106 protein-coding genes and 3 tRNA genes (1 of these 109 cut by a window edge) are annotated in these 113,077 nt (G+C 65.2%); 26 read left to right on the top strand and 83 right to left on the bottom strand.

Translation table 11 applies throughout. The features are described 5' to 3' along the window. A protein-coding gene (locus QX121_RS00545; protein ID WP_315810882.1) for a glutamine--tRNA ligase/YqeY domain fusion protein crosses the window boundary here: on the bottom strand, positions 1 to 349 show its 5' portion. It extends 1,340 nt beyond the left edge of the window; the window shows 349 of its 1,689 coding nt (coding positions 1-349); it begins with the start codon at positions 347 to 349; its stop codon lies beyond the left edge, outside the window. A gap of 136 nt (positions 350 to 485) precedes the next feature. On the opposite strand from QX121_RS00545, the gene gltX reads away from it, so the two are divergent. Further along, positions 486 to 1,910, top strand: a complete 1,425-nt coding sequence (gene gltX, locus QX121_RS00540) for a glutamate--tRNA ligase (protein ID WP_315780191.1) — start codon at positions 486 to 488, stop codon at positions 1,908 to 1,910. Between the two features lie 303 nt (positions 1,911 to 2,213). Then, the gene (gltA, locus tag QX121_RS00535; RefSeq protein WP_315738222.1) at positions 2,214 to 3,518 is read left to right on the top strand and encodes a citrate synthase; all 1,305 of its coding nucleotides are present in this window, start codon (positions 2,214 to 2,216) and stop codon (positions 3,516 to 3,518) included. A gap of 120 nt (positions 3,519 to 3,638) precedes the next feature. Here gltA and QX121_RS00530 read toward each other — a convergent pair whose 3' ends face one another. Further along, positions 3,639 to 4,004: a response regulator gene (locus QX121_RS00530; RefSeq protein ID WP_315798426.1), complete on the bottom strand. Its 366-nt coding sequence runs from the start codon at positions 4,002 to 4,004 to the stop codon at positions 3,639 to 3,641. Positions 4,005 to 4,140: 136 nt separating this feature from the next. On the opposite strand from QX121_RS00530, the gene QX121_RS00525 reads away from it, so the two are divergent. Beyond that, positions 4,141 to 5,379 carry a GAF domain-containing sensor histidine kinase gene (locus tag QX121_RS00525; protein ID WP_315810881.1) on the top strand — a complete coding sequence of 413 codons (1,239 nt, stop codon included), beginning with the start codon at positions 4,141 to 4,143 and terminating at the stop codon, positions 5,377 to 5,379. On the opposite strand, the gene lpxB is transcribed toward QX121_RS00525, so the two are convergent. From lpxB to QX121_RS00425, 20 genes are all read right to left on the bottom strand, one after another. Next, positions 5,380 to 6,567, bottom strand: coding sequence for a lipid-A-disaccharide synthase (gene lpxB, locus QX121_RS00520; RefSeq protein WP_315810880.1), 1,188 nt, complete (start codon positions 6,565 to 6,567; stop codon positions 5,380 to 5,382). It lies immediately after the preceding gene. Then, positions 6,564 to 7,421 carry an LpxI family protein gene (locus QX121_RS00515; protein WP_315738319.1) on the bottom strand — a complete coding sequence of 286 codons (858 nt, stop codon included), beginning with the start codon at positions 7,419 to 7,421 and terminating at the stop codon, positions 6,564 to 6,566. The genes lpxB and QX121_RS00515 overlap by 4 nt, the downstream gene beginning before the upstream one ends. Before the next feature lie 5 nt (positions 7,422 to 7,426). Then, entirely contained in the window at positions 7,427 to 8,236 is an 810-nt protein-coding gene (lpxA, locus tag QX121_RS00510; RefSeq protein ID WP_315810879.1) for an acyl-ACP--UDP-N-acetylglucosamine O-acyltransferase, read from the bottom strand. A gap of 29 nt (positions 8,237 to 8,265) precedes the next feature. Beyond that, a complete protein-coding gene (gene fabZ, locus QX121_RS00505) occupies positions 8,266 to 8,724 on the bottom strand; it encodes a 3-hydroxyacyl-ACP dehydratase FabZ (RefSeq protein ID WP_315775037.1) in 459 nt (152 codons plus the stop codon). Then, positions 8,724 to 9,791 (bottom strand): UDP-3-O-(3-hydroxymyristoyl)glucosamine N-acyltransferase, encoded by a 1,068-nt coding sequence (gene lpxD, locus QX121_RS00500; RefSeq protein WP_315798430.1) that lies wholly within the window; start codon positions 9,789 to 9,791, stop codon positions 8,724 to 8,726. Before lpxD ends, fabZ begins: the two co-directional genes overlap by 1 nt. 117 nt (positions 9,792 to 9,908) lie before the next feature. Next, positions 9,909 to 12,455: an outer membrane protein assembly factor BamA gene (bamA, locus tag QX121_RS00495; RefSeq protein ID WP_315738228.1), complete on the bottom strand. Its 2,547-nt coding sequence runs from the start codon at positions 12,453 to 12,455 to the stop codon at positions 9,909 to 9,911. 174 nt (positions 12,456 to 12,629) lie between these two features. Continuing rightward, the gene (gene rseP, locus QX121_RS00490; RefSeq protein ID WP_315738229.1) at positions 12,630 to 13,781 is read right to left on the bottom strand and encodes an RIP metalloprotease RseP; all 1,152 of its coding nucleotides are present in this window, start codon (positions 13,779 to 13,781) and stop codon (positions 12,630 to 12,632) included. A gap of 39 nt (positions 13,782 to 13,820) precedes the next feature. Next, positions 13,821 to 15,044: a 1-deoxy-D-xylulose-5-phosphate reductoisomerase gene (gene dxr, locus QX121_RS00485; RefSeq protein WP_315810878.1), complete on the bottom strand. Its 1,224-nt coding sequence runs from the start codon at positions 15,042 to 15,044 to the stop codon at positions 13,821 to 13,823. 42 nt (positions 15,045 to 15,086) lie between these two features. Next, a complete protein-coding gene (locus tag QX121_RS00480; protein ID WP_315810877.1) occupies positions 15,087 to 15,953 on the bottom strand; it encodes a phosphatidate cytidylyltransferase in 867 nt (288 codons plus the stop codon). Further along, entirely contained in the window at positions 15,950 to 16,708 is a 759-nt protein-coding gene (locus tag QX121_RS00475; RefSeq protein ID WP_315775043.1) for an isoprenyl transferase, read from the bottom strand. The genes QX121_RS00480 and QX121_RS00475 overlap by 4 nt, the downstream gene beginning before the upstream one ends. A 12-nt stretch (positions 16,709 to 16,720) precedes the next feature. Beyond that, the gene (gene frr, locus QX121_RS00470) at positions 16,721 to 17,284 is read right to left on the bottom strand and encodes a ribosome recycling factor (protein WP_315738233.1); all 564 of its coding nucleotides are present in this window, start codon (positions 17,282 to 17,284) and stop codon (positions 16,721 to 16,723) included. 159 nt (positions 17,285 to 17,443) lie between these two features. Continuing rightward, positions 17,444 to 18,160 (bottom strand): UMP kinase, encoded by a 717-nt coding sequence (gene pyrH, locus QX121_RS00465; protein ID WP_315738234.1) that lies wholly within the window; start codon positions 18,158 to 18,160, stop codon positions 17,444 to 17,446. 72 nt (positions 18,161 to 18,232) lie between these two features. Beyond that, positions 18,233 to 19,156 (bottom strand): translation elongation factor Ts, encoded by a 924-nt coding sequence (tsf, locus tag QX121_RS00460; RefSeq protein ID WP_315711597.1) that lies wholly within the window; start codon positions 19,154 to 19,156, stop codon positions 18,233 to 18,235. 128 nt (positions 19,157 to 19,284) lie between these two features. Continuing rightward, positions 19,285 to 20,277 carry a 30S ribosomal protein S2 gene (locus QX121_RS00455; protein ID WP_315738235.1) on the bottom strand — a complete coding sequence of 331 codons (993 nt, stop codon included), beginning with the start codon at positions 20,275 to 20,277 and terminating at the stop codon, positions 19,285 to 19,287. Between the two features lie 154 nt (positions 20,278 to 20,431). Further along, positions 20,432 to 20,815 carry a hypothetical protein gene (locus QX121_RS00450; protein WP_315738236.1) on the bottom strand — a complete coding sequence of 128 codons (384 nt, stop codon included), beginning with the start codon at positions 20,813 to 20,815 and terminating at the stop codon, positions 20,432 to 20,434. A 227-nt stretch (positions 20,816 to 21,042) separates the two neighbouring features. After that, positions 21,043 to 22,005, bottom strand: a complete 963-nt coding sequence (locus QX121_RS00445; RefSeq protein WP_315810876.1) for an FHA domain-containing protein — start codon at positions 22,003 to 22,005, stop codon at positions 21,043 to 21,045. Further along, positions 22,002 to 23,294 carry a S1C family serine protease gene (locus tag QX121_RS00440; RefSeq protein WP_409999299.1) on the bottom strand — a complete coding sequence of 431 codons (1,293 nt, stop codon included), beginning with the start codon at positions 23,292 to 23,294 and terminating at the stop codon, positions 22,002 to 22,004. The genes QX121_RS00445 and QX121_RS00440 overlap by 4 nt, the downstream gene beginning before the upstream one ends. A 180-nt stretch (positions 23,295 to 23,474) precedes the next feature. Further along, the gene (locus QX121_RS00435; protein ID WP_315810874.1) at positions 23,475 to 25,784 is read right to left on the bottom strand and encodes a caspase domain-containing protein; all 2,310 of its coding nucleotides are present in this window, start codon (positions 25,782 to 25,784) and stop codon (positions 23,475 to 23,477) included. Positions 25,785 to 25,954: 170 nt separating this feature from the next. Beyond that, a complete protein-coding gene (gene dnaE, locus QX121_RS00430; RefSeq protein WP_315738240.1) occupies positions 25,955 to 29,485 on the bottom strand; it encodes a DNA polymerase III subunit alpha in 3,531 nt (1,176 codons plus the stop codon). Positions 29,486 to 29,964: 479 nt separating this feature from the next. Next, positions 29,965 to 30,678, bottom strand: a complete 714-nt coding sequence (locus QX121_RS00425) for an outer membrane protein (protein ID WP_315756737.1) — start codon at positions 30,676 to 30,678, stop codon at positions 29,965 to 29,967. Between the two features lie 269 nt (positions 30,679 to 30,947). Between QX121_RS00425 and QX121_RS00420 the strand changes: the two genes are divergently transcribed. Further along, entirely contained in the window at positions 30,948 to 31,283 is a 336-nt protein-coding gene (locus QX121_RS00420; protein ID WP_315738242.1) for a DUF3551 domain-containing protein, read from the top strand. Positions 31,284 to 31,389: 106 nt separating this feature from the next. Here QX121_RS00420 and QX121_RS00415 read toward each other — a convergent pair whose 3' ends face one another. Next, positions 31,390 to 32,163 (bottom strand): outer membrane protein, encoded by a 774-nt coding sequence (locus QX121_RS00415; protein WP_315711586.1) that lies wholly within the window; start codon positions 32,161 to 32,163, stop codon positions 31,390 to 31,392. Positions 32,164 to 32,220: 57 nt separating this feature from the next. Between QX121_RS00415 and QX121_RS00410 the strand changes: the two genes are divergently transcribed. Beyond that, entirely contained in the window at positions 32,221 to 32,358 is a 138-nt protein-coding gene (locus QX121_RS00410; protein WP_315738243.1) for a hypothetical protein, read from the top strand. Positions 32,359 to 32,608: 250 nt separating this feature from the next. On the opposite strand, the gene QX121_RS00405 is transcribed toward QX121_RS00410, so the two are convergent. Continuing rightward, complete coding sequence (locus QX121_RS00405) at positions 32,609 to 33,379, bottom strand: helix-turn-helix transcriptional regulator (RefSeq protein WP_315810873.1); 771 nt, start codon at positions 33,377 to 33,379, stop codon at positions 32,609 to 32,611. A gap of 141 nt (positions 33,380 to 33,520) precedes the next feature. On the opposite strand from QX121_RS00405, the gene QX121_RS00400 reads away from it, so the two are divergent. After that, complete coding sequence (locus QX121_RS00400) at positions 33,521 to 34,600, top strand: zinc-binding alcohol dehydrogenase family protein (RefSeq protein ID WP_315780223.1); 1,080 nt, start codon at positions 33,521 to 33,523, stop codon at positions 34,598 to 34,600. Positions 34,601 to 34,612: 12 nt separating this feature from the next. On the opposite strand, the gene QX121_RS00395 is transcribed toward QX121_RS00400, so the two are convergent. The 10 genes from QX121_RS00395 to QX121_RS00350 form a co-directional block, all read right to left on the bottom strand. Continuing rightward, complete coding sequence (locus QX121_RS00395; protein ID WP_315738246.1) at positions 34,613 to 35,314, bottom strand: ABC transporter ATP-binding protein; 702 nt, start codon at positions 35,312 to 35,314, stop codon at positions 34,613 to 34,615. 7 nt (positions 35,315 to 35,321) lie between these two features. Beyond that, positions 35,322 to 36,605 carry a lipoprotein-releasing ABC transporter permease subunit gene (locus QX121_RS00390; RefSeq protein WP_315711581.1) on the bottom strand — a complete coding sequence of 428 codons (1,284 nt, stop codon included), beginning with the start codon at positions 36,603 to 36,605 and terminating at the stop codon, positions 35,322 to 35,324. Positions 36,606 to 36,699: 94 nt separating this feature from the next. Continuing rightward, on the bottom strand, positions 36,700 to 38,034 hold the full coding sequence (gene proS, locus QX121_RS00385) for a proline--tRNA ligase (protein WP_315738247.1): 1,335 nt from the start codon (positions 38,032 to 38,034) through the stop codon (positions 36,700 to 36,702). 209 nt (positions 38,035 to 38,243) lie between these two features. Beyond that, the gene (locus QX121_RS00380) at positions 38,244 to 38,741 is read right to left on the bottom strand and encodes a TlpA disulfide reductase family protein (protein WP_315810872.1); all 498 of its coding nucleotides are present in this window, start codon (positions 38,739 to 38,741) and stop codon (positions 38,244 to 38,246) included. Then, on the bottom strand, positions 38,738 to 39,964 hold the full coding sequence (locus tag QX121_RS00375; RefSeq protein ID WP_315770849.1) for a sialidase family protein: 1,227 nt from the start codon (positions 39,962 to 39,964) through the stop codon (positions 38,738 to 38,740). Before QX121_RS00375 ends, QX121_RS00380 begins: the two co-directional genes overlap by 4 nt. Positions 39,965 to 39,972: 8 nt before the next feature. Further along, a complete protein-coding gene (locus QX121_RS00370; RefSeq protein WP_315810871.1) occupies positions 39,973 to 42,363 on the bottom strand; it encodes a TonB-dependent receptor family protein in 2,391 nt (796 codons plus the stop codon). Between the two features lie 91 nt (positions 42,364 to 42,454). Further along, positions 42,455 to 42,898, bottom strand: a complete 444-nt coding sequence (locus tag QX121_RS00365; protein ID WP_315810870.1) for a DUF2946 family protein — start codon at positions 42,896 to 42,898, stop codon at positions 42,455 to 42,457. A 63-nt stretch (positions 42,899 to 42,961) separates the two neighbouring features. Then, entirely contained in the window at positions 42,962 to 43,480 is a 519-nt protein-coding gene (locus tag QX121_RS00360) for a copper chaperone PCu(A)C (RefSeq protein ID WP_315738252.1), read from the bottom strand. Positions 43,481 to 43,618: 138 nt separating this feature from the next. Beyond that, positions 43,619 to 43,984: a DUF2946 family protein gene (locus tag QX121_RS00355; protein WP_315780229.1), complete on the bottom strand. Its 366-nt coding sequence runs from the start codon at positions 43,982 to 43,984 to the stop codon at positions 43,619 to 43,621. Between the two features lie 533 nt (positions 43,985 to 44,517). Next, complete coding sequence (locus tag QX121_RS00350; protein ID WP_315810869.1) at positions 44,518 to 45,522, bottom strand: metallophosphoesterase family protein; 1,005 nt, start codon at positions 45,520 to 45,522, stop codon at positions 44,518 to 44,520. 37 nt (positions 45,523 to 45,559) lie between these two features. On the opposite strand from QX121_RS00350, the gene QX121_RS00345 reads away from it, so the two are divergent. From QX121_RS00345 to QX121_RS00335, 3 genes are read left to right on the top strand one after another with little or no spacing between them, the layout of a single operon-like run. After that, on the top strand, positions 45,560 to 46,582 hold the full coding sequence (locus QX121_RS00345; RefSeq protein WP_315738255.1) for a sugar ABC transporter substrate-binding protein: 1,023 nt from the start codon (positions 45,560 to 45,562) through the stop codon (positions 46,580 to 46,582). Between the two features lie 11 nt (positions 46,583 to 46,593). Further along, positions 46,594 to 48,099, top strand: a complete 1,506-nt coding sequence (locus QX121_RS00340; RefSeq protein WP_315738256.1) for a sugar ABC transporter ATP-binding protein — start codon at positions 46,594 to 46,596, stop codon at positions 48,097 to 48,099. A 10-nt stretch (positions 48,100 to 48,109) separates the two neighbouring features. Beyond that, positions 48,110 to 49,147 (top strand): ABC transporter permease, encoded by a 1,038-nt coding sequence (locus QX121_RS00335; RefSeq protein ID WP_315775060.1) that lies wholly within the window; start codon positions 48,110 to 48,112, stop codon positions 49,145 to 49,147. 231 nt (positions 49,148 to 49,378) lie between these two features. Here QX121_RS00335 and mtnK read toward each other — a convergent pair whose 3' ends face one another. From mtnK to QX121_RS00225, 22 genes are all read right to left on the bottom strand, one after another. Then, on the bottom strand, positions 49,379 to 50,680 hold the full coding sequence (gene mtnK / locus QX121_RS00330) for an S-methyl-5-thioribose kinase (protein ID WP_315810868.1): 1,302 nt from the start codon (positions 50,678 to 50,680) through the stop codon (positions 49,379 to 49,381). A gap of 102 nt (positions 50,681 to 50,782) precedes the next feature. After that, positions 50,783 to 51,058 (bottom strand): DUF1467 family protein, encoded by a 276-nt coding sequence (locus tag QX121_RS00325; RefSeq protein WP_315738259.1) that lies wholly within the window; start codon positions 51,056 to 51,058, stop codon positions 50,783 to 50,785. A 15-nt stretch (positions 51,059 to 51,073) separates the two neighbouring features. Then, positions 51,074 to 51,478, bottom strand: coding sequence for a methylmalonyl-CoA epimerase (gene mce / locus QX121_RS00320; RefSeq protein WP_315738260.1), 405 nt, complete (start codon positions 51,476 to 51,478; stop codon positions 51,074 to 51,076). A 45-nt stretch (positions 51,479 to 51,523) separates the two neighbouring features. Beyond that, on the bottom strand, positions 51,524 to 53,194 hold the full coding sequence (locus QX121_RS00315; protein ID WP_315738261.1) for a ribonuclease J: 1,671 nt from the start codon (positions 53,192 to 53,194) through the stop codon (positions 51,524 to 51,526). Continuing rightward, positions 53,195 to 54,151, bottom strand: coding sequence for an IS481 family transposase (locus QX121_RS00310; protein WP_315810867.1), 957 nt, complete (start codon positions 54,149 to 54,151; stop codon positions 53,195 to 53,197). Between the two features lie 84 nt (positions 54,152 to 54,235). After that, complete coding sequence (locus QX121_RS00305; protein WP_315810866.1) at positions 54,236 to 55,039, bottom strand: biotin--[acetyl-CoA-carboxylase] ligase; 804 nt, start codon at positions 55,037 to 55,039, stop codon at positions 54,236 to 54,238. Beyond that, positions 55,040 to 56,467 carry an NADH-quinone oxidoreductase subunit NuoN gene (gene nuoN / locus QX121_RS00300; protein WP_315810865.1) on the bottom strand — a complete coding sequence of 476 codons (1,428 nt, stop codon included), beginning with the start codon at positions 56,465 to 56,467 and terminating at the stop codon, positions 55,040 to 55,042. Between the two features lie 29 nt (positions 56,468 to 56,496). Continuing rightward, on the bottom strand, positions 56,497 to 58,005 hold the full coding sequence (locus tag QX121_RS00295) for an NADH-quinone oxidoreductase subunit M (RefSeq protein ID WP_315810864.1): 1,509 nt from the start codon (positions 58,003 to 58,005) through the stop codon (positions 56,497 to 56,499). After that, positions 58,002 to 60,074 carry an NADH-quinone oxidoreductase subunit L gene (gene nuoL, locus QX121_RS00290; protein WP_315798452.1) on the bottom strand — a complete coding sequence of 691 codons (2,073 nt, stop codon included), beginning with the start codon at positions 60,072 to 60,074 and terminating at the stop codon, positions 58,002 to 58,004. Before nuoL ends, QX121_RS00295 begins: the two co-directional genes overlap by 4 nt. A gap of 65 nt (positions 60,075 to 60,139) precedes the next feature. Next, positions 60,140 to 60,448 (bottom strand): NADH-quinone oxidoreductase subunit NuoK, encoded by a 309-nt coding sequence (gene nuoK, locus QX121_RS00285; RefSeq protein ID WP_284418728.1) that lies wholly within the window; start codon positions 60,446 to 60,448, stop codon positions 60,140 to 60,142. Next, positions 60,445 to 61,083, bottom strand: a complete 639-nt coding sequence (locus tag QX121_RS00280) for an NADH-quinone oxidoreductase subunit J (protein WP_315738266.1) — start codon at positions 61,081 to 61,083, stop codon at positions 60,445 to 60,447. The genes nuoK and QX121_RS00280 overlap by 4 nt, the downstream gene beginning before the upstream one ends. A 9-nt stretch (positions 61,084 to 61,092) precedes the next feature. Next, positions 61,093 to 61,581: an NADH-quinone oxidoreductase subunit NuoI gene (nuoI, locus tag QX121_RS00275; RefSeq protein WP_006611003.1), complete on the bottom strand. Its 489-nt coding sequence runs from the start codon at positions 61,579 to 61,581 to the stop codon at positions 61,093 to 61,095. A gap of 7 nt (positions 61,582 to 61,588) precedes the next feature. Further along, complete coding sequence (gene nuoH, locus QX121_RS00270; protein ID WP_315738267.1) at positions 61,589 to 62,659, bottom strand: NADH-quinone oxidoreductase subunit NuoH; 1,071 nt, start codon at positions 62,657 to 62,659, stop codon at positions 61,589 to 61,591. Between the two features lie 10 nt (positions 62,660 to 62,669). Then, on the bottom strand, positions 62,670 to 64,739 hold the full coding sequence (gene nuoG, locus QX121_RS00265; protein WP_315810863.1) for an NADH-quinone oxidoreductase subunit NuoG: 2,070 nt from the start codon (positions 64,737 to 64,739) through the stop codon (positions 62,670 to 62,672). Positions 64,740 to 64,842: 103 nt separating this feature from the next. After that, entirely contained in the window at positions 64,843 to 66,168 is a 1,326-nt protein-coding gene (gene nuoF, locus QX121_RS00260; protein WP_315738269.1) for an NADH-quinone oxidoreductase subunit NuoF, read from the bottom strand. A gap of 22 nt (positions 66,169 to 66,190) precedes the next feature. Then, positions 66,191 to 66,406, bottom strand: coding sequence for a hypothetical protein (locus QX121_RS00255; protein WP_315756756.1), 216 nt, complete (start codon positions 66,404 to 66,406; stop codon positions 66,191 to 66,193). Beyond that, positions 66,403 to 67,014 carry an NADH-quinone oxidoreductase subunit NuoE gene (nuoE, locus tag QX121_RS00250; protein WP_172236403.1) on the bottom strand — a complete coding sequence of 204 codons (612 nt, stop codon included), beginning with the start codon at positions 67,012 to 67,014 and terminating at the stop codon, positions 66,403 to 66,405. Before nuoE ends, QX121_RS00255 begins: the two co-directional genes overlap by 4 nt. A gap of 14 nt (positions 67,015 to 67,028) precedes the next feature. Continuing rightward, positions 67,029 to 67,988 carry an FkbM family methyltransferase gene (locus QX121_RS00245; protein ID WP_315810862.1) on the bottom strand — a complete coding sequence of 320 codons (960 nt, stop codon included), beginning with the start codon at positions 67,986 to 67,988 and terminating at the stop codon, positions 67,029 to 67,031. After that, positions 67,988 to 69,184 carry an NADH-quinone oxidoreductase subunit D gene (locus tag QX121_RS00240; protein ID WP_315810861.1) on the bottom strand — a complete coding sequence of 399 codons (1,197 nt, stop codon included), beginning with the start codon at positions 69,182 to 69,184 and terminating at the stop codon, positions 67,988 to 67,990. Before QX121_RS00240 ends, QX121_RS00245 begins: the two co-directional genes overlap by 1 nt. A 14-nt stretch (positions 69,185 to 69,198) precedes the next feature. Further along, complete coding sequence (locus QX121_RS00235; protein ID WP_315756759.1) at positions 69,199 to 69,804, bottom strand: NADH-quinone oxidoreductase subunit C; 606 nt, start codon at positions 69,802 to 69,804, stop codon at positions 69,199 to 69,201. Positions 69,805 to 69,817: 13 nt separating this feature from the next. Then, positions 69,818 to 70,402 (bottom strand): NuoB/complex I 20 kDa subunit family protein, encoded by a 585-nt coding sequence (locus QX121_RS00230; protein ID WP_284418856.1) that lies wholly within the window; start codon positions 70,400 to 70,402, stop codon positions 69,818 to 69,820. After that, positions 70,399 to 70,764, bottom strand: a complete 366-nt coding sequence (locus QX121_RS00225) for an NADH-quinone oxidoreductase subunit A (RefSeq protein WP_008964559.1) — start codon at positions 70,762 to 70,764, stop codon at positions 70,399 to 70,401. Before QX121_RS00225 ends, QX121_RS00230 begins: the two co-directional genes overlap by 4 nt. A gap of 589 nt (positions 70,765 to 71,353) precedes the next feature. Between QX121_RS00225 and QX121_RS00220 the strand changes: the two genes are divergently transcribed. After that, positions 71,354 to 71,551 carry a hypothetical protein gene (locus QX121_RS00220; RefSeq protein WP_315738273.1) on the top strand — a complete coding sequence of 66 codons (198 nt, stop codon included), beginning with the start codon at positions 71,354 to 71,356 and terminating at the stop codon, positions 71,549 to 71,551. Between the two features lie 189 nt (positions 71,552 to 71,740). Here the strand turns inward: QX121_RS00220 and QX121_RS00215 are convergent. Beyond that, positions 71,741 to 71,817 (bottom strand) — tRNA-Asp (locus QX121_RS00215). A 678-nt stretch (positions 71,818 to 72,495) separates the two neighbouring features. Between QX121_RS00215 and pepT the strand changes: the two genes are divergently transcribed. Further along, entirely contained in the window at positions 72,496 to 73,752 is a 1,257-nt protein-coding gene (gene pepT, locus QX121_RS00210; protein ID WP_315810860.1) for a peptidase T, read from the top strand. A 6-nt stretch (positions 73,753 to 73,758) separates the two neighbouring features. Here pepT and QX121_RS00205 read toward each other — a convergent pair whose 3' ends face one another. Both QX121_RS00205 and QX121_RS00200 read right to left on the bottom strand, forming a co-directional pair. Further along, entirely contained in the window at positions 73,759 to 74,616 is an 858-nt protein-coding gene (locus tag QX121_RS00205; protein WP_315775073.1) for a class I SAM-dependent methyltransferase, read from the bottom strand. Positions 74,617 to 74,680: 64 nt separating this feature from the next. Continuing rightward, positions 74,681 to 75,283, bottom strand: a complete 603-nt coding sequence (locus QX121_RS00200) for a hypothetical protein (protein WP_315775074.1) — start codon at positions 75,281 to 75,283, stop codon at positions 74,681 to 74,683. Between the two features lie 206 nt (positions 75,284 to 75,489). Here QX121_RS00200 and QX121_RS00195 point away from each other — a divergent pair, with 206 nt between their 5' ends. Continuing rightward, a complete protein-coding gene (locus QX121_RS00195) occupies positions 75,490 to 76,317 on the top strand; it encodes a metallophosphoesterase (protein WP_315775076.1) in 828 nt (275 codons plus the stop codon). On the opposite strand, the gene QX121_RS00190 is transcribed toward QX121_RS00195, so the two are convergent. The 7 genes from QX121_RS00190 to QX121_RS00160 all read right to left on the bottom strand — a co-directional run bounded on the left by QX121_RS00190 (position 76,256) and on the right by QX121_RS00160 (position 84,356). Further along, complete coding sequence (locus QX121_RS00190) at positions 76,256 to 76,741, bottom strand: cyclic nucleotide-binding domain-containing protein (protein WP_315738278.1); 486 nt, start codon at positions 76,739 to 76,741, stop codon at positions 76,256 to 76,258. The genes QX121_RS00195 and QX121_RS00190 overlap by 62 nt on opposite strands. Positions 76,742 to 77,078: 337 nt before the next feature. Continuing rightward, positions 77,079 to 77,155 (bottom strand) — tRNA-Val (locus QX121_RS00185). Positions 77,156 to 77,340: 185 nt separating this feature from the next. Next, on the bottom strand, positions 77,341 to 79,764 hold the full coding sequence (gene lon / locus QX121_RS00180) for an endopeptidase La (RefSeq protein ID WP_315738279.1): 2,424 nt from the start codon (positions 79,762 to 79,764) through the stop codon (positions 77,341 to 77,343). Between the two features lie 328 nt (positions 79,765 to 80,092). Continuing rightward, positions 80,093 to 81,367 (bottom strand): ATP-dependent Clp protease ATP-binding subunit ClpX, encoded by a 1,275-nt coding sequence (gene clpX, locus QX121_RS00175; protein WP_012044595.1) that lies wholly within the window; start codon positions 81,365 to 81,367, stop codon positions 80,093 to 80,095. A 443-nt stretch (positions 81,368 to 81,810) separates the two neighbouring features. Beyond that, a complete protein-coding gene (locus QX121_RS00170) occupies positions 81,811 to 82,443 on the bottom strand; it encodes an ATP-dependent Clp protease proteolytic subunit (RefSeq protein WP_315738280.1) in 633 nt (210 codons plus the stop codon). Between the two features lie 298 nt (positions 82,444 to 82,741). Continuing rightward, positions 82,742 to 84,100 carry a trigger factor gene (gene tig / locus QX121_RS00165; protein ID WP_315770864.1) on the bottom strand — a complete coding sequence of 453 codons (1,359 nt, stop codon included), beginning with the start codon at positions 84,098 to 84,100 and terminating at the stop codon, positions 82,742 to 82,744. Between the two features lie 171 nt (positions 84,101 to 84,271). Next, positions 84,272 to 84,356 (bottom strand) — tRNA-Leu (locus QX121_RS00160). A 186-nt stretch (positions 84,357 to 84,542) separates the two neighbouring features. On the opposite strand from QX121_RS00160, the gene QX121_RS00155 reads away from it, so the two are divergent. After that, positions 84,543 to 85,835 (top strand): multicopper oxidase family protein, encoded by a 1,293-nt coding sequence (locus QX121_RS00155; protein ID WP_315810859.1) that lies wholly within the window; start codon positions 84,543 to 84,545, stop codon positions 85,833 to 85,835. Between the two features lie 27 nt (positions 85,836 to 85,862). Continuing rightward, the gene (locus tag QX121_RS00150; RefSeq protein ID WP_315810858.1) at positions 85,863 to 86,945 is read left to right on the top strand and encodes an enolase C-terminal domain-like protein; all 1,083 of its coding nucleotides are present in this window, start codon (positions 85,863 to 85,865) and stop codon (positions 86,943 to 86,945) included. Between the two features lie 14 nt (positions 86,946 to 86,959). Here QX121_RS00150 and QX121_RS00145 read toward each other — a convergent pair whose 3' ends face one another. Next, complete coding sequence (locus QX121_RS00145; protein ID WP_315738283.1) at positions 86,960 to 87,820, bottom strand: LysR family transcriptional regulator; 861 nt, start codon at positions 87,818 to 87,820, stop codon at positions 86,960 to 86,962. Between the two features lie 104 nt (positions 87,821 to 87,924). On the opposite strand from QX121_RS00145, the gene QX121_RS00140 reads away from it, so the two are divergent. Next, positions 87,925 to 88,917: a zinc-dependent alcohol dehydrogenase family protein gene (locus tag QX121_RS00140; RefSeq protein WP_315810857.1), complete on the top strand. Its 993-nt coding sequence runs from the start codon at positions 87,925 to 87,927 to the stop codon at positions 88,915 to 88,917. Between the two features lie 10 nt (positions 88,918 to 88,927). Here the strand turns inward: QX121_RS00140 and QX121_RS00135 are convergent, their stop codons facing one another. Continuing rightward, positions 88,928 to 90,427, bottom strand: a complete 1,500-nt coding sequence (locus QX121_RS00135) for an NAD(P)H-hydrate dehydratase (protein ID WP_315810856.1) — start codon at positions 90,425 to 90,427, stop codon at positions 88,928 to 88,930. Between the two features lie 541 nt (positions 90,428 to 90,968). Between QX121_RS00135 and QX121_RS00130 the strand changes: the two genes are divergently transcribed. The 3 genes from QX121_RS00130 (at position 90,969) to QX121_RS00120 (ending at position 93,551) form a co-directional block, all read left to right on the top strand. Beyond that, entirely contained in the window at positions 90,969 to 91,307 is a 339-nt protein-coding gene (locus QX121_RS00130) for a P-II family nitrogen regulator (protein WP_009027873.1), read from the top strand. Positions 91,308 to 91,529: 222 nt separating this feature from the next. Then, positions 91,530 to 92,939, top strand: a complete 1,410-nt coding sequence (gene glnA / locus QX121_RS00125) for a type I glutamate--ammonia ligase (RefSeq protein WP_015666498.1) — start codon at positions 91,530 to 91,532, stop codon at positions 92,937 to 92,939. Positions 92,940 to 93,158: 219 nt separating this feature from the next. After that, on the top strand, positions 93,159 to 93,551 hold the full coding sequence (locus tag QX121_RS00120) for a hypothetical protein (protein ID WP_315738287.1): 393 nt from the start codon (positions 93,159 to 93,161) through the stop codon (positions 93,549 to 93,551). A 299-nt stretch (positions 93,552 to 93,850) separates the two neighbouring features. Here QX121_RS00120 and QX121_RS00115 read toward each other — a convergent pair whose 3' ends face one another. Continuing rightward, positions 93,851 to 94,411: a hypothetical protein gene (locus QX121_RS00115; RefSeq protein ID WP_315810855.1), complete on the bottom strand. Its 561-nt coding sequence runs from the start codon at positions 94,409 to 94,411 to the stop codon at positions 93,851 to 93,853. Between the two features lie 124 nt (positions 94,412 to 94,535). Then, a complete protein-coding gene (locus QX121_RS00110; RefSeq protein WP_315810854.1) occupies positions 94,536 to 95,306 on the bottom strand; it encodes a gamma-glutamyl-gamma-aminobutyrate hydrolase family protein in 771 nt (256 codons plus the stop codon). A 234-nt stretch (positions 95,307 to 95,540) separates the two neighbouring features. Here QX121_RS00110 and QX121_RS00105 point away from each other — a divergent pair, with 234 nt between their 5' ends. Next, a complete protein-coding gene (locus QX121_RS00105) occupies positions 95,541 to 96,689 on the top strand; it encodes an AI-2E family transporter (protein ID WP_315711522.1) in 1,149 nt (382 codons plus the stop codon). 18 nt (positions 96,690 to 96,707) lie between these two features. Here QX121_RS00105 and QX121_RS00100 read toward each other — a convergent pair whose 3' ends face one another. The 4 genes from QX121_RS00100 to QX121_RS00085 all read right to left on the bottom strand — a co-directional run bounded on the left by QX121_RS00100 (position 96,708) and on the right by QX121_RS00085 (position 100,211). Beyond that, positions 96,708 to 97,877, bottom strand: a complete 1,170-nt coding sequence (locus QX121_RS00100; RefSeq protein ID WP_315775083.1) for a M20 aminoacylase family protein — start codon at positions 97,875 to 97,877, stop codon at positions 96,708 to 96,710. Between the two features lie 161 nt (positions 97,878 to 98,038). Continuing rightward, complete coding sequence (locus QX121_RS00095) at positions 98,039 to 98,587, bottom strand: phosphohydrolase (protein WP_315810853.1); 549 nt, start codon at positions 98,585 to 98,587, stop codon at positions 98,039 to 98,041. Positions 98,588 to 98,622: 35 nt separating this feature from the next. After that, complete coding sequence (locus QX121_RS00090) at positions 98,623 to 98,925, bottom strand: antibiotic biosynthesis monooxygenase family protein (RefSeq protein ID WP_315711517.1); 303 nt, start codon at positions 98,923 to 98,925, stop codon at positions 98,623 to 98,625. Between the two features lie 68 nt (positions 98,926 to 98,993). Next, the gene (locus QX121_RS00085) at positions 98,994 to 100,211 is read right to left on the bottom strand and encodes a GGDEF domain-containing protein (RefSeq protein WP_315738293.1); all 1,218 of its coding nucleotides are present in this window, start codon (positions 100,209 to 100,211) and stop codon (positions 98,994 to 98,996) included. A 390-nt stretch (positions 100,212 to 100,601) separates the two neighbouring features. Here QX121_RS00085 and QX121_RS00080 point away from each other — a divergent pair, with 390 nt between their 5' ends. Further along, a complete protein-coding gene (locus QX121_RS00080) occupies positions 100,602 to 102,701 on the top strand; it encodes a LamG-like jellyroll fold domain-containing protein (protein ID WP_315810852.1) in 2,100 nt (699 codons plus the stop codon). A 96-nt stretch (positions 102,702 to 102,797) separates the two neighbouring features. Here the strand turns inward: QX121_RS00080 and rpsI are convergent, their stop codons facing one another. The 3 genes from rpsI to QX121_RS00065 all read right to left on the bottom strand — a co-directional run bounded on the left by rpsI (position 102,798) and on the right by QX121_RS00065 (position 104,333). Then, on the bottom strand, positions 102,798 to 103,280 hold the full coding sequence (gene rpsI / locus QX121_RS00075; RefSeq protein ID WP_172109671.1) for a 30S ribosomal protein S9: 483 nt from the start codon (positions 103,278 to 103,280) through the stop codon (positions 102,798 to 102,800). A gap of 1 nt (position 103,281) precedes the next feature. Then, entirely contained in the window at positions 103,282 to 103,746 is a 465-nt protein-coding gene (rplM, locus tag QX121_RS00070; protein ID WP_315711511.1) for a 50S ribosomal protein L13, read from the bottom strand. A gap of 158 nt (positions 103,747 to 103,904) precedes the next feature. Further along, entirely contained in the window at positions 103,905 to 104,333 is a 429-nt protein-coding gene (locus tag QX121_RS00065; RefSeq protein WP_315738295.1) for a PaaI family thioesterase, read from the bottom strand. A gap of 84 nt (positions 104,334 to 104,417) precedes the next feature. Between QX121_RS00065 and QX121_RS00060 the strand changes: the two genes are divergently transcribed. The 3 genes from QX121_RS00060 (at position 104,418) to QX121_RS00050 (ending at position 107,461) form a co-directional block, all read left to right on the top strand. Continuing rightward, a complete protein-coding gene (locus tag QX121_RS00060; RefSeq protein WP_315810851.1) occupies positions 104,418 to 105,239 on the top strand; it encodes an enoyl-CoA hydratase in 822 nt (273 codons plus the stop codon). A gap of 128 nt (positions 105,240 to 105,367) precedes the next feature. Continuing rightward, on the top strand, positions 105,368 to 105,952 hold the full coding sequence (locus QX121_RS00055) for a CoA-binding protein (protein ID WP_315780275.1): 585 nt from the start codon (positions 105,368 to 105,370) through the stop codon (positions 105,950 to 105,952). Between the two features lie 225 nt (positions 105,953 to 106,177). After that, positions 106,178 to 107,461, top strand: a complete 1,284-nt coding sequence (locus QX121_RS00050; protein WP_315775089.1) for an O-acetylhomoserine aminocarboxypropyltransferase — start codon at positions 106,178 to 106,180, stop codon at positions 107,459 to 107,461. A gap of 329 nt (positions 107,462 to 107,790) precedes the next feature. On the opposite strand, the gene QX121_RS00045 is transcribed toward QX121_RS00050, so the two are convergent. After that, on the bottom strand, positions 107,791 to 108,063 hold the full coding sequence (locus QX121_RS00045) for a hypothetical protein (protein WP_315775090.1): 273 nt from the start codon (positions 108,061 to 108,063) through the stop codon (positions 107,791 to 107,793). Positions 108,064 to 108,303: 240 nt separating this feature from the next. On the opposite strand from QX121_RS00045, the gene QX121_RS00040 reads away from it, so the two are divergent. Continuing rightward, on the top strand, positions 108,304 to 108,642 hold the full coding sequence (locus tag QX121_RS00040; RefSeq protein WP_315810850.1) for a hypothetical protein: 339 nt from the start codon (positions 108,304 to 108,306) through the stop codon (positions 108,640 to 108,642). 111 nt (positions 108,643 to 108,753) lie between these two features. On the opposite strand, the gene QX121_RS00035 is transcribed toward QX121_RS00040, so the two are convergent. Continuing rightward, positions 108,754 to 109,386, bottom strand: a complete 633-nt coding sequence (locus tag QX121_RS00035; RefSeq protein WP_315759208.1) for an RraA family protein — start codon at positions 109,384 to 109,386, stop codon at positions 108,754 to 108,756. A gap of 129 nt (positions 109,387 to 109,515) precedes the next feature. Between QX121_RS00035 and QX121_RS00030 the strand changes: the two genes are divergently transcribed. Continuing rightward, positions 109,516 to 110,415 carry a LysR family transcriptional regulator gene (locus tag QX121_RS00030; protein ID WP_315798469.1) on the top strand — a complete coding sequence of 300 codons (900 nt, stop codon included), beginning with the start codon at positions 109,516 to 109,518 and terminating at the stop codon, positions 110,413 to 110,415. Positions 110,416 to 110,587: 172 nt separating this feature from the next. Then, the gene (locus QX121_RS00025; protein WP_315810849.1) at positions 110,588 to 111,496 is read left to right on the top strand and encodes an amino acid ABC transporter substrate-binding protein; all 909 of its coding nucleotides are present in this window, start codon (positions 110,588 to 110,590) and stop codon (positions 111,494 to 111,496) included. A gap of 268 nt (positions 111,497 to 111,764) precedes the next feature. On the opposite strand, the gene QX121_RS00020 is transcribed toward QX121_RS00025, so the two are convergent. The 4 genes from QX121_RS00020 to QX121_RS00005 form a co-directional block, all read right to left on the bottom strand. Then, positions 111,765 to 111,917, bottom strand: coding sequence for a hypothetical protein (locus QX121_RS00020; protein ID WP_315810848.1), 153 nt, complete (start codon positions 111,915 to 111,917; stop codon positions 111,765 to 111,767). A 27-nt stretch (positions 111,918 to 111,944) separates the two neighbouring features. Next, complete coding sequence (locus tag QX121_RS00015; protein WP_315810847.1) at positions 111,945 to 112,088, bottom strand: hypothetical protein; 144 nt, start codon at positions 112,086 to 112,088, stop codon at positions 111,945 to 111,947. A gap of 30 nt (positions 112,089 to 112,118) precedes the next feature. Then, positions 112,119 to 112,319: a hypothetical protein gene (locus QX121_RS00010; protein ID WP_315810846.1), complete on the bottom strand. Its 201-nt coding sequence runs from the start codon at positions 112,317 to 112,319 to the stop codon at positions 112,119 to 112,121. 69 nt (positions 112,320 to 112,388) lie between these two features. After that, positions 112,389 to 112,610, bottom strand: a complete 222-nt coding sequence (locus QX121_RS00005; RefSeq protein WP_315775096.1) for a BrnT family toxin — start codon at positions 112,608 to 112,610, stop codon at positions 112,389 to 112,391. Between the last annotated feature and the right edge of the window lie 467 nt (positions 112,611 to 113,077).

Here is a 113,077-nt window from a genome sequence, read left to right as displayed (position 1 = left end):
CCCAATCGTAGAGCCGCTCGAAATAATCCGAAGCGAAGAACAGGTTGTCGCCCCAGTCATAGCCGAGCCAGCGCACGTCGGCCTGGATGGAATCGATATATTCCTGCTCTTCCTTGGTCGGATTGGTGTCATCGAAGCGCAGATTGCAGCGGCCGCCGAACTCCTGGGCAATGCCGAAGTTGAGACCGATCGACTTGGCATGGCCGATATGCAGGTAGCCGTTCGGCTCCGGCGGGAACCGGGTGACGACCGTCTTGTGCCTGCCGCTGTCGAGATCGGCCTGGACGATGTCGCGGATGAAGTCGCGCCCTGCCTCTGCCGTCGCCGCCGTGTCTGTCGTCGTGGTCATCAAGAATATCCTGCTCCGGAATTTGGCAGCCTATCTGCCAAATCCGCTTCCCCCAAGGAAGGCTTTAGTTATGCGATAGGCCTGCTATACACCCCCCGCCCTTCATAGCCCCTGCCTGGATTTCGTGCTGCCGCCCATGACCTCCCCGATCGTCACGCGCTTTGCCCCCTCCCCGACCGGCTTTCTCCACATCGGAGGCGCCCGGACGGCCCTGTTCAACTGGCTGTATGCGCGGGGCCGCGGCGGCAAGATGCTGCTGCGGATCGAGGACACCGACCGCGAGCGCTCGACCACGGCGGCCATCGACGCCATCCTGGACGGCCTGAAATGGCTCGAGCTCGATTGGGACGGCGAGGTCATCTACCAATATAGCCGCGCCGCGCGCCATCGCGAGGTCGCCGAGCAACTGCTCGCCAGCGGCATGGCGTATCGCTGCTATGCCACCGCCGAGGAGCTGGCCGCGATGCGCGAAAAGGCGCGCGCCGAGGGCCGCACCCGGCTCTACGACGGCATGTGGCGCGACCGCGATCCGAAGGAGGCGCCCGAAGGCGTCAAGCCGACGATCCGGCTGCGCGCGCCGCTGACCGGCGAGACCGTGATCGAAGATCAGGTGCAGGGCCGCGTGGTCTGGCAGAACGAGAACCTCGACGACCTCGTGCTGCTGCGAGGCGATGGCAATCCGACCTACATGCTGGCGGTGGTCGTGGACGACCACGACATGGGCGTCACCCACGTCATCCGCGGCGACGACCATCTGATCAACGCCGCGCGCCAGAAGCAGATCTACGATGCGCTCGGCTGGACGGTGCCGTCGATGTCGCACATCCCGCTGATTCACGGGCCGGACGGCTCGAAGCTGTCGAAGCGCCACGGCGCGCTCGGCGTCGACGCCTACCGTGCGATGGGATATCTGCCGTCGGCACTGCGCAATTACCTGGTGCGGCTCGGCTGGAGCCATGGCGACCAGGAGATCTTCTCGACCGAGGAGATGATCAAGGCGTTCGACCTGCCGGCGATCGGCCGCTCGGCGGCGCGGTTCGACTTCGCCAAGCTCGAGAACCTCAACGGCCACTATATCCGCCACAGCGACGATGCGGCGCTGGTGCGCCAGTTCGAGGACGTGCTGAATTACGTGCCGAACGGCGCGGCTCTCAAGGCCAAGCTCAACGACGCCACGCGCGCGCAGCTCACCCAGGCGATGCCCAGCCTCAAGGAGCGCGCCAAGACGCTCTTGGAGCTGATCGACGGCGCCGCCTTCATCTTTGCCGACCGGCCGCTTCCGATCGACGCCAAGGCCGCCGCCCTGCTGACGCCGGACAGCCGTGCCTTGATCGGCCGGCTGCATGAGGCGCTGGCCGCTGTCGAGTCCTGGAGCGGACCGGCCACGGAAGCCGCGCTGCGTGCGTTTGCTGAAGCCAACAATCTCAAGCTGGGCGCGGTGGCGCAGCCGCTGCGCGCGGCGCTCACCGGCCGAACCACCTCACCCGGTATTTTCGACGTTCTGGCGATCCTGGGGCGTGATGAATCCTTGGGCCGTCTGGAGGACCAGACCACCTCATAAGGTCGCATTGCTCCCCATCTTGCAGCGCACAGGGCAATACGATACGCATTTGCGCGGCACCCACTGGTTTTCCCGGCTCGGACATTCTTCATACGTTGCGGCGGGCTCGTTGACGGATGTTAGGGCCGAAGGACACTAGTAAGTATAAGATTCCAGTACGGTTTCGGATTTGACCTTCGCTCAAGCTGTTGGCAGCGACAGTGACGCGAATGTCAAAGCCACCGCACTAGATAAAGTCCACCTGCCCTGCCATCTCTCAAAAAGAACAAGGGCCAAGCCTAACGATCTCATCGGGGACAAACGATGGACGCAAAATCCGCAAGCAAGACCGCGACCCTCACCGTCGGCAACAAGAATTTCGATCTTCCGATCCTGAGCGGCACCGTGGGTCCCGACGTCATCGACATCGGCAAGCTCTACGCCCAGACCGGGATGTTCACCTATGACCCCGGCTTCACCTCGACCGGCAGCTGCCAGTCCAAGATCACCTATATCGACGGCGACGCCGGCGTCCTGGAATACCGCGGCTACCCGATCGAGCAGCTCGCCGAGAAGGGCGACTTCCTGGAAACCTGCTATCTGCTGCTGTACGGGGAGCTTCCGACCAAGGCCCAGAAGCAGGATTTCGACTATCGCGTGACCCATCACACGATGGTGCACGAGCAGATGTCGCGCTTCTTCCACGGCTTCCGCCGTGACGCGCATCCGATGGCGGTCATGGTCGCTTCGGTCGGCGCGCTCGCCGCGTTCTACCACGACTCCACCGACATCAATGATCCGAAGCAGCGCATGATCGCGTCGATGCGGATGATCGCCAAGATCCCGACCCTGGCGGCGATGGCCTACAAATACACCATCGGCCAGCCCTTCGTTTATCCGAAGAACTCGCTCTCCTTTGCCGAGAACTTCCTGAACATGTGCTTCGCGGTGCCGTGCGAGGAGTACAAGCCGAACCCGGTTCTCGCCGACGCGCTCGACAAGATCTTCATCCTGCACGCCGATCACGAGCAGAACGCCTCGACCTCGACGGTGCGCATCGCCGGCTCCTCGGGCGCCAACCCGTTTGCCTGCATCGCCGCCGGCATCGCCTGCCTGTGGGGTCCGGCACACGGCGGCGCCAACGAGGCCGCGCTGAACATGCTGGCCGAGATCGGCACCGTCGACAAGATTCCGGACTTCATCGCCAAGGTGAAGGACAAGAACAGCGACGTGCGCCTGATGGGCTTCGGCCATCGCGTCTACAAGAACTACGACCCGCGCGCCAAGATCATGCAGAAGATGTGTCACGCGGTGCTCAAGGAGACGGGCCACGCCGACGATCAGATGCTCAAGGTCGCGATGGAGCTCGAGAAGATCGCGCTCAGCGATCAGTACTTCATCGAGCGCAAGCTCTATCCGAACGTCGACTTCTACTCGGGCATCACCCTGAAGGCGATGGGCTTCCCGGTGTCGATGTTCACGGTGCTGTTCGCCGTCGCCCGCACCGTCGGCTGGATCAGCCAGTGGAGCGAGATGATCGAGGATCCGCAACAGAAGATCGGCCGTCCGCGCCAGCTCTACACCGGCGTCACGACGCGCAACTATGTCGACATGGACAAGCGCGGCTGAGCCGCACCGCAGCGCAAATCCGCTCTCGAACGGCGCCGTCGATCCCGACGGCGCCGTTTCGTTTGTGAGGTCGCACCTTTCTGAGCACCTTTCTAACTCGCGGCACCAGTCGGGAGTGCATCAGGCCAGCGCCTCGAGATGAGACCTGAGCTGCTCGGCCCCATATGGCTTGGCAAGGAAGCGCGCGCCCGACGGCAATTCCGAAGGGGTCACCTGACCTGACGTCACCAGGAGCGCAACCGGGGGCCAGCGGTCCCTGATGACGGCGACCAACCGAAGGCCGTCCATCGAACCGGGCATTTGGATATCCGTGAAAACGACCGATACACGGTCACATCGCTCGAGAAGCGAAATGGCCTGATCGGCGTCAACGGCCTCGATGACGTCGAAACCGAGGTCTCTGATCATGTCGACAGCGTTGGCGCGGATCAGACCCTCGTCCTCAACGACCAGAACTGTCTTTCTTGTGAGCCGACCGCGGGACACTCTGTCTCCTGTCCAATCTCATTCAATCGCACCATGATCCTTTTGTTCCGGCGAACGTTCCGGGGCTCAATGCGTTGAATGGTGCAAATTGAAGACACGACTTGCATCCTGGATCGGGGACCAGCTCGAGCATACGATGACGACCAATCCCAACCCGGACGTCGATGCTGTCCAGCAGCTCGACGCCGTTCCCAAAATTCTGGACTCGGTGAGCAGGATCACCGGGATGGGATTCGTTGCGGTCGCGCGCGTGACCTCGGATCGATGGGTCTGTTGTGCGGTCCGCGACGACATCAATTTCGGCCTGAAAGAGGGCGGCGAGCTGCGCGTCAAGACGACGATCTGCAGCGAGGTCCGGGAGCGAGGCGAAGCTGTCGTCATCGGTGACGTCGAGACGGATCGCATGTTTCGCGATCACCCGACGCCAAAGCTCTACGGCTTTCGCAGCTACATCTCCGCTCCGATCACCCTGTCCGACGGGACCATCTGGGGCACCCTGTGTGCGATCGATCCAGCGCCGCGCGAGCTGGACCGGCCCGAAATCGTCAGCACGTTTCAGCTGTTCGGGGAGTTGATCGCGGCCCAGCTGGAGCTTCATCAGCGCTTCGCGCTCAGTCAGGCCAGCCTCGGCCTCAGCGAGAAGAGCCGGTTTTCGACCGAGCAACGGCTCAAGATCACCGAGGCCGATCTGCTCGACGAGCGCCGGACCGCCGAGCTGAGAGAGCAATTCATCGGCGTTCTCGGCCATGACCTCCGCAATCCGCTGGCCTCGATCGACGCCGGAATGCGCGTGCTGCTCCGCAACCAGGACAGCGCCAGAGCGCCTGAGATCATTTCCATGATTCAGAAATCAGTCATGCGCATGGCCGGACTGGTCGACAACATCATGGATTTCGCCCGGGGGCGCCTCGGCGGCGGCCTGACGATCAAGCCCGACGCGCGGCAACCGCTGGCGCCGGTGATCGAGCAGGTCGTCTCCGAGATCCGGCTGGCCTGGCCCGACCATGAGATCGAGACCCACATCGACATCGCGGAGCCGGTCAAATGCGACCGCAGCAAGATCGGACAATTGTTCTCGAACCTGCTCGGCAATGCCATCTCCTACGGCGACAAGGACAAGCCGATCCAGGTCTCCGCAACGACGAGCGAGGGCTGTTTCGTGCTGGATGTCACCAATCACGGGCCGCCGATCTCGGACAAGGCGATGCAGAATCTGTTCAAGCCCTATATGCGTGGCGAGCGTCCGAGCCAGCATGGTCTCGGGCTTGGACTCTACATCGCCTCTGAGATCGCGCGAGCGCATGACGGCACGCTGCAGGCCACCTCGACCGAGGACAGAACGACCTTCGAATTCAAGATGCCGCTTCAGGCCTGATCAGCGCCGTCCGCTGCGCATCGTCGCCAGCACGATGTCGGCCGCGCGCACGCTCGGCGAGGCCGCGCCCGTGGACATGATCGCGTCGAGCCGATCGAATGCCTCGACCTGGCGCGCTCGTATCGGACCGTCGCCCAGGAGATCGGCGAGAACGGGCGCGAGATTGTCGGCCGTGCAGGCTTCCTGAAGGAACTCCGGAATGACGTTCTCGCCGATCACGAGATTGGCGAGAATGACCGATTGCACGTTGACGACTCGCCGGAGAATGAACGCCTCGATCTCGCCGACGCGATACGCGGTCACCATCGGCACGCCGGACAGCGCGAGCTCCAGGGTTACCGTGCCGGACTTGGCGAGCGCGGCGCGCGCGCGCCTGAAGGCTGCCCGCTTCTCGGATTCGCCCGTGACGATCTCCGGAACGAGCGGCCAGTTTGCGACTCCGGCCCGCACCGCGGCTTCGAGATGCGGGGTGGTGGGCAGCACGGCCTCGAAGGCCAGGTTTTGGGCGCGCAGCCGCGCCAATGTCTCGCCGAACACGGCGATGTGGCGAGCGACCTCGCTGCGCCGGCTGCCGGGAAGCACCAGCAGAACGGGAGGGTCGGCATCTCGGCGCGCCTGCTCTGCCGCATTGGGGCGCAGGCTGGCGAGTTGCTCGATCAGGGGATGGCCGACATAGGTGCAGGGCGGACCATTGAGCCTTCGGAACGCCTCCGGCTCGAACGGCAGCAAGCCCAGCACGTGATCGACGTAGCCGCGCATCGCGCCCGCCCGGCCCGGACGCCACGCCCATACGGTCGGTGCGACGTAGTTCACGATCGGAATCTCGGGATCGCGCGCGTGAACCCGCTTCGCCACGCGCTGGGTGAAGTCGGGACTGTCGATGATGACGAGCACGTCGGGCTGGGCCGCAACGATCGCGTCAACCGTACCGCGGATCAGGCCGAGAATCTTGGGCAGTTGCTTCAGCACCGCCGCGAAGCCGACGATCGAGAGCTCCTCGATCGGAAACAGCGAGGCGAGCCCCTCGCGTGTCATGCCGCAGCCGCCGACGCCGGAGAATTCGACGCCGTCGCCGAGCCGCTGGCGCAGCACCTTCATCAAGCTGGCGCCGAGGCGATCCCCGGACTCTTCGGTCGCGACCAGGCAGATCCTGCGCATGGCCGCGCCTGCCAGAGGCCGCGCCGTCACGCAGTGACGCCCGTGATGAACACGCCTGCCCGATCGGCGGCAGCCACTGTCTCCTGGGGATCGGCGAGCAGCGTATAGGCGGCCGCGACGGCGACTCCGGCGAGACCCGCGGCTGAAAGCCCCTCGACGGTGCGCGGGCCGATGGTCGGCAGGTCGTAGCGAAGATCCTGGCCGGCCTTGGGCGCCTTCACCAGCACGCCGCGCCCGGCCGCAGCACGAATACGGCGATCGGCACGCAGCCGCGCCACGCGGGCCAGCAGCCCGTCGGTGCCCTCGATGTCCTCGAGCGCAACGACGTGGCCGTCGATCACGACCACCGCCTGCCCGACATCGAACGGCGCCATGGCGCGCAGCACGGCGAGCCCCTTGGCGATGTCACCGGTCACCAGATCGTTGGGCCCGCTCCGCGTCAGCCGCCCTTCGGGCACGAGCAGATTGGGGGCGACGTCCTTAACGCCGATCATGTGAAAGCCGTGGCGCTCGAAGATGCGGCCAACGCCGGACAGCAGATGATCGTCACCGCCACGAAAGGCCGACCAGATGTAGGGCAGCTCGCGCAGCGTCCCCCAGTCGAAGCGGATCTCCGACACCGCCGGACGAACGAGGTTGCCGATGAACATCAGGTCACGGACACCCTCGGCCTTGAGCAGCTTCAGGGCATTGCCGAGCTGGCCGAGGCCGATCCAGTGATGCCGGAAACGCGCCAGCGGCTTCGGATCGCAGATGCCCTTCAGGGCGAACAGCACCGGCGTCCGGCCGCGCGCGACGATCTCGTCGGCGACCGCAAAGGGCAGCACCCCGCCCGCGGCGATCATGCCGATCGGCGGCGTGGTCTCGGCGGCCGGCGTCCCCATCGCGCTCAAGGCTCGATCGTCGGCCTGCCGATCTCGGGCAGGCACAAGGCGCGATGTCGACCGCCGTCGATGAAGGCGAGGATCTCGGCAATGGCAGGATCCTCACCAGCGAGCGGCCGCACCGCCGCGAGGCGGTCGGCGAACACGCCGGGACCGTGGAACAGCTTCTGGTAGAAGGCACGCACCGTGGCGAGGCGCTCGCGGGTGAACTTGCGGCGCTTCATGCCGATCACGTTGAGGCCTTCGAGGGCGGCATACTGGCCGTTGACCAGGCCATACGGAATGATATCCCCGCGCACGCCGCAGACGCCGCCGACCATCACGCCATGGCCGATGCGGGTGAACTGATGCACCGCCGAGAGACCGCCGATGTAGACGGAATCGCCGACCTCGACATGGCCGCCGAGTGTGGCCGAGGTCGCGAAGATCACGTTGTCGCCGACGACGCAATCGTGGGCGACATGGGCATTGTTCATGAAGAACCCGGCATTGCCGACCTTGGTCAGGCCGCCGCCCTTGGTGGTGCCGATGTTCATCGTCACGCCTTCGCGGAAGGTGCAGCCGGAGCCGATCTCAAGCCGATGCGGCTCGCCGCGATAGCTGAGATCCTGCGGCGCGCCGCCGAGCACGACGAAGGGCGAGATCACGTTGTCATCGCCGAGCGTGGTGTGGCCCATGATCTGGACGTGGCTGATCAGCCTGCAGTTGGCCCCGATCACGACGTTGGGGCCGACGATGCAGTAAGGACCGATCACGGTCCCCTCACCGATGACGGCGCCATCCTCGACGCGTGCGGTGGGATCGATCTTGCTCATTTCGACGCAATCAACTTTCTACCAGCCCGTCAGTCGGTCAGCATCGCGCCGACATCGGCCTCGGCGACGACGACGCCGTCGACCTTGGCATCGCCGTGGAACCACCACATCGTCTTGCGCCGGCCGATCGAGCGCATGTGGTACTCGATGGTCTGGCCCGGCAGCACCGGCTTGCGGAACTTGCACTTGTCGATGGTGAGGAAATACACCGCGCGCGGCTTTTCCGTGCCCTCGACCGACTTGATGCCGATCACGCCGGCGGTCTGGGCCATGCCCTCGATCATCAGCACGCCCGGATAGACCGGCCGCTCCGGAAAGTGCCCCTGGAAGCAGGGCTCGCCGATCGACACGTTCTTGACGCCGATGCCGCTGTAGTCGGCCCGGATGTTCTTCACGCGGTCGATCAGGAGAAATGGATAACGGTGCGGTAGCGTCTTGAGAATCTCGTTGATGTCGACGTCCGCAAACTTGATGGGTGACTCCTCCATCACTCCCGTCCCTCGTCCCTGTTCGTCGCGGTCGAATCCCGCACCAGCCGTTCCACCGCAACGATCTCGCGGAACCACTGCTTGGTCGGCTTGGCGAAGAAACCGCCCCACCGGCCGTTCGGCGGAATGTCGTCCTTGACGCCGCTCATCGCGGTCACCTGCGCACCATCGCCGATCGTCAGGTGATTGTTGATGCCAACCTTCGCCCCGAGCGCGACGTTGTCGCCGATCGTGAGACTTCCTGCTAGCCCGATCTGGGCCGCCAGCAGGCAATGCCGCCCGATTGTGACATTGTGGCCAATCTGCACCTGGTTGTCGATCTTGGTGCCTTCGCCGATGACCGTGTCGCGCAGGCTGCCCCGGTCGATCGTCGTGCCGGCGCCGACCTCGACATGGTTCTGGATCAGAACCCGCCCGGTCTGCGGCACCTTGGTGTGCCCGTCCGCGCCGAAGAAGATGAAGCCGTAGCCGTCCTGGCCGATGCTGCAGCCGGGATGGATCAGAACGTCATTGCCGATCAGCGCGCACTGGATGACGGTGCGGGCGCCGACATTGCAGTCGCGACCGATCTTGACGTGGGGGCCGATCACGGCACCCGCGCCAACGATCGTCCCCGAGCCGATCTCGACATGGGCGCCGATCACCGCCAGCGGCTCGACGATGACGCCGTCCTCCAGGCGCGCGGTGGGATCGATGATGGCTTGGGGCGAGATTCCGTCGTCGCCGAACCAAGGCTGCGGCCGCAGTGCGTCGGCATGGAACTCACGCGCGAGCTGCACGAAGGCGCGGAACGGCTGATTGGCGCGAAGCACTGCGACATGGGACGGCACGCGCGCCTCGAATCGCGGACTGACCAGGCAGGCGCCCGCTTTGGTCCCGGCGAGCTGGTCGGCGTATTTGAGGTTGTCGAAGAATGCCAGATGCATCGGACCGGCCTCGTCGAGCGACGCCAGTCCCTTGACGACCTGCTCGCCACGGGATGGGTCGACCAGGGTGGCCTTGGCGGCGGCGGCGATCGCCGCCAGGGTCGTGGGCGGCGGCGATTGGAAGAAGGTCGGCTGGGCCATTCCGTCGTACTCTCAAGACAAAAAGTCAGAGCCCGGCTCCGGTGTCCCGGAACCGAGCTCCCATTTCTTACACCGGCGAGGTTGGTCGATGCCAACCCGGATTCGATCGGCCCAGGCTCAGAACGAGGTACCGCCGCCGAACCGGAATTCCTGCGTCCGGTCGAACTGACCCTTGGTGAGCGGGATCGCGTAGTCGAAGCGCAGCGGACCGAACGGCGACGCCCACACCAGACCCACGCCGACCGAGGTCCGAACCTTGTTCTGGTCATCGAACTGCAGACCAAGGCAGGTGCCGGCGTTGTTCGGGTTGCGCGTCGGCTTGATACAGCCGGGGGTATTAACCTCGCCCGTCGCAGCCCAGGACGTCGGCCCCTGATAGCCCCACAGGCCGCCAGCGTCGGCGTAAACGGCACCCTTCAGGCCCGTCTCCTTGGGCAGGAACCAGAACGGCATCTGCAGTTCGAGCGAAGCGCCCCAGTACTTGGTGCCTCCCAGCGCGTCCTGCGTGCCGAACGGATTGATATCGCGCGGACCAATGCCGTTCGGAGCGAAGCCGCGCACCAGGTTCGGACCCATCTGGAAGTGATCGAGCATGCGCAGCTGCGTATTGCCGATCTTGTTCAGGATGCCGCCCTGGAGGTGAACGATGCTGACGATGTCCGACACCAGCGGAGTGAAGTACTTCGCATCGAACGCGGTCTTCAGGTACGACACGTCGCCGCCGACGCCCGCGAAGTCCTGCTTGAAGTCGACCAGCAGGCCGTCGGTCGGGTTCTTGTTGTTGTCGAGCGTGTTGTAATTCAGCGTGTAGCCGAGCGCCGAGGTCAGCGTTGCGCCCTTCGCCAGCTCCTGACGGACCGGCAGCGACGCCTCGCCATTGGCGAAGCAGCCCAGGCCGTTATTGCCGGTCGGATCGACGCCGCCATTGGCGTTGATGAAGGCCGGGGTCGGGTTGAACGGCACGAAGCGGTTGCCGATCAGGGTGCCGGCGGCCAAGTTGTTACAGTCCGACAGCGTCGCCGGCAGTGAGATCTCCTGGCGGTAGATCGAATAGCGCAGCTGCAGCGACAGATCCTCACGCAGCTGGAAGCCGAGGCGCGGGCTGAAGCCGAGCGTCTTGGTGCCGTAGGAGATGAAGTTGTTGGCGAGCTGCTGGCGCTGGTAGAGGTCGAGGCCGAGCGCGACCCGGTAGTCGAGCAGATAGGGCTCGACGAAGGACAGCGAGTAGCCGCGGGCGAACTGGCCGTAGGTCACCGACGCCTTGGCGAACAGGCCGCGGCCGAGGAAGTTACGCTCGGAGATCGAGACCTCGGCAAGCGCACCGTCTGTGGTCGAATAACCGCCGGAGATCGAGAAGTCGCCGGTCGACTTCTCTTCCAGGATGACGTTCAGGACCACGCGGTCGCTCGAAGAGCCCGGCTCGGTCACGATCTTCACGTCCTTGAAGAAGTCGAGGTTCTTCAGGCGGCGCTCGGCACGGTCGACCAGGGCGCGATTGTAGGCGTCGCCCTCGGAGATGTCGAACTCGCGGCGAATGACGTAGTCACGGGTGCGGGTGTTGCCGCGAATGTTGATGCGCTCGATATAGGTGCGCGGCCCCTCGTCGACAGCGAACACGACCGACACGGTGTGGGCCTCGAAGTTGCGATCGCCGCGCGGACGGACCACCGCGAACGCGTAGCCGCGTCGCGAGGCCTCGATCTGCATTTCCTCGACCGACTTCTCGATGTTCTCGACGTTGTAGAGCGAACCGACGCTGACGCGCGAATAGCCGCGCAGCGTAGTGGCGTCGAGCGTTGCGATCGACGACTGGAAGTCGACCGAACCAACCCGGTACTGCTGGCCTTCCTCGATCTTGAAGGTCACGAGGAAGCCCTTGCGCTCCGGATCGTACTCGCTGAGCGCAGCCACAACCTGTACGTCGGCATAGCCATTCTTCAGGTAGAAGCGGCGAATGAGGTCGCGGTCGGCCTCGACACGGTCCGGATCGTAGACGTCGCCCGAGCCGAGGAAGCTCAGGAGGTTGGTCTCGCGGGTCTTGATGACGTCCTTGAGGCGATAGGACGAGAAGGCATTGTTGCCGACGAACTCGATCGACTTCACGCCGGTCTTGGCACCTTCCTCGACCGTGAAGATCAGGTCGACGCGGTTGTTCGGCTGCTCGATCATTTCCGGCGTGACGCGCACGTCGTAACGGCCCGAGCGGCGGTAGATCTCCGCGATGCGCTGGGCGTCGGACTGCACCATCGGGCGCGACAGCGTGCCGCGCGGCTTCGACTGCACTTCCGCCTGGAGCTGCTCGTCCTTGACCTTCTTGTTGCCCTCGAACGCGACGCGGCCGATCACCGGGTTCTCGACGACCGTGACGATCAGGCGCCCACCCTGGCGATTGATCTTCACGTCGGAGAACAGGCCGGTCTCGATCAGCGCTTTGAGGCCGTCGTCGACCCGGCCGGCGTCGAGCGTCCCGCCGGGGCCTGGCTTGAAGTACGAGCGGATGGTCTCCAGCTCGACGCGGCGGTTACCGACCACTTCGATCGAGTTGACCGTCTGAGCCGCAGCTGGCGACGAAAGAACCACGCTCGCCAGCGGCAAAGCCACCGGTCCGGCGAACATGATAAAGGCGGCCGCCAAGCCCCCCCGCACCCGCAATCCGAACTTCATGCGCTACGCGCCCTTATATTCCGTTGCCGGTTCCGTACCCCTACGAACCCGACAGATTCCCATTTGTCGTTCGCTTGTAGCCAATTTGGACCCGACGGCAAACGCCGGATCTCTCTGAATTTTCAAATTCGTTTCAAAACGTTGCCCAACGGCCACGTCGTAAAAAAGCCGCGCTCAGGACCCGGCGAGGTGAAGGATATCGTTATAGGTTGCAAAGACCATGAGCATGAGGACCAGCCCGAGGCCGATTCGGAACCCCATCTCCTGCGCCCGCTCGGATAGCGGCCGACCGCGGACGGCCTCGACCCCATAGAACAACAGGTGCCCGCCATCGAGCAGCGGAACCGGGAACAGGTTCAGGAGCCCGATCGAGACCGAAAGCGTCGCGCACAGTTGCACAACGAACTGGAAGCCGAGGCTGGCCGCCTGCCCCGAGAGTTGTGCGATTCGGATCGGTCCGCCGACGTCGCCGGCACTCCCGGCGCCCGCGAACAGCGAGGCGATGAACTTGAAGGTCGTGGAGATGATGAACCAGACCTGCTCGAAGCCGATCTTGATCGATTCGAGGAACCCGACCGGGATCGACCGCGATTCGTCCGGCTTGGCGTTGTACTGGATGCCGAGCACGCCGATGCGGTGGCTGTTGCCGAACAGGTCCTTGACCTCCTTCAGCGCCGGCGTCGCCTTCAGGGTGAGTTCCGTGCCGTCACGCTTGATCAGGAAGGACAATTCCGTGCCTGCGCTGACCGAGACGACCCGCTGCATGTCGGCGAAGGTCTCGATCGCGCGGCCATCGATGGCGGCGATGACGTCACCGTCCTTGAAGCCGGCGGCGGCCGCGACGCTGTCCGGCTGCACCGCATCGACCCGCGGGGTCGTGTTCGGCTTGCCGAAATACAGCGCCATGCCGGCGAAGATGATGACCGCCAGGATGAAGTTGGCGATCGGGCCGGCCGCGACGATCGCAGCGCGCTGGCCGACGGTCTTGTGGTGGAAGCTGTCGGCGCGCTCCTCGGCCGTCATCTTGGCGAGCGCCTCGGCCGACGGCGTCGAGGCCTCGGATTCGTCGCCGAAGAACTTCACGTAGCCACCGAGCGGGATCGCCGAGATCTTCCAGCGGGTGTTGTGGCGGTCGTTGAAACCGATCAGTTCTGGGCCAAATCCGAGCGAAAACGTCAACACCTTCACGCCGGCCCAGCGCGCGATCAGGAAATGGCCGAGCTCATGGAAGAACACCACGATCGTCAGCACGAACAGGAACGGGACGATGTAGCCGAGAAGGCCATGGCTCAACGTATTGAAGATATGGTGGAAAAATTCCGACATCGATGACCTTCCCGATGGGCCAGTGGCCCGTCCAACCCTTTAAGATGCTTTTGCGGCGATTTGAGGCAAGAGGCCGGAGGCCCTTTTTCGCGCGTCATGGTCAATGGCGATGGCGTCGTCCGCCGAGGTCAACGGTGCCAGATTACCCGATCGGGTCCACGCTTCGAGGGTCGCCTCGACCAGTCGGGCAATGGCACCGAACCGGATATGACCAGCGATGAAGGCCGCGACGGCGACTTCGTTGGCCGCATTGAACACCGTCGTCGCGCCGCGCCCGGTGCGCAGCGAATCGTAGGCCAGCCGCAGACCGGGGAACCGCTCGAAGTCCGGCGCCTCGAAAGTCAGGGTGCCGATCTTGGCGAGATCGAGCCGAGCCGACGGGCCCTTGATACGCTCCGGCCAGCCAAGACAGTGGGCGATCGGAATGCGCATGTCGGGCGCGCCGAGCTGCGCCACCACCGAGCGATCCGAGAACTCGACCATGCCGTGGACGATGGACTGCGGGTGGACCAGGACGTCGATCTCGTCGGGCGACAGCGCGAACAGGTAGGACGCCTCGATCACCTCGAGGCCCTTGTTCATCATCGAGGCCGAATCGATCGTGATCTTCTGGCCCATGCTCCAGTTCGGATGCTTCAGCGCCTGCGCCAAGGTCGCCTGCTCGATGTCACCAGCCGCCCAGGTGCGGAACGGACCGCCGGAGGCGGTGATGATCACCCGCACCAGCTCCTCGCGATTGCCCGAGGACAGCGCCTGGAATAGCGCGTTGTGTTCCGAATCGGCCGGCAGGATGCAGGCGCCGGCCCGGGCGGCCCGCTCCATGAAGAAGTCGCCAGCACAGACCAGGCATTCCTTGTTGGCAAGCGCCACGGTCGCGCCGCGGTCGACCGCGGCGAGCGCCGGCTTGAGGCCGGCGGCGCCGGAGACGGCCGCCATGACCCAGTCGGCGGGACGGGTTGCCGCCTCGATGATGGCGCTCTCCCCTGCCCCGCATTCGATCCCGGTGCCCGCCAGTGCGTCACGCAGCTCATCGAGCCCCGCCGGATCGGCCACCGCGACGAAGCGCGGGCTGAACTCCCGGGCCAGCTTCACCAGGCCCTGGACGTTGCTGTTGCCGGTCAGCGCCTCGACCCGGTAGCGCTCCGGCGCGCCGCGCACGAGATCCATGGTCGAATCGCCGATCGAGCCGGTGGCGCCGAGCACGGTGACGCTGCGCACCTCCGCGATACCGGCCTTGTTGTTCCGCAATGGCACTGCGCTCATGTTCTCACCAAAACATTATCGACCGGTCAGCCGCGCTGCCGATCACCAAACCAGAAGACCGCGGCCGACGCCATCGAGGCCGCCGCGCAGCAAACCGAGGACCGCGGCAAAGACGATTGCCGCGACGTAGCCGTCCAGGCGATCCATTAGGCCGCCATGGCCGGGAATGATGTGACTGGAGTCCTTGACCCCGAAGTGCCGCTTCACCGCAGATTCGAGCAGGTCGCCGAGCTGCGAGACCACCGACAGCACTGCTGCCAGCACGAGAATCGTCACCAGTCCGCCGGCGCCCGCCAACGACCAGCCGGCCGCGGCAGCAAGGCTGGCCGCGAAGCCGCCGATCGCGCCGGCCCAGGTCTTGTTCGGGCTGATCCGCGGCGCGAGTTTCGGCCCGCCGATGCTGCGGCCCGCAACGTAGCCGCCGATGTCGCTGGCCCACACGACCAGAAACACCAGCACCAGCGCATGCCATCCCTCGGCGGCATCGAAGCGCACCAGCACCGAGCCGAACTCGGCAGCGGCGGCGTAGGCGAAGCCGGCGGCCGCCCAGGCGCGGCGTCCCGCATCAGCCAGCGCCGTGACCACGACGAGGCCAAGGGCGAGCACGACGACGGCGAAGTCGATCAGGCCGAATGCGCAGCAAATGCCGGCAACGCCGATGGCCAGGGCTCCGGCCGTGCCGACGCTGGCCTTGCGGACCTCGCCCACCACCATCAGCCATTCGAGATACAGGCCGACCGCGACCACCGTGACCAGTGCGGTCCAGAATACGCCGCCGGCATAGGCGGCGCCGAGCGCCAGCGGCACCAGCACCAGCGCCGCCGCAACCCGCATCACCAGATTGCTGGGCGCAGCCTGCTTCGGCTGCCCGCCGGCGTCTCCCACGGCTGCGGTGTCCGGTTTGGTCACGAGGCGGTTTTCGCCACGAGGCCGCCGAAGCGGCGTTCACGCCGGCCGAACTCGGCGATGGCGCCTTCGAGTGCGGCCTTGTCGAAATCGGGCCAATGGATCGGCACGAACACCAGCTCGCTATAGGCCGCCTGCCACATCAGGAAGTTCGACAGCCGCTGCTCGCCGCTGGTGCGGATGATGAGATCGGGATCGGGAACATCGGGCGCATCGAGATGGGCACCGATCGCGTCGGCATCGATCGAGGACGGATCGCGCCGGCCCTCGGCGACCTCGCGCGCCAGAAGCTGGGCCGCGCGCGCGATCTCCTGGCGCGAGCCGTAGTTGAAGGCGACCACCAGCGTCAGCTTGGTGTTGCCCCGGGTCAGCTCCTCGGCTTCGCTCAGGAGCGCGCAGATGTCGGGCTCGAGCCCGTCGCGCTCACCGATCACCCTGACGCGCACACCGTCGCGATGCAGGGTTGCGAGATCGTTGCGGATGAAGCGGCGCAGCAGGCCGAACAGATCGCCGATCTCGCTCGCCGGGCGTGACCAGTTCTCGGACGAAAACGAGAAGATGGTGAGATAGCGAATGCCGAGCTCAGGCGCGGCGCGCACCACGCGGCGCAGCGCCTCGACACCGCGGCGATGCCCTTCCGCGCGCGGCAGCCCGCGCGCCGCAGCCCAGCGACCGTTGCCATCCATGATGATGGCAACGTGGGCCGGGCCGTCGGAGCGTTCCGGCGCCTCCGTCACGGGGGCCGCGGCATTGGACATCAAAAACATCCTTCAGACGGTGAGGATTTCCTTTTCCTTCGCCGCCAGCAGCTGGTCGATCTCCGAAATCACGCTGTCGGTCGCCTTCTGCACGTCGGCAGCGAGGCGCTCCTGATCGTCCTCGGACATCTCGTGATTCTTCTCGAGCTTCTTGAGGGTATCGAGACCGTCGCGGCGGACATGGCGGACAGCGACGCGCGCGGCCTCGGCATATTTGTGCGCGACCTTCACCAGCTCCTTGCGGCGCTCCTGGTTGAGCTCGGGAATGCGAAGCCGGATCACCTGACCTTCGGTCGCCGGCGACAGGCCGAGATTGGAATCCACGATCGCCTTCTCGACCGCCTTCACCATCGACTTGTCCCAGACCTGCACCGACAGCAGACGCGGTTCGGGCACGGAGACGGTGGCGAGCTGGTTGAGCGGCATGTGCGAGCCATAGGCTTCGACCTGGACCGGCTCCACCATCGACGCCGAGGCGCGGCCGGTGCGCAGGCCGCCGAGCTCGTGCTTCAGCGCCTGGGTCGCGCCCTGCATGCGGCGCTTCAGTTCGTTGAGATCGAAATTGCCCGTGGACATCACGCTTTCCTTTCTGCAACCCGGTCGCTGCGGCCGTTCTGCCGGGCCTTGGAGGGCCAGCGGCCGGACTCGCGCAACTCCCGGACGAATTCCTGTTTCGCTTACGCTTCTACCGCAGGCTGGGGATCGGTCCAACACCGGCTGCCGACGGTGCCGGGCTCACCCCGCGACGATGGTGCCGCGCCCTTCGCCCCGCAGCATCGCACCGATCGAGCCGGGTTCGGCAATGGAGAAGACAATGATAGGCAGCGATGTTTCCCGGGCAAGCGCGAATGCAGTCGCGTCCATGACCTTGTAGCCGCCCTCGATGGCCTGCGAATGGGTCAGACGGTCGAAGCGCTTGGCGGCCGGATCCTTCTTGGGATCGGCACTATAGACGCCGTCGACATTGGTGGCCTTCAGCACGGCCTGCGCGCCGATCTCGGCCGCCCGCAACACGGCGGTGGTATCGGTGGTGAAATAGGGATTGCCGGTGCCGCCCCCGAGCACCACGATGCGCCCTTCGGCCAGCGACTTGTGCGCTGCAGCGCGCGTGAACAGCTCGCAAACCTCCGGCATCACGAAGGCCGAGAGCGCCTGCGCCGGGGTACCCTTGCGCTGAATCGCGGCTTCGAGCGCCAGGCAGTTCATGACGGTCGCGAGCATGCCCATCGTGTCGCCGGTCGGGCGCGATACGCCCTGCGACGAGACCTCGACCCCGCGCACCATGTTGCCGCCGCCGACGACGACGGCAATCTCGACGCCCAACTTCTGAGCCGCAATGAGGTCGTCGGCGATGCGGTCGATGGTCGGCTGGTCGATGCCGAAGGAATGAGGGCCCGCGAGATATTCGCCGGACAGCTTGACCACGACGCGACGATAGACCGGCTCAGCCATGTGCCAATGCTTCCCTGTCTCGCGCGTTGGGATCCGGCGCACGCATGCGCCGGATCGAACCAGGTTCAGTCGTTACTTCTTGCCGCTGGCGGCGGCGACTTCGGCAGCGAAGTCGGTCTCTTCCTTCTCGATGCCCTCGCCGAGGGCATAGCGGACGAAACCGGCGACCTTGATCGGACCACCGACCTTGCCTTCGGCTTCCTTCAGCGCCTGCGCGACGGACTTGCCGCTGTCGTGGATGAAGGCCTGCTCGAGCAGGGTGACTTCCTTGTAGTAGGTCTTCAGACCGGACTCGACGATCTTCTCGATCACGTTTTCCGGCTTGCCCTGCTGACGATATTTGTCGGCGAGCACGTCCTTCTCGCGCTTGACGAGTTCCGGATCGAGACCGGCCGCATCGATCGCCTGCGGATTGGCCGCGGCGACATGCATCGCGAGCTGGCGACCGAGCACGGCGAGCTCGTCGGTCTTGCCGGGCGACTCCAGCGCCACGATCACGCCGAGCTTGCCGGCACCCTCGATGACGGCGCCATGGACGTAGCTCGACACGACGCCCTGGCTCACTTCGAGCGAAGCCGCACGCCGCAGCGTCTGGTTCTCACCGATGGTGGCGATCGAATCGGCAATCGCGGCCTCGACCGTGATGCTGCCCACCTTGGCGGCCTTGATCTTCTCCACGTCGGCACCGACGTCGAGCGCGACCTGGGCGATCATCTTGACCAGGCCCTGGAAGTGCTCGTTGCGGGCGACGAAGTCGGTCTCGGAGTTGACCTCGACGACCACGCCCTTCTTGCCCGAGGTCAGCGCGCCGATCAGGCCCTCGGCCGCAACGCGACCGGCCTTCTTGGCGGCCTTCGACAGGCCCTTCTTGCGCAGCCAATCCTGCGCGGCCTGCATGTCGCCGCCGTTCTCGGTGAGCGCGGCCTTGCAGTCCATCATGCCCGCGCCGGTCGACTCGCGCAGGTCCTTCACCATCGCTGCGGTGATGTTAGCCATTGTTGAACGTCCTTTTGCCTGTCCAAAGCGCGACGCAGCGGATGGCTGGTCGCCGCCCGCTGCCAGGAAAAACCTATCTCAGTCGCGATGGCCGGCGTGAGACGCCGGCCAGATTCTCTTGCGTCGTCTTAGGCGTCGGCGAGCGACTTGGCCTGGGCAACCCAGGCATCGGCCCGGCTCGGCAGACCCACTTCTTCGCCGATCTGGTGTGCCGTGTCGTGATCGAGCTCGGCGAGCTGCCAGTAGTGGAAGATGCCGAGGTCGTTCAGCTTCTTCTCGACGGCCCCCGAAACGCCGGTGAGCTTCTTGAGATCGTCGGCGGTGCCACGCGGACCGGGCAGCCCCTGGAACTTCGAGGCGACCGACGCTGCCGGAAGCTCTTCCTCCAGCGGGGCGGCGGAAGCCCCGACGTCGATCCCGAGTTCGCCCTGCGCCCGCGAGATGCCGTCGATCGCGGCACGCGCGATCAGGTCGCAATACAGCGAGATCGCACGGCCCGCATCGTCATTGCCCGGCACGACATAGGTGATGCCCTTCGGGTCGCAATTGGTATCGACGATCGCGGCAACCGGGATCTTGAGGCGCTGGGCCTCCTGGATCGCGATGTCTTCCTTGTTGGTGTCGATCACGAAGATCATGTCGGGCAGACCGCCCATGTCCTTGATGCCGCCGAGCGAGCGATCGAGCTTGTCGCGCTCGCGCTGCAGGGTCAGCCGCTCCTTCTTGGTGTAGGAGTTGGCTTCGCCAGAGGACAGCACCTCGTCGAGATGACGCAGGCGCTTGATCGAGGCCGAGATCGTCTTCCAGTTGGTCAGCGTACCGCCGAGCCAGCGCGAATTGACGAAATACTGCGCGCAACGCTTGGCCGCATCGGCCACGTTGTCCTGCGCCTGGCGCTTGGTGCCGACGAACAGGATGCGGCCGCCCTTGGCGACGGTGTCGCTGACAGCCTGCAGCGCCGTGTGCAGCAGCGGCACGGTCTGGGCGAGATCGATGATGTGGATGTTGTTGCGGGCTCCGAAAATGAAATCGGCCATTTTCGGATTCCAGCGGTGAGACTGGTGACCAAAGTGCACGCCAGCTTCGAGCAGCTGGCGCATCGTGAATTCAGGTAGCGCCATTGGATATTCTCCGGTTGATTCCTCCGGAAACGCGTGAGCAAAGACAGACCGTTAAGGCCCGGCTTGCCACCGGACGCCCTCTAGGAGAGCCAAGTTTCCGTGTGAGATGGCGCGCTATATAGCCGGATTTTGGCGTAACGCAAGGAAAATGGGCCTATTCAGCCTGCAGAAGCTCCGCCAGCGCCGCCCTCGCCTGCCCTTCCTGGAGCGGAACGAAGTCGACCGGGCCCTTGTTGTCGGCGCCCGACGAGGCCGCCGCCATCACGCCCATGCCCAGCAGGCCAAATGCCATGCCGCCGCCCTGCATGGCCCTGGACCGATCGCTGGGCCTGATCGAGAAGAAATAGGTCCGCCCCGGTTCGGTATTGAAATCGAGCACCGAGTCGCCCGGGAACAGGGTCTGGGTGGCGACGAGGTGGTGCGGACCGGCCGGCCGGTCGAGGTAGACGTAGGTACCGGGGATCAGGCGGCTCAGCGCGACGCCATCGACCTTGGCGTCGCAAGTGGTCCTGTCGAGCCAGGCATCCTTCAAACTCATGATGACGATGCGGGAGTGTCCGGGACGCGGCGCCCCAATCTTCTGTGACACCACCGCATACTCGGTGCCTTCTTTGCCTGTTAGGCACCCTGATACCAGAAATGCCGCTCCCAATCCCAGCAGCGCCCGCCTGTTCATTGCCCCCTCCCCCGTAAAAACCCGGATAGAGGCTATGATGGGAACCGGGGAACTTTCAATCTGCTGGAGCAAAGACGGTGGAACTGAGCTCAGCGCTCCACACCGGCCGGCGTCAGCGAGGCCCGATCGGCGTCGAGCTTTGCCCTCAGCCGCGCAGCGTCGTCGAAGAAGACCTGCTCGTCCTGTACTGGAACCAGGCGCAAGGACGGCGGCATCAGCACGTGGCTGACATTGGGACGGCCGGAATTCGCCAGCGCCTCCGACCGCTGCACGGTCTGAACCGCGATCGCGACCACGAGCAGCAGCCCGACTACCATGCCCTTGGCGAGCATGTGGGTGCGCCCGACCTCGCGCAGATGCAGGAAGCATGTCGCCGCCAGAACGATCCACGACACGACATAGCCGTAGGTGAAGACGGCCGTCCAGGTCAGGGCGAACGAGGCAATCTGGGCGAACTCGCTGTAGATCCAGAATGCGATCAGACCCGCCTGCGCGATCAGGAGGTGGCGCAGAAAATGCGAGCGACCGGAAAACAGCCGCGCCAGCAGCGCCCAGACGCCGACCCAGGCAACGACGACCCCGATCATGGTGAGGGTCGGCACGAGATAATCGGACAGATGCGCCTCGGTGGTCTGCGCAAACCAGGTCATCAGCGCATTGATCGCGAGCAGGACGACGCCGAGCGCGATCGCCGCGATGATCGGCAACGCCCCGCGTTCGGAGCCCGCGAGCCGCTCCGGCTCGACGGCATGGCCGGCGTCGCGGATCCGGAGCAGTGTCTGGCCGATCCGGATCGGCTTGATGCCATCGAGGACGAGCTGCGGCTTCCGGCTCTTGCTGCGATCGAGAAAGAGACCGTTCGCGCTGCCGAGATCCTCGGCGACGAGGCGCCCCTCGCCGTTGCGGAAAATCCGCACATGGCGCGCGGCGACATAGGGATCGTCAAGGATGACGTGATTGTCATAGCCACGGCCGATGCTGATCTCGGTGGCATCGACGCGGAAGCGGCCGGCGACGTCGCGATGCTTGGAGAGGATCTCGATCCAGATCATCGTGCGACCTGCAGGCGTTCGAGGAAGCTCTTGCCGAGGCGCAAGGCGTCGTCGTAGGCGATCGCTTGCAGGTTCAGCCGCGACACCAGCGCCTCGTCGGCGTGGTCCTGCGTGACCGCGACCAGCACGACGTCGTAGAGGCCGTCGAACTCGCGATAGCCTTGCGCGCACCACAATACGCGCAGCGGCGGATGAGCGGCCGCCGGCGCGACGCCGACGAAATCCGCATGGCAATGCTGCGGCGTGTACCATTTGCGGAACGAGCCACCCATGGTCAGCCGCGGCTGCGCCAGTTGCGTCAGCACGGTCGCGAACTGGAATTGATTGAGGTCGATCGATTTCGCGTAGGAGTGGCTGACCTCGACCACACCGGTGTTGAGGTCGGAGGCGACATACACGCTCGCCTCGGCCTTGCAACTGGTCGAATTGATGCTGGCGCGCGGCTTCGGCGACGCACTGGCATTCGTGCTCGCCCAGCATTCGAACCAGCCCGCGCGCGTCTCCGGCGCCTGATAGGACCCAAATACGCGGTCGCGGAAGCCCTCCTCGCCCAAGGATTTGTAGAGCGCTCCGCGCCAGCTGGTGAGCTGCGCGACCACGTCCTTGCGCAGATCGGCCGCCGCCGGCCTGGCATCCTGACCGCGCGCCAGCAGCGCGGCGGCGAAGCGCGCCGGCACCAGGAAGCTGATGAGCTGGCCGCCGCGGCGGGTGGCGACGTTGATACCCACCACCTGGCCTTGCGCATTGACCGCCGGCCCGCCGCTCATGCCGGGATTGAGCGCGCCGGTGAAGTGGATGTGATCGTTGTAGCTGTGCTCGACGAGACCGTTGTAGGTGCCCTCGATGATGGTGAAGCCGAGATCGAGCGGGTTGCCGAGCGAATACAGCCGCTCGCCTTTCGGCAGGCTGCCGTCGAGCGCGGCCTTGTCGAAGGAGAAGAACGGCGCGTTCTGCTTGTCGACGCGAACGAGCGCGAGATCGTTGGGCAGGTCGACGGCGAGCAGCGTCACGCCGCCTTGTGTGCCATCGGCTCCCGTATATTCGAGCCGGTAGGTCTTCGGCTCGAGCGCGGCGTCCGACACGACGTGATAGTTCGTGACCGCGAGCCCGTCGGCGGAGACCAGAAAGCCGGAACCGGTCGAGGTCTGGCGACCGGCATCGGCCACGAGCGTGCGGATCTGAAGCAGGCGCGGCGGCGCCGAGGCATAGACGGCTTCGGCGCCCGGCAGCGCCTGCGCATTGGCATAGGACGGGACGCCCGCAACCCCAGCACTGCCAAGAGCTGCCATGATCGCGCCTCGCCACAGCAGCGCGCGCACGGTGCCAACAAACGCTGATATCAATGGTGCCCCCGCAACACGTCGTCGACTGCCGACGTCGCGCGCCCACGATCGATCAGTCCGGCGGTCCGGCCAATATCGAAAACGGGCCTGCGATGCAACCGGCGCGCCGCGGCTGCGCCGGCCGGCTCAGCAATGCGGCACGTTCGGCGGACACCGCTTGCCCGGGGCCTGCGGCGGAGCAGGTCGCGGCGGTGGTGCTGCCGGTCTTGCCATCGGCGGCGGTGCGGCGGGCCGCGCCATCGCGGCCACCGGCGGCGGGCTTGGACGTGCCATCTGCGGCGGCGGGCTCGGACGCGCCATTGGCGGCGGCGGAGCCGGCCGCATCATCGGCGGCGGAGCGGGCCGGGCCATCGGGGGCGGCGCCGGCCGGGCCATTTGTGGCGGAGGAGCTGGGCGCATCACAGGCGGCGGCGCGGGCCGCGCCGGCGCCGCTCGAAGCACGGGCGCAGCCGGCGGCCGTGGCGGCGGCGGACTCGGCCGCGCAGCCGTCGGCGGCGCTGCGCGATGCTGGATCTGGTCGGGCACGGCCGGCTGCAGCCGCGGTCGCGCGTCCGGTGCGTGTGGAATGGCCGCCGGCGCAACCGGGCGAGGAGCCACCGCCGCGGGAGGCGCGGCGGGTACGCCGGGCGGCGTGCGGTTCGCCCGCATGTCCGGTCGGATCGCAGGCGTCTGCACCGCAGCGGGAAGCCCCGGCGCGCCACGTTGGCCCGGCACCGGAAGCGCATTCGCGTTTGGCGGGCCCTGCCCCGGCCGGCCGGCCTGATTTGGAAGCGCAGCCTGCGGAACGCCAGCAGGCAACGGTCCGCCCGGTCCGGCGGGTCGCGCGCCAGGATTGGCGACCGGTGCGGGCGGCGGCACCTTGCCCTGCTGGATCAGGGTCGCGCGCTGCATTACCGCGGGCGGCAATGCCGGCGCCGTCGCCACGGCCGGCTGGGTTGTCGCAGCGGGACCGGTGGACATCGGACCGGCAGGTGCGGGACGATTGATCACGGTGTTGATGACCGCGGTGTTGTGGATGTTCTGGTAGATGATGTTGTTCGGCGGCGGCGCAACGAAAGCCGGCGGCCGGACATAAACCGGGATCGGCACGAACACCGGCCGCGGCAGGATGAACAGGCCGACCGGCGCGAACGGCGGCGGCAGCTCCACGAACTCCGGCGGAGGCGGCGGCAGGATGTAGACCGGCGGCGGGGGCGGCGGCACGAAATCGAATTCGGGATCCGAGAACAGCAGCACCGGACGTTCGACATAGATCACCTCGTCGAGCGGCGGCGGCGGCACGTCATATTCGATCATCGCGAAGGTCGGCGGCGGCGCCGGCGCTGCCGACAACATCGCCAGCCGCCGCCGGGCGTCCTCGGCATGCGCGCCATAGGGATAGCGCTTCAGATAGGACCAATAGGCTTCCGGGCTGTCGGTGCGAAACGTCCGCCGCCAGGTCAGCGCCTCGCGGCGAGCGGCGACCAGGGCGCGCACGCGCCGCGCCAGCGGGTCGCTCGGATAGGCGGCGATGAAATCCTCATAGCCCTGCAGCGTGTCGCGCTCCAGCGCGGCGGCATAGGCCTCCTGCACCGGCAGTTCGCGGATCGGGCGCGAGCGCAGCGCCGCGGTCTGCTCGGGCGAATCCGGCGTGGCCGGCGCGTCCGGCGCCCGCTCGAAGAAGGAGAAGGCGGCCTGGATCTTCTGCGCATCCCACGGCACCTGCGCGCCCTTGGTCTCCTCGTTGACGCGCAGCCGCAGCCTATCGAACACCTCCGGCAGCGACAGGCCGCCGGTGCGGATCATCTCGGCGAGCGAGCGCGCGTAGATGCCATAGGCGCCGGTCTCGTTCGGCGCGATCGTGCCCGGCGCCGCATTGAAGGCGATCAGCATGTTGGCATCGGGCTCGACCAGCGCCAGGCCGCCGGCGATCGCCGGGCCGCCGGCAATGAAGGGCTGCTGACGCGCGGCATCGAGCACCACGACGCTGGCCTTCACCGGCGTCGCCGCAAGCTGGCGGATGTAGTCGCTGAGGCGCAGGCCCTCGGTCGGAATGTCGACGTCGCTGCCGATGTTGGCGTCGACGGGAAGAAAATAGTTCTCGCCGGCGAGCTGCATGCCGTAGCCGGCGAGATAGACCATCGCGACGGTGTTGGTGTCGGCTGACTGGGCCTTGTGAATGAAATCGCGAAAGCTCTTGCGCAGCGTGTCGGCATCGAGGTCGCGGGCGCCCACCACGTCGAAGCCCGCCGCCTGCAGCGTCTGCGCAATCAGGCCAGCATCGTTGGCCGCCGTGGCCAGCGGACCCTTGGCATAGGCCCCGTTGCCGATCACCAAGGCGATGCGCTTTTCGGCGCCGGGCTGCTGCGCTGCAGCAAGCCGCGGCAAGCCCGCCAAGGCGAGCAGGCAGAGCGAGACACTCAGGACGATCTTCGCGGTGATCTTGGTCAAGCGCATGGTTCAAGCCCCTTCGAGGCACCCGCCGCGGATTCAGCGGGAGAATGGCTGAACCGCGGTTGAACGGAGGCATGTCCGTACAGCCCACGCGCAGCTTTTTTGTTCCTCGTCCCCCTGTTCGACCAGCAAGATCGCCGAACGCAGCCGTTCCAGCGGAACGATCGCCCCGATTATAGCTGCTGCACGTCGACCACGCCGGTCACCGCCTTGATGGCACCTGCGATTTGTGGCGAAACCTTGAAGCGCCCCGGCAGCTTCATCTCCACCTCGGTTTCGAGGTCCAGCATCATGACCAGCGACACCTCGCCTTCGCCTGCGGCGGTGCGGGGCGCCGACGGCGGCGCGGCACTCTTGGCGATGGCCCCGTTGCCGTTGGCCGCGGCACCTTCCGGCCCCTGCAGGCGCTTGACGATGGAGTCGAGCGGCTTGGTGTCGCGCAGGAAGATGCGCAGGCCACGCTGCGTCTTGGCGGCGGCATCATCGAGCGGCTCGGCATGGAGCACGCGCGCGCGCACATCCTCGCCCTGCAGCTCGGCGCCGAGCTGAAGCAGCACCGCCGCGCCCGGCTCGAGCACGTCGCGATATTGTGCAAGGCCTTCGGAGAACAGCACCGCCTCGAAATGGCCTGTCGGATCCGACAGGCCCATGATGCCCATCTTGTTGCCGGTCTTGGTGCGCCGCTCCATGCGCGACACCACGGTGGCGGCGACCTTGCCCGCGGTCGCGCCGGTCTTCACCGCGCGCGAGAACTCGGCCCAGCTCTGGACGCGCAGGCGCTTCAGCGCCGCGGCGTAGTCGTCGAGCGGATGGCCCGACAGGAAGAAGCCGATCGCATCATATTCGCGCCGCAGACGCTCGGCCGGCAGCCAGTTCTCGATGTTGGGCAGGATGATCGCGGGCGCGTCGGCGGCGTTGCCGAACATGTCGTTCTGGCCCGAGGTCGCGGCCTCGTGCGCGCGCTGGCAGGCGGCGACGATGGCGTCGGCGCCGGCGAACACGCGCGCGCGGTTCTTGTCGAGCACGTCGAACGCACCGGCCGCAGCCAGCGTCTCGATGATGCGCTTGTTGATCGCGCGCGGATTGACGCGGGAGGCGAAGTCGGCGAGCGAGGTGAACGGCCCGCCCTTGTTGCGGGCCTCCACGATCATCTCGATCGCCTGCGGACCGACGCCCTTTAGGGCCGCCAACGCGTAGAAGATGGTGTTGCCGCTGACCTCGAAGGTCGGGCCCGAGCGATTGATCGACGGCGGCTCGACCTTGATGCCCAGGCGCTGCGCCTCGGTACGAAATTCCGAGAGCTTGTCGGTGTTGTTGAGATCGAGCGTCATCGACGCCGCGATGAACTCCACCGGATAATGCGCCTTCATGTAGGCGGTGTGGTAGGACACCAGCGCGTAGGCGGCCGCGTGCGACTTGTTGAAGCCGTAGTCGGCGAACTTGGCGAGCAGGTCGAAGATCGTGTCCGCCTGGTCCTTCGGCACGCCGTTCTGGGTGGCGCCCTCGACGAAGCGGACGCGCTGCTTGTCCATCTCGGCGCGGATCTTCTTGCCCATGGCGCGGCGCAGGAGGTCGGCTTCGCCGAGCGAATAGCCGGACATCTGCTGCGCGACCTGCATCACCTGCTCCTGGTAGATGATGACGCCGAAGGTCTCCTTCAGGATCGGCTCCAGGATCGGGTGCAGATATTCCGGCTCCTCCTCGCCGTGCTTGCGGGCGCAGTAGGTCGGGATGTTGGCCATCGGACCGGGACGATACAGCGCCACCAGCGCGATGATGTCCTCAAAGCGGTCCGGGCGCATGTCGATCAGCGCCCGCCGCATGCCCTGGCTTTCAACCTGGAACACGCCGACCACGTCGCCCCGCGCCAGCATCTGATAGCTCGGCGCGTCGTCGATCGGCAGAGTCGCGAGATCGACGTGGACGTCGCGCTGCTTCAGAAGCTTCACGGCGACGTCGAGCACGGTCAGCGTCTTCAGGCCGAGGAAGTCGAACTTGACGAGGCCGGCGGGCTCGACCCACTTCATGTTGAACTGGGTAACCGGCATGTCCGATTTTGGATCGCGATACATCGGCACCAGCTCGCTCAGCGGCCGGTCGCCGATGACGATGCCGGCGGCGTGGGTCGAGGCATGCCGCGTCAGGCCTTCGAGGCGCATCGCGATATCGAAGGCGCGGGCCACCACCGGGTCCTCGTCGCGGAACGCCTGCAGCTTCGGCTCGCCCTCGATCGCGGCGGCGAGCGTCACCGGCGCGGCCGGGTTCTGCGGCACCAGCTTGGTCAGCTTGTCGACCTGCCCGTAGGGCATCTGCAGCACGCGGCCGACGTCGCGCAGCACGCCGCGCGCCTGCAGGGTGCCGAAGGTGATGATCTGCGCCACCTGGTCGCGGCCGTAGCGCTGCTGCACGTAGGAGATCACCTCGCCGCGGCGGTCCTGGCAGAAGTCGATATCGAAATCCGGCATCGACACGCGCTCGGGATTGAGGAAGCGCTCGAACAGCAGCGCGAACCGCATCGGGTCGAGATCGGTGATGGTCAGCACCCAGGCGACCAGCGAGCCGGCGCCGGAGCCGCGACCCGGCCCGACCGGAATGCCGTGTGCCTTGGCCCATTTGATGAAGTCCGACACGATCAGGAAGTAGCCCGCGTACTTCATGCGCATGATGACGTCGAGCTCGAAGGCGAGCCGCTTCTGATAGTCCTCCTCGGTCATGCCCGGCGCCATGCCGTGCACCTTGAGGCGCCGCTCCAGCCCCTCCTCCGCCTGTCGCTTCAGCTCGGCCGCCTCGGCGCTCGCGGCGTCCACGGCATCGCTGCCGGTGCCGGCGCCGACCGTGAAAAACGGCAGGATCGGCTTGCGCGTCCGCGGCCGGTACGAACAGCGCTCGGCGATCTCGACCGTCGAGGCCAAGGCCTCCGGAAGGTCGGCGAACAGCACCGCCATCTCGGCACGGGTCTTGAAACGATGATCAGGCGTCAGCTGCACGCGCTCGGTGTCGGCGACCAGATGGCCGCCGGCGATGCACAGCAGCGCATCATGCGCCTCGTAGTCGTCGGCGGTCGCGAAATACGGCTCGTTGGTCGCGACCAGCGGCAGGCCCTTGCCATAGGCGATATCGATCAGGCCGCCTTCGACGCGGCGCTCGCGGTCGACCCCGTGGCGCTGCAGCTCGATGTAGAGGCGGTCGCCGAACAGGCTTGCCAGCCGCTCGCAGCGCTGCGTCGCAAGTGCCGCCATGTCGTGCTGGATCGCGAGCGAGATCGGCCCATCGGGCCCGCCGGTGAGCGCAATCAGACCATCGACACCCTCGTTCAGCCACTCGAACTTGATGTGCGGCGCCTGATGCGTCGGCGTGTCCAGGAAGGCGCGCGAGTTCAGCCGCATCAGGTGGCGGTAGCCCTCCTCGCGTGCGGCGAGCAGGACGATTCGCGAGGGCTGCGCGACCGCACCGGCATTGCGGGCATTCGGGTCCATGTCGCCGAAATCGATGGCGAGCTCGCAGCCGGCGATCGGCTGGATGCCATAGCTCGCCATCTTGTCGGAGAATTCGAGCGCACCGAACATGTTGTCGGTGTCGGTCAGCGCCAGCGCGGGCTGGCGATCGGCCTTGGCGAGCTCGCCGAGCTTGCCGATCTTGATCGAGCCCTTCAGCAGCGAATAGGCGGAGTGAACGTGGAGATGGACAAATCCGGCGCTGGACATGCTCGCTTTGCAACTTCCTGGGGCTTTTCCGAGATCGATCACGGTGTCGGGCCGGCTTCGTCGGGCCGGCTTCCGGGCTTGCTCGGGTCACGACCCGGCGCCATGCCCTATCTCCCGACCGACTCGCTCCGCATCATATCGGACGCCCTCCGGCGAGTCCGGCGCCCTCGCCTGCCTTGTCCCCAGCCGCTGCGCTCGGAAAACTAAAGCTGTGGAATGATTTGCGCCCAGAGCGCGATCATGCCGACGAACAGCGTGATCGACGCCAGCGCGGCGGCTTCTTGAACGAAAACCTTCAGCATCGGGACCTCCCTGAGTCAGAACATATGAAGAACAATGTTCCTTTTCTGTTCTCAGGTCAAGCGCGCTGATCGACCCGTTGCCGCGCCCGCGCCGCAGATGGTTAATCCGGCCCACAAACAAGAAGCCCCGGCGCGAACGCCGGGGCTTTGCAATCCGCCGATCGTGCGCGGATCGACTCAGTACCGCGTCGCGATCGGGCCGCCGAAGCGGTAGTTCAGGCGGGCGGTGAACAGATCGACGTCCTGCTTGATGCTGTCGGAGCCGAGCGCGCCGAAGCTGACGGTCTGGCGATCCATGAACAGATGGTCGTACTCGACGCCCAGCGACCAGTTCGGCGCGAAGCCGTATTCGAGTCCGGCACCGACCACGCCGCCCCAGCGCGTGTCGTCGTTGGAGGCGAGGAACGCGCCGGTCGCCGCGTTGGTGATCGTGTACTTGTTGCTGGTCACGGCCGCGCCGCCCTTGGCGTAGAGCAGCACGTTGTTGATGGCATAGCCGACCTGGCCGGTGAACAGGCCGAACGCATCGGTCTTGGTGCGGTTACGCGTTCCGAACAGCGCGCTCTGATTGTCGCCGGTGAGGTCGGCCCAATTGCCCTGCGCCTCGACGCCGAACACGATCTGGCCCATCTGCCAGCGATAGCCGACCTGGCCACCGACGGTGCCGCCGGATGCATCATGCGAACCCTCGCGGCCGCCGCCGACCAGATCCCAGGTGTTCTCGCTCCAGCCGCCGCCACCGTTCACGCCGATGTAGAAGCCGCTCCAGTCATAGATCGCAGCCATCACCGGCGGCGGTGCCTTCGTGTAGGGACGCGCAGCGAGATCCGCGGCAAGCGCCGGCGAGGCCAGCACCACGAGCGCCGTCGTCGTCAACAGAAGTTTCTTCATCACAGGTCCAGTCTCGTCTCATTTGGCCCCCAGGCCAGCCGCATCTCTTAACGATCTGCGCCACAATTGCTGTAGCCGCTCGGTCACAGCTCGCTGCTGAAAGGCCACGAGACATATTGGGAAATTAATCTTTAATCACAGTGTGTTGATGGAACTTTCCAGCTTGCAATCGAGGGCCGACCGACTACACACGCGTGAGGGCCGTCGCGCCGGTGCTTCGCCATGAAGCGCGCGCGTTCTGGTCATCAAGGGATGAAGGGAGATCGTTGATGCGTGAGGTTTTATTTGCGGCCCTGGCTGCAGCCGGCCTCGTGGTCGCAACCCATGCGCCGGCTCACGCCGTCGGTGTCAGGCATGCGTTCTGTCTGCAGGGTGATGAGTTTCCGGGCTTGAGCCACTGCACCTTCGACACTTACGCGCAATGCCAGGCGACGGCGTCGGGACGCCTGCTGAACTGCATCGCGAATCCCTATTTCGCCGGCGTCAGCAATGACCCGCGCGCGACGCCCTATCCGTATCCGCACAGGCAACGGATCAAGCCGCGTCCGCCGGCGCCAAATCCCTACGCGCCGTTCCCCAACCCATTCGTGTTCGAAGAGGACTGACCCGTCCCCGCCTTCGACGCAGCGAGCTGTCGTCTCAGGCCATACCATCGAAGGTTCGTCGAAGCCGTGGCTCCGACGAACCGAAGCAATCGAAGATGTCGTTGCGTCAGCGCATCATCCCGAAACCCGGACCGAACTTGTAGTTCAGCTTCACGAGCCCGATGTCGACATCCTGCTTGATGCGATGAGTCATCGCGGGCGCGCCGGCCGCGGCGACGAAGTTCAGGTTCTTGTTGCCCAGGAAGATGTGGTCGTACTCGACGCCGACCGACCAGTTCGGCGCGAAGCCATATTCGAGGCCGGCACCGATCGTGCCACCCCAACGCGTGGTGTTGGCGCGATCCAGCATCACGTTGGTGCCCGTGGTGAAGGTGTCGTAGCGATCGCCGACGACCGCGGCACCGCCCTTGATATAGCCGAGAATGTTGTCGAAGGCATAGCCGACCTGGCCGGTGAACAGGCCGAAGCCGTTGGTGCGTGAACGGTCGCTGACATTGGGAAGAATCAGGTTGCGATTCGTGCCCTTGAAGTTGGCCCAGTCGCCCTGCGCCTCGACGCCGAACACCCAATTGGCCATCTGATAGCGGTAGCCGACCTGGCCGCCGACGGCCGCGCCGCCGCCGCCGGAGCAGCCTTCGCGGTTGGCTGCCGGGTTCACCGCCACACCGGCGTTCGAAACCAGATTCCAGCAATCCCGACTGGAACCTCCGCCGGCGTTGAAGCCGACATAGAAGCCGCTCCAGTCATACACCGTCGCCACGACGGCGGGCGGCGCCTTGGTGTACGGCCCCTTCTTCATTGGAAGATCAGCTGCGAATGCAGACGTCGCCGCGGCGATTGCGCCGAGCCCCACCGTTGCGCCGAAAAGCGTCTTCATCATCGAACTCCGTAGCTTCTGTCCCAAAGTCCCCAGGCCCTCTGGTTTCGTGCGAAAAACATGCAGCGCGACGAAGCGATCCTGCCACCCGCATTCGCTCCGCCGACATCAACCGATGTGCAGATCAGAACCATTCTTTCCGGCTTTTATGGGATTGGGCGCAAAGGCCTGTTTTCCAAGGCTTTGCCCGCAACATGAACAAACAACTAATAAGATGTAAGGAGGAGTCGTGGCCGGCGTCCATCCATGGCCACAATACGCGCGACGGCAAAATCGTGATCGGGAAACTCCCGGTCACGGAACGAACCCTGTCACGTCTCAGTCGTGAATTCTTCAGGGCAGCACGACGAGTCTTGCGAATGCGTAGCATCATCATGCGCAAAGCGGACGAATGTGTGGTACTTCCCGGCCCATGCTGAACGCACGCTCGTCCGGAGCGGCATCGTCATCACGTGTAGTAGATCGCCAATTTCAGCGCGGGATCGTCATTGGACTGGAAGGTCGCGTATCGCAGCCTCACGCGGCCCTTCTTCGGATGCTCGAGCAGCTTCTCGCCGGCAGCAAGCGCATTGACGTCGTGCGCCGCCCACAGGCCGTCGAACTCGCGGCTGCCGCGCCGCAGCCGCGCGATCAGATCGACGAAGGCGGGATCGCCCGCCCACAGATCGTAGGTCGCGCGAAACTGCGCGACCATGCGTTGCGCCAGCTCCTTCCATTGCGCGCCGAACAGCCGGCGCACGCCGGGCTTGCACAGCATCAGCACCAACGTGTTGCGCTCATCGTCGGCGAGTTGCGAGAAGCCGAAGATCTCGTCCGCCGCGGCATTCCAGGCCAGCACATCCCATCGCCGTCCGGAGATGTAGGCCGGCTGGTTCAGACCCTGCACGAGCTCGCGCAGCCGGACCGGCACCTGCTCGCGCACGAACGGCTTGCGCGCAGGATCGCGCACCAGCGCCTTGAGATGAGCATGCTCGGTTCGGCTCAGGCGCAGGGCGCGCGCCAGCGCATCGATGGTCGAGGAGGACGGCTTCACGGCCCGGCCCTGCTCGATTCGGATGTACCAGTCGACGCCGATGCCAGCGAGCTCGGCCACTTCCTCCCGTCGCAGCCCTGCGGTGCGTCGCCGCCGCCCGGCCGCGAGTCCGACCGCTTGCGGCGTCAGCTTCTCGCGCCGCGAGCGCAGGAAGTTGCCGAGCTCGGCATGTCGCGGATCACTCATGTGCTGGATCCCTCATGGTTCGCTCCCGCGGGAGGTGTGGCCAGCGTGGGCTTGCCTAATCCCAGGATAATACCAGGCCTTCCTGCGCGGAGCATAGACCGGCAGGCTGGAGCCTCGCCACCGCGAAAATGGAGAAGGACCATGAAGGCCGCCGTGCTCAAACGATTTGGATCGCCGCTCGAGATCGAGCATGTCGAAGACCCCGTGCTCGGCACCGGCGAAATCATCGTCGACATCGCCGCGGCCGGCGTGCTGTCCTATGCGAATGAAGTGTTCAGCGGCGAACGGAAGTACCTGCTGGACCTGCCGGTGATCCCCGGCACCGGAGGGGTCGGCCGGGTCAGCGCCCTCGGCCCCGACGCGACGCATCTCGCCATCGGCGACTGGGTGTTCTGCGATCCAACCGTGCGCTCGCGTGACGCAGCCTTCGCCCCCGACATCACCCTGCAGGGCTTGAGCGCGCGCGGACCGGGCGGGCTGAGGCTGCAACAATATTTCCGGCACGGCTCGTTTGCCGAACGGATGCGCGTGCCGACGGAGAACGCCAAGCCGATCGGGGCCATCGACACTGATGACGCTGCGCGCTGGTGCGCGCTCGGCACCCTGCTCGTGCCCTATGGCGGCTTTATTGCCGCCAATCTGCACGCGGGCGAGACCGTCCTGGTCAGCGGCGCCACCGGCAGGTTCGGCAGCGCCGCGGTCGCGGTGGCGCTTGCCATGGGCGCCGCTGCGGTCGTGGCGCCCGGCCGCAACGAGGTCATGCTGGCGGAGCTGAAGCGCCGGTTCGGATCCCGCGTCCATCCGGTCAGGCTCTCGGGCGACGAGGGCGAGGACATCGCACGCATGAAGCGCGCGGCGCCGCGCCCGATCGACTGCGTGCTCGACATCATGCCGCCGTCGGTCACCGCCCAGGTCGTGCGGTCGGCCGTGATGACCGTGCGTCCCTATGGGCGCGTGGTGCTGATGGGCGGCGTCGGGATGCTGGGCGGAGCCGGGCTCGAGCTGCCCTATCCCTGGATCATGCGCGAGTGCGTCACGATCCACGGCGTCTGGATGTACCCGCCAAGCGCGACGGTCAGGATGGTGGAGCTGATCAGGGCCGGGCTGCTCGACCTTGCGCAGTTCGAGCCGACCTGTTTCGACCTCGATCATGCCAACGACGCGGTCGCCCATGCCGCCGCCCATCGCGAGCCGTTCAAGATGACGGTGATCAGGCCCTGACTGCGGCCGGACTCAGTCGAGCTCGACGACCTTGCCGCCGACGATGGAGACGCGCCGGTCCATGCGGCCGGCCAGCTCCATGTTGTGGGTCGCGATCAGCATCGCGACCCGCGTGGCCTTCACGAGCTGCATCAGCGCGTGAAAGACGTGATCGGCGGTGCCAGGATCGAGATTGCCGGTCGGCTCGTCCGCCAGCAGCGCACGCGGCGCATTGGCGACCGCACGCGCGATCGCGACGCGTTGCTGCTCGCCGCCGGAGAGCTCGGCCGGACGGTGCTTGATGCGCTCGCCGAGCCCGAGATAGGCCAGGATCTCGGTCGCCCGCTTCACGGTCTCCGACCGCTTGAGGCCGCGGATCATCTGCGGCAGCATCACGTTCTCCAGCGCCGTGAACTCCGGCAGCAGCCGGTGCGACTGGTAGACGAAACCGATATCGGTCCTGCGCATCTGGGTGCGCTCGATGTCAGTGAGCTGCGACGTCGGCACGCCCCCGACATAGACCTCGCCCTCGTCGGGGCTCTCGAGGAGGCCCGCGATGTGCAGCAATGTCGACTTGCCCGAGCCCGACGGCGCCACCAGCGCCACCGACTGCCCCGCCCACAGCGCCAGCTTGGCGCCGTCCAGGATGGTCAGCTGCTGCTCGCCCTGCATGTACCGCCGCTTGATCTCGTGGAGATAAACGACCGGCACATCCTCTGCCCCCTGCTCTTCCATCAGCGCCTCACTCGTAGCGAAGCGCTTCGACCGGGTCTAATCGGGCCGCGCGCCATGATGGATAGAGCGTAGCCAGGAAAGACAGGGTCAAGGCCATGATCAGAACGGCCGCGGTCTCGCCGGCATCGATCTCAGCCGGCAGCTTCGACAGGAAATAGAGCTCATTGGGAAACAGATCGGTGCTCGTCAGCCAGGACAGAAACTTCCTGATCGAATCGATATTCATCGAGATCAGGAGGCCGACGACGAATCCGGTGAGCGTGCCGACCACCCCGATCGAGGCGCCGGTGATCAGGAATATCCGCATGATCGCCCCCTGCGAAGCCCCCATGGTGCGCAGCACGGCGATGTCCTGGCCCTTGTCCTTGACCAGCATGATCAGTCCCGAAACGATGTTGAGCGCCGCGACCAGGACGATCAAGGTCAGGATCAGGAACATCACGTTACGCTCGACCTGCAGCGCATTGAAGAAGGTCGAGTTGCGCTGGCGCCAGTCGACGAGAAAGATGGGTCGGCCGGCCGCCTCGGTCACCGTCTTGCGAAACTCCTCCACCTTGTCGGGATTGCTGGTGAAGATCTCGATCGCGGTGACGTCGTTGTTGCGATTGAAATAGGCCTGCGCTTCGGCCAGCGGCATGAAGACGAAGCTGGCGTCGTATTCCGACATCCCGATCTCGAACACCGCCGCGATCTTGTAGGGCTTGATGCGCGGCGTGGTGCCCATCGGCGTCACGGCGCCCTTCGGGGCGACCAGGGTGATGCTGTCGCCGGCATGCAGCGACAGCTGGTCCGCGAGCCGGCGCCCGATCGCCACGCCCTGCCCCTCGTCGAAACCTTCCAGCGAGCCCTGCTTGATGTTCTTGGCGATCGACGTCAGGTTCGTGAGGTCCTGCGCGCGAATGCCGCGGATGAACACGCCTGACGCATTGAATGGCGACGAGCCCAGACCCTGTCCGTCAACCACCGGCGCGGCAAGGCGGATGCCCTGCACCTGCGCGATCCGCTCGGAGACGTCCTTCCAGTCGGTGAGCGGCGACTCCAGCGGCTGCACCAGCAAATGCCCGTTCAGACCGAGGATCTTGTCGAGCAGCTCCTTGCGGAAGCCGTTCATCACCGCCATCACGATGATCAGGGTGGCGACGCCCAGCATGATGCCGAGGAAGGAGAACCCCGCGATGACGGAGATGAACCCTTCCCTGCGGCGCGCACGCAGATAGCGCCCCGACAGCATCCACTCGAAGGGAGCGAAGGGGGTGGTGGTCTGCACCGGTTCGGTCATGGCGTCATCCATTGTGCGATCATCCCATGATTCGGGCCGAATGTGGCCGGATTGGCCTGAAGGGACGGGCAGCCCCGGTGGATAATCCGATGATCGAACGCGCGTCTCAGCCAGCCAATGTTCCGCCGCCGAGCCGTGCCACGACGTCCGCGGGGGACATCATCTGGCGGGCGCCGTCGCTGCGGGTCTTCACCTCGACCTTGCCCTCGGCAAGGCCCTTGGGGCCGACCATGATCTGCCAGGGGATGCCGATGAGGTCGGCCGTGGCAAACTTGCCGCCGGCACGCTGCTCGGTGTCGTCGTAGAGCACGTCGACCCCCTTGGCGAGGAGATCGCGATAGAGCTGCTCGCAGGCAGCATCTGTGTCGGAGCCGCCCTGCTTCAGGTTGAGGATCACGGCGCGGAACGGAGCGACCTCCTCCGGCCATCTGATGCCGGCGTCGTCGTGGCAGGCCTCGATGATCGCACCAGCCAGCCGTGACACGCCGACGCCATAGGAGCCGCCGTGGATGGCCACCTCCGCCCCATCGGGGCCCGCGACCAGCGCCTTCATCGGCTCGGAATATTTGGTGCCGAAATAGAAGATCTGGCCGACCTCGATGCCGCGGGTATGGACCCGCCGCTCAGCCGGCACCTCGGCTTCGAAGCGAGCGGCGTCATGGACGTCCTCGGTCGCCGCATAGAGCGACGTCCATTGCTTGATGATCGGCGTCAGGTCGCCGTCATAGTCGACGGAGGCCGGAGGGATCGGCAGGTCGAGCACATTGCGGTCGCAGTAGACGCCGGATTCACCGGTCTCCGCGAGCACGATGAACTCATGGCTGAGATCGCCCCCGATCGGACCGGTCTCGGCGCGCATCGGGATGCCCTTCAGGCCCATCCGCGCAAAGGTGCGCAGATAGGCGACGAACATCTTGTTGTAGGCGCGCCGCGCGCCGGCCTCGTCGAGGTCGAACGAATAGGCGTCCTTCATCAGGAATTCGCGGCCGCGCATCACGCCGAAGCGGGGACGCTGCTCGTCGCGGAATTTCCATTGGATATGATAGAGATTGAGCGGCAGGTTACGGTAGGACTTCACATAGGCACGGAAGATCTCCGTGATCATTTCCTCGTTGGTCGGCCCGTACAACAACTCACGCTTGTGGCGGTCGCTGATGCGCAGCATCTCCGGACCGTAGGCATCGTAGCGGCCGCTCTCGCGCCAGAGGTCGGCGAGCTGCAGGGTCGGCATCAACAGCTCCAGCGCACCGGCGCGGTTCTGCTCCTCGCGCACGATCTGCTCGATCTTCTTCAGCACCTTGAAGCCCAGCGGCAGCCAGGCATAGATCCCGGCCGCCTCCTGCCGCAGCATGCCGGCGCGCAGCATCAACCGGTGCGAGACGATCTCGGCTTCCTTCGGATTTTCTTTCAGAATGGGCAGGAAAAACCGCGACAGACGCATGGGCGAGGCCTTCGAGATTCGGTTCGGGCTGGCGCAGTCAAACCGGATCAGGCGGCAAAACACAAGGCTGGGTTTGAGAAAAAGCGGCTAAGCCGCCGGATTCCCAATCAATTTACCGGTTTCCCTGAAGTGGAGGATGAACCCCGCCGCGGCGCCATCTCAAGGCTGGTCGCGGCGCGGCCAGCCTTGATCCCCTCGCCCGGACCGTCCTAGCGCGACCGTCCCTGCTCCGAGGACCATTTGTCGAGATCGCTGATCTCGGCGCTGCCTTCGATGGTCGAGACGACGCCCTCGCGGGTCACGAGCATCGTGCGCGGAATGTCGCCCTGCCAGGACGGATCGATCTCGAACCGGAGGCGCTCCACATAGCCGTCGGCGAAAATGAAGTTCTCCGCCGTGGAGAGACCGGCCTTGTCCAGCATGGCCTGGGTCGCAGCATTCAGATTGGGCACGAGGTCGGCGCTGACGGTGACCACGTCGATCTCGGGATGATCGGACATGAACTTGCCGAGCTGCGGCAGCTCGATCTTGCAGGGGCCGCAGGTGACGCCCCAGAAATGGATCAGGGTCGGACGACCCGCATGGGCCCGCAGCACCTCGCGCCACGTGCCGCGCTCGAACGGCTTGAGCGATGGCGGCGCTGCGGTGCTCGACGCCGTCAAGGCGACGAGGCCAAAGATCGCAAGGGCAGCGAATGCGCGTTTCATGACTCATCTCCGATCGGCTGCAACCGATAGCCGTCCGACTTGGTCATCCAGGACAGGAAGATCTGCTTGCCACGGGCGACCAGCAGCGGATGATCCGACGCATTGTCCGTGCTGGCAACGGCGCGCGGCTTCGACCACGTCTCGCCATCGTCCCGCGATTGCATTCCCATCACCGTGGTCCGCTCGCCGTCGAACTCCTTCCACACCAGCGTCGTGCTGTCCTGGGTCGCGAGCACATAGGGTCGCGTCGGATTGCGGTCGGCCTGGCCGATCGCCATCGGCTCCGAGAACGTCCGGCCGCCATCGCGCGAATGCGCGTAGAACAGCCCCTTACGAACCTTGCCGCTGGTGAACCAGGCGACATGATAGGTGCCCGCCGGCGCCACGGTCAGGCTCGGCCCCTGATGCGGGCAGGCCTTGATCTGCCAATCATCGGTGCTGACCCGGTGGACCTCGCCGGGGGTGCCGAGATCACTGAACGTGATCACGGCATGGTCGCGCACGCTGCCATCGAAAATGTTGCGGAACATCACGACCGGACGACCCGGCCCCGCGAACGCAAGCCCGAGCCGGCAACATTCGCAGGTGTTGTCCTGGGCGAGCGTCGCTTCGGCGTAGGTGGCACCGCCATCGCGCGACGACGAGAAGAACAGCCCTGCGCCCTCATAGGAACGCCCGGCGGCCTTCGCCGGCGCCCGGTTGCGCTTGTCGAGCCAGGCCACGAAGACGGTGCCATCCTGGTCGAAAGCCAGCGCCTCGAAGCGCTGGCTTTCGTTGCTGGCCGTGATCGGGCGAACCGCTGCGAAGCTTTTGCCACCGTCCTCCGACCTGGAGTACAGCACCTGCCCGTTGAAGGATTGGTCGCGGAAAATCGAGAACGCAACCGCAACCGCGCCCTTGCCATCGACCACCAGCTTCGGCCGAGCATCGGGCCCCCAGTCGAGGTTGAGCTGCTGCTCGGTGACCGGCACGGTGGCGGAATACGTTTTCCCGCCGTCGGACGAGCTCGCAACCGAGATCCGTCCTCCGGCCATCCAAACGAGCCAGAGCTTGCCGTCGCCAGCGAAGAACGGCGTCACCTTGGTTGCGCATCGGAGCTCAGTGCCCTCGCATGCAGCGTCAGATCCGTGCTGGTGCGCCATCTGGGCTCGAGCGGTGAGCGGACAGAGCAAGGCAATCGCCAGTCCAACGAGGCCGCTTCGAAGTCGTGACGTCCTTATCATTTCGGTCCTCATCGGAATGCCACCTTCATGCCGGCCAAAAAGGCGCGCGGTGAGCCGGCGTAGATCGTCCCGGTGCCCGCCAGTCCCTGCACGCCGGCGCCCGTCACCGTATTCTGCAGGTTGTTTGCGGAGGCGATGTAGGTGCGGTCGAACACATTGCGGACCTCGAAGAAGACGTTCATCGACTTGAACGTATCCGAGGCAAGCTCGGTCTTGTAGTGGACGTTCAGATTGACGAGCTCATAGCCCGGTGCCTTCAGCAGATTGGCGTTGTCCATATAGAAGGAATCCTTCCACTGGACCTCGACGAAGGCACCAAGCCCCGCGAGCCTCCCGCTATGGTGATCGTATCCGAGCCGTGCGGTCAGCTCGTTCGGCGAGATGCCGGGAATCTTGTTGCCAACGCGGTTGAAGCTGAACAGCTTCGAGCCGCCCGCAAGGTTCTCGGTATATTCAGTGTAGACTTGGTCGAGGTAGGTGTAGGCAGTGGTGAACCGCCAGCCCGGCAGGAACCGCCAATCGGCCGCCAATTCGACGCCGCGATGCTCCGAGCGCGGTGCGTTGAAGGTGTAGGAGGTGTTCTGCGTCCCCGTGACGGCCTGGGTGACGATCTCGTTGCGGAAGAACTCGTAGAAGCCCGTCGCGCTGAGGGTCAGAGACCGGTTCGGCGTCCAGTCGAAACCCACGTCGTAGCCCAGATTGGTCTGCGACTTCAGTTGGGTGTTGTTGCCGAAATCGCCGGTTGGCAACACGAACAGGTTCGAGACCTGCGGCGTGCCATAGCCGGTGGCAACGCGGGCGCGCAGCAGCCAGTCGCTGCTCACGCGGTAGAGCAGCGCCAGCTCGGGAGCGAGATTGTCGAACTGCCGGTCCGCCGTCGTGATCGTCGTCGTTGTCGTCGCGCCGTAAGTATAGGCGGTGTTCACGCCGCGCAGATGGGTACGCTCCCAGCCGAGACCGGCCACCGCCGTCAGTGCCGCTGTCAGCTTGAGCTCCTCGCGCGCCCGCAGGCCGTAGTTGGTGGTCTCGCTCCAGGTGTTGGCCGAGAGGCCGCCGAGCGCCGCGTTGCCGCCGGGCACGACGAAGCGCGTATCTCCGGATGCGGTCAGCGTGTTGTAGAATGCGCCGAAGAAGGCGGTCGATTCCAGCCCGAAGATCTCACCCCGCCTGGTGATGTCGCTCATGTAGTTGTAGGACGGATAGTCGCCGATCGCACTGGTCGAGCCGGTCGGCTGGCTGATGTTGCGGTCGTCGAACACGAACTGATTGCGCCAGCTCGTGTTGTTGTCGAAGTCGTGCTCCCAGCGCCCGCCCACGATGGTGCGGCGGTCGTTACGGCCGAGCCCGGCTTGCAGCGCGGTCTCCTGGTCCACCCCGCCGAGCGTATTGAGGCCGTTCTTGTTGAGCCCGACGGTCGCGCAGCCGGCTGCTCTGGACGCCCAGGTGGTGCAGCCCTGCTGGTACGGGTTTTGATAGTATTGGCTCAGCGTGTAACGGAGCGGCAGCCGCGTGACCAGGTCGTTGTTGATGATCTTGACCGTGAAGCGGTCGTCGGGCGTCACCTTGTAGGTGCCGAGGAAGTTGACGGTCTGGGTGTTGAACCAGCTGTTGCCGAGATAGCCGTCGCCGCGGACGTCGCTGGTGAACAGCGAGCCCTCGAAATTGCCGACCTTCTTGCCGAACGTCATGTAGTTGCTGAGATAGCCGAAGCTGCCGCCTTCGCTGCCGATCTCCGCGCCGTCGATGCTGCCGCCCGGACGGGTGCGGAAATTGATCGCGCCTCCGGTCGCATAGTTGCCGTAGAGCGCCGAGGACGGCCCGCGGATCACGTCGACCGCACCGTAGGCGTGGGGATCGATCAGGTCGCTGCGCGACAGCCCGTCCGGCTGCGTGACGGGAAAGCCATCCTCGAACAGCGCGATGTTGCGGATGCCGAAGCCGTTGCGGGCATTGGAGCCGCGGATCGAGATGCCGAGATCGCGCGGTCCGTTGCCCTGCTTGAGCGAGACGCCGGGGCTTTCGCGCAGGATGTCGCCGACGGAAAACGCAGGCCGGTCATCGTAGCGGCTGCGGTCGATCGTGGTCGCGGTCTGGCCGGACGGCGACTGGCTGAGCTGGCTGCGAGCGGCGCCGGCACCCGAGGCTGGGTCGGACACCGCTCCTCCCTGCCCGGAGCTGCTGGCCACGGATGCGGCAGGCGGCTTCGGCACGTGAGTGCGGACGGATGTTGCCTGCGCGATCGGCTTGCGCACGGCCCGTTGTGGCGCGGCGCGCGGCGCGTCGACGGTGACGGACGGCAATTCCTTCTCGGTCTCGGCGCTCGCGATCGTGGCCGATTGCAGCAGCATGAGCTGCAGGGCGAGCACGCTCACACCACCAAGGGCATGACGACGGAACATGTTTGACTTCCCCGATGCCGGCTGCACGGCCGGTCTTCCTGGTTCAGAACGGATTGGCGCGCTGCTGCGGCGCCGATGACGATTTCTGTGCTCAGGAAAGGAAGGGAGGTCCTCTTGGTTGCGCCTGTGCCCGGGCGAGCAGATGAACGAGACGGAGCTCGCGCGCAGTCCAGACGATGGACGCCGTCAGACGCAGCGGAGCCGCATCGAATGGCGCGGGCGGCGCGTCGAGCGCCGCGGCGGCGTGCAGCACGCAGCACATGACGCAGTCGAGGCCGCAGGCGGTGCGGTCGGTATCGCCATTCGATGGCGCCGCATCCGTCTCGGCATGACAGATCACCACCCCGCCAAACGGATCGGCCGTCGCGATCGTCACAGCCGCCATGGCGGACGCCGCCACTGGCGCCAGCACCTGCAACAGCATTGCTAGCAGAGCGACCGGCAGATATCGGCCGAGCTTTCGACGGAAGCGGGCGGCAGGCCCCCGAGCACGGCCGACCGCCACCAGCCGGCTCGCGAGCGAACCGGCTGTCATGGCAGCGTTCACCACCCGTTGCATCGAGGCCGGCCTCTCCGTCGGAGTCGCAGTGCGCCCGGCCTACATCTTCATGCCGGAATGATCGTGCTGCTTCATCATGCTGCCGCCCTCGCCGCCCGGCCCCTTGGCGCCGACCGCCTGCACCTCGAGCGTCACGGCGACCTTGCCGGCCTTCTCGAACTCCAGCGTGACCGGCAGCTTGTCGCCCTGCTTCAGCGGGCTCTTCAGATCCATCAGCATCAGGTGATAGCCGCCCGGCGCCAGCGCGACGGTCTTGCCCGGCTCGATCGTGAGTCCCTTGTCCAGCGGACGCATGGTCATGACGCCGTTGGTGACAGCCATCTCGTGAATCTCGACTCGCCCGGCGACGTCGCCCGTCACTGCGACGAGGCGGTCCGGCGCGCTGCCCTTGTTCTCGATGGTCAGATAGCCGGCGCCCGTCTTGGCGCCGCCCGGCGTGGCGCGGCTCCATGGCTGGGTGATGACGAGGTCACCGGCCTTCACATCCGCGGCGAAGGCGGCAGAAGATCCGCCCAACAGGAGAGCGAATGCAAGCAGAGAGCGTCCGAGGAAGGTCATGTCGGTTATCCTTTTCTTGGCGGCAATGCGCCGGCGGCTCGATCGATTGGCACGTGTCCGCGCGCCAGTCACGGCCGAGCAGACAACGCACGGTGGTTATGCGATTTGGGAGATAAGGGCCGCACAGCAGCCAGCGCGTCACGCTGCGGGCGGAGCCCTTGCCTGCGCGTTCGAGAAGGCCTTGGTGATCCGGCCGGCCGGATCACCGGCGCGCCACACGACCTCGCCCGATTCCCGTTGCGGTGTGGCGATGGCGGACAGCTCCGGCCCATCCAGTGTGACCGGCTGCGCCAGGCAGCACAGCGAACAGCCGTGGAGTGCGAGCTTCGCCGGCGACTCATCGTCCAACGACTGGGAACCAGACTGGCTGTGGCAAATTTCGAGGCCGCGCAGCGGGTCAGCCGCGGCTGAAGCCGCCGCCCAGGCAGCACCGATCGGCGCCAGGATCTGCACCATCAGTGCGATCAGCATGATCGGGAGAAACGCCTGCAGCCGCTGCCGCATCAAAGCCTGCCAAATGAACTGAATTCTTGTGCCCGAGCGAACGCCAGGAGTCGAGGTCGCGCAAGGCACAGTCGGCACATTTCGCCAGCGGTCGTTGATTAAGAACAATCCCGTCGCAACCGATGGGCTGACCGCTTTCACGGTAATTCAGCACCCATCACGAGAAAACACGAAAATAAAACTCGTCAATTGCAAGCACTTACCGATCATTTCAGAGAGTGCGCGAATTTTGAACAATCGTTGCCGAAAAGGATGACAAACGCAAAAAGATCGTCTACGAATTTGGGCCTCAGGCTAACGCTTGCGGAAGTCTGGTGGTCCAAGTCTCGGGAGGAGCCCTGGCGCGCAACAAGCAGCGTCACCCCGCTTAACAAGATCAAATCTGAACTTGCGGGATATCTAAAGGGTCGACACAATTTCCGAGCAGGGCCCGCTGCCCTGCTCTATTTTTTTGCAGTCGTCGCAGCGCGCCACAATATTTCCCGTTAACGGTATCGCGGGCCGGATGAACGCCGCCTGAACACGCAATCACATCAGGCCACCGCAGCCGTCGCAAAGCGCGCCAATGGAGCACGCCACCGCGCCTTGGCCGCTGGCCAGGGCAGCGTCACCGACAGCGGCTCGCGGCCGGTCACGGTCCAGCGCAGCACACCATCATCCATCGCGAGAATGCCCGCCGCCTCGGCCGGATCGCCCGAGATGAACGTCTCGGTCAGCGACTGCAAGGTCAGATGCGGTGTGCCATCGACCGTCGTCAGGGTATTCCAATGAACATGCCCGGCGAGCGCGACGATCGGACACGGCGCGTCCGCGATGGCCGTGCGGATTGCGTCGGTCTCGGCATAGGCCGCGTGTCCCGGATTGGCTTCGAAGTAGTAGTTGCCGATCTGAGCATGCCCTGACAATGGCACGTGGCTGACGAGCAAGGTTGGACGATCATCCTGCGCGAGCAGTTCGACCAGCGCGTCGAGATCGCCCGCGGAGAGGCGAAAGCCGCGCGTCGGCGTGAGAGTCACGTCGGGTTGCCAGAACACGCATCTGACATCGCCGATGATCAGGGCGCACGACCCGCTCGGACGATCCATGATCGCTTCGTTGTCGGCGAGACTGAGCAATGCGACGTCATGATTGCCGCTGACGTGATGATGCGTCGGCGCGAGCTTTGCAAAACACATCGCGACATCGCTTTGCAGCAGACGATCGCGCTCGGGATCTTCGTCAGAAATCCGGTCGCCGAGATCGATGACCGCATCGATGTTTTCGGCGTTCACCTCCGTGACGAAGCGCTCGAGCAATTGCAGCGCCGCCGATCCCCGCTTCGTTGGTGTATCCCGGCCGTGATGGATGTCGGCGATCACGGCAATGCGTGTCGTGGCCAAAGGCTCTCTCCCAAGCTGCGCTGCCGCGTACCACGAGCACATCACGGTTTTCTGACATCGCGCGTGCGCCGCGATAGTCGCTCGGTGCAACGCACAACATCCGGCTGTGGCGTGATCAATGGGGTTGTGAAACACTGCTGTTCTCGGCGGCGCGATCAATGACGCCGCCGGACAACGATGGGACAGGGAGCACGGGATGTCCGGCACTAAAAGAACGTCCACGACGAGGCGCGATCTTCTCCAGGCGGCGACGGCCGCGGGCTCTGCGGCGGCCCTTCTCGCCGGTTTCGGCATCAATCCGGCGATGGCCGCCGAGATGGGCCGCTCCGAAAAGCCCCTCAAGGCGGCCTTCTCCAATGCCGGCCTGCAGGCGACTTGGTGCGCCCAGGGCAAGCAGGCTGCGGAATGGTGGGGCAAGCTGCTCAATGTCGAGGTCACCTGGTTCGACGGTCAGCTCGATGCGGTGAAGCAGCGCGCCGCGATCGACAACATGGCGTCGCAGAAGTGGGATTTCGTCGCCATCCAGGCGTTCGGCATCGGAACCCTGACCCAGCCGGTGCAGAAGATGATCGATGCCGGCATTCCCGTGATCGACATGGACACGCTGATCGCGCCGCTGGATCAGATCAATGTGCACTCGTTCCTGGCGCCCGACAATGAGTTCATGGGCGCATCGGTCACGCAGGCTCTGGCGACTGCGATGGGCGGCAAGGGCAAGATCATCATGACGCAGGGCGCGCTCGGCCACACCGGCGCGCAGGGCCGCGCCAAGGGCTTCAATTCGGTGATCAAACAGTTCCCGAACATCGAGGTGCTGGACACGCAGCCGGCCGACTGGGACGTGTCGAAGGCGGCACGGCTGTGGGAGACCTATCTCACCAAATACCCGCAGATCGACGCGGCGTTCTTCCACAATGACGACATGGCGCTCGCCGCCTACAACATCATGAAGGCGCGCAACCGCACCAACATCCTGATCGGCGGCGTCGACGCCATGCCGCCGGCGATCCAGGCGGTCAGCGAGGGCCGCATGTTCGCGACCGTCCGCAATCCGTCCTGCCGTATTCATGGCGGCGCGATCGTCGCAGGCGTCGCCGCGGTCACCGCCGGCGAGAAGAGCGGCCAGGGCATTCCGAAGCACGTCATCACCGATGGGCCCGTCGTGACCAAGGCCAATGCCGCCGGCATGCAATGGATGGAGGATCACTTCCTGATCTGAAGTCCCTCCCCATGTCGAACAGCCGCCCGCCTCTTCTGGAATTGCAGGACATCACCAAGTCGTTCGGCGGCGTCACCGCGTTGCGCGGCGTCGACTTCACGCTTCGCCCCGGCGAGATCCATGGTCTCGTCGGGGAGAACGGCGCCGGCAAGAGCACGCTGATGAAGATCATCGCCGGCGTGCACACCGGCTTCTCCGGCCGTTTCCTGCTCGACGGCCGCGAGGTTCATTTCAACTCCGTGCGGGACGCCCGTGCGGCCGGCATCGCCATGGTGCATCAGGAGCTCAGCGTCGCACCTGATCTCACGGTTGCCGAGAACGTGTTTCTCGGCAACCAGCCGACCAATGCCCTCGGTATCGTGCAGTGGCGCCGGATGGCGCGCGAGGCCGCCGAACAGCTCAAGAAGCTCGGGATCGACGCCGATCCGATGAGCCGGCTCGGCGATCTCCCGATCGGACTGCAGCAACTGATCGAGATCGCGCGTGTGCTGTTCTCAGGCGCGCGCATCATCATCCTGGACGAGCCGACCTCGGCGCTGTCACCGCCCGAGGTCGAACGGCTGTTCGCGACCTTGCGCGCGCTACGCGAGCAGGGCACCGGAATCATCTTCATCTCGCACTTCATCGAAGACATTCTGCTCATCTCCGATGAGGTGACCGTCTTCCGCAACGGTCGCAAGATCATGGAGACACGTGCGGCCGATACCAGCAAGGCGGCGCTGATCGAGGCCATGATCGGCAAGGGCCGCGATGCGCTGGAGGACAGCTACACCCACGACATCACCCTGCCCGCGCCGCCGGCCGACAAGCCGGTGGTGGTCGAGGCCGCGGGCCTGTCGCTGGCGCGCAACTTGAAGCGCGTCTCATTTTCGGTGCATGCCGGAGAGGTGCTCGGCATCTACGGCTTCATGGGCTGCGGCCAGCTCGAGCTGGCGCGGATCCTATTCGGCAAGCTCGCGCCCGACGCCGGCGAGCTGCGCGTCTCGGGCGAGCGCAACCGCTTCAAGAGCACGGCGGATGCGCGCCGCGCCGGCATCGCCTTCGTGCCCGAGAGCCGCCGCGACATGCTGTTCCTGCAGGAGCCCGTCTACAAGAACGTCTCGATCAGCATCCTCGACCGCATCAACGCGGTGCTGCTGAAGCCGGCCCGCGAGCGCGCGCTTGCGAAGCGCCAGGTCGAGCAGTTGCAGATCCGTCCCGCCGACGTCGAGATCGACCTTGGCCTGCTCTCGGGCGGCAACCAGCAGAAGGTCGCGCTGGCCAAATGGCTCAGCCACCCGCCCCGGCTCCTGGTGCTGTGCGAGCCGACCCGCGGCATGGATGTTGGCGCCAAGAGTGACGTGATCCAGATCGTGCGGAAACTACGCGACCAGGGCATTGCCGTCATCGTGCTCTCGACGGAGCCGGAGACTGTCCTGTCACTGGCCGATCGCGTCATCGTGCTCAAGCGCGGCGAGGTCGTGCGCGAATTCGCCGGCGAGACCATCAGCAAAGACCGTCTGCTCGAGGCGGCGTAGGGAGATTGTCATGGCGCATGGCGAGACCGTTCCGATGCCGGAGGCGCAACCACGACGCGCCGGCGGGGTCGCAGCGCTGCTGCGCTCGCAGATGCGCAACATCGCGCCATTCCTGACGCTGATCTTCCTCACCGCGTTCTTCGCAATCGCGAGTCCATCCTTCGCCACGCTCGACAATGTCGGCAACATCCTGACCCAGGTGTCGGTGACCGGCATCATCGCGGTCGGACTGACCTTCGTGATCCTGTGCGCCGAGATCGACCTGTCGATCGCTGCCATCGCGAACGTGACCGGCATCGCGGTGGCCTATTTCACCTTGCAGGAGTCCTACGTCAACATCGCCAATTTGCCGATGCCCGGCTTTGCCGCCATCCTGCTCGCGCTGGCGCTGTGCGCGCTGCTTGGCGTGGTCAACGCCTTCGGCCTGACCGTGATCGGCATTCCCTCCTTCATCATGACGCTCGCGATGATGCAGATCGCCGCAGGCATTTCGGCCATGCTGGTGCGTGGCCAGATCGCCTACAAGGTGCCGCCCATCATCACGACGCTCGGCTCCGGCTCCTTGGCGGGGGTGCCCTGGATCGTGATCGTGGCCGCCCTCATGCTGCTGCTGGGGCACCTCGTGCTGACCTACACGCGGTTCGGCCGCTACGTCTACATGGTCGGTGGCAACCGCGAGGCAGCGGAGTATTCCGGCCTGAACGTCAAGCTGATCCTCGGCAGCGTCATGGTGATCTCGGCGGTGTGCTCGGGAATTGGCGGCATGCTCGGCGTGGCGCATTTCGGCAGCGCGCAGCAGAACGAGTTCGACACCTACCTGCTGGATTCGATCGCTGCCGTCGTGGTCGGCGGCACCAGCCTGTTCGGCGGCCGCGGCGGCATCGGCAACACCATCGTCGGCCTGTTCGTGCTCGGCGTGCTCAACAACGGCCTCGACCACGTCAACATCGACAGCTTCCTGAAGATTCTGATCCGCGGCCTGATCCTGCTCGCCGCGCTGGTGATCAACGTCTACGCGCAGCGGCTGCGCGCCAAGGCGGCGGATTGAGCGTGTGTCGTAGGGCGGTCGCGTGCCCACCATCGAGCTAAGTGGCACGTGAGACATGGTGGGCACGGCGCGATCTGACATTGCAAACGACGACAGACCGTCGCCGCGTGCCTTTGCCCACCCTACGCATCTGTTTCCGTCATTGCGAGCGAAGCGAAGCATTCCAGAGGCTTGCGAAGATTCTGGATTGCTTCGTCGCTTTGCTCCTCGCAATGACGTTGACCCCGTGAATCAAAAACCAGGCTGCCAGTGACGCAGCTCGCGCGCGGCGCGTGTCACGGCCTCGATCGACGTGAACGATGCCGTCTCCACCATCAGCGTTCGGGCCAAGCGCAATGCCCGCGCCTCGCAGGTCGCGCGCCGCTTCTCATCCTCGATCAGCTCGAAATCGATGTTGTGCGCCAGGCCGAGAATACGACGGATGATCTTCGCGGCTGCAAGTCCGACGGCATCCTGGAACAGGCGCGCCATGAAGGCCTGACGTTCGGCCTCAAGCCGCGCAGTTCCTGCTTCACCGGGAAACAGCGAGAGCGGATAGGCATCGCCGATGGCCTCGCTGCGCCACAGCGCCAGGAACTTGCCCGCGAACGCGCTCCACACCTGGTCCACGGTGATCAGCACCCAGCCCTCGAATGCCGCCCTGTCGGCGGGCGCGCGCTCGTGTCCGGCCGACGCAAAATAGGCCATCAACAAGTTGGCCAGGACAGCACCGACGTCGAAGCCCATCGGGCCGTAGAAGGCGAATTCCGGATCGATCACCCGGGTCTCAGTCTCCGTGACCATGATCGATCCGGTGTGCAGGTCGCCATGGATCAGCGCCTCGGCGCTCGACAAGAACTTCAGCTTCAGCCGGGAGACCGCGACATGAAGATCGAGATCGGCACGAATGTCGGCCGCGGTCGCGTCGAGCCATGGTGAGGTCCAGCGGTTCTGCTCAGCGATCCGATAGGGATCGGTGAAGATCAGGTCCTCCGTGATCTTGCACAGCGCATGATTGCCGGCAAAGCTCGCGATCGCCTCCTTCTTCGCGGCGGCAGACAGCGCGAGGTCGGACGAGAAGAACAGCGTCCGCGCCATGAAGGTCGTGATGTGATCGACGAAGGCCGGATAGATCGTGCCCGCGACCAGCCCCTTGCGCATGATGATGTGCGGCTCCAGCAGCTCCATCGCCGTCAGCGCCAGCGCCGGATCATGATGAACGATGGCCGGCACGAGGCCCGGGGCAAGGCGGTTCTGATGCGTCAGCGCCAGATGCTCATAGTGGGCGCGTGACAGCGGCAGCGGCCAGCTCTCGCCGACCAGCCGCACGTAAGGCAGCGCCTGCTTCACCGCGAGTCCGCCGGACGATCCCTTGACGATGAAGACGAGATTGAGGTTGCCATCGCCGACCTCGGTGATCGACCAGCGCTCGGCCGGTCCGCCGAGTTGCCCTGCAACTGAAGGGATCCCCGCGAGATAGTTTCGAAGATCAGTCTCGTTCAGAATGCGATAGCCCGATGGCGTCCCGTTCCGGGCCTCGGCCGATGTCGTCACGCGCAACCTCCCTATCGAACTTGTTTTGACCTCCTATAGCAAAAAAGCCGACGCGCGTCCGCGCATCGGCTTCGAGAGAACGTTGTGCGATGCGAGCGGCAGCTAGAACGGAATCCCCATCAGCCGCGACAGTCGCTCGATGCTGAGATACCCGGCCTGATAGGCCACGAGTGCCAGGCCGAACACGACCGCCGACAGCAGCGTCGTCCAGATCAGGCGGCGTCCCATCAGGCTGATGGTCGGCGCCCCGGGATCGGTGCCGGGCGAGCCGCCGCCCGTCTCGTGCTGGCTGCGCACGCCGAACGGCAGGGTCACGAACAGCATGACCCACCACAGCACGAAGTAGATCGCGAGCCAGGTAGAGATCGTATAGGCCATGATCGCCCCGCTGCCTCAGGCCTGCTCGATCTCGACGAGCGCGCCGGAAAAATCCTTCGGATGCAGGAACAGCACCGGCTTGCCATGGGCGCCGATCTTCGGCTGGCCGTCGCCGAGCACGCGGGCGCCCTCCTTGATCAGCGTGTCGCGCGAGGCGATGATGTCGGCCACCTCGTAGCAGACGTGATGGATGCCGCCATCCGCATTGCGCTCGAGAAACTTCGCGATCGGCGACGCTTCGCCCAGCGGCTGAATGAACTCGATCTTGGTATTGGGCAGGGTCACGAACACGGTGATCACGCCGTGCTCAGGCAACGGGACGGCTGGGGATATCTCGGCGCCGAATGCCGCGCCGTAGATCTTGGCGGCCTTTTCCGCGTCCTTGACCGCGATGGCGACGTGGTTGAGCCGGCCCAGCATGACATCCTCCACTTTTCTTTTGAACCGCCGTTTGATCGGCCTGCGTCAGACTTCCAGGACGTGAACCAGACAGATCGGCTTCTTGCCCCATTGCTCATTGACCGCCGAACGCACCGCCCGCCGGACGGATTCTGCCGCCGCGTCCGGATCGCGCCGGCGCGCCCGCGGCAGACCTTCGAAGGTAGAGACGACAGCATCGAAGACGATGTCGTCCATCTCCTCGCCCGCCGCATTCTTCTCGGGGATGCCGACCATGTCGACTTCCGGATCGTCGGCCAGCTCGCCCTTCTCGGTGATGGCGAGCGCCACGAAGATGCAGCCGGCAAAGGCCATCTTGCGACGCTCGACCACGGCGCGCGACTTCGAATCCTCGACGATGCTGCCGTCCTTGTAGAGGCGCCCTGCCGGCAGCTGGTCGATGATTCCGGGATCGCCGGGACCAAGCTTGACGAGATCGCCGTTGCGACAGGTGATCACCTTGGGCACGCCGCAGGCGCGCGCCAGCCTCGCGTGCTCGTGCAGATGCAGTGCCTCGCCATGGACGGGGATCAAGAGCTGCGGCCGCGTCCACGCGATCATGTCGCGCAGCTCGTCGCGGCGCGGATGGCCGGAGACATGAACCAGATGATTGCGGTCGGTGATGATCTCGATACCCTGCTGCACCAGCCCGTTGATGACGGCGCCGACCGCCTTCTCGTTGCCGGGGATGGTGCGCGACGAGAAGATGACAGTGTCGCCCTTGTTCAAGGTGACCAGCGGATGATCGTCATTGGCGATGCGCGAGAGCGCGGCGCGCGGCTCGCCCTGGCTGCCCGTGCACAGCGCCAGCACCTTGTCGGCCGGAAAGTGGCCGTAGAGGTCCATGCCGCGGAAGTTCTGCACGCCATCGAGATAACCGGTCTCGCGCGCGACCTGGACCACGCGCTCCATGGCGCGGCCGACGATGACGACCTCGCGCTCGGCCGCGCGCGCCGCTTCGGCGACGGCGCGGATACGCGCGACGTTGGAGGCGAAGGTGGTCACGGCCACGCGGCCGCGCGCCTCCTTGACCAGGGTCGTAATCGTCTTGGCAACCTCGGCCTCCGACGGCGAGCGTCCCTCGCGCACCGCGTTGGTGGAATCCCCGATCAAGGCGAGAAGTCCGGCGTCGCCGAGCTCGCGCAGCCGCTTCTCATCCGTCGGCGCGCCCAACACCGGCGTCGGATCGATCTTCCAGTCACCGGTGTGCAGGACGGTTCCGACCTCGGTGTGGATCGCCAGCGCGTGCGATTCAGGGATCGAATGCGCGACCGGAATGAACTCGACGTTGAAAGGACCGATGTCGACGCGGCCGCCGGAGGGGATCACCTTGACCGGGATCTTGGCCGGGAGGCGCTCAGCCTCGCACTTGGCCTCGAACAGCGCGGCGCTGAACTTGGTCGCGTAGATCGGGCATTTCAGCCGCGGCCACAGATCGATGATGGCGCCGAAATGGTCCTCATGCGCGTGGGTCAGCACGAGGCCGACCAGGTTGTTGCGCTCCTTCTCCAGGAAGGCGACGTCGGGCATGATCAGGTCGATGCCCGGCAAATGCTCCTCATCGCCGAAGGAGACGCCAAGATCGATCGCGAGCCACGAGCGCTGGTGGCGATTGCCGAGCCCGTAGATCGACAGGTTCATGCCGATCTCGCCGACACCTCCGAGCGGCGCAAATGTCAGTTCGTCGGGACGTGCCATCTAGATGTGGAGCCTCAAGAGGTTGTCCTCGGTCAACCCGAGTCTGCTGATCGGCGTTTGAGATTTTATACCACCGTGGGGCCGGTGCCAGTTGTATTGGTGCAGCCAGATCGGCAGCTCTTCGGCGCGTCGATCTGAGGTGGGATAGGCTTGGGCGTAAGCCCATTCCCGAAGTGCGGTCTGGATGAAGCGCTCGGCCTTGCCGTTAGTTTTTGGCGTGTAGGGCTTGGTGCGGATGTGCTTGATGCCCAGGTCCCGGCAAGCGTCGCGGAAGGCGAAGGACTGGTAGCAGCTCCCATTGTCAGTCATGACGCGCGTGACGGTGACGCCGAGGCTTCTGTAATAGGCTACAGCCGCCTTGAGAAAGGGAACAGCGCTGTCCGCCGTCTCGTCGGGCTTGATCTCGGAGAAGGCGACGCGGGAGTGGTCGTCAATGCAGACGTGGACGAAATCCCAGCCGGCGCCGCGGCTCTTGTTCGGACCACTCCGATCGCCGGTAATGCGGTGGCCGACGCGCTCGAAACGCCCGAGCTTTTTGATGTCGATGTGAATGATCTCGCCGGGGTTCTCGCGCTCATAGCGACGAACCGGCTCGGCCGGCTCCAGGTCGCGTATCCGGTTCAAGCCCAAACGGCGAAGAACACGGCTGACGGTAGCCGGCGACACCTCGACTTCGGCTGCGATCTGCTTGCCGGTGTGGCGCTGCCGGCGCAAGACCTCGATGGCTGTGCATGTGGCTGACGGGGTTTGGCTCGGCGATGAATGAGGTCGCGACGAGCGGTCGAGCAAGCCATCCACACCTTCTGCGCGGAAGCGCTTGACCCATTTGGCGACGGTCTTCGGCGTCGTGTTGAAGAGGTCAGCCGCGCCGGCCTGGCTCAGCCCACCCTCCACCACGCTTCGAACCATCGCCTCTCGACCTTTGGGCGTCAAAGGCGCATTCTTGTGGACGTTCATCTGGTCTCTCCTTGGAACACTGAAGCTTCGCAACCTCAGCTTCCTCGGTTCAGACCAGATGGACAACCTCCTGAGAGACCACATCTAGACCGCTCCTTTGGATGCGACCGAGCCGAAATGAACATCACCGGCCGTGATCGGCTCCAATCGTCCCTCCGCGGTCCGCACCAGCATACAACCCTGTTCGTCGATCGTGTCGAAAATCCCCTCGATGATAGCATGTCCGGACCTGATGGCGACCGGCTGGCCGAGGCCTGCCGCCCGCTCCAGCCAGAGCCTGCGGATATCACCGAAGCCCCGCCCCTCGTTCCAGATGCCGAAATATTCGACCCAGGCATCCGACAGCGCCGAGAACAGGTCCTCGGCGGTCACCTGGATGCCGAGGTCCGCCAACGATACCGCCGGTGTCGGGGTATCCGGCGGCGCCGCCACCACGTTGGTTCCGATGCCGGCAACCACCGCCAATCCGCCAGCCACCTGCTCCGCCTCGAGCAGCATGCCAACGATCTTGCGGCCGTCAGCGAGAACGTCGTTCGGCCATTTCAGCGCAAATGACGCGTGTGCTCCGGACCGCAGCGCAGCCTCGATGCTCACCTGGCGCAACGCGCTCTCGATGGAGAGGCCCGCGGCGAAGCCGAGCGTGGCTGCGATCGCAGGAGCCACGTTCAGCACTTCCAGCACGCTCGAGGCCAGATTGCCACGCGGGGCGATCCACGGACGCTGGCGCCGGCCGCGCCCAGCCGTCTGCTCCGATGTGACGAACCAGCATGGCGCCCTGCCGCCCTCTCGGGCTGACTTCAGCGCCTCGACATTGGTCGAGCCGGTCTGGTCGAACGTGACGAGTCCGTAGCCAGCCTTGGCGGCCTGGGACCCTAGCGCAAACGTCATCTAGAACAGCGATTTCGCCGCAGCCGCGGCCGCGCTGACGAGCGGGCCGGGATAGGCGAAGAACAGGATGTTGAAGATGCCGGAGATCGCGAGCACGGTGCGCAGCTCGATCCTGACGGGATCGAGCGTCGGCAGCGGCTCGTCGAAATACATCGTCTTGACGATCAGCAGATAATAGTAGGCGCCGACCACGCTGGTAAGGACGCCGATCACCGACAGTGTGAACAGCCCGCCCTTGATCGCGGCGACGAACACGTACCATTTGGCGAAGAAGCCCGCGAGCGGAGGAACGCCGGCCAGCGAGAACAGCAGCATCGCGAAGAAGAAGGCGAGCAGCGGATTGGTGCGCGAAAGTCCCGAAAAATCGCTGATCTTCTCGAACGACTGGCCGTTGCGCTTGATCGCCATGATCACGGCGAAGGAGCCGAGCGTCATCGCGACGTAGATCGCGATGTAGGTCAGCACGCCCTGCGCGCCCTCGACCGTACCGGCGGCGAGACCGACCAGCGCGAAGCCCATGTGGCCGATCGACGAATAGGCCATCAGGCGCTTGATGTTGGTCTGGCCGATCGCGGCGAACGAGCCAAGCGCCATCGAGGCGATCGAGACGAACACGATGATCTGCTGCCATTGGAAGGTGATGCCGGGAAATGCGGTCAGCGCGACGCGCGCGAACACGGCCATCGCCGCGACCTTGGGCGCGGAGGCGAAGAACGCCGTCACCGGCGTCGGCGCGCCTTCATAGACGTCCGGCGTCCACATGTGGAACGGCACCGCCGAGACCTTGAAGCACATGCCGGCGAACAGGAAGACGAGGCCGAAAATGATGCCGACGCTGCCGGTCTTCGTCGCCGCTGCGATCCCGGCAAAGCTCACCGTGCCGGTGAAGCCGTAGATCAGCGAGGCGCCGTAGAGCAGCATGCCGGAGGACAGCGCGCCCAGCACGAAGTACTTCAGGCCGGCCTCTGTCGACTTGACGTTGTCACGATGGCTGGCCGCGACAACGTAGAGCGCGAGCGACATCAGCTCGAGACCGAGGTAGAGCGTGATCAGGTCGCCGGCCGAGATCAGCACCAGCATGCCCAAGGTCGAGAGCAGCACCAGGATCGCATATTCGAAGATGCGGCGGTCCGGCGCCGACAGGAATTCGACCGACATGATCAGCGTCGCGATCGAGCCGATCAGCGCCAGGATCTTCAGGAAGCGCGCGTAGCTGTCAGCGATGAAGCTGCCGCCGAACGCCTGGCCGCCCGGCTGCCCGAGCACCAGGATGCCGACCACGATCAGCAGAGCGACCGCCAGCCAGGTGACGAGCCCCGTCGTCCCCTGTCCGCGAAACGCGCCCAGCATCAACAGCGCCATGGCCCCCACGGCCAACAGCAGCTCCGGCAACACCACCCAAAGCTGAGGCCCAAGATTCTCGATCATCGTCTGTGTCCCGACCCCTCAAGGTCTCATCATTGGAGCAGCGCGGCGGCCTTCACGGCCGTCACGGCGGTATTGTAGTTGTTGACGAGCTGCTGCACCGACGCCGCCGACATATCGAGGATCGGCTTCGGATAAACGCCGAACAGGATGGTCAGCGCCACCAGCGGAAACAGGATCACGCCCTCACGCAGGGTGAGATCCTTGATGCTGGCCAGCGACGGCTTGCTCAGCGCACCGAACACCACCTTGCGGTAGAGCCACAGCGCGTAGGCCGCCGAGAGGATGACGCCGAAGGTCGCGAAGAACGCGGTCGGGATCGACACCTTGAAAGTGCCGAGCAGGGTCATGAACTCGCCGACGAAGCCGGAGGTGCCGGGCAGGCCGACATTGGCCATGGTGAACACCATGAACACCAGCGCATAGACCGGCATCCGGTTGACGAGGCCGCCATAGGCCGCGATCTCGCGGGTGTGCATCCGGTCGTATACGATACCGACGCAGAGGAACAGCGCGCCCGAGACGATGCCGTGGGAGATCATCTGGAACACGCCGCCGGCGACGCCCTGCATGGTGCCGGCGAAGATGCCCATCGTCACGAAGCCCATATGTGCCACCGAGGAGTACGCAATGAGCTTCTTGATGTCCTCCTGCATCAGCGCGACCAGCGAGGTGTAGATGATCGCGATCGCCGAGAGCGTAAAGACCAGCGGCGCGAAGTCGTGCGACGCCAGCGGAAACATCGGCAGCGAGAAGCGCAGGAAGCCGTAGCCGCCCATCTTCAGCAGGATCGCGGCGAGAATCACCGAGCCCGCGGTGGGCGCCTCGACGTGCGCATCCGGCAGCCAGGTGTGAACCGGCCACATCGGCATCTTCACCGCGAAGGAGGCGAAGAAGGCAAGCCATGCCCAGGTCTGCAAGGAGCGCGGCACCGCCGTATGCATCAAGGTCGGAATGTCGGTCGTGCCGGCGTTCCAGTACAGCGCCATGATGGCGAGCAGCATCAGCACCGAGCCAAGCAGCGTGTAGAGGAAGAACTTGAACGAGGCGTAGACCCGGCGCGGACCGCCCCAGACCCCGATGATCAGGAACATCGGAATCAGGCCGCCCTCGAAGAACAGATAGAACAGAACGAGGTCGAGCGCGGAGAACGTGCCAACCATCAGCGTTTCCAGGATCAGGAACGCCATCATGTATTCGCGCAGCCGGTTGGTGACCGACTTCCAGCTCGCGACGATGCAGAACGGCATCAAAGCGGTGGTCAGGATCACGAACGGCAGCGAGATGCCGTCGACGCCCATGTGATAGCTGATGCCGGCCGCCAGCCAGTTCGACTTCTCGACGAATTGGAAGTCGGTCTGTGCCGGATCGAAGCGCAGCACCAGGATCACCGACACCGCGAAGGTGATCAGCGTGGTCCACAGCGCGATCCAGCGCGCGTTGCGCCGGGCCGCCTCGTCGTCGCCGCGCACCAGATAGATCAGCAGCGCGCCGACGATGGGCAGGAAGGTGACGACAGAGAGAATTGGCCAGGTGGTCATTGCTGGCCCCCCATGAACATGAACCAGGTGATCAGGCCGGCGACGCCGATCAGCATGGCAAAGGCATAATGATAGAGATATCCGGTCTGGATCTTGACGACGTTGCGCGTGATGTCGAGCACCCGCGCCGAGACACCATCCGGACCGAACCCGTCGATGACGAAGCCGTCGCCCTTCTTCCAGAGGAAGCGGCCGAGCCACTTCGCAGGACGGACGAAGATCACGTCATACAGCTCGTCGAAGTACCACTTGTTGAGCAGGAACTTGTAGAGCAGCGGCTGCTGGGCCGCCAGCTCCTCCGGGATGTCCGGACGACTAATGTAGAAGAAGTAGGAGACCGCAAAGCCCAGCACCATCATGATGAACGGCAGTTGAGCGAGCCAGAACGGCATATGCTCCATGTCCTCCAGGATGTGCGGGTTCATCTTCAGCGACTCGCCGAAGAAGTGCTCGACACCATGGGGATCGGTGAACACGCCCTTGAACGGGAGGCCGGCCAGGATCGAGCCTGCCGCGAGCACGCCGATCGGGATCAGCATCCAGATCGGGCTCTCATGTGCGGCATCGTAGTGGTGCTGGTCGTGCGGCGTGCCGAAGAAGGTCTTGAACACCAGGCGCCAGGAATAGAACGAGGTCAGGCCGGCGGCGACAATGGTGAGGAAATACGCGTAGGTCGCAAACGGATTGTGTGCGGCGTACGCAGCCTCGATGATCGCGTCCTTGGAGAAGAAGCCTGCGAAGCCGGGGAAGCCGGTGAGCGCCAGGGTGCCGACCGTCATCACCGCGAAGGTGTATGGGATCTTGCGCCACAGGCCGCCCATGTTGCGGATGTCCTGCTCGTGGTGCATCGCGTAGATCACCGAGCCTGACCCTAAGAACAGCAACGCCTTGAAGAAGGCGTGCGTGAACAGGTGGAACATGCCGACCGAGTAGGCCCCTGCTCCCATCGCCACGAACATGTAGCCGAGCTGTGAGCAGGTCGAGTACGCGACGATGCGCTTGATGTCGTTCTGCACGAGGCCGACGGTCGCGGCGAAGAACGCGGTTGTGGCGCCGAAGAACATCACCACGGCCTGCGCATTGGGCGCGAGCTCGAACAGCGGCGACAGGCGCGCCACCATGAACACGCCGGCGGTGACCATGGTCGCGGCGTGGATCAGCGCCGAGACCGGGGTCGGACCTTCCATCGCGTCCGGCAGCCAGGTGTGCAGCAGGAACTGCGCCGACTTGCCCATCGCACCCATGAACAGCAGCAGGCAGGTCAGCGTCAGCGCGTCGGCATTCCAGCCGAGGAAGTTGATGGTCTTGCCGGCGAAGCTTGGCGCTGCGGCGAAGATGGTTTCGAAGTCGGTCGACTTCGCCAGCAGGAACACGGCGAAGATGCCGAGCGCGAAGCCGAAATCGCCGACGCGGTTGACGACGAAGGCCTTGATGGCGGCAGCGTTGGCCGACGGCTTCTGGAACCAGAAGCCGATCAGCAGGTAGCTGGCGAGACCGACGCCCTCCCAGCCGAAGAACAGCTGCACGAGGTTGTTCGCCGTCACCAGCATCAGCATCGCGAAGGTGAACAGCGACAGATAGGCAAAGAAGCGCGGACGGTTCGGATCCTCGTCCATGTAGCCGATCGAATAGAGATGCACGAGCGAGGACACGCTGGTCACGACGACGAGCATCACCGCCGTCAGCGTATCGACGCGCAGCGCCCAGGAGACCTGCAGCTCGCCGGAATTGATCCAGGGCAGCAGCTCCTTGACCCCGGCCTCATGATGCATGAAGCCGACGCTGATCAGCATCGCCCAGGATAGGCCGGCCGACACGAACAACAGCGCCGTCGTGATCACCTGCGCGGCCCAGGTGCCGGCCGCGGGCGGCTCGGCGACATGATGGTCATCGTGCCCATGACCGTGATCGTCATGTGCCTGCGCGTCGGCGGCGCCGTGGTGATGGCCGTCGTCGTGATGATGCTCGACCACATCGCCGCTCGGATGGCGTCCATGCGCCCCCAGCAGCGCGATCAGGCCGGCCAGGATCGCGCCGAGCAGCGGCAGAAAGACAATGGCCTGGATCATTCGCCCGTCCCCTTACGCATGACCTTGCCGGCAAGCCGGCCCCCATCTGTGCGGATCATGCGCCCTTAGCCCTTCATCAGATTGACGTCTTCAACCGCAATCGAGCCGCGGTTGCGGAAGTAGACCACCAGCACGGCGAGGCCGATCGCGGCTTCCGCCGCCGCAACGGTCAGAACCAGCAGCGCGAACACCTGCCCTACGATGTCGCCGAGGAAGGTGGAGAACGCCACCAGGTTGATGTTCACCGCGAGCAGGATCAGCTCGATCGACATCAGGATGACGATGATGTTCTTGCGGTTCAGGAAGATGCCGAGGATGCCGAGCGTGAACAGCATCGCGGCGACGGCGAGGTAATGTCCCAGTCCGATGGTCATTTCACCCACTCCGCGGCGTCCGTATCCTGCAGCCCCTGCCCGACCGCAACCTTGCGGACGGCCATCGCCATCTCGGGCGTGCGCGCGTTCTGGACGTTGATGTCCTGGCGCTTGACGCTCGCCTTGTGGCGCAGGGTCAGCACGATCGCGCCGATCATCGCCACCAGCAGGATCATGCCCGACAGCTGGAAGTAATGGATGTATTTCGTATAGAGCACGAGGCCGAGTGCCTCGGTGTTGGTGACGTTGGTCGGGATCGCCGCGGTGATCGCCTTCGGCGCCGTCGGGTTGATGACCCAATACGACACCGTCAGCAGCAGCTCGAACAGGAAGATACCGCCGATGACGAGGCCAATCGGCATGTACTGCAGGAAGCCCTCGCGGAGCTCCGTGAAGTCGACGTCGAGCATCATGATCACGAACAGGAACAGCACCGCAACCGCGCCGACATAGACGACGACCAGGATCATCGCCAGGAATTCGGCTCCCATCAGCACGAACAGGCCGGAGGCGTTGACGAAGGCGAGGATCAGATAGAGCACCGAATGAACGGGGTTCTTGGAGACGATCACCATCACGGCCGAGGCTACGCAGACCGCCGCGAAGAGATAGAAGAAGAGCGCAGGAAGGATCATCGGACGGCCTCAGCGGTACGGCGCGTCGAGCGCGATGGCTTTGGAGATCTCGCGCTCCCAGCGGTCGCCGTTCGCGAGCAGCTTGGCCTTGTCATAGTACAGCTCCTCGCGGGTCTCGGTCGCGAACTCGAAGTTTGGTCCCTCGACGATGGCGTCGACCGGGCAGGCCTCCTGGCACAGGCCGCAATAGATGCACTTCACCATGTCGATGTCGTAGCGCACCGTGCGGCGGGTGCCGTCGTTGCGGCGCGGGCCGGCCTCGATGGTAATCGCCTGCGCAGGGCAGACGGCCTCGCAGAGCTTGCAGGCAATGCAGCGCTCCTCGCCGTTGGGATAGCGGCGCAACGCGTGCTCGCCGCGGAAGCGCGGCGAGATCGGGCCCTTCTCGAACGGATAGTTCAGGGTCGGCTTGGGCTGAAAGAAGTAACGCATCGCGAGGAAGAACGCGGAGACGAACTCCTGCAGCAGCAGCGACCGTGCGGTGGCGGAAATGTTCATGACAGCCTCATTTCGGCGCGATGCCGGCGAAGTGCAGCACGCCCGCGACGATGACCACCATGGCCAGCGACAGCGGCAGGAAGACTTTCCAGCCCAGACGCATCAACTGGTCGTAGCGGTAACGCGGCACGATCGCTTTCGCCATCGCGATCAGGAAGAACATGAAGAACAGCTTGAGCGAGAACCAGATGACGCCCGGCACCCAGTTGAACGGCGGCAGGTCGATCGGCGGCAGCCAGCCGCCCAGAAACAGGATCGTCGCCAGCGCGCACATCGTGGTGATCGCGACATACTCGCCGAGCATGAACAGCAGGTACGGCGTCGAGCCGTATTCCACCATGAAGCCGGCAACGAGCTCCGATTCCGCCTCCACCAGATCGAACGGCGGACGGTTGGTCTCGGCCAGCGCCGAGACGTAGAACACCACGAACATCGGGAACAGCGGCCAGACGTACCAGTTCAGGATCGTCAACTGAGGCAGGCCGATCAGGCTGGCGAGACCGCGCGCATGCTGCGCCTCGACCACCGCTGAGAGGTTCAGGGTGCCGGCGCAGAGCAGCACCGTGATGATCACGAAGCCGATCGAGACCTCGTAGGACACCATCTGTGCCGCCGAACGCAGCGCCGCCAGGAACGGGTACTTCGAGTTCGACGACCAGCCGGCCATGATGATGCCGTAGATCGACAGCGACGAGATCGCGAAGATGAAGAGGATGCCGACATTGATGTCGGCGATCGCCCAGCCGAGATTGGTCGGGATCACCGCCCAGGCCGCCAGCGCCAGCACGCAGGAGACCAGCGGCGCCAGCAGGAACACGCCCTTGTTGGCGCCGGCCGGAATAATCGGCTCCTTGAGCACGAACTTCAGCAGGTCAGCGAACGACTGAAACAGGCCCCAGGGCCCGACCACGTTGGGACCCCGGCGGATCTGCACCGCCGCCCAGATCTTGCGGTCGGCCAGCAGGATGTAGGCAATCGCGACCAGCAGGACGACGAGGAGCAGGACGCTCTGCGCGACCATGACGATCAGCGGCCAGAGGAAGCCGGTCCAGAACGAGCTTGCAAAGAAATCAGCCATCAGGTCACGCTCACTCCGCTGCCGTCAGCATCTGCCCGGAAGCCAGGCGGGAGCATTCCGCCATGACCGCCGATGCGCGCGCGATCGGGTTGGTGAGATAGAAGTCGTCGATCAGCGGCTTGAACGGCGCCTTCTCGAGGTTGCCGCCCTTGCCCGCCAGGGTCTTGATGTCGGCGATCTTGCCCGCCTCGATCTGGTCGATGCGGCCGAGATGCGGCACGGCCTTGATGATTGCAGCGCGCAGAGCGGCCAGCGAGTCGTAGCCAAGCTTCTTGCCGAGCACGTCGGACAGCGCGCGGATGATCGCCCAATCCTCGCGTGCCTCGCCCGGCGGGAACGACGCCCGGCCGGCCATCTGCACCCGGCCCTCGGTGTTGACGTAGAGGCCCGACTTCTCGGTATAGGCCGCACCCGGCAGGATGACGTCGGCGCGATGCGCGCCACGGTCGCCGTGGGTGCCGATGTAGACGGTGAACACGCCCTCGGGCACCTCGACCTCGTCGGCGCCGAGCAGGAACATCACGTCCATCGTGCCGAAGGTGGTCATCTGGGCGCCGGTCAGTCCGGTGCCGTTGAAGCCGATGTCGAGCGCGCCGACCCGCGAGGCGGTGTCGTGCAGCACGGCAAAGCCGTTCCAGTCATCGCGCACGGCGTTGACGTCCATCGCGATCTTGGCCGCCAGCGACAGGATCGCCGCGCCGTCATGACGCCCGGCTGCGCCGGCGCCAACCAGCACGATCGGGTTCTTGGCATTGCGGAAGGTGGTCGCGAACGAATGCTTGCCGGCAGCGACGTCGCTCAGGGAGTCGGTGCCAGCGCCGATGTGCTCGTACGCATAGGTCAGATCGGCCTTGGGACCGACGACGCCGACCTTGAGCTGACCGGAGCGCCAACGCTTGCGGATGCGGGCGTTGAGCACAGCCGCTTCCTTGCGCGGATTGGCACCGACGATCAGGATCGCGTCGGCCTGCTCGATGCCGGCGATGGTCGGATTGAACAGGTAGGACGCACGGCCGAGCTTGGCATCGAAGCTGTCACCGCCCTGCACCGCGACGTTGGTCGAGCCGAGTTTGGCGAGCAGATCCTTGAGCGCGTACATCTCCTCGACTGCGGCGAGATCGCCGGCAATCGCGCCGATGCGCTTGCCGTCGATGCGCGACAGCTTGGTCGCGATCGTCTTGAACGCCTCGGGCCAGGAGGCCGGGCGCAGCTTGCCATCCTCGCGGACATAAGGACGATCGAGCCGCTGCGTGCGCAGGCCGTCGACGACGTGACGGGTCTTGTCGGAGATCCACTCCTCGTTCACGGCATCGTTGATGCGCGGCAGGATGCGCATCACCTCGCGGCCGCGGGTGTCGACCCGGATCGCCGAGCCGAGCCCATCCATAACGTCGATCGACTGCGTCTTGCCGAGCTCCCAAGGGCGTGCGGCGAAGGCGTAGGGCTTCGAGGTCAGCGCACCGACCGGGCAGATATCGACCAGATTGCCCTGCAGCTCCGAGCTCAGCGCCTGCTCGAGATAGGTCGTGATCTCCATGTCCTCGCCACGGCCGATCGCGCCCATTTCCGGCACGCCGCAGACTTCCGCCGAGAAGCGGACGCAGCGCGTGCACTGGATGCAGCGGTTCATCGAGGTCTTGACCAGCGCGCCGAGATACTTGTCCTCGACCGCGCGCTTATTCTCGGCGAAGCGGCTGGTGTCGACACCATAGCCCATCGCCTGGTCTTGCAGGTCGCACTCGCCGCCCTGGTCGCAGATCGGGCAGTCGAGCGGATGGTTGATCAGAAGGAATTCCATCACGCCTTCGCGTGCCTTCTTGACCATCGGCGACCGGGTCGAAATTTCCGGCGGCTCGCCCTTCGGGCCCGGCCGGCAATCGCGCACGCCCCAGGCGCAGCTCGCGACCGGTTTCGGTCCGCCCTTCACCTCGACGAGGCACATCCGGCAGTTGCCGGCGATCGACAGCCGCTCATGATAGCAGAAGCGCGGGATCTCGGCGCCGGCCGCCTCGCACGCCTGCAGCAGCGTGTACTCCGGCGGCACATCGATCTCTTTGCCATCGATGATGATCTTGGTCATTGCCTCACATCTCTCTCAAACCACGAGCCACCGCGCCGTCGCGCACCGTGAAGGCGCGGCAGGCGCGGAGGAAAACCTTGCTGGCAGGTCGGCCTGCCATCGCCTACTCCGCCGCCACCATGTGCGCGGGATCGCGCACGCCGACGTCGTCGACATCGGCCTTGTGCGAATACTGGTCGATCCGCGCCTCGATCTCGTGACGGAAATGCGTGATCAGGCCCTGGATCGGCCACGCCGCGGCGTCACCCAGCGCACAGATCGTGTGCCCCTCGATCTGCTTGGTGACCTCGAGCAGCATGTCGATCTCGCGCTTGTGCGCCCGGCCCTCGGCCATGCGGGTCAGCACGCGCCACATCCAGCCGGTGCCCTCGCGGCACGGCGTGCACTGGCCGCAGCTCTCGTGCTTGTAGAAATACGAGATGCGCGCGATCGCCCGGATCAGGTCGGTCGACTTGTCCATCACGATCACGGCCGCGGTGCCGAGGCCCGAGCGCAGCTTGGACAGGCTGTCGAAATCCATCGGCGTGTCGATGATCTGATCGGCCGGCACCATGCGCACCGACGAGCCGCCGGGGATGACGGCCTTCAGATTGTCCCAGCCGCCGCGGATGCCGCCGCAATGCTTCTCGATCAGCTCGCGGAACGGGATGCCCATCGCCTCTTCGACGTTGCAGGGCCGCTCGACGTGACCGGAGATGCAGAACAGTTTTGTGCCGACATTGTTCGGACGGCCGATGCCGGCAAACCACGCCGCACCGCGGCGCAGGATGGTCGGCGCCACCGCGATCGACTCGACGTTGTTGACCGTGGTCGGGCAACCATAGAGGCCAACATTGGCCGGGAATGGCGGCTTCAGCCGCGGCTGGCCCTTCTTGCCCTCGAGGCTCTCCAGCAGCGCGGTCTCCTCGCCGCAGATATAGGCGCCGGCGCCGTGGGCGACGTAGACATCGAACGGCCAGCCATGGATGTTGTTCTTGCCGATCAGGTTGGCCTCATAGGCCTGATCGATCGCCGCCTGCAGCCGCTCGCGCTCGCGGATGAACTCGCCGCGCACATAGATGTAGCAGGCATGCGCATTCATCGCGAAGCTGGCGAGCAGACAGCCCTCGACGAGATGATGCGGATCATGCCGCATGATCTCGCGATCCTTGCAGGTGCCGGGCTCGGACTCGTCGGCGTTGACCACGAGATAGCTCGGCCGGCCGTCGGTCGATTCCTTCGGCATGAACGACCATTTCAGGCCGGTCGGGAAGCCGGCGCCGCCGCGGCCGCGCAGGCCCGACGCCTTCATCTCGTTGATGATCCAGTCGCGGCCCTTCTCGATCAGCGCCTTGGTGCCGTCCCAGCTGCCGCGCCGGCGTGCGCCTTCGAGGCCCCAATCATGCAGGCCATAGAGGTTGGTGAAGATGCGGTCCTTGTCGTCGAGCATGATCAGACGGCTTCCTCGGATGTCAGCGGTTCGACTGCATGGTGGCGATGAAGGCGGCGCAGCCGCCGAACACCAGCGCCCACAGCAGACTGGACTCCAGCGTCGCGTTGAGCGCGAACCGCTGCAGCACGAAAATGAAAGCGGCGGCCGCGAGTGTATGCAGCGCCACGTAGCGCCAGTTCTTCATCGCGGCGCCCTCTTGGCTCAGGGCCGCAACGCGGGTGCGCTTGCGGCTCATGTCTTTTCCTTCAACGTGGTCGGACCGCCGGCGGGCGCCGAGAACTGGCGGCCGTTCTGCGGACCAGGCGTCGGCAGGTTGCCGGTCGCGAAGCCGTCGAGCACCTTGCCGAAGCTCTCCGGCGTCAGGTCCTCATACGTGTCCTTCCAGACCTGCACCATCGGCGCATTCACGCAGGCGCCCAGGCACTCGACCTCTTCCCAGCTGAAGTCGCCATCCTTCGACAGATGGAAGGGGTCGTGATGAATACGGTGCTTGCAGACCTCGATCAGCTCCTCGGCGCCGCGCAGCCGGCATGGCGTCGTGCCGCAGACCTGGACGTGGGCCTTCTTGCCGACCGGCTGCAGCTGGAACATGGTGTAGAAAGTCGCGACCTCGAGCACGCGGATGTAGGGCATGCCGAGCATGTCGGCGACGACGCGGATCGCAGCTTCGGACACCCAGCCCTCGTTCTGCTCCTGGGCGCGCCACAGGATCGCGATCACCGCCGAGGCCTGCCGGCCTTCCGGGTATTTCGCGATCTGAGCCTTGGCGAAGGCGAGGTTTTCCTCCGTGAACGCAAAGCTCGCGGGCTGGACTTCCTTCGGGGCAAGACGGCGGACGGACATGGCTCTTCAGTCTTTCATTGCATGCGGCGCGCGGCACTTGCATTGAGCGCTGCGACGCGATTCTGCCAGAAGGCACTTGCAGTTCCGAACACGTTATAGCCGACGTGAGCGGACGCCTTGATGCGGTCGAGGATCGACAGCTCGGTCACGATCTCGAAGCGGCCGCTCGCGGGGTCGTAGACCATCAGTTGCATCGGCGTTTCATCGAGGATGTAGCGCGACACCGTATGATTGCGATCCTGGCCGTGCTCCTCGCACAGGACCATGCTGTCGGTCGCAAGCAGCCGCGCCCCACCCTTGATCGCCTCGATCTCGACGCCCTCGACGTCGAGCTTGATCAGGTACTTGCCGGAAGCGGCGACGTTGCCGTCGTCGATGAGGTCATCTAGCGCCATCACCGGCACCTGCTCGCCGCCGGCGGCGCCACCCGCAATGCTGAAGGCCTCGTGCTTGGTGCCGGTCAGATAGGCCGTGCCGCGGCTGGCGCCGATCGCGCGCTTCATCACCTCGAAGCGGTCGCCATTGATCCGGGCGTTGTTGGCGAGCTTGGCGAAGTTCGCCGAGGACGGCTCGATCGCGATCGCCTTGTGCGAGCCGTAGGGCGTGCTCGACACCAGCACCGACCAGTAGCCGTAATTGGCCCCGCCATCGATGAAGGTGTAGTCGACATCGACAGTGCCGAGGAACAGGAGCTCGAGCTCGTCCTCATAGTGATAGTCGCGGTTGAGAAGCTTGCTCCAGTAGCCGTCGCCATAGGGGAACTCGAACACGGCGTCCGGGTTGAGCTTCACCGCAATATCCCGCTCGGGCAGCGCCAAGCGCAGCAGGTTGGCGCAGCGATTGTAACCGCGATGCGAGAAATGCGACGAGATCTTCGAGCCGGTCGACAGCGCCAATGCAGCCGTGCGCTCCCAGAGGTTCGCTCCTTCGAGCGCTCCGGAAGCACGATCGAACTGGATCGGCGCATGGCCCATCAGCGGTCCACCTCTCCGAACACGATGTCGAGCGAGCCGAGAATGGCCGAGACGTCGGCGAGCAGATGGCCGCGGCAGATGAAGTCCATCGCCTGCAGATGCGCGAAGCCCGGCGCGCGGATCTTGCACTTGTAGGGCTTGTTGCTGCCATCGGCCACCAGATAGACGCCGAACTCGCCCTTCGGCGCCTCGACCGCCGCATAGATCTCACCCGCGGGGACGTGCACGCCCTCGGTATAGAGCTTGAAGTGGTGGATCAGCGCTTCCATCGAGCGCTTCATCTCACCGCGGCGCGGCGGCGCGATCTTGTTGTCGGTGATCATCACCGGGCCCTGCCCGTCCGGTGCACGCAGCTTCTGGATGCACTGCTTCATGATACGCACCGACTGGCGCATCTCTTCCATGCGGATCAGATAGCGGTCGTAGCAGTCGCCGTTCTTGCCGATGGGAACGTCGAACTCCATCTCGGCATAGACGTCATAGGGCTGCGACTTGCGCAGGTCCCAGGCCGCGCCCGAGCCGCGCACCATCACGCCCGAGAAGCCCCACTCCCACGCCTGCTGCAGCGTAACGACGCCGATGTCGACGTTGCGCTGCTTGAAGATGCGGTTGCCGGTGAGAAGCCGGTCGAGATCGTCGACCACCTTCAGGAACGGATCGCAGAATGCGTCGATGTCGTCGATCAGCTTCGGCGGCAGGTCCTGGTGGACGCCGCCGATGCGGAAGTAGTTGGCGTGCATGCGCGAGCCGGAGGCCCGCTCATAGAACACCATCAGCTTCTCGCGCTCCTCGAAGCCCCACAGCGGCGGGGTCAGCGCGCCGACGTCCATCGCCTGGGTGGTGACGTTGAGCAAATGCGACAGCAGCCGTCCGATCTCGGAGTAGAGCACGCGGATCAGTTGGCCGCGGCGCGGCACCTCGATGCCGAGCAGGCGCTCGGCGGCGAGGCAGAAGGCATGCTCCTGGTTCATCGGCGCGACGTAGTCGAGCCGATCGAAATAGGGCATCGCCTGCATGTAGGTCTTGGTCTCGATCAGCTTCTCGGTGCCGCGATGCAGAAGGCCGATATGCGGATCGACGCGCTCGACCACCTCACCGTCCAGCTCCAGCACAAGGCGCAGCACGCCGTGCGCCGCCGGATGCTGCGGGCCAAAGTTGATCGTGAAGTTGCGGAGTGCCGGGCTCTGCTCGTTCATGCTCGCGCTCCCACTCACTTCGTCGCTTTCTCGTCGCCGGGCAGCGGATAGTCCGCGCCTTCCCAGGGCGACAGGAAATCGAACTTGCGGAATTCCTGGTTGAGCCTGACAGGCTCGTAGATCACCCGCTTCTCCTGGTCGTCGTAGCGCACCTCGACGAAGCCGGTGGTGGGGAAGTCCTTGCGCAGCGGGTGGCCGTCGAAGCCGTAATCCGTCAGCAGGCGGCGCATGTCGGGGTGACCGACGAAGATCACGCCGTAGAGGTCATAGGCCTCGCGCTCGAACCAATCCGCCCCCGGGAAGACGTCGATCAGCGACGGCACCTGCGTCGTCTCGTCGGCCTCGGCCTTGAGCCGGATCCGTGCGTTCAGGGTCGGAGACAGGAAGTGGTAGACGACGTCGAAGCGCTTGGCGCGCTCCGGGTAGTCTACCGCGGTGATGTCGGTGATGTTGACGAACCGGAGAGCCGGATCATCACGCAGATACTTCACAACCTCGACGATCCGACCCGGCTCCACGCTCACCGTGAGCTGATTGAAAGCGACCGAATGGCCGATCGCCGCGCCCGGAAGCGCGCTCACGATCGTCTGCCCAAGGGCGTCGAGCCTGCCGTCGTCCATAACGAAAAAACCTTCAGCGTTCGATGGTGCCGGTGCGCCGGATCTTCTTCTGCAGCAGCAGAACACCGTACAGCAGCGCTTCCGCGGTCGGCGGACAGCCGGGCACATAGATATCAATGGGAACGATGCGGTCGCAGCCGCGGACCACCGAATAGGAATAGTGATAGTAGCCGCCGCCATTGGCGCACGACCCCATCGAGATGACGTAGCGCGGCTCCGGCATCTGGTCGTAGACCTTGCGCAGCGCCGGCGCCATCTTGTTGGTCAGGGTGCCGGCGACGATCATCACGTCCGACTGGCGCGGCGAGGCGCGCGGCGCGAAGCCGAAGCGCTCGACGTCGTAGCGCGGCATCGAGACCTGCATCATCTCGACGGCGCAGCAGGCCAGGCCGAACGTCATCCACATCAGGGAGCCGGTGCGGGCCCAGGTGATGAGATCGTCAGCGGTGGCAACGAAGAATCCCTTGTCCGACAGTTCGTGCCTGACCTCGAGGAAATACGGGTCGTTGGCACCGATCGGCCTGCCGGTCGCGGGATCGAGAATGCCCTTCGGGGCCGGTGCGATTACCGGACCGGTCGAGGACGTGGTCGGGCTCAATCCCATTCAAGCGCGCCTTTCTTCCATTCGTAGGCAAACCCGACCGTCAGCACGGCCAGGAACACCAGCATCGACCAGAAGCCGGCCGCGCCGAGCTTGCCGAATGCCACTGCCCAGGGGAACAGGAAGGCGACTTCGAGGTCGAAGATGATGAAAAGGATGGCCACCAGATAGAAGCGGACGTCGAACTTCATGCGCGCGTCGTCGAACGCATTGAAGCCGCATTCGTACGCGGAGAGCTTCTCGGGATCGGGCTGCTGGTAGGCGACCAGGAAGGGCGCGATCAGCAGAACCACCCCGATGATGGCTGCGACACCTATGAACACGACAAGGGGGAGATAGTTCTGGAGGATGCCGGTCATCGGCGCCACTTTCCTCTGCGGTTTCGGTGCAAACCGCAGATTCGTTGCATTGGAATTGGTCGAAGCCTTAGCGCAGCGCACCAAGCCGCGCAAGACAAGCCGTCTCGCCGGTGTCATCCCTCCCCACATTGCGGAAACCTGGACACACCGAGCCACGGCGCCACGGATGACGCGTGCAGGAGCCGCATTGCAGACCCGCAGCATTACGGTGTCGCACGGTCCAACGGAGGACGCTGAGGCGATCAGCAATCGCGAGGACGCACGCCGGTGTGCGCAGGCTGGCTGGTCGGAGACGGATGCGGATCAGCGCTCGATCGGGAGATCCAAGCGAGGCGACGGGACCGTCACCCGATAGGCTTCCGTTACCGCGGGAGATGGTCACGAAGGGCCACCGGATCAAGATCATCCGCGACCGCCGTCGATACCGGCACCGCCGCGCGCTGTTAACCCCGGCCGCATACTCCCGATTGCCGCCGCGGCGGCTGCAACCGATGAAACCATTTTGAGGAAACGAAGAAACGGGATCGAAACAAAGCGGGGGTACATGTGCAGGCAACAAAGTGGCGCTCTGAGACGCCGGGAGGCTGACATGAACCACTCGCTGCATTCCGCAGACCGATCGACTCACCTGAAGATCGTCGTCGTTGCCCTGATCGCAGGCATCGCGGTAACCGCTTTCGGTATCGCGACCCGCGCCAATGTGGATTACAGCCAGACGGCATCGCACGTCGTGAAGGCAGGCAAGCCTGTGACCGTGACGAGTTCCAGCGACTCGATGGTCCGCTGAGCCGTCGGTCCGCTGCTGACAGCGGTCGCAGGCCACCCGCTGGGTGGCCTTTTTCGTGCCCGATCGGAAAATCGGCGACGGAGCACTTGCAGTCCGGCGGAGCGCCAGGTCGTAGACGGGAAGGGATCGCGCGGCGGCGCTGATTGCGCCAGCGGACAGATCACATCAATAGCTAAGCCATTGAAAACATGGCGCGAGAGACGGGGCTCGAACCCGCGACCTCCGGCGTGACAGGCCGGCGCTCTAACCAACTGAGCTACTCCCGCGTGATCGCGAAATCCGCGGAGGAGTGCGACTTAAAGGGGCGATGTTTCGAAGTCAAGGACAATGAACCGATAGCTGTGCGAAGTCCTTGATGGGGGGCAATGCAGGACGCCCGATCTCCTTGGCTGGGCCCAGGCAGCCGACGTTAGTCGCCGCACGGTGATGGGCCAAATCGACCTGTCCCGCGGCTCTCCTTCCGGACCGCGGCAACCCCGCCCCGCGGCGGCGGCGCTGGCGGTCGCTTCGCGACGACGTCGCAGGCCGGATATGGCAAAATGGACGCCAAGTCCGACCGCGCATGCTTCCGACCGGGCATTGAAATTTCCGGCCGCCGTCCCCACCGAGGCGCACTTGCTGACCAGGAAGCGAGTGAGAGGAGATTCCTCGCGGACGCTGCCCACGAATCGCCCGCCACCGGTGCGAGGAAGATGAGCTTCGAATCGCCGGAGTCGGTATCCTGCAGGTAGCGCGCGCCGGAGTGCGCAATCCTGCTGTCGGCGAGGCGGTGCTGATCAACGCCGGCCCGCGACCCGCCGTATTCCGCACGGGAGCTGGCGGACGATCTTTGATCAGAGCGGAAACCATTGATAGGTTGCCACCCCCTGGTATCTGGCATGCAATAACTGATATATTAGTATATTGATACCTCCAGTAACGTCTCCCTCTCTCTCTTGGTGCCCATGTCCGATCCGCTTCGCAGCCACACCCACTCCGTCACCGAGCGTCTGCTCCGTTATGTCGTGATCGACACCCAGTCGGACCCGACATCGCCGACCTGCCCTTCGACGCTCAAACAGAAGAATCTCGGCCGGTTGCTCGCAGCCGAGCTGCAGGCGATGGGCCTCTCGGACGCCCATCTGGACGACCACGGCTACGTCTATGCGACCATCCCGGCCACCACCGACAAGGCCGTGCCGGTGATCTGCTTCTGCTCGCACATGGACACGTCGCCCGACTGCTCCGGAGCCGACGTGAAGCCGCAGATCGTGCGCAACTACCAGGGCGGCGACATCGTGCTGCCTAAGGACCCGAGCCAGATCATCCGTGCGGCCGAGCATCCGGCGTTGAGGGACCAGATCGGCAACGACATCGTCACCACGGACGGTACCACGCTGCTGGGGGCCGACAACAAGGCCGGCATCGCCGAGATCATGGACGCGGCGCAGTTCCTGATCAGCCATCCGCAGATCAAGCACGGCACCATCAAGATCCTGTTCACGCCGGACGAGGAGATCGGCCGCGGCGTCGACCGGGTCGACCTGAAGAAGCTCGGCGCCGATTTCGGCTACACGATGGATGGCGAGACCGCAGGCAACATCGAGGACGAGACCTTTGCCGCCGACGGTGCCACCATCCTCATCAACGGTGTCAGCGCCCATCCCGGCTTTGCCAAGGGCAAGATGGAGCATGCCATCAAGATCGCATCTGCGATCATCGAGCGGCTCCCGAAGGATAGCTGCTCGCCGGAAACGACGGAGGGCAAGGAAGGCTTCCTGCATCCGGTCGGGATCTCCGGCGCACTCGAACAGGCGCGACTCGACTTCATCGTGCGCGATTTCAGCGAGCAGGGCTTGCGGCAGAAGGAAGCGCTGCTCGAGGACATCGTCAGGGACGTCCTGAAGGACTATCCGCGATCAAACTATCGGATGGAGGTTCGGCAGCAATACCGCAACATGAAGGAGGTCATCGATCTGCATCCGGAGATCGTGACCTATGCCGAGGAGGCGATCCGCCGCGCCGGCCTGACGCCGGTCAGGACATCGATCCGCGGCGGGACCGATGGTTCGCGGCTGTCGTTCATGGGCCTGCCCTGCCCCAACATCTTCGCCGGCGAGCATGCCTTCCACTCGCGTCTCGAATGGGTCAGCGTTCAGGACATGGAGAAGGCGGTGCAGACCATCGTCCATCTGGCGATGATCTGGGAAGAGCAGTCCTGAGCGCCGTCAGGCGCGCGCCGTCACCAGCCAGATCGAGCCGGCGAGCGTCACGCTGTCGCCGCGTCCATACTGCGTCAGCAGCTCGCGGACCGACTGCCGCGCCGCATCGCGCGTCTCCTGGGGATGCCCCTCCAGCGCGCGGCTGGCGGGGCCGATCTCGAAGGCCGATTGTACGGCCGCATCGAGCCCCTTGCCGATCGCGACGTCGAGCGACAGCGCATGTGCCTCCAGCGCGACGTCGCTGAAGCCGGCCTCGCCCAGGATGCGCGTCACCCGCGCTTCCGATGCGAAGGCAAATGGACCGGGATCGTCGGGCGCCATCTCCGGCAGCTTCGGGACGTGGCGATAGACCGCCTGCAGCGGCGCGATCATCCAGGGATTGGCCTTCGGCTCGCGCCAGCAGGCGAATACGACCCGGCCGCCCGGCTTCAGCGCGCGGCGGATGTTGGCGAACGACGCCACCGGATCGGCGAAGAACATCACGCCGAACCGCGACACCAGCAGATCGAAGCTCGCCGGCGCGAACGGATGCACGGTCGCGTCGGCCAGCACGAACTCAGCGGGAAGCCCGGCCGGCGCCACCGCGCGCGCCCGCTCCAGCATCGGGGCGGAAATGTCGACCCCGAGCACATGCCCGCCAGGCGCCACCTGCCCGGCCAGCGCGATCGACAGGCCGCCACAACCGCAGCCGATATCGAGCACACGATCTCCCGGCTTGGCCGCAATGCGGTCGATCAGGATCTGCGACACCGGTGCGAGCAGGATGTCCTGCGCTTCCTGGCGATCGGACCAGCGCTGGCCGCCCGGCCCGTTCCAATAGGCGATCTGGTCGGCGTTGCGCTCGTCCCCTGCCGGCAATTGCATGATGTGCCCTGTCTGATTGAGGTCATCGCAAGAGCCGGCATGGCGCATGCAGCCGCCTGTCCTGTCAAGGCACGAGGCCGCGATGCGCTCGGGGAAGAAAGTGGGCCGGTTCTGACCACGGTTCGGAGAGACTTTCGCCGACGGCGAGAGCGCTCCAACGTCGGCTCAGCCGCGCGAACTCCTGTCGGATGGCGTCGCGCCGCACCGGCGTGTAGGCCGCGCGCTCCTCCGCTGACGTCCCACCCAGCAGGCTGCGCGCCGACGGTGCCATCTCGGCCCCGCGCGCCCGCAGCGCCGGATCGTCAGCCTGCTGCAGCCAGTCCTGCCAGCACACATAGGTGGCGCGCTCGGAGCGGGCATAGTCCTCGCTGCGTTCCGGCATCAGGCGCTGGTCCCTGGCCTCATGCCTGCGACGCAGCCGCGCGGTCTCGCGGGACGAGGTCGCATGCGGGACCAAATGAAAAGTCCCGGCCGTGCCGCCGGCCGCGAGCCGCCCGAACACGGCGCCGTCAATCCCGAGATGCTTCTCGACGATGAAGTGTTGCAGATCATGCGGCATCCAGGGATCGAAGCCTGGCGCCGGGCTCATTTCGAGGGTGCGTCCGTCGCCGAGCGTCGCGCGCACCGCGTAGCGGCGCTCGCCTGTGCGGACGAAGGAAACAGTCATGGGCGGTCGCGGACGACGAGACATGGGACACTCGCAATTAGCAGCTGCGGCTGAAAAACGGCCCCATCATACCGCCGCGGGCGAGGGATCGATAGATGCGCGCGGACCTGCTGGCGAGCGCAGCAGCGCAATGCAATAGCGGGACAGCCTCTGGTCTCGCTGGTTCTGGTCTCGCTCTTGCTTCGATCAGGCGCGTCAGGAGCCACATGCGCACTCTTATCGTTGCCGATCTTCATTACTCGCTGCCGCAGTTCGACTGGCTGGTGGCGGCTGCCGATCATTTTGATGCGGTGGTGTTCGCCGGCGATGCGCTCGATCTCGCCTCGATCGTCGACATTCGCGCCCAGATCGTGGTCGTGAAGACATATCTCGTGCTCCTGGCGGCCAAGACGCGGGTCATGATCTGCTCGGGCAATCATGACCTGGAGGAGCGCAGCCCGGATGGCGAGAAGATCGCGGCCTGGATCGGGACGGTCCGCGAGCTCGGCATCGCGGCCGACGGCGATGACGTCCTGATCGGCGATACGCTGTTCTCGCTTTGCCCGTGGTGGGACGGTCCGCTGGTCAAGGCCGCGATCGGACGCCAGCTCGATGCCGCCGCGACGCGCGACGCAGCCCGCTGGATCTGGGTGCATCATGCGCCGCCGGCCAACTCGCCGGTGAGCTGGGGCGGCAAACGCTTCTTCGGCGACACCGAGCTCGAAGGCTTCATCGCGCGGCACCGCCCGGCAATGGTGATCTCCGGCCACGTGCACCAGTCGCCGTTCATCAAGGACGGCTCCTGGTTCGATCGCGTCGGTGAGACTTGGGTCTTCAACACCGGACGGCAGCCCGGGCGACCGCCGGCCTACATGGTGCTCGACACCGATGAAGGGCGCGCCTTCTGGCTGGCGGCGGGGCAAGCCGAATGGGTCGATCTCGCCGGTCCGCTGCAACGCCCGGCCCAGCCCGTGACGGCGGCGCCGGACTGGCTCAGAGTCGTGGATCGGATTCCAGATCCGTTCCTGGCGAAACCTGCTGCGGCGGCAGGTTGATCATGCTCTGCAGCACGTCGCCGACCATCGCCAGATGCGTGCCATGGCCGGCATATTGCCGCTTGAGGTCGGCGAGATAGCTGTTGGCGACGTTCAGGCGCTGCGCCAGCATGCGCGCAATCGCGAGCGTCGCCTCGGGATTTTCAGCCAGGAAGCGCCGAGCGTCGGGAATTTCGTAGATCAGGCAATCCGCGGCGGCGCGCACGGTCGCCGTGTGAGGCTGCTCAAGCAGCAGCGACATTTCACCGAACAGCGCGCCCGGCTCCGACACGACCGCCACCGTGGCACCGGCCTTGATCACCTCCAGCCGCCCCTCGAGCAGGATGTAGAGATGCCCGGTGCTATGCCCCTCCTCGAGCAGCATGGTGGCCGCCGGAATGGCGCGCTCATGTCCGCCGGTGCAGTGGCGCAGGAAGTCGGTCATCGGTTCGCCCGCGATGTTTCACTCCGCGCGCCAAGCTAGCCGAAGAACGGTTCATCGCCACGCGAAATCGTCCGGGCGCTTCGCACCAGCTGTCGCAAAGGATTTTAAACCCCTGTCCGAATTGAGCACTCGGCGGCGCCATCATCGTGATCGGGACGTGGGTTGGGCTCAGCCGCCGAGGCTCGATGGCAAGGTGGCTCAGCTCTACGAGAGCAGCAGATCGATGAAACCCGACGCACAAACGCGCTTCTGGAGAGCATCGCCATCAGCTTGGAAAATCGACACGCACGACAATAGCAGCGTCACCATTGCGAGGGTGCGTCCCAGCGGATGCTAATGGTAGGCGGCGAGAGATTCGAACTCCCGACCCTCTCGGTGTAAACGAGATGCTCTAACCAGCTGAGCTAGCCGCCCTCACGTCGCGCTTCTTTACCCCCTGCCCGATCCTCAATCAACGCCGGAACCACGCGGCGGCAGCGAGAAACCGCCGCAGCGAGAACGGTGGGGGCAGACCACGCACGCTCGAAGGGTCGGTGGTTCGATCTCCCAAACGAAAACGGCGCCCTTACGGGCGCCGTTTCCTTGCATCAGTTCGGACCTCAGTGGGCGGTCAGGCCGCCGGCGGCTTCGTCGCCGTCGGCCTTCACCGGCACCTTGGTGTCCTCTTCCCAGACGATCGGCACCGGCTTGCGGACCAGGGCCCGGGCGACGACGTCGTCGAGACGGGACACCGGGATGATGTCCATGCCGCCCTTGATCGCATCGGAGATCTCCGTGAGATCCTTGGCGTTGTCCTCGGGGATCAGCACCGTCTTGATGCCGCCGCGGGCCGCAGCCAGCAGCTTCTCCTTCAGACCGCCGATCGGCAGCACGCGACCACGCAAGGTGATCTCGCCGGTCATCGCCACGTCGTGACGGATCGGAATGCCCGTCATGACCGAGATGATTGCGGTTGCCATCGCGACGCCCGCCGACGGACCATCCTTCGGGGTCGCCCCCTCCGGAACGTGGACGTGGATGTCGCGGCGGTCGAACATCGGCGGCTCGATGCCATAGACGATCGCCCGCGAGCGGACGTAGGACGCCGCCGCCGAGATCGACTCCTTCATGACGTCGCGCAGATTGCCCGTCACCGTCATCTTGCCCTTGCCGGGCATCATGACGCCTTCAATGGTGAGCAGCTCACCGCCGACATCGGTCCATGCCAGACCCGTGACGATCCCGACCTGATCGTCGCTCTCAATCTCACCGAAGCGATACTTCGGCACACCCAAGAATTCCTCGACGGCCTTCTCGGTGACCTTCACCGACTTCTTCTTGGACATCATGAGCTCCTTCACGGCCTTGCGGGCCAGTGTGGAAATCTCACGCTCCAGGTTACGCACGCCCGCCTCGCGGGTGTAGCGCCGGATCACGAGCAGCAGCGCGTCATCGTCGATCGACCACTCCTTCGAATCCAGGCCGTGCTTCGACAGCGCGGACGGGATCAGATGCTTGCGGGCGATCTCGAGCTTTTCGGTCTCGGTGTAGCCCGCGATGCGGATGATCTCCATGCGGTCCATCAGCGGGCCGGGAATATTCAGCGTATTCGCGGTCGTGATGAACATCACGTTCGACAGGTCGTAGTCGACCTCCAGATAGTGGTCGTTGAACGTCGTGTTCTGCTCGGGGTCCAGAACCTCCAGCAGCGCCGACGACGGGTCACCCCGGAAGTCCGAGCCCATCTTGTCGATCTCGTCCAACAGGAAGAGCGGGTTCGAGGTCTTGGCCTTGCGCATCGACTGGATGATCTTGCCGGGCATCGAACCGATATAGGTCCGGCGATGACCGCGGATCTCCGCCTCGTCGCGCACGCCGCCCAGAGACACGCGAACGAACTCGCGGCCGGTGGCCTTCGCGATCGACTTGCCGAGCGAGGTCTTGCCGACGCCGGGAGGTCCGACCAGGCACAGGATCGGGCCGGTCAGCTTGTTGGCGCGCGACTGCACCGCCAGGTACTCGACGATGCGATCCTTGACCTTCTCCAGCCCATAGTGATCCGCATCCAGAACCGCCTGCGCGGCCTCCAGATCCTTCTTCACCTTGGACTTCTTGTTCCACGGGATCGACAGCAGCCAATCCAGATAGTTGCGCACGACGGTCGCTTCCGCAGACATCGGCGACATCTGGCGCAGCTTCTTCAGCTCGTGCTGCGCCTTCTCTCGCGCTTCCTTGGAGAGCTTGGTCTTGTTGATGCGCTCTTCCAGATCGGCGAGCTCGTCGCGGCCGTCCTCGTCACCCAGCTCCTTCTGAATGGCCTTCATCTGCTCATTCAGGTAGTACTCGCGCTGGGTCTTCTCCATCTGGCGCTTGACGCGCGAGCGGATGCGCTTCTCGACCTGCAGCACCGAGATCTCGCTCTCCATCAGGCCCAGCACCTTCTCCAGGCGCGTGGTGACGGACAGCGTCTCCAGGATGCCCTGGCGATCGGCGATCTTGACGGCGAGATGCGAGGCGACGGTGTCGGCCAGCTTGCCGAAATCGGTGATCGACTGAACGACGCCGACGACTTCGGCGGAGATCTTCTTATTCAGCTTCACGTAGCTTTCGAAGTCCGACACGACGGACCGCCCGAGCGCTTCGGCCTCGACCGACTTCGCATCGGTATCCTCGAGCGCAACGGCAGTGGCTTCGTAGTAGTCGGCACGATCGGTGTACTTCTCGACGCGCGCTCGCTCCAGACCCTCGACCAGCACCTTCACGGTGCCGTCGGGCAGCTTGAGGAGTTGCAGCACGCTGGCGAGCGTCCCGGTCTCGTAGATAGCATCCGCAGCTGGATCATCGTCGGACGCGTTCTTCTGCGTCGCCAGCATCACCAGCGCGTCGTTCTTCATCACCTCTTCGAGCGCGCGGATCGATTTCTCGCGGCCGACGAACAGCGGAACGATGTTGTGCGGGAAGACGACGATGTCGCGGAGCGGCAGAACCGGATACGCGTGGCTCTCGCCGTAGACGATGGTCGGCCGGGGTTTGGGGGTCGTCATGGCCTGTTCCTTTTGTTTAGCCCCCTTGCACGCAGTCCGCCATCGTGCGCAACCGCCACAAGGTGCGATCTGATCCGGACATCACTGACGCGTCGATATCGCCCGCTTGTTTCGGATCGTTTGTTGAGGCGAATCCCGGGATTGAGATTTGTATCGCCACGCGACATTAGGTGGCTATCGACCCGGGGGGTGTCAAGTATCGGTAAACACCCGCCAAAAATGGCTCTACGCGGCGGGACGCTGAAACGCTGCGATGCCGCGGACATGATGTCCGCAGCGATCGCCGATCTAACAAATCGAGGTCTTCTGTCTCTCGTGCCAGCGCGCCTCACGCGCTGGCGCTGCTTTCCACCGCACGATCGGACCGATCGGCGTAGATGTAGAGCGGACGGGCCGTGCCCTCGACCACTTCGCGCGAGATGACCACTTCCTCGACGCCCTCGAGACCCGGCAGGTCGAACATCGTCTCGAGCAGGATGCTCTCGAGGATCGACCGCAGGCCACGCGCGCCGGTCTTGCGTTCGATGGCCTTGCGCGCCACTGCGCCCAGCGCCTCGTCGGCGAAGGTGAGCTCGATGTTCTCCATCTCGAACAGCCGCTGATACTGCTTCACCAGCGCGTTCTTGGGCTCGGTCAGGATTTTCTTCAGCGAGTTCTCGTCGAGATCCTCGAGCGTCGCCACGACCGGCAGACGGCCGACGAACTCGGGGATCAGGCCGTACTTCAGGAGATCCTCAGGCTCGACGTGACGGAAGATCTCGCCGGTACGGCGGTCTTCCGGCGCCAGAACCTGGGCGGCGAAGCCGATCGAGGTCGACCGGCCGCGCGCCGAGATGATCTTCTCCAGTCCGGAGAACGCACCACCGCAGATGAAGAGGATGTTGGTGGTGTCGACCTGCAGGAACTCCTGCTGCGGGTGCTTGCGGCCGCCCTGCGGCGGAACCGACGCAACCGTGCCCTCCATGATCTTGAGCAGCGCCTGCTGGACGCCCTCGCCCGACACGTCGCGGGTGATCGAGGGATTGTCCGACTTGCGACTGATCTTGTCGATCTCGTCGATGTAGACAATGCCACGCTGCGCGCGCTCGACATTGTAGTCGGCCGCCTGCAAGAGCTTCAGGATGATGTTCTCGACGTCCTCACCGACATAGCCGGCCTCGGTCAAGGTCGTCGCATCCGCCATCGTGAACGGCACGTCGAGAATGCGCGCCAGCGTCTGCGCCAGCAGCGTCTTGCCCGAGCCGGTCGGACCGATAAGCAGGATGTTCGACTTCGCGAGCTCGACGTCCGAGTGCTTGGTCTGATGGTTCAGCCGCTTGTAGTGGTTGTGGACGGCGACCGACAGCACCTTCTTCGCATGGTTCTGGCCGATCACGTAATCGTCCAGGACCTTGCAGATCTCCTTCGGGGTCGGAATCCCGTCGCGCGACTTCACCAGCGAGGACTTGTTCTCCTCGCGGATGATGTCCATGCAGAGTTCGACGCACTCGTCGCAGATGAAGACGGTTGGACCTGCGATCAGTTTGCGGACTTCGTGCTGGCTCTTGCCGCAGAACGAGCAATATAGCGTGTTCTTCGAGTCGCTCGTGCCGACCTTACTCATTCCTGTCTCCGTCCGCGGTTCGCTCTTGTCCGCTCGTTCGTTCCGATCCGGCACGGGCCGGACCAGACTGGTGAAAGAGCAAATTTCGTACCAAAATTAACACCTTGTTCTTCACCCGTCGTGCACCGACGACCTACGCGAATCCCCCACGATCCATAACTGGACACTCTAGCCAATCATGCTGTCATCCGACTATCAAGAATTCGCTAATCGGAGCACAGACCCTAGACCGTGACATTACCGTGATTTTGGGGCTTGACACGGTAAGAACACGCGAAATCAGCGAAGCGTTGCGTGTTTGCCACGCCTATTTGCCGGCCGCACGGCAGGGTTGCGGCCCTTTTGGGACCCCACCTTGGTACCTTTGCCGGCCCGAGCCGGCAAAGGCGATGCTATTGCGTTCCGAGGCCCGTCAATCGGACCCCGCCTCGATCACGGACGGATCACTTACCCATCGCCGCCGGATCTTCCGGCCGCTTGTCGAGAACCTTGTCGATCAGGCCGAACTCCTGGGCCGCTTCCGCCGTGAGGAATTTGTCGCGCTCCAGGGCGTCCTCGATCGCCTTGTAAGACTGGCCGGTGTGCTTGACGTAGATCTCGTTCAGCCGCTTCTTCAGGTTCAGGATCTCCTGGGCGTGCAGCATGATGTCGGTCGCCTGGCCCTGGAACCCGCCGGACGGCTGATGCACCATGATGCGCGAGTTCGGCAGCGAGAAGCGCATGTCCTTGTGGCCGGCACAGAGCAGCAGCGAGCCCATCGAAGCCGCCTGGCCGGTGCACAGCGTCGACACCGCCGGACGGATGAACTGCATCGTGTCGTAGATCGCGAGGCCCGACGTCACCACGCCACCGGGCGAGTTGATGTACATCGCGATTTCCTTCTTCGGGTTCTCGGCCTCGAGGAACAGGAGCTGCGCGACGATCAGGGTCGCCATGCCGTCCTCCACCGGACCGGTCACGAAGATGATGCGCTCCTTCAGGAGGCGCGAGAAGATGTCGTAGGCGCGCTCACCGCGGTTGGTCTGTTCGACCACCATGGGCACAAGGTTCATATAGGTTTCGACGGGATCGCGCATGAATCACCCAAGGGTTGGACCAGCAGTTGAGACGACCGGCCGCCGCAGGTGAGGCTCATTTCAACGAGCAGCGACGGACAGGTGTCCCGTGATGCAGAACTTCAAGACCGAGCTCACAGATATGGACCAATTCGCCGGTGACAAGACCGGGTCCCCTGGCCAGCCGCGAGCGAGGTCATTGCGCTGTTCAAGCTGATTCCCGCGGCGGCGGCCAGCGCCTGAACCGGGCCGACCGGCGCTTTCGCCGGTCAACCTTAATCACGCGCTTATGTCGCGAACCCTACGATGGGCGACCTGTTCAGGCCGCCTTGTCGCTGTCGTCGTCCTTGAACAGCTCGTCCTTGGAGACCTTCTTCTCGGTCACGTTGGCGAGCTCGAGGATGAAGTCGACGACCTTGTCCTCGTAGATCGGCGCGCGCAGCTGCGCGAGCGCCTGCGGGTTGTTGCGATAGAAGTCCCAGACCTCCTTCTCGCGGCCCGGCATCGAGCGCGCGCGCTCCATCACGGCGCGGCCGACCTCGTCGTCGGTCACGGTGATCTTGTTCTTCTCGCCGATCTCCGACAGCACGAGGCCGAGACGGACGCGGCGGTCGGCGATGGTGCGGTACTCGTCCTTCGCCTTGTCCTCGGTGGTGTTCTCGTCGGCGAAGGTCTTGCCGCTGGAGTCCATCTCGGCCTTGACCGAGTTCCACATCAGGTTGAACTCCTCGTCGATCAGCGACGGCGGCGCATCGAACTTGTGGGTCTCGTCGAGACGGTCGAGCAGCGCGCGCTTGACACGCTGGCGGGTCGCCTGGCTGAACTCGCCGGCGAGGCGGTCGCGCATCAGCTGCTTCAGCTTGTCGAGCGACTCGAGGCCGAGCGTCTTGGCGAACTCATCGTCCACCACCTTGTCCTCCGGAGCCTCGACCGCGGTCGCCGTGGTCTCGAACTCCGCGGCCTTCCCCGCGAGCTCGTTGTTGAGATAGTTGGTCGGGAACGTCACCTTGAGCGTGCGGGTCTCACCGACGCCGATCCCGATCAGTTGGTCCTCGAAGCCGGGAATGAAGGTGTTCGAGCCGATCACGACATCGATGCCCTCGCCGGTGCCGCCCTCGAAGGCGACGCCATCGATCGTGCCCTTGAAGTTGATCTTCACCCGGTCGCCGCTCTCGGCCTTCGCGCCCTCGGCCTTCGCGGCGTAGCTGCGGTTGGCATCGGCCAGGCGCTTGATCGCCTCGTCGACATCGGCGTCGGTGATGTCGGCCACGGGCTTCTCGACCGAGAAGGTCTTGAAGTCGGCGAGCGCAATCGCCGGCACGACCTCGACGGCCACGGTGTAGGTCAGGTCGGACTGGCCAGCGAGGATCTTCTCGACCTCGGCCTCCTCCGTCGGCATCGTCACCTTCGGCTCGGTGGCGAGGCGGAACCCGCGCTCGGTGAAGATCTGCGTGTTGGTGTCGCGGATGGTCTGGTCGATGGTCTCGGCCATGACCGACTTGCCATAGATCTTCTTCAGATGCGCCACCGGCACCTTGCCGGGGCGGAAGCCGTTGATGCGGACCTTGTCCTTGAGATCGACCAGCTTGGCATCCGCCTTGGCGTCGAGATCCGCCGCCGGAACGCTGATCTGGAACTCGTGCTTCAAGCCTTCCGACAAGGTTTCTGTGACCTGCATGGCGTCAATCTTCTTCCGCTTCGGTCCGAACCCTTGCGATCCGGACACATCTGACTCAATTGTGGACGACGCGCGGCAAGGGCCTTGCGCCGGTGGGATCGGCGGCCCCGCTTCTCTGTCCGAGAGGGCGGGTCTGCCGGTAAAACTTGGGGCAAACGCCGGAGAAGCGCTTGGTGCGGGCGGAGGGACTCGAACCCCCACAACTTTCGTCACTGGAACCTAAATCCAGCGCGTCTACCAGTTCCGCCACGCCCGCGTGAACTGCATCGATAGCCCGGCCGCGGTGCCGCGGGCGGCGCGGCTTATACCACGCACGAAACCGTCCGCAGCAAAAAAATGGGCTGTCGAAAGCACCACCGGCAGGCCGATCGACCGTGTCGCACGCACAGATAAGGGAAAACAACATGATCCGCATCCCCCTCATCGCACGATGTTTTGTCGCATGACGGAACCGTCCGAGGGGCTCAGCCGCCGTGCCCTGCTCGGCGGCCTCGCCGCAGCCGGCGCGGCCTCGTTTGCCCGCCCGGCTCCGGCCGCTGGCCGAATCTCGGTTTCCTTGGACGCCCGCGGCGAATCTCTCGCGCTGAGCCCGGGACGTTCACCGAGCCCGCTATGGCGGTTGGCTGCACCGGCTCCGGTGATCCGGCTCGCACGCGGCACGGCGCTCGATCTGGACCTTTCGAATGGCCTTTCGATCCCGGCCGCGCTGTCCAGCCGCGGCCTCACTTTGCCCGCCCCGCTGCTGGCGCAGCCGGAGATCGGCCCCGGCGGCCGGGCCACCATTCCAGCCTTGGCGTCGCACGCCGGGACCGGCCTGCTCGACCTGCGGCTGCTCGCCGACGCCGTGCCGATCCGGCCGCTCCCTGTCATCGTCGACGAAGCCGAGACGGTAACTGTCGACCACGACGAAATTCTCCTGGTCGAGGACTTCAGGCTCGCGGCGGACGGAACCGCGGTTGCGCCACGAACCGAGGCGAGAGACGCCGACCCCCTTTACACCGTCAATGGGCACATCCAGCCGGAGATCGCGCTGCGAACCCATGCGCGGGTCAGGTTGAGGTTCATCAATGGCTGTCAACGCGCTGTGATCGCGATCAAAATCGCCGACCTCGACGCCGTCCGCGTGATGGCCATCGACGGCCAGCCGGCCGAGCCTTTCCTGGCTCGAAACGGCGCGGTGGTGCTGCCGCCCGGCGGCCGCACCGACGTCTTCCTCGACATGCCCGCCGCCAAGACAACGCTGGCCATGCTGCTGCACGACGGCAGCAATGCGCGTCCCCTCGCGCGGCTGGTGGCGTCGAGCGAGCCGCCGCTCCGTGCCGCCCCGTTGCCGCCGGCGCCGCCTTTGCCTTCGAACGGTTTGCCGGACAAGCTGGACCTGAGGACCGCCGCTCGGGCCGAGCTCACGCTCGACGGCGCCGGCTGGCAACCGCCCGCCGCGTTCAACGCCGCCGGCGCCCCCACCTTCCAGGCCAAGGCCGGCCAAGCGGTCGTGCTGGCATTGGCAAACAAGAGCGCCGGCACCCATGTGGTCCACCTTCATGGCCAGCCGTTCCGGTTGCTCGACCGGCTCGACGATGGCTGGAAGCCCTATTGGCTCGACACGCTGGCGCTGGAGGTCGGCCAGACCCAGCGCATTGCATTCCTTGCCGAGCAATCGGGCCGATTCCTGGTCGAGAGCACGGCGACCAACTGGGCGGCGCCGCGCCTGCTGCGGTGGTATGAGATCCGGTGAGGAAACGAACCTGAGGGAACAGTCCCCATGACCACTGCCGCCATCACCGGGATCACGGCACGCGCCGTGATCACGCCCATGAAGCGCCCCTTGCGCAACGCGTTCGGCATCATCGACTCCGGACCGCTGGTGCTGATCGACGTCGCAACCGATCAGGGGGTTACCGGCCATTCCTACCTGTTCGCTTACACCAAGCTCGCGTTGAAACCGCTGCTGCATCTGGTCGAGGAGATCGGCCGCGAGCTCAAAGGCCAAGCCCTGGTCCCGTTCGATCTGATGAAAATCATGGACGCCAAATTCCGCCTGCTCGGCTGGCAGGGCCTCGTCGGCATGGCCGTCTCAGGTCTCGACATGGCGTTCTGGGATGCGCTCGGTCAGCTCGCGGGCAAGCCCGTGGTCGAGCTGCTCGGCGGCACCGCGCGACCGATTCCGGCCTATGACAGCTATGGCGTGCTCGATGCCAAGGACGACGAGCGCACCTTGCGCGCCGCGCGCGACGAGCACGGTTTCCGCGCCATCAAGACCAAGGGCGGTCATGGCGATCTCGCGACCGACGAAGCGATGATCAAGGGCCTGCGCGCCCTGCTCGGCCCGGACATGGCGCTGATGCTCGACTTCAACCAGTCGCTCGATCCCACTGAAGCCACGCGCAGAATCACGCGCCTTGCTGCCTACGACCTGACCTGGATCGAGGAGCCGGTGCCGCAGGAAAACCTCTCCGGCCATGCCCGGGTGCGCGAGCGCTCGGAGATCCCGATCCAGGCCGGCGAGAACTGGTGGTTTCCGCGCGGCTTTGCCGAGGCGATCGCCACCGGCGCCTCCGACTTCATCATGCCCGATTTGATGAAGGTCGGCGGCATCACCGGCTGGCTCAACGTCGCCGGGCAAGCCGATGCGGCCTCGATCCCGATGTCGAGCCACATCCTGCCAGAAGCGAGCGCGCATGTGCTGGCGGTGACGCCGACCGCGCATTGGCTCGAGGTGCTGGACTTTGCCGGCGCCATCCTCGCCGAGCCGCTGCAGGTCATCGACGGCAAGGTGACCGCGCGAGGTCCGGGTCTCGGCCTCGCCTGGAACGAGAGCGCGGTCGCGAAGTATCAGGTGACGTGACGGCGCGCCCGCGCTCACATTGTGTCGCGGGCGAAGCGCGCCACGACGAGATCGAGCAGGGCGCGCAGCCGCGCCAGCCGCTTGAGATCGCGGTGGTAGCCGACGAACGTATCGCGTCCCGGCGGCTCTTCGCCGAGGTCGATGCGGGAAATGCCGGGGGTGGCATCGCCGAGCGGACGTGGCAGCACGGCGACGCCGCGGCCGAGCGCGCACAGGCGCGCCTGAACGTCGCGGCTGTTGCTTCGGATGCCGACGCGTGCCCCCGGCAGCACGCGTGAGAGCCAGACCGCGTCGGGCATCCCGCCAAAACCGCTGTCCATCGTGATCAGGTCGTGGCCTTCGCCATCGCCGGGACGAGGCTGCGGCCGACCGGTCTGGAGATATACGCCGTAGCGGATGTGGGTGAGCCGGCGCACGATCACGTCGGGCTCGTCGAACGACGCGATCCGGAAGGCAATGTCGGCCTCGCGCCGTGCCAGGCTGTAGACCCGCGCATCCGTCAACATCTCGACCATGACGCGGGGATGCGATTGCGCGAACTCCGCGACCACCGGCGACAGCATGTGCAGGCCGAACCAGTCCGAGCAGGCGATGCGCAGGGTGCCGTCGAGGCCCTGATCGCCGCCGCCGAGGTTGCGCCCGATCGAAAGCGTCTCCTCCTCGATCCGCTCGGCGTGGGCCAGGACCATGGCGCCTTCATCGGTCAGGACGAAACCCGTGGTCGTGCGCTGGAACAGCGTCTGGCCGACACTCCGCTCCAGCGCCCGCAACCGACGGCCAACCGTCGGCTGGCTCTGCCCGATCCGCCGGCCGGCGGCGCCCAGGGTGCCCTCGCGCGCAACTGCCAGGAAGACCTGCAGATCGCTCCAATCCATCTCGGCACCACCCATTCATTTTTGAATGAGACAATATCAAATAAGGCCATTTCCAAACACTTTCGACATCACCACACAAGACCCAACAGCAACGAGGTGTTGTGATGGCCTTCAATCAATCGATGCGCGCCGTGGTCTTGGACGAGGTGGACGGGCCGTTTCGGATCGCTGAGGTGCCGCGCCCCAGTCCCGGCCCGGGCGAGGTGCTGGTCCGCGTCGCGGCCAGCGGTCTCAATCCGCTCGACTTGAAGATTCGCGCAGGCAAAGCTGCGCATGCGAGGCATCCTCTGCCCGCCGTGCTCGGCATCGATCTCGCGGGAACGGTGGAGCGGGTCGGCTCCGGCGTCACCGGCTTCAAGGCCGGCGACGAGGTCTACGGCATGACCGGCGGTGTCGGCGGCATCCAGGGATCGCTCGCCGAATTCGCCGCCGTCGATGCCCGGCTGATTGCGCACAAGCCGACGCGGCTCGGCATGCGCGAGGCCGCCGCCCTGCCCCTGATCACCATCACGGCCTGGGAAGGACTGGTCGACCGCGCCGCCATAAGCCGCGGCCAGACGGTTCTGGTCCAGGGTGGCGGCGGCGTGGGACGTGTCGCGGCACAGCTTGCACGGGCGCGCGGCGCCGAGGTGTTCGTGGTCGCCTCGGCCGAACGGCGCGCGGAACTCAGCGCGCTCGGCGTCACCCCGATCGACCGTCACACGACGAGCGTCGATCAGTATGTCCGAGAGTATGCGGCCGGACGCGGCTTCGACGTCGTCTATGACACCGCTGGCGGTGCGGCGCTCGACGCCTCGTTCCATGCGGTCGCCCGCTTCGGCCATGTCGTGAGCGCCCTCGGCTGGGGCAGTCATGCGCTGGCGCCCCTGTCATTCAAGGCCGCCAGCTATTCGGGCGTGTTCACGCTGTTGCCGCTGTTGACCGGTGAAGGCCGCGAGCATCACGGCTTCATCCTCGCCCAGGCCGCCAAGCTCGCGGACGCGGGTCACCTCGCACCACGCATGGACGAGCGCCGCTTCTCACGCTCCGAGGTCGACGCCGCCTATGCCGCGCTCGCGGGCGGCGCGACCGGCAAGATCGTCGTCGAGCTCGAGTGACGGCGCGGCATCAGTAGTCGACGCCGAACCGATCGAAGAGGCGCCTGAACACGGCCGGCAGGGTCTCGGTGAGATCCTCCGCGATCAGGCCGGGGCCGGCCTCGTTGCCGGCCTCGCCATGCATCCAGACGCCGATGGTGGCGGCTTCGAACGCCGGCACGCCTTGCCCCAATAGCCCCGCGATGATGCCGGCGAGCACGTCGCCGGCACCGGCGGTGGCGAGCCAGGGCGGCGCATTGGCGGCGATGGCGGCGCGGCCGTCGGGCGCGGCCACCGTCGTGTCGGCGCCCTTCAGCAGCACCACGGCGCCACAGCGCGCGGCAGCCGCGCGGACGCGCTCCAGCTTGGAGCGGCCGGGATGCTTGTTGCTGAGATCCGAGAACAGGCGCGGGAATTCGCCCTCGTGCGGCGTCAGCACGATCTGCGCCTCGGCCATCGCCCTGATCTGCTCGAACAGCCGCTCCGGCGCATCGGCGAAGCTCGTCAACGCGTCTGCATCGAGCACGAGATGACGCTGCGCCGACAGCGCGGTGAAGACGAGGTCGCGCGTGCGCTCATTGACGCCCGTTCCGGGCCCGATGATGCAGGTGTTGTAACGCTTGTCGCCGAGCAGCTCGCCGAACTCGATCGCGGTGTCGGCGGCGCGCACCATCACCGCCGTCAGCGCTGCCGCATTGACCGCGAGCGCATCGCGCGGCGAGGCCAGCGTGACCAGACCGGCGCCGGCCCGCAACGCGGCGCGCGCGGCCATCCGCGCCGCGCCTGTCGCGGCGACGTCGCCGGACATCGCGAGCACATGGCCACGCGCGTATTTGTGGCCGTCGATAACAGGCACGGGAAAGCGGCCCTGCCAGAGCTCGGGTTCGTTCTCGAAGGCCTGCGGCCTGATCTCGGCGAGCACCTGAGGATCGATGCCGATGTCGGCGAGCCGGACGCGCCCGCAATGCTGGCGGCCCGGCAGCAGCAGGTGCGCTGGCTTCTTGCGGAAGAAGGTCACCGTCTCGGTGGCGCGGACCCCAATGCCCATCACCGCAGCCGTGGTGCCGTTGATGCCGCTCGGCAGGTCGACGGCGAGCACCGGCGCGCCATTGCCGTTGATCGCTGCGATGACGTCATGGGGCTCGCCGGTGACGGGCCGGCTAAGACCGGCGCCGAATAGCGCGTCGATGATCAGCGCCGGCTTGCCGATCGCCTGCGGCGTGAACGGCAGCACCGGAAACTTCCAGCCCTTGGCGGCGGAGGCCGCATCGCCATGCAGCGCGTCGCGCTCGCACATCAGGATGACCGACACGTCCCTGCCCTGCGCGGCGAGCTCGGCCGCGGCAACGAAGCCGTCGCCGCCATTGTTGCCCGGCCCGCACACGACCACGATCGGCCCGGTCTCGACCAGGTCCATGGCCGCCTCGGCCACCGCCTGTCCGGCACTCAGCATCAGCGAAAAGCCCGGCGTGCCGGCCGCGATCGTCAGCCGGTCGGCGCGCTCCATTTCGCTCGTGGTCAAGATTTCCATAAACCGCTCTCGTCTCCAGCCGCCGTCTTGCGCCGGCGGCCTGATGTCGTCCCCATAGCCTCGCCGCAGGGGACGTCGGCGCCCCGTTCCTCGGAGCCGGTGCCGCGAATCCCGCGCTTCCTATTGCCGCGCCGGCCCGCAACTTCCAAGGGCGCTGCACATCTGGCAAGGCGCGACGAAACCCGGCACGTCGCCTTTTCCCTGGGCATTTCGGACAGCGCCCGGCTCCGCCGTCAAGACCTGCACAACGTTTGATCTGTTTGCCTAATCTCAAGGCTCCGGTATTCTAGACGTTCCTTGAGGGAATCGTCGGGTGCTCGTGAAATGCCTGATTATCGGCTCGATTTGGGCCCGTTAACGACTTGGCATAGACCCTGCTTTTGTGGAGCCACTTCGGCACGGGGCAAGTCGGGCAGTCAATCACCGGGCCTCCGCCGGAGAGTGTCGGGCCCGGTAACGAAATGATCGAACGACCTGCGCGTGCGCGCAGCCTGACGATGACCCACCTGTTGTTTATAGCGGAATGCCCGGGAGGCGCTCAGTGAAGAAGATCGAAGCCATCATCAAGCCGTTCAAGCTCGACGAGGTGAAGGAGGCGCTTCAGGAAGTGGGACTTCAGGGCATCACCGTCACCGAAGCGAAGGGTTTCGGCCGGCAAAAAGGCCATGCCGAGCTCTACCGGGGCGCCGAATACATCGTCGATTTCCTGCCCAAAGTGAAGATCGAGATCGTGATCGGCGACGACCTGGTCGAGCGCGCGATCGAGGCGATCCGCCGCGCCGCCCAGACCGGCCGCATCGGCGACGGCAAGATCTTCGTGTCCAACATCGAGGAAGCCATCCGCATCCGAACCGGAGAATCCGGGCTGGACGCGATCTAGCCCGACCGCAGGCCTGGAACGGACCGTCCGCTCCAGGCCCCGCACGGAACGTTTGCTGCGCCAGCAGCCCCTACGGCAGCTCAAGTGTCCTCTGCGAGGCGCTTGCACGCGGCCGTTTTGCCGTTTCCGATGTTGTCTTGGCCCCCGCACGAGGCTATGGAGCATGACCCGCGGACGCCGTCCCGCGCCGGGCCGTGACGTTATAAGCCAAGAGGGGTATTCATGAAGACCGCCAAGGACGTCTTGAAAGCAATCAAAGACAACGACGTCAAATACGTCGACCTCCGCTTCACCGACCCGCGGGGCAAGTGGCAGCACGTCACCTTCGACGTCAGCATGATCGACGAAGACATTTTTGCCGAAGGCACGATGTTCGACGGCTCCTCGATCGCCGGCTGGAAGGCGATCAATGAATCCGACATGTGCCTGATGCCCGACCCGGTCACCGCGACGATCGATCCGTTCTTCGCCGAAACGACCATGATCATCACCTGCGACGTGCTCGAGCCGACCACCGGCGAGCCGTACAACCGCGATCCCCGCGGCATCGCCAAGAAGGCCGAGGCGATGGTGAAGTCGATGGGCGTGGGCGACAGCGTGTTCGTCGGCCCCGAAGCCGAGTTCTTCGTGTTCGACGACGTGCGCTACAGCTCCTCGCCCTACAACACCGGCTTCCGCCTCGACTCCTCGGAGCTGCCGACCAATTCCGACACCGAGTATGAGGGCGGCAATCTCGGCCACCGCATCCGCACCAAGGCCGGCTACTTCCCGGTGCCGCCGCAGGACTCGGTGCAGGACATGCGCTCGGAGATGCTCGGCGCCATGGCCCGCATGGGCGTCAAGGTCGAGAAGCACCATCACGAGGTCGCCTCGGCCCAGCACGAGCTCGGCATGAAGTTCGACACGCTGACGCTGATGGCCGACCAGATGCAGATCTACAAGTACTGCATCCACCAGGTCGCGCACATCTACGGCAAGACCGCCACCTTCATGCCGAAGCCGGTCTATGGCGACAACGGTTCGGGCATGCACGTCCACCAGTCGATCTGGAAGGACGGCAAGCCGGTGTTCGCGGGCAACAAGTATTCCGACCTGTCGGAGACCTGCCTGTCCTACATCGCCGGCATCATCAAGCACGCCAAGGCCATCAACGCCTTCACCAACCCGTCGACCAACTCCTACAAGCGTCTGGTCCCGGGCTATGAGGCGCCGGTGCTGCTCGCCTACTCCGCGCGCAACCGCTCGGCTTCGTGCCGCATCCCCTACACCTCGTCGCCGAAGGCCAAGCGCGTCGAGGTCCGCTTCCCCGATCCGCTCGCCAACCCCTATCTCGGCTTCGCCGCGATGCTGATGGCCGGCCTCGACGGCGTGAAGAACAAGCTCGATCCGGGCCCGGCGATGGACAAGGACCTCTACGACCTGCCGAAGGAAGAGCTGAAGCAGATCCCGACCGTCTGCGGCTCGCTCCGCGAGGCGCTCGAGAACCTCGACAAGGACCGCGCCTTCCTGAAGGCCGGCGGCGTGTTCGACGACGACTTCATCGACAGCTACATCGCGCTGAAGATGACCGAGGTCGAGCGCTTCGAAATGACCCCGCACCCGGTCGAGTTCGACATGTACTACTCGGGCTAAGGCCCGATAAGATCGGCGGATGACGACACCAGGGCGCCCCTTGCGGGGCGCCCTTTTCGTTGGTGTCGCAGTGCCGTGCTGGCGAATGCCAAGGCCGGCATGAGCGCCAGAACGGCGGTACGACATTCCGCCCAATGACGAATAGGGACAGGCGCAAGGAATAGATCGGGCCGGAATGAGTTTCTATCCCTGTGATCCACATGCATTGGGAGATTTCGAATGACCAAGCTTTCGATCTCGCGCCTCTTCCTGACCGCCGCAATCTCACTCGCGGCGATCTCGTCCGCCAGCGCGGCGCCTCCAACCAAGAGCGGCAGCAGCACGAAGGGCGACATCCTCACCGACAACAAGGGCATGACGCTCTACACGTTCGACAAGGACGTCGACGGCAAATCAGCCTGCAACGGTCCCTGCGCGACCAACTGGCCGGTCCTGAAAGCCGAAGCCAGCGACAAGGCCGACGCCAACTACACCATCATCACCCGGGACGACGGCTCCAGGCAGTGGGCTTACAAGGGCAAGCCGCTCTACACCTTCGCCAAGGATCAGAAGCCCGGCGACATCACAGGCGACGGCTTCCTGAACAACGCCTGGCATCTCGCAAAGCCCTGATCGCAGCCGCGCTCTCGCCACGCTTGGCCTGCGCCATCTGCTATGCTTCAGCGTGCTTCAGAATGACTCGCCCGAAAACCGCGGCCGGTCTCATAGATGAGGCACGCGAGGCGTATTGAGGCGCACTTGCGCGGCGCAGCAGGCTCTTGGCGGAGTCCTCGACAAACACCGGCGAGGCGCAGGTGATCGGCCCGTCGGCCGTCGTTGCCGTTTGCGCCGAAGCCGGCGTGGCGAGCAGCATCCACAAAATGATCGTTCGACGCATGCTCGTCTTCACCAAGCCTGCACCCGTAGAGACATCACTTCGCAGCGAAATTGACGACGATCTCGGTGACGACGGGTGCGAGCTTCTTGAGCGCCGGATTTTCGGAAGAGATCTTCACGCCCTCACCCAGAAGCGCCCTGGGCACGAGTTTGTCGGTGCTGAAACGCAGCGTCACAGAGCAGCCGCCCGGCAGCTTGCGGCCCAATGCACCATTCTTGAAGTCGGTGACGTAGCCGCCATAGTCCCAGTCGAATCCTAAGATCACGAACGGCTTGCCGTTGGCCTTCTGGACCGCTGCGAGGCTCGCACCGATGGTGACGCCGGCCACGCTCCAGCGGCTCGTCTTGGCCACATCGCGCAAGCTGAGCCCGGACACCGTCGCGGTCTTGTCCTGGATGAAGCCGACCTCGATGCGCCGGTCCATCGCCCGCGGAAACAGCACGAGGCCCCTATATGTCTCGCCCTCGGCGCCGGGCAGGTCCTGCACCACCGCCTCGCCGCCATAGCGCTGCTGAATGCTCTTCGCGGTGTCGGTCGCCGCCACCGGCAGCGTGCAGGTGATTGGCCCCTCGATGGGCGGCGCGGTCTGAGCCAAAACAGGAGTGCCGACCAGCAGTCGTGATCAGGACGTGGCGCATCCAGGACCCTTCATCAGGAGACATCGCGAGGTGACCCAACAGCTTGGTCTGGCCCTGCCCGACCCAGGTTCAGCTCCCTGGTCAGGAGGACAGTTGCCGCTTCCTCACCGCCTCCCCGAAAGCCTCGAACAGTTTGCGGTTGATCGGGTTCTTCTGCGGGTCATATTCGGCGTGCCATTGCACGCCCAGCGCAAAGCTCGGCGCGTCGGCGATGCGAATGGCCTCGATGGTGCCGTCCTCGGCGATGCCCTCGATCACGACGCGGTCGCCGGGCTCCAGGATGCCCTGACCATGCAGCGAATTGACCTTGATAATGTCGCAGCCGAGGATGCCGGCGAAGGCGCCGCCCGGCGTCAGCTTGACCTCGTGGCGATCGGCGAAGATGACGGTCGGATCGGGATGGATCTCGCCGTTCTCCAGCCGGGGCATGCGATGATTCATGCGGCCGGGAATCTCGCGGATCTCCGGATGCAGCGAGCCGCCGAAGGCGACGTTCATCTCCTGGAGGCCGCGGCAGATGCCGAACAGCGGAATGCCTCTGGAGACGCAGGCCTCCGACAGCTGCAGCGCGACCTCGTCGCGGTGGATGTCGTAGGGCTCGTGCTTGAGGCTCGGCTCGGTGTTGAAACGGGTCGGATGCACGTTGGCGCGGGCGCCGGTCAGCACCACGCCATCGACGACATCGAGCAGCGCGGCGATGTCGGTGATCTCGGGAACGCCGGCAAACATCAGCGGCAGCGCGCCCGCGACCTCGGCCACGGCGCTCAGGTTGCGCTCGCCCACCATCTGCACGGTGAACCTATTCTCGACGCGATGGCTGTTGCCGATCACGCCGACCACCGGACGTTTCATTGCTTTCGTTTCTCTCCCTTTTGTCCGGCCTTCGGCTGCCGCATCCGCCAGTCCGGCAGGCACAAATCATGCCTGCGTCGCACGGCAGGATCAACATATGGCCACGCGGGTCCCCAATGCCAATTCCGGACACCCCCGCAAGCGTCCTGCAGCGCCCCGCTTCCTCAAGCCTGCGCTTGATCCGCCAGCCGTTTTCGCCAATGTGTGGGGGCCGATCAGCACAGAGGACGCCTCATGACCGCCCCCGCCGACCCGCGCCTCCAGGCCCGCAGCGACCTGGCCTGGGCCATTGCCGTGGGCGGCATCGGGGTAACCCTGTTCATGGCCGGCATGGCCTTCACCTGGTATTACGCGGCTGCGATCTTCCTGTTGTTCGCGGGCATGCTGCTCGGCGTCGCGCTCAACGCGATGACCAGCCTGCTCGGCCGCGTCCTGCCCTGGCCGCATCCGGCGCGGCTCGTCATCGTCTGCTTGGCCCTCGCGGCCGTGCTCGTCGGCATCGTCTTCCTCGGCGGCACCACCATCGCGGACCAGGCCAAGGTGCTGAGCGATACGATCAAGTCGCAGCTCGGCAACATCAAGGGCTTCCTCGACCGCAACGGCATCGACACCAGCTTCTTCGACTTCAACGCCGCGAGCACGGCCACTGCCGCGCCTGATGGCGGCTCGACCACACCGACCCAGACGCCGTCCCATGGCCTGCCGGGCGGCCTGCCCTCGCCGAGCGCGCTGGCCTCCTCCGGCGGCGCCATCGTCAGCCAGACCTTCAAGCTGCTGCTGGGCACCGTCAGCGCCGTCGGCAACTTCTTCATCGTCCTGTTCCTGGGACTCGCCTTCGCGGCCCAGCCGGCCGTCTACCGCAGCGGATTGCTTTTCCTGGCGCCGGCGAAGTACCGCGACCAGGCCACCGTGATCGTGGACCGCATCAGCTATACGCTGGAGCGCTGGCTGATCGCCCAGATCACGACGATGTTCGCGGTCTTCCTCGTCACCTGGATCGGCCTCGCCATCATCGGCGTGCAGAGCTCGTTCATCCTGGGCATCCAGGCCGGCCTGTTGGCCTTCATTCCGACCGTCGGCGCGATCATCGCCGGCGTCATCGTGGTGCTGGCGAGCCTCGCCTCCGGCTGGGTCGCGGCGGTCTCCGCCTTCGTGCTGTTCCTCGGCGTGCACGCGATGGAGAGCTACGTGCTGACGCCGCTGATCCAGCGCCAGGCGCTGGACATCCCGCCGGCCACGCTGTTTGCGTTCCAGATCCTGCTCGGCATCGTGTTCGGCGTCTGGGGCCTGACCCTGGCGCTGCCGCTGATGGCGATCGCCAAGGTCATGATCGACTATTTCAAGAGCGACCGCCGCACCGAGGACGCCGCGGCCGCGATCTGAGAGATCGGTTGTGGCGGTTCAGCCGGCCGGCATCGCGGTCTCGACGAGCTTGGCCCAATAGCTGATCCCGTGCGGGATCACGTCGTCGTTGAAATCATACTCGGGGTGATGCACGCCGGCCCCATCGCCGATGCCCATGAAGACGAACGCGCCGGGCCGCGCCTGCAGCATGTAGGCGAAATCCTCGCCGCCGAGCCGGGGCGGCATATCGGTGATGACCTTTTCCGGCCCGACGACGCTGCGCGCCACGTCGGCTGCGAACGCGGTCTGCTCCGCGTGATTGATGACGACCGGATAGCCCCATTCATAGTCGATCTCCGCCTCGACGCCCATCCCGCTCGCGAGCGCCGTCACGAGGCCCTTGAAGCGCTCGTCCATCAAGCGGCGGATGTCCTCGTCGAGCGTGCGCACGGTGCCGCCGATGATTGCGGTCTGCGGAATGATGTTGTCGGCGGTCGTCCCCGCGTGAAAGCGCGTGATCGACAGCACCGCGCTTTCGACCGGATCGACGTTGCGCGCCACGATCGTCTGCAGCGCGGTCACGATCTGCGCGCCGGCGATGATCGGATCGACGCATTTGTTCGGCCGCGCGGCATGGCCGCCGAGGCCCTTCAGGCGCACCTCGAAGGTGTCGGCGGCGGCCATCACGGCGCCGGTGCGCGTCGCGACCGTCCCGAGCGGCAGGCCCGGCGCGTTGTGCAGGCCGTAGACCTCCTCGATGCCGAAGCGCTCCATCAGGCCGTCGTCGACCATCGCGCGGCCGCCGGCCCCGCCCTCCTCGGCCGGCTGAAAGATGACGATGGCCGTGCCGGCGAAGTTGCGCGTCTCGGCGAGATAGCGCGCCGCGCCCAGCAGCATCGCGGTGTGGCCGTCATGGCCGCAGGCGTGCATCCGGCCCGGAATGGTGGACTTGTGCGGGATGTCGCTGATCTCCTGCAGCGGCAGCGCGTCCATGTCGGCACGCAGGCCGATCACACGCTGCGACGGCTCGCGCCCGCGGATGACGCCGACGACGCCGGTCCTGCCGATACCGCTGACGACCTCGTCGACACCGAACGAGGCCAGCAGCTCGGCGACACGCGCGGCGGTCCGATGCACCTCGTAGAGCAGCTCGGGATGCTGGTGGAAATCGCGGCGCCAGACCTTGGCGTCTTCCGCCAGCTCGGCGGCGCGGTTGATGATCGGCATGACGGAGTTCCAGAAAATGAGGAGCACGCCATGGCGACGCGCATGTCATCTCATTGCATGTCGAGCCGCAGCAAAAGACAAGCCACATTCGCTCATGCGATGCTGCGCAGGCTGCATTGCCGCAGCGATGCGGCCGCTCGAAATGCCTGAGCTGATCCTGCCTATGATCGAAGATCGCTCAGCTCGCGCGCGAGGTTGGCCCGCGCCTTCTGGTCGAGGGCAGCGGCAAAGCCCGCATCCGGATAGATCACGGGGCGCCCCGCGAACCGCTCCAGCACGGCCGCGCGCCCGGCGCGGTAGGCGTCGTCCGGCACGTGCGCATATTCGCGCCGGATCGCATCCGCATAGGCGTCGTAGCCGGCCTCATCGGTGCCGAGAATGGCGAGATCGATCGAGACGAGCAGCGCGCCCAGCCGATCGCCGGGCGCGACATCGTGCGTCCGGGTCAGCCGGATCAGGCGTCCGACCTCGTCGCGCAGCTCGGGCGCGACGTGACGCTCGGCAAGGATGGCGCTCTGCTCCTCGTTGTCGGAGCGCGTGGGATCATACACGACGTCGTGCCACCAGATCGCGAGGGTCAGGATCTCGCGGTCGCGGACGCTGAGGTCCGCGACGCGATCGAGCTGGGCCAGGCAGTCCCGGACGTGGCGAAGATCATGGTAGTGCCGTCCGGCGGCAGCGTAGGCTTCGACCAGATCGTCATGCGTCATGATGGTGTTCCGTGGCGAGCAGCGCTGGCGCGGCCTCAGCCGGCCGAAGTCAGCACCGTCTCGGTGTGCTCGACATCCGGAGGATTGGCAAAATACTGCCCGACCAGGCCGCGCCATTCGGTGAAGTTCTCCGAGCCGCGGAAATCGACCGTGTGGTTTTCGAGCGTCTCCCACTTCACCATCAGGCGGTAGCGCTGCGGCTTCTCGATCGATTTGTGCAGCTCGAAGCCGTGAAAGCCCTTGGAGCGGCCGAAAGCAGCGCGTGCTTTCGCGACCGCGGCCTCGAAATCCTTCTCCGTGCCCGGCTTCACGTCGATCTGGGCGATTTCCGTGATCATGTTCTGTCGGCCTCCCCTGGTGTGGGCCGCTTGTCTAGCCCAGACCTCGGGAGAGCGAAAGCCGCGCCTCAGCTGGACAACACCGCCTGTCCCGACTGCGGCAGGCTGGCAGCGGCGCGCTGGCGGCGGTAGCGGTCGAGCGACAGTGGCAGCTCCGCCGACGCTTCGACCCGGTTGCGCCCGGAACGCTTGGCCTTGTAGAGGGCGGTATCGGCGGCCGCGAGCAGCACGTCGAGATCGGTCCCGCCCGGCCCGCCGGCGACACCGATGCTGACGGTGGTGTCGACCGGCTTGTCCTCGCACACCACGCCGGAGGCCGCGAACGCCTCACGGACACGCTCGGCGGCGACCATGGCCTCTTCGATCGAACAGGGCAAAAGTGCTGCGAACTCCTCGCCACCGATCCGCCCCGAGAGATCGGTGAGGCGCAGATTGTTGACCACGACGTTTGCGAACAGCTTCAGGACCTCGTCGCCCTCGGCGTGGCCGAAGCGGTCGTTGATCGACTTGAAATGATCGATGTCGAAGATCAGCACGCTGACCGGGCGCTGCTCGCGCGCCTCGCGCTCGATGAGCTGCGCGGAGGACTCGGCAAAGCCGCGGCGGTTGAGCAGGCCCGTCAGCGGGTCGGTGGTCGCCGCGCGCTTGTGGGCGCTGACGATGCGCTCTGACACCAGCATGAAGATCACGAACACGGTGCCGACCGCATAGAGCACGAGCTCGATCGAGAAGATCGTGACCCAGGCCGCGGCGAAGGCGCCGTCGGAATCGCGCAGCATGTTGCCGAGCAGGATCGGCAGCATCAGGACGAAGCCGTGCATCACCGGCACGATCAGCGCCGGCCAGCGCTTGTGCAAGGTCCGCCGCCGCTCCTGCCACAGCTCGGCCGCGGTCAGCATGGCGTAGATCACGACGATCGCGGCGCCGATCGTCAGCCGCAGCGCCTGCGCCGACGCATCGAGCAGCATGCCGCTGGCGATCCAGACCGTCGCGCCGAGCACGAGCCCAAGCACGCTCGGCGGCTTGCCGTGGAACACGCGCGCGGCATTCCACACCATGGCGGTGGCGATCAGACCGATGGAGCTCAGGAACAGCGACACCACCTCACCATAGAGCTCGCCGATCAGCGTCCACAGCGCGATCGCGACGGCGCCGAGAATATAGGCCGCCCCCCACCAGCGCAGCGCCGGCGTGTTCTCCTGTCGACCGAAATGGAGCAACATGGCGCCAAGCAGCGCCGCGACCATGGTCGCTACGATGTCGAGCGTCATGCTATCAAGCGCCATCGATCACCTCGGTTGCTGCGGCGGCGCGGGAAGTCAGGGTTAGCGCGGCCTTATCGCGATCAACCTAGCGGGCGGTTTGTTGGAAAGAGGTTTTCCTGGGTTGCCAAGTTTTCTCGAAAAGCCCGGCGCAACTCGTCAACAAATTGCTGCGCAAGAAATCTGCAAACAGGATTCAAAAATGCCGAGGCAATCCGCGCGACCGCCCGCCCAGATTGCACACGGCACACACCCCTTCATTGATAGTTGTGCGCCCTCGCGTGCGGAATCAATGGTTTCCCCTCCTGCGGCGAACACTCATCGAAACGATAAGAAACCTTCTCAAATTTGAGATCATCTCTCCCTAACACGTCCCGACCGCGGCGCGATCCGCCGCTCGAGGTGGGGACGAGGATGTCTTTCGACGACGATTCATCGAACAACAAGCCGGCCGCAGGCCATCATCCGTCGCGCAGTCCGGAGCCGATGCAGGGCGTGGACCGCCGCACGCTGCTGCGCAACGCGATGGGCGTTTCGGCGCTCGGCCTCGGCGCCAGCCTGCTGCCCGGCCAGGCGGCGCACGCGCATTGGCGCATGCATCATCACCACCATCACGTCACGACCAGTTTCGCGCTCGCCGTCCTTCCCGATACGCAGTTCTACTCGCGCTATGCAACGTCGGAAGAAGGCCAGGCCTATCAGCGCCAGTATGGCAGCACGCCCTATCCGGCGCAGACGCAGTTCATCGTCGACAACGCCGCGAAGTATCACATCCCGTTCACCATCCATCTCGGCGACGTCGTCGACCAGTCCAAGCATCCGCAGCAATGGGCGGTCGCCGACGCCGCGATGAAGCTCTTGGAGAACGCCGGCCGGCCCTATTCGGTGCTCGCCGGCAATCACGACGTGCTGTCGGCGCTGGAGTTCGAAAGCGCGACAAGCCAGAGCGCGGGCACCGATGCGCAGCGCGGCGCGTCCGAGCCTTATCTCACATGGTTTCCCACCAGCCGCGCCGCCAGGCAGCGGACCTTCCTGGAGCGGCATCCGAGCGGCTGGCACGAGGCGCATGTGTTCCATGCCTGCGGCGTCAGCTTCATGGTGCTGTCGCTGTCGTGGCGCGCCTCGGACGATGCGATCGCCTGGGCGCGCAGCATGATCGCGCGCCATCCGATGCTGCCGGTCATCCTCGCCAATCACCAGTTGCTCAACATCGCCAATGACGGCACGAGCCCGCTCGAGGTCGCCTACGGCCAGTATCTCTGGGACAAGCTGATCCGCAGCAACGACCAGATCTTCATGACCCTCAACGGCCATTATCATGGCGGCGCGCTGCTGACGAAGATCAACGACTTCCACAATCCGGTCCACCAGATGGTGGTCGACTATCAGATGGCCTATCAGGGCGGCAACGGCCTGATGCGGCTCTACGAATTCGACTTCACCCGCAACAAGATCGACGTCGCCTCGTTCTCACCGTGGGTGGTCGCGAAGCCGAAGGACAGCCTGAAGCAGTTCGACCGCGCCTGGCTGACCGAGGACAATCACGAGTTCACCATTCCCATCGACTTCCGCCGCCGCTTCGCCCGCTTCACCAATTTCTGCCATCTGCCGGCCTTCGCCGGCACGCCGATCCTGCCGCGCGTCAAGCAGGATCTCTACGCCAACTACACCGAGGCGCCCGAGCCGGTGGTGGTGCCGCCGGCGAACGAGCAGGACTATCCGCTGATCGCCGAGACGGTTGCGCATTGGCGGATCGCCTCGTCGGCGATCGGCAAGGCGGTGGCCGCCGGCACTGCACTGCCGGACCTCACCGCCGCCAACCCGATGCAGCGCGCCTCGCTCACGGGCGCAGCTCAAGTGGCTGACGTCGCCTTCACCGCCGACAAGCATCGGCTGTCCTCGGCGCCGGGCAGCATGCAGTTCCTCAACACGACCAAGCAGGGCGCCGGCCGCTTCAGCTGGTTCACGACCGCGGCCAACGCGCCGATCAACGCGGCAACGTTCGCATCCGGCTATACCGTCGAAGCCTTCATCAAGATCGATCCGAACTGGAAAGCCAGCGACCACGCCTGGTGCAACATCCTCACCCGCTTCGGCAACCGCGGCTGGCTGCCCGGCTATGCCGGCGGCGACCCGGAATCGCCGCCGATCCTGTTTGCGATCTCGAACCTGCGCGAGGTGCAGTGGGAGATCGTGCCGTCGAGTTCGACCCAGCAGCCGCAGACCGACTGGTCCGGCGAGATCATGCTGAACACCTGGTACCACCTCGCGATCGTCAACGATCCCAAGGACAATTCGACCGTGCTCTACATCGAGGGCGCGCCGGTCGTGCGCAGCGTCATCGGCGGCAACGGCATCGCCTCGACGGCGGCGTCGCAGCCCTGGGCACTCGGCTGCGGCTGGTGGGATCGCGCACCGGCGGACGGCTTCATCGGCAGCATCGGCGAGGTCCGCGTGGTGTCGAAGCCGCTGGCACCGAACCAATGGCTGACGGCGCGCCGCGCCAGCGCCTGATCTGCACAGGCTTCACGCAAAGCAAAACGGGCGCCCGCGAGGGCGCCCGTTCGTATTGGAGAGCAAGGGATCCGGCCGCAGCCGGAACCCGAGAGATCAGCGCTTCGAGAACTGGAAGGAGCGGCGGGCCTTGGCCTTGCCGTACTTCTTACGCTCGACGACGCGCGAGTCGCGGGTCAGGAAGCCGCCCTTCTTGAGGACGCCGCGCAGCTCCGGCTCGAAGTTCGTCAGCGCCTTGGACAGGCCGTGACGGACCGCACCGGCCTGGCCGGACAGGCCGCCGCCGGCGACCGTGCAGATCACGTCGTACTGGCCCTTGCGGGCGGCGACGACCATCGGCTGCTCGATCATCATGCGCAACACCGGACGAGCGAAGTAGACCTCGATGTCGCGGGTGTTGACGGTGACCTTGCCGGAGCCCGGCTTGATCCAGACGCGGGCGACCGCGTCCTTGCGCTTGCCGGTGGCATAGGCGCGGCCGAACTTGTCGACCTTCTTCTCATACTTCGGAGCGTCCGGAGCCGTGACGGCGCCCTTGAGCTGCGACAGCTGATCGAGAGACTGGATGCTTTCGGCCATCTTATGCGGCCCTCGTGTTCTTGCGGTTCAACTTGGCGATGTCGATCTTCTCGGGGTTCTGCGCCTCGTGCGGATGATCGGGTCCGCCATAGACACGCAGATTGCCCATCTGCACGCGGCCGAGCGGCCCGCGCGGGATCATGCGCTCGATGGCCTTCTCGATCACGCGCTCGGGGAAGCGACCCTCGAGGATCTGGCGCGCGGTGCGCTCCTTGACGTGACCGACATAGCCGGTGTGCTTGTAGTACACCTTCTGCTCGCGCTTGCGGCCGGTCAGGACGGCGTGCGCGGCATTGACGATGATGACGTTGTCGCCGCAGTCGACGTGCGGCGTGTAGATCGGGAGGTGCTTGCCGCGCAGCCGCATGGCGACCAGCGTAGCGAGACGGCCGACGACCAGACCCTTGGCGTCGATCACGACCCACTTCTTCTGGACCTCGGCCGGCTTTGCCGAAAAGGTTTTCATGAGAGATATCCGTGATAGGGAGATTGCGGCGCGGGTGACGCACCGAACTGGTCGCAGCTTCTAGAGAAGCCGCCCGCATTCGTCAACGCCATCCGAGCAAAATTATAGCAACAAAAACAATTGCTTATAAATATGGTGCAATAATACCCTCGAAAACCTCACGCATTCGGAATGGAATAGGTTGCCGTGACGTGGGCGATCGGATCGGGCGATTCTCCTGACAGCAGCGTGACTTCGCCGACCGCCAGCCGCTTGCCAAGCTTGAGCAGCCGCGCCTCGGCCAGCACGTCGGCGCCTGCCGCGCCCTTGCGCAGGAAGTTGATGTTGAGATTGGTGGTGACCGCGAGCCCGACCGGGCCGATCGCCGACAGCAGCACCACGTACATCGCGAAGTCGGCCAGCGCCATCAGGGTGGGCCCGGAGACCGTGCCGCCAGGACGCAGCATGCGCTCGTTGAAGCGCTGGCGCATCCGGCAGCTCCGGCCGTCGGCGCTCTCGATGCTGATGTCGCCGCCGGTGCGGAAGGCCTGGGGAAATTCCGCGTGCAGGAACGCTTCGAGTTCCGCGATGCTCATCTTCGCCGTCATGTCTCCCCCTGCTCTGTCGCGTTGCCTTCTGTTACATTAGCCGCGATCCAGCGCCCAAACGGAAATCGCCAACCGGAAATCGCAATGTCCGCCCCTGCCCTCGCCAATGCTGCCGACGCGCCGATCCTTATGCGCGAGATGGTCGGCCCCGTTGCCGTGCTGACGCTGAACCGCCCGGCGCAGCGTAACAGCCTGTCCGAGCCGCTGATCGCGGAGCTGCATCAGGCCCTGGCCGAGATCGGTGCCGACAAGGCCGTGCGCGCCGTGGTGATCGCGGCCAACGGCCCGGCGTTCTGCGCCGGCCATGACCTCAAGGAGCTCACCGCCCGTCGCAGCGATGCCGATCGCGGCCGCGCCTTCTTCGCCAAGCTGATGAACGCCTGCAGCGCGATGATGCAGGCAATCGTGCATCTGCCGAAACCCGTCGTCGCCTCCGTGCAGGGCATCGCCACCGCAGCCGGCTGCCAGCTGGTCGCGAGCTGCGATCTCGCCGTCGCCTCCGAGCGCGCGTCGTTCGCGACGCCCGGCGTCGACATCGGCCTGTTCTGCTCGACGCCGATGGTGGCACTGTCGCGCAACGTGCCGCGCAAGCAGGCGATGGAGATGCTGCTGACCGGCGAGCCGGTTCCGGCGGTGCGCGCCCGCGACATCGGCCTGGTCAATCGTGTCGTCGCCCACGGGACTGAACGCGACGCGGCGATTGCGCTGGCACAACAAGTCGCGCGCAAGTCAGCCTATACGATCAAGCTCGGCAAGGAGGCGTTCTACCGCCAGGCCGAGATGAGCCTTGCCGACGCCTATCGTTATGCGGCAGAGGTGATGACGCAGAACATGCTCGCCCGCGACGCGGAGGAAGGCATCGGCGCCTTCATCGAGAAGCGCACACCGAATTGGCGGGATGAGTAGCAACGACGCTGCTGCCCATTCCTCATCCTGAGGAGCCGCGAAGCGGCGTCTCGAAGGATGAGGCCCGACCGAGGCCTCATAGTTCGAGACGCTTCGCTCCTCACCATGAGGAACTAAGGACATCGAGAATGAATCACGACACCTATCCCGACGACTACATCCGCGGCATCCTCAACGGCGTGAAGGTGATCGCGATGGTCGGCGCCTCGCCGTCCGAGATCAGGCCGAGCTTCTTCGCCTTCAAATATCTGGTGCAGCGCGGCTACGACATGATCCCGGTCAATCCCGGCCATGTCGGCAAGAGCCTGATGGGCCGGCCGTTCGTCGCCTCGCTCGCCGACATCGGCCGTCCCATCGACATGGTCGACATCTTCCGCAGCTCGCAGCACATCATGCCAGTGGTCGACGAGGCCTTGAGGCTGTCGCCTTTGCCGAAAGTGATCTGGATGCAGCTCGGCGCGCGTGACGATGCGGCGGCCGAAAAGGCCGAGGCCGCTGGGCTGAAGGTCGTCATGAACCGCTGCCCCAAGATCGAATATGGCCGGCTGTCGTCGGAGATCTCCTGGATGGGTGTCAACTCGCGCACCATCAGCGCCAAGCGCGCGCCGATCCCGACCCAGGGCATGCGGCTGTCGCTGAACCGCACCAGCGTCGGCGGCGGCACGACGGCAGCGGCCGACCGCGCCGCGAAGGACAGAAGCGATCCCTCCTGACGCATCTGCGAAAGGATCGTGTCGCGACGACGGCGCGACACAGCAACGCATTTCAAATCCGACTGATTATCGCCGCCAGCCTTGACGGCATCCTGGCTGGTGGCAAATGTCCCCGCCGGGATGACGCGGAGGCGCACGACGGCGCGCTATCGACACCGTCTCCCATCATCCATCCCTGCATCAGCCGGCGCCGCTGCGCGAGGGATCAAGCCAAGAGGAAACATCATGACCGACCGTGCCCCGGGATTTGCCACCCTCGCCATTCACGCCGGCGCCCAGCCTGACCCCACCACCGGCGCGCGGGCGACGCCGATCTATCAGACCACGTCGTTCGTGTTCAACGATGCCGACCACGCCGCCTCGCTGTTCGGGCTGCAGGCGTTCGGCAACATCTATACCCGCATCGGCAACCCCACCAACGCCGTGCTCGAGGAGCGCGTCGCAGCTCTCGAGGGCGGCACCGCCGCGCTGGCCGTGGCCTCTGGCCATGCCGCGCAGGTCGTGGCGCTGCAGCAGCTGCTGTCCCCCGGCGACGAGTTCATCGCCGCGCGAAAACTCTACGGCGGCTCGATCAACCAGTTCACGCATGCGTTCAAGAGCTTTGGCTGGAACGTGGTGTGGGCCGACACCGATGACGTCGCGAGCTTCGAGGCGGCGGTGAGCCCACGCACCAAGGCTGTATTCATCGAGTCGATCGCCAATCCCGGCGGCACCATCACCGACATCGAGGCGGTCGCGCAGGTGGCGCGCAAGGCGGGCGTGCCGCTGATCGTCGACAACACGCTGGCCTCGCCCTATCTGATCCGCCCGATCGATCACGGCGCCGACATCGTGCTGCACTCGCTGACCAAGTTCTTAGGCGGCCACGGCAACTCGATCGGCGGCGTCATCGTCGATGCCGGCACCTTCGACTGGGCCGGCAGCGGCGACAAATATCCGATGCTGACGCAGCCGCGTCCCGAATATCACGGCATCCGGCTCCACGAGACGTTCGGCAATTTCGCCTTCGCCATTGCCTGCCGCGTGCTGGGCTTGCGTGATCTCGGACCGGCGCTGTCGCCATTCAACGCCTTCATGATCCTGACCGGCATCGAAACCCTGCCGCTGCGCATGCAGAAGCACTGCGACAACGCCAAGGCGGTCGCAGAATTTCTCAACCGCCATCCGGCGGTCGCCGCGGTGAACTATGCCGGCCTGCCCGAGAATAGATATCACACGCTCGCCCGCAAATACTGCCCGAAGGGCGCCGGCGCCGTGTTCACCTTCTCGCTCAAGGGCGGCTACGACGCCGGCGTCAAGCTGGTGTCGAACCTGAAGCTGTTCTCGCATCTCGCCAATGTCGGCGACACCCGCTCGCTGGTGATCCACCCGGCCTCGACCACGCACAGCCAGCTCGACGACGCGGCGAAGATCAAGGCCGGCGCCGGCCCCGACATCGTCCGCATCTCCGTCGGCATCGAGGACAAGGAAGACCTGATCGCCGACCTCGAGCAGGCGCTGAGCGCGTAAGGCGCGTTTCGCTCCACGGATCGCGCCGCGCGTCGACATGCGGCGTGACGAGCGCATCCCTCACCACGTCATGGCCGGGCTTGTCCCGGCCATTCATGTCTTTGCCCCGGCAATGACGACGTGGCTGCCCGGGCCGTCGCCGCGCCGAAGGGGCTTCGGCCCCGCAGGCGGGACAAGCCCGCGCATGACGAGTAACTGACGGCTGAGGCAGCAAGCGGCCCCGAAAACAAAGAGAGCGCGGGCGGCCCCCTGGGCTTCCGCGCTCTCCTTCGTCCCACGGCCGGGCCGTTGCCGGCTTCTCGGACCGCGCCCTCGTTAACTCCAGGTGATCATCTCATCAGCCGCAACAGGCGCGCGTGCATCTGGCCGGCCAGTGGCAGCGCGGAGGCCGCGATCAGCCGGCTTGCCGACAGCGCCTGCAGTCCTGCGGCGCCCTCGTCGATGGCAGCGAGTTCAGCGTTGACTGAGCCGGTCCGTGATTGGAGATTTTGGCGCGCCGACGCCGAAAACATGATCACCGACATGCTCGAAACCTTCTGGTCTGAGACTCTGATGAAATGCAGCAGAGATTTTCGCGCCCGGACGCAGCGGCCGGGCTGCATTCGGCCGACCTTCAAAATCGCCGGCAGCAGTAAGCTTGCACCCGCAGAACTTAACAAAAGCTGAAAATGCCCGTCCTTCTACGGATGATTGCAGCCAACTGTCGGACGCCGGAAGGATTTCGTTAACCATACCCGGCTCATCCTGCCGCCCATGGAATCGCCTTCCGGACCCGCGTGAAAGCAGCGGTGGATGTATCGCGAAGCGCCGACGCCACCCGAACAGAAGTCGAGGAGAGCAGGATGCGAACGTTGGTGATCATGATGCTGCTGGCGGCCATCGCGGCGAACGGCGTCGTGCTCGCGGCCGACCTGCCGGCCGTCCACGACAAGATCGTGCACACCAAGGCCCGCCGCGCCATGAGAGCGCCGCCGCCGACGGTCGTCGTCGTCAGGGACCAGGACTCGCTGATCTCCCCGATGTGGCCCTCGACGCCGCTGCTGTTCGGCCGCCAGGAGCTGCCCGGCTATTACGGCCGCGCCTTCTCCTACGACTACCAGGGCCCCTATTACGGCGGCGAAGGCTACACCAACTACATGTTCCGCCTGCCCTACGCGTGCGGCGTGTACGGGTATTGCTGAGCGGGATGCCGTTGGCATGCAAGTAGTCCGGATGAGCAAAGCGACATCCGGGACGACAAGGACGAGGTCCCGCATACCGCCAAGGCTCGTACGGATGACCGCAATAGAGGCCTATTTTGCGTAGGCACCGCCATAGCGCCCCGCGCGGATGCTCGCCAGGATTTCGGCTTCACGCTGCTCCTGCGCGCGGGCGGACTCGAGCAGTTCGGATGCGATCGCCGGCGCGAAAGCGACCACTCCGTCGGCGTCGGCAACCACGATATCGCCTGGCGTGACGATCATGCCGCCAATCGACACCGGCACGTTGATCGCACCCGGACCGTTCTTGTAGGGGCCACGGTGATTGACCGCACGCGCGAACACGGGGAAGTCGGAATTCATCAGCACGCCGGAATCCCTGATCGCGCCGTCGACGACGATCCCGGCCGCGCCGCGTTCCCTCGCGATGGCGGCGATGATCTCGCCGACCAATGCCCGCGTCTCGTTGCCGCCACCATTGACGACGAGGACGTCGCCGGGCGTAATGAGATCGAGCGCGCGATGAATGAAGAGATTATCCCCCGGCGCCGTATTCACAGTCAGCGCGATCCCGGCCATCGGCGAGCCCGTATAGAATGGCCGTAGACTGGCTGCACCAGGCAACCGCTGAAGGTTGTCACTGATCACGGCGGTGGAAACGCTCTTGAACGCGGCGACGACCGCCGCATCGATCGGCGCACCAGGCTGCGCTTGTCCCTCACCCATTCTTGCTCCCCGTCTTGCACAGTCCAGAGCGTCGCCCGATAGCGACCCGACTCGGCGGTGTAGGACTCGTATTGAATTCAGAAAACCGATAAATGGAGATATCGATCCATCTCTTTTTTGAATGCGAAAATGGTCACCCTGAAGCAGCTAGAAGCTTTGAACTGGATCGCGGAGCTCGGCACGTTCGAACGCGCCGCAGCCAAGCTGAACACGACGCAATCGGCGATCTCGAAGCGCATCCAGGAGCTCGAGGCCTCCGCGCGCGTTCCGCTGTTCGATCGCAGCCAGCGCGGGGCTCGTCTGACCGAACGTGGCGAGCAGATCCTTGCTCTTGGCCGACAGATGTTGGCGTTGCAGGACCAGATCCTGGAGTTGAAGGACGGCCGGCAGTCACCGGCCCGCCGTCTGCGGCTTGGGGCGACGGAGCTGTCAGCTCTGACATGGCTGCCGCGTCTGGTTTCGGCCATTCGCGAAGCCCATCCGGCGGTGATGATCGAGCCTGAAGTCGACACCTCGCGAAGCCTCTACGATCGGCTGATCGAGGGCAGCCTCGATCTCGTCGTCATCCCGGACGTCTTCTCTGACCCGGAGGTGACGTCAGTGCGGCTTGCCGAAGTGCAGAACGTGTGGACGGCGCGCCCCGGCCTGGTCAGATCGCGCCGGAGCCTCGATTTCGACGAGCTTGGTCATCATACGATTCTGATGCAGGGCCGTCGCTCGGGCTCCGGCCTCTTCGTCAACAAATGGCTCGCGGCCAACGGCGTCTCCTTCAAGCGCGCCATCTCGGTCGACAATCTGACTGCGCTGGTCGGGCTCGCCGTGGCCGGCCTCGGCATCAGCTATCTTCCGCAACGCTGTTTTCGTCCTCTCTTCGAGCAGAAGAAGCTGGTCATCCTGCCCGTCAAGCCGACGCTGCCGGCCGTGCCCTATGCGGCCATGTATCGCAACGACAGACCCTCGGCCTTCGCGGCCGCCGTAGCGGATCTGGCGCGCCAGACCTGCGATTTCGGCCGTCAACTCGAAGGTTAGACCTGGCAGGTGAACCCGGCGACGACGCCCGGCGCGGCGATCCATCACCTCCAGGAATGAGAAAGAAGGCGGTTTTATCCCTTTTCATCCAGGCCGGACGCAGCGAGGCTGCATCGTCGCTGCGCGTGCAACGCTGCACGCGCGAAGAGGGTTGCTGCGAGGAGAGGCTTTGATGCGCATTTGGGGACTTCTGCTGACGGCAGCGCTCGCTGCAAACGCCGCCGGCGCCGAGGAACTGACGGGCACGCTGCAGAAGGTCAAGGAGACGAACAGGATATCGATCGGCTTCCAGGAATCGTCGGTACCGTTCAGCTATCTCGACGGCAACCAGAAGCCGGTGGGCTACGCGCTCGACATCTGCGCCCGGATCGCGGATGCGGTCAAGAAGGAGCTTGGGCTTCCTAACCTCACGATCGAAACCGTTCCGGTGACGTCATCCAATCGCATACCGCTGATGACGAACGGCACGATCGACCTCTTGTGCGCCTCCACCACCAACAACGCCGAACGCCAGAAACTCGTGGCCTTCGCCAATACGCATTTTCTCAGCGCCACGCGCTATGCGGCCAAAAAATCGCTCGCGCTCCAGACGATCGACGACCTCAGGGGAAAGACGGCCGTCGCGATCGCCGGATCGACCAATATCGCGCAGCTGAACAAGGTCAACGTCGAACGCAAGCTCGGCATCAACATCGTGCCGGCCAAGGATCAGGCCGAAGCGTTCCTGATGCTGGAGACCGACCGGGCTCAGGCCTATGTGCTCGATGACGTCCAGCTCGCGGTCGCCATCGCGCGGTCGAAGGACCCGGCGGCGTACATGATCGGCAGCGACGCATTCTCCAAGCCCGAACCTTTCGGCATCATGCTGCGCAAGGACGATGCGCCGTTCAAGGCCATCGCCGATCGCGTCACGGCCGAGCTCTATCAGAGCCCCGCCATCGAGGCGCTCTACAAGAAGTGGTTCGAGTCACCCGTGCCGCCGACCGGGATCAACTTCAACTACCCGATGCCGGCCCCCTTACGCGCCGCGTTCAAGTCGCCCAGCAGCAGTCCCGACCCGGACGCGTATGCGCCCGATTGAAGCTCGCGATATCCGTGCCAACAGCAACGGCGGAGACTAGCCTCATCCGCCGCAGTCGCCTGCGACAGACGGCCCTCGGATATTGGCAAGATCAGCGGCGGCGGCGCTCCTGATATCTATTTCGCCGCCTTGATCCGCGCGATCTCCTCCTTGAGGAGCGTCGCGACCAGTTCGTTCAACGACGAGCCGCACTCGGCGTTCGAGAAGTCGTATTCGTTCTTCATTGGTTGAGAGCAGCTGTGATCTTGTTGATCCGCGCGCCAGTAACTCACTCCGCGGCCACGACGCGCACGTCGAGCCGCACGCATGTCTCTGCCTGCAACACGCCGATCACGCCAAGCAGGTTCTCGGCCGTGGGATTGCCGGATGGCCCTAACATGCGCATCAGGCTCTTCGACGGCCGCCCGAGCGCGTCGCTCAACGCCTCGAAGCCGATCGTTGCGTCGACTTACGCACGCAGGCCGGCGCGGCCGTCATCGACCTCTCCGCGCAGCAGCGCACTCACGGCTTCCTGGAACAACGCCTCGCGAAACGCCGGATCGCGGTCCGCGCGCGACCGAACCGTGTCGCGGAAGTCTGGTCGCGAAGGCATCATGAGGTGCTCGCAGAAACTCCCAAAGAGCTATTTCACAGCCTCGATCCGCTCAATATCCTCCTTGAGAAGCGTGTTGACCAATTCGGTCAACGATACGCCCCGCGCGCTGGCCAGCCCGGTCAGGTGATCGAGCACATCAGGCTCGAGATGCACCGGAGGCAGCATTCGCGCGCCCTTGCGAAAGAACTTGCCGCGTTCGGCGTTCGAGAAATCGTATTCATCCTTCATCGGATCACCCATTCTCGTAGGAGCGGATTTCGCGCCGGGTCGGCCGACGAACAGAAATGATACGGATCGCTACGCGATCTGCCGCCAGCTCCATATAGGTATGAACGGCCAACAACAGCTCATGAGCAGCAATACGTCCCATGGTAACCCCTCGCCAGCGCCAGAGTCGTCGTCCAGCAGCGAAAGCGCCAGAGGGTCGCTGAAGATGCTCATCGCCCGCTCAAAGGCAACGCCGTGCTTGCGCAGATTGCTCTCTGCCTTGGCCGGATCCCAATCGAACTCGAATTGCATGGTCCGCCCCACCCGACGATGTCCGCGACACGCCACGCTTGCCAAACGACGCAAATCAGCTTATGTTCTCTTTTTGTTCCTGTCCAGCCGAGGGGCGCTTCCGGATCGTCCAGTTGCGTAGGGCAGGAATGCGGTGGACGTGGCGGGCCGTGCGTGGACGAAAGTTCGCGCGGACGAGCGATCCGTCACGGACGGCGAAGTCGCGTGGTCCTGGCGCCCCGACGCTGGCGCTAAGTCTCGTGTCGGTGCTCAACGCATCGCGCGAGAGACGGGGGCAAGACAGCCCGGTCCCCGGGGAGATCGCGTATAAGCGTTAAAACCATCGCGCGGGGAAGGCCGGGTGTTTTCGGCCGTACCTGTGGTGACCGCCGCGTGCTATTTTCTTTGCACGCGGGCCATGGGTGGTGTGCCGAGTATGAACGACAGCTTGGAGGTGGAAGTCCTCTATCCAGCCTGATGGCGGCGAA

The organism is Bradyrhizobium sp. SZCCHNR2028, assembly GCF_032380995.1.
GTDB lineage: Bacteria > Pseudomonadota > Alphaproteobacteria > Rhizobiales > Xanthobacteraceae > Bradyrhizobium.
Note: the sequence above shows the minus strand (reverse complement) of the source record. Positions and strands in the feature narration are given on the sequence as shown.

Bases quoted from the DNA above. Each gene is read 5' to 3' on its own strand.
- QX121_RS00325 (WP_315738259.1), bottom strand. From the start codon at position 51,058: ATGGCCTATACGATCTCTACCTGGCTCGCGATCTACTTCGTGCTGTGG.
- glnA (WP_015666498.1), top strand. From the start codon at position 91,530: ATGAAGACCGCCAAGGACGTCTTGAAAGCAATCAAAGACAACGACGTC.
- gltA (WP_315738222.1), top strand. From the start codon at position 2,214: ATGGACGCAAAATCCGCAAGCAAGACCGCGACCCTCACCGTCGGCAAC.
- clpX (WP_012044595.1), bottom strand. From the start codon at position 81,367: ATGAGTAAGGTCGGCACGAGCGACTCGAAGAACACGCTATATTGCTCG.
- QX121_RS00010 (WP_315810846.1), bottom strand. From the start codon at position 112,319: ATGAAGGATGAATACGATTTCTCGAACGCCGAACGCGGCAAGTTCTTT.
- QX121_RS00045 (WP_315775090.1), bottom strand. From the start codon at position 108,063: ATGCAGCCCGGCCGCTGCGTCCGGGCGCGAAAATCTCTGCTGCATTTC.
- QX121_RS00365 (WP_315810870.1), bottom strand. From the start codon at position 42,898: ATGACAGCCGGTTCGCTCGCGAGCCGGCTGGTGGCGGTCGGCCGTGCT.
- nuoI (WP_006611003.1), bottom strand. From the start codon at position 61,581: ATGAACATTTCCGCCACCGCACGGTCGCTGCTGCTGCAGGAGTTCGTC.
- tsf (WP_315711597.1), bottom strand. From the start codon at position 19,156: ATGGCTAACATCACCGCAGCGATGGTGAAGGACCTGCGCGAGTCGACC.
- QX121_RS00295 (WP_315810864.1), bottom strand. From the start codon at position 58,005: ATGACCACCTGGCCAATTCTCTCTGTCGTCACCTTCCTGCCCATCGTC.
- QX121_RS00420 (WP_315738242.1), top strand. From the start codon at position 30,948: ATGCGTGAGGTTTTATTTGCGGCCCTGGCTGCAGCCGGCCTCGTGGTC.
- pepT (WP_315810860.1), top strand. From the start codon at position 72,496: ATGTCCGATCCGCTTCGCAGCCACACCCACTCCGTCACCGAGCGTCTG.
- QX121_RS00315 (WP_315738261.1), bottom strand. From the start codon at position 53,194: ATGGCACGTCCCGACGAACTGACATTTGCGCCGCTCGGAGGTGTCGGC.
- QX121_RS00065 (WP_315738295.1), bottom strand. From the start codon at position 104,333: ATGACGGCGAAGATGAGCATCGCGGAACTCGAAGCGTTCCTGCACGCG.
- proS (WP_315738247.1), bottom strand. From the start codon at position 38,034: ATGCGTCTGTCGCGGTTTTTCCTGCCCATTCTGAAAGAAAATCCGAAG.
- QX121_RS00345 (WP_315738255.1), top strand. From the start codon at position 45,560: ATGTCCGGCACTAAAAGAACGTCCACGACGAGGCGCGATCTTCTCCAG.
- tig (WP_315770864.1), bottom strand. From the start codon at position 84,100: ATGCAGGTCACAGAAACCTTGTCGGAAGGCTTGAAGCACGAGTTCCAG.
- QX121_RS00155 (WP_315810859.1), top strand. From the start codon at position 84,543: ATGACGGAACCGTCCGAGGGGCTCAGCCGCCGTGCCCTGCTCGGCGGC.
- QX121_RS00030 (WP_315798469.1), top strand. From the start codon at position 109,516: ATGGTCACCCTGAAGCAGCTAGAAGCTTTGAACTGGATCGCGGAGCTC.
- gltX (WP_315780191.1), top strand. From the start codon at position 486: ATGACCTCCCCGATCGTCACGCGCTTTGCCCCCTCCCCGACCGGCTTT.
- QX121_RS00090 (WP_315711517.1), bottom strand. From the start codon at position 98,925: ATGATCACGGAAATCGCCCAGATCGACGTGAAGCCGGGCACGGAGAAG.
- QX121_RS00355 (WP_315780229.1), bottom strand. From the start codon at position 43,984: ATGCGGCAGCGGCTGCAGGCGTTTCTCCCGATCATGCTGATCGCACTG.
- QX121_RS00305 (WP_315810866.1), bottom strand. From the start codon at position 55,039: ATGACGTTTGCGCTAGGGTCCCAGGCCGCCAAGGCTGGCTACGGACTC.
- dxr (WP_315810878.1), bottom strand. From the start codon at position 15,044: ATGAGCGCAGTGCCATTGCGGAACAACAAGGCCGGTATCGCGGAGGTG.
- QX121_RS00150 (WP_315810858.1), top strand. From the start codon at position 85,863: ATGACCACTGCCGCCATCACCGGGATCACGGCACGCGCCGTGATCACG.
- QX121_RS00410 (WP_315738243.1), top strand. From the start codon at position 32,221: ATGCAGCGCGACGAAGCGATCCTGCCACCCGCATTCGCTCCGCCGACA.
- QX121_RS00170 (WP_315738280.1), bottom strand. From the start codon at position 82,443: ATGCGCGATCCCGTCGAAACCTATATGAACCTTGTGCCCATGGTGGTC.
- pyrH (WP_315738234.1), bottom strand. From the start codon at position 18,160: ATGGCTGAGCCGGTCTATCGTCGCGTCGTGGTCAAGCTGTCCGGCGAA.
- QX121_RS00050 (WP_315775089.1), top strand. From the start codon at position 106,178: ATGACCGACCGTGCCCCGGGATTTGCCACCCTCGCCATTCACGCCGGC.
- QX121_RS00005 (WP_315775096.1), bottom strand. From the start codon at position 112,610: ATGCAATTCGAGTTCGATTGGGATCCGGCCAAGGCAGAGAGCAATCTG.
- QX121_RS00360 (WP_315738252.1), bottom strand. From the start codon at position 43,480: ATGACCTTCCTCGGACGCTCTCTGCTTGCATTCGCTCTCCTGTTGGGC.
- QX121_RS00370 (WP_315810871.1), bottom strand. From the start codon at position 42,363: ATGTTCCGTCGTCATGCCCTTGGTGGTGTGAGCGTGCTCGCCCTGCAG.
- nuoK (WP_284418728.1), bottom strand. From the start codon at position 60,448: ATGACCATCGGACTGGGACATTACCTCGCCGTCGCCGCGATGCTGTTC.
- QX121_RS00015 (WP_315810847.1), bottom strand. From the start codon at position 112,088: ATGCCTTCGCGACCAGACTTCCGCGACACGGTTCGGTCGCGCGCGGAC.
- QX121_RS00445 (WP_315810876.1), bottom strand. From the start codon at position 22,005: ATGATCTGGATCGAGATCCTCTCCAAGCATCGCGACGTCGCCGGCCGC.
- nuoG (WP_315810863.1), bottom strand. From the start codon at position 64,739: ATGACCAAGATCATCATCGATGGCAAAGAGATCGATGTGCCGCCGGAG.
- QX121_RS00440 (WP_409999299.1), bottom strand. From the start codon at position 23,294: ATGGCAGCTCTTGGCAGTGCTGGGGTTGCGGGCGTCCCGTCCTATGCC.
- QX121_RS00205 (WP_315775073.1), bottom strand. From the start codon at position 74,616: ATGCAATTGCCGGCAGGGGACGAGCGCAACGCCGACCAGATCGCCTAT.
- QX121_RS00525 (WP_315810881.1), top strand. From the start codon at position 4,141: ATGACGACCAATCCCAACCCGGACGTCGATGCTGTCCAGCAGCTCGAC.
- QX121_RS00080 (WP_315810852.1), top strand. From the start codon at position 100,602: ATGTCTTTCGACGACGATTCATCGAACAACAAGCCGGCCGCAGGCCAT.
- nuoN (WP_315810865.1), bottom strand. From the start codon at position 56,467: ATGATCGAGAATCTTGGGCCTCAGCTTTGGGTGGTGTTGCCGGAGCTG.
- QX121_RS00195 (WP_315775076.1), top strand. From the start codon at position 75,490: ATGCGCACTCTTATCGTTGCCGATCTTCATTACTCGCTGCCGCAGTTC.
- QX121_RS00475 (WP_315775043.1), bottom strand. From the start codon at position 16,708: ATGTCCAATGCCGCGGCCCCCGTGACGGAGGCGCCGGAACGCTCCGAC.
- QX121_RS00235 (WP_315756759.1), bottom strand. From the start codon at position 69,804: ATGGACGACGGCAGGCTCGACGCCCTTGGGCAGACGATCGTGAGCGCG.
- QX121_RS00280 (WP_315738266.1), bottom strand. From the start codon at position 61,083: ATGATCCTTCCTGCGCTCTTCTTCTATCTCTTCGCGGCGGTCTGCGTA.
- QX121_RS00395 (WP_315738246.1), bottom strand. From the start codon at position 35,314: ATGGAAGAGCAGGGGGCAGAGGATGTGCCGGTCGTTTATCTCCACGAG.
- QX121_RS00415 (WP_315711586.1), bottom strand. From the start codon at position 32,163: ATGATGAAGACGCTTTTCGGCGCAACGGTGGGGCTCGGCGCAATCGCC.
- rplM (WP_315711511.1), bottom strand. From the start codon at position 103,746: ATGAAAACCTTTTCGGCAAAGCCGGCCGAGGTCCAGAAGAAGTGGGTC.
- lon (WP_315738279.1), bottom strand. From the start codon at position 79,764: ATGACGACCCCCAAACCCCGGCCGACCATCGTCTACGGCGAGAGCCAC.
- QX121_RS00095 (WP_315810853.1), bottom strand. From the start codon at position 98,587: ATGACGCATGACGATCTGGTCGAAGCCTACGCTGCCGCCGGACGGCAC.
- QX121_RS00340 (WP_315738256.1), top strand. From the start codon at position 46,594: ATGTCGAACAGCCGCCCGCCTCTTCTGGAATTGCAGGACATCACCAAG.
- nuoE (WP_172236403.1), bottom strand. From the start codon at position 67,014: ATGTCCGTCCGCCGTCTTGCCCCGAAGGAAGTCCAGCCCGCGAGCTTT.
- QX121_RS00240 (WP_315810861.1), bottom strand. From the start codon at position 69,184: ATGAACGAGCAGAGCCCGGCACTCCGCAACTTCACGATCAACTTTGGC.
- QX121_RS00335 (WP_315775060.1), top strand. From the start codon at position 48,110: ATGGCGCATGGCGAGACCGTTCCGATGCCGGAGGCGCAACCACGACGC.
- QX121_RS00190 (WP_315738278.1), bottom strand. From the start codon at position 76,741: ATGACCGACTTCCTGCGCCACTGCACCGGCGGACATGAGCGCGCCATT.
- QX121_RS00085 (WP_315738293.1), bottom strand. From the start codon at position 100,211: ATGGCGCTTGATAGCATGACGCTCGACATCGTAGCGACCATGGTCGCG.
- QX121_RS00135 (WP_315810856.1), bottom strand. From the start codon at position 90,427: ATGGAAATCTTGACCACGAGCGAAATGGAGCGCGCCGACCGGCTGACG.
- QX121_RS00425 (WP_315756737.1), bottom strand. From the start codon at position 30,678: ATGAAGAAACTTCTGTTGACGACGACGGCGCTCGTGGTGCTGGCCTCG.
- QX121_RS00200 (WP_315775074.1), bottom strand. From the start codon at position 75,283: ATGACTGTTTCCTTCGTCCGCACAGGCGAGCGCCGCTACGCGGTGCGC.
- QX121_RS00140 (WP_315810857.1), top strand. From the start codon at position 87,925: ATGGCCTTCAATCAATCGATGCGCGCCGTGGTCTTGGACGAGGTGGAC.
- fabZ (WP_315775037.1), bottom strand. From the start codon at position 8,724: ATGGAGGAGTCACCCATCAAGTTTGCGGACGTCGACATCAACGAGATT.
- QX121_RS00455 (WP_315738235.1), bottom strand. From the start codon at position 20,277: ATGGCGCTACCTGAATTCACGATGCGCCAGCTGCTCGAAGCTGGCGTG.
- bamA (WP_315738228.1), bottom strand. From the start codon at position 12,455: ATGAAGTTCGGATTGCGGGTGCGGGGGGGCTTGGCGGCCGCCTTTATC.
- QX121_RS00400 (WP_315780223.1), top strand. From the start codon at position 33,521: ATGAAGGCCGCCGTGCTCAAACGATTTGGATCGCCGCTCGAGATCGAG.
- dnaE (WP_315738240.1), bottom strand. From the start codon at position 29,485: ATGTCCAGCGCCGGATTTGTCCATCTCCACGTTCACTCCGCCTATTCG.
- QX121_RS00100 (WP_315775083.1), bottom strand. From the start codon at position 97,877: ATGCCGATCATCAACCGCGCCGCCGAGCTGGCGGAAGACGCCAAGGTC.
- QX121_RS00060 (WP_315810851.1), top strand. From the start codon at position 104,418: ATGTCCGCCCCTGCCCTCGCCAATGCTGCCGACGCGCCGATCCTTATG.
- rpsI (WP_172109671.1), bottom strand. From the start codon at position 103,280: ATGGCCGAAAGCATCCAGTCTCTCGATCAGCTGTCGCAGCTCAAGGGC.
- QX121_RS00380 (WP_315810872.1), bottom strand. From the start codon at position 38,741: ATGAAACGCGCATTCGCTGCCCTTGCGATCTTTGGCCTCGTCGCCTTG.
- rseP (WP_315738229.1), bottom strand. From the start codon at position 13,781: ATGTCGGAATTTTTCCACCATATCTTCAATACGTTGAGCCATGGCCTT.
- lpxA (WP_315810879.1), bottom strand. From the start codon at position 8,236: ATGAGCAAGATCGATCCCACCGCACGCGTCGAGGATGGCGCCGTCATC.
- QX121_RS00145 (WP_315738283.1), bottom strand. From the start codon at position 87,820: ATGGATTGGAGCGATCTGCAGGTCTTCCTGGCAGTTGCGCGCGAGGGC.
- nuoH (WP_315738267.1), bottom strand. From the start codon at position 62,659: ATGGCTGATTTCTTTGCAAGCTCGTTCTGGACCGGCTTCCTCTGGCCG.
- QX121_RS00515 (WP_315738319.1), bottom strand. From the start codon at position 7,421: ATGGGGACGCCGGCCGCCGAGACCACGCCGCCGATCGGCATGATCGCC.
- lpxD (WP_315798430.1), bottom strand. From the start codon at position 9,791: ATGGCCCAGCCGACCTTCTTCCAATCGCCGCCGCCCACGACCCTGGCG.
- QX121_RS00040 (WP_315810850.1), top strand. From the start codon at position 108,304: ATGCGAACGTTGGTGATCATGATGCTGCTGGCGGCCATCGCGGCGAAC.
- QX121_RS00405 (WP_315810873.1), bottom strand. From the start codon at position 33,379: ATGAGTGATCCGCGACATGCCGAGCTCGGCAACTTCCTGCGCTCGCGG.
- nuoL (WP_315798452.1), bottom strand. From the start codon at position 60,074: ATGATCCAGGCCATTGTCTTTCTGCCGCTGCTCGGCGCGATCCTGGCC.
- QX121_RS00035 (WP_315759208.1), bottom strand. From the start codon at position 109,386: ATGGGTGAGGGACAAGCGCAGCCTGGTGCGCCGATCGATGCGGCGGTC.
- QX121_RS00055 (WP_315780275.1), top strand. From the start codon at position 105,368: ATGAATCACGACACCTATCCCGACGACTACATCCGCGGCATCCTCAAC.
- frr (WP_315738233.1), bottom strand. From the start codon at position 17,284: ATGTCCACGGGCAATTTCGATCTCAACGAACTGAAGCGCCGCATGCAG.
- QX121_RS00105 (WP_315711522.1), top strand. From the start codon at position 95,541: ATGACCGCCCCCGCCGACCCGCGCCTCCAGGCCCGCAGCGACCTGGCC.
- QX121_RS00375 (WP_315770849.1), bottom strand. From the start codon at position 39,964: ATGATAAGGACGTCACGACTTCGAAGCGGCCTCGTTGGACTGGCGATT.
- mce (WP_315738260.1), bottom strand. From the start codon at position 51,478: ATGCTGGGCCGGCTCAACCACGTCGCCATCGCGGTCAAGGACGCGGAA.
- QX121_RS00245 (WP_315810862.1), bottom strand. From the start codon at position 67,988: ATGGGCCATGCGCCGATCCAGTTCGATCGTGCTTCCGGAGCGCTCGAA.
- QX121_RS00110 (WP_315810854.1), bottom strand. From the start codon at position 95,306: ATGAAACGTCCGGTGGTCGGCGTGATCGGCAACAGCCATCGCGTCGAG.
- QX121_RS00025 (WP_315810849.1), top strand. From the start codon at position 110,588: ATGCGCATTTGGGGACTTCTGCTGACGGCAGCGCTCGCTGCAAACGCC.
- QX121_RS00310 (WP_315810867.1), bottom strand. From the start codon at position 54,151: ATGAACGTCCACAAGAATGCGCCTTTGACGCCCAAAGGTCGAGAGGCG.
- QX121_RS00255 (WP_315756756.1), bottom strand. From the start codon at position 66,406: ATGAGCCGCAAGCGCACCCGCGTTGCGGCCCTGAGCCAAGAGGGCGCC.
- QX121_RS00390 (WP_315711581.1), bottom strand. From the start codon at position 36,605: ATGGATGACGCCATGACCGAACCGGTGCAGACCACCACCCCCTTCGCT.
- QX121_RS00435 (WP_315810874.1), bottom strand. From the start codon at position 25,784: ATGCGCTTGACCAAGATCACCGCGAAGATCGTCCTGAGTGTCTCGCTC.
- QX121_RS00225 (WP_008964559.1), bottom strand. From the start codon at position 70,764: ATGACCGGCATCCTCCAGAACTATCTCCCCCTTGTCGTGTTCATAGGT.
- QX121_RS00450 (WP_315738236.1), bottom strand. From the start codon at position 20,815: ATGAGTTTGAAGGATGCCTGGCTCGACAGGACCACTTGCGACGCCAAG.
- QX121_RS00120 (WP_315738287.1), top strand. From the start codon at position 93,159: ATGACCAAGCTTTCGATCTCGCGCCTCTTCCTGACCGCCGCAATCTCA.
- nuoF (WP_315738269.1), bottom strand. From the start codon at position 66,168: ATGCTCGACGACAAGGACCGCATCTTCACCAACCTCTATGGCCTGCAT.
- QX121_RS00220 (WP_315738273.1), top strand. From the start codon at position 71,354: ATGAACCACTCGCTGCATTCCGCAGACCGATCGACTCACCTGAAGATC.